The organism is Solimonas flava DSM 18980 (genome assembly GCF_000426685.1).
Classification (GTDB): Bacteria; Pseudomonadota; Gammaproteobacteria; order Nevskiales; family Nevskiaceae; genus Solimonas; species Solimonas flava.
In genome coordinates this window covers 55,254-169,587 of the sequence record NZ_AUFV01000002.1, presented here as the reverse complement: position 1 = coordinate 169,587, position 114,334 = coordinate 55,254, and the positions used below count along the sequence as shown (strand labels likewise).

At 66.2% G+C, this 114,334-nt stretch carries 102 protein-coding genes and 1 tRNA gene (2 of these 103 only partly in view); 31 read left to right on the top strand and 72 right to left on the bottom strand.

Annotation, left to right across the window (positions count from 1 at the left end; genetic code table 11):
• Together K343_RS20810 and K343_RS23825 are read left to right on the top strand one after the other, a co-directional pair.
• On the top strand, nt 1-1,876 hold the 3' portion of the coding sequence (locus K343_RS20810; protein WP_084615640.1) for a heavy metal translocating P-type ATPase. 317 nt of this gene lie to the left of the window's left edge; 1,876 of the gene's 2,193 nt are visible here — the last part of the coding sequence; its start codon lies beyond the left edge, outside the window; its stop codon occupies nt 1,874-1,876.
• A gap of 31 nt (nt 1,877-1,907) precedes the next feature.
• Nucleotides 1,908-2,441 carry a DUF411 domain-containing protein gene (locus tag K343_RS23825; protein WP_161628851.1) on the top strand — a complete coding sequence of 178 codons (534 nt, stop codon included), beginning with the start codon at nt 1,908-1,910 and terminating at the stop codon, nt 2,439-2,441.
• An 86-nt stretch (nt 2,442-2,527) separates the two neighbouring features.
• On the opposite strand, the gene K343_RS0103455 is transcribed toward K343_RS23825, so the two are convergent.
• The 15 genes from K343_RS0103455 to K343_RS20785 all read right to left on the bottom strand — a co-directional run bounded on the left by K343_RS0103455 (nt 2,528) and on the right by K343_RS20785 (nt 20,799).
• Complete coding sequence (locus K343_RS0103455; protein WP_051277964.1) at nt 2,528-4,423, bottom strand: FTR1 family protein; 1,896 nt, start codon at nt 4,421-4,423, stop codon at nt 2,528-2,530.
• Nucleotides 4,424-4,679: 256 nt separating this feature from the next.
• On the bottom strand, nt 4,680-7,817 hold the full coding sequence (locus K343_RS0103450) for an efflux RND transporter permease subunit (RefSeq protein WP_028006867.1): 3,138 nt from the start codon (nt 7,815-7,817) through the stop codon (nt 4,680-4,682).
• The gene (locus K343_RS20805) at nt 7,814-9,208 is read right to left on the bottom strand and encodes an efflux RND transporter periplasmic adaptor subunit (RefSeq protein WP_051277907.1); all 1,395 of its coding nucleotides are present in this window, start codon (nt 9,206-9,208) and stop codon (nt 7,814-7,816) included. Before K343_RS20805 ends, K343_RS0103450 begins: the two co-directional genes overlap by 4 nt.
• Entirely contained in the window at nt 9,205-10,464 is a 1,260-nt protein-coding gene (locus K343_RS0103440) for a TolC family protein (RefSeq protein WP_028006866.1), read from the bottom strand. Before K343_RS0103440 ends, K343_RS20805 begins: the two co-directional genes overlap by 4 nt.
• A 55-nt stretch (nt 10,465-10,519) precedes the next feature.
• Nucleotides 10,520-10,801, bottom strand: coding sequence for a hypothetical protein (locus tag K343_RS24735; protein WP_161628850.1), 282 nt, complete (start codon nt 10,799-10,801; stop codon nt 10,520-10,522).
• Between the two features lie 92 nt (nt 10,802-10,893).
• Nucleotides 10,894-11,286 (bottom strand): hypothetical protein, encoded by a 393-nt coding sequence (locus K343_RS24320; protein ID WP_143068869.1) that lies wholly within the window; start codon nt 11,284-11,286, stop codon nt 10,894-10,896.
• 175 nt (nt 11,287-11,461) lie between these two features.
• Nucleotides 11,462-12,730 carry a type II restriction enzyme NmeDI-related protein gene (locus K343_RS0103435; protein WP_043112089.1) on the bottom strand — a complete coding sequence of 423 codons (1,269 nt, stop codon included), beginning with the start codon at nt 12,728-12,730 and terminating at the stop codon, nt 11,462-11,464.
• 23 nt (nt 12,731-12,753) lie between these two features.
• Complete coding sequence (locus tag K343_RS0103430; protein WP_084615635.1) at nt 12,754-13,239, bottom strand: DUF411 domain-containing protein; 486 nt, start codon at nt 13,237-13,239, stop codon at nt 12,754-12,756.
• Nucleotides 13,229-13,840, bottom strand: a complete 612-nt coding sequence (locus tag K343_RS20800; RefSeq protein WP_051277906.1) for a c-type cytochrome — start codon at nt 13,838-13,840, stop codon at nt 13,229-13,231. Before K343_RS20800 ends, K343_RS0103430 begins: the two co-directional genes overlap by 11 nt.
• Nucleotides 13,841-13,852: 12 nt before the next feature.
• Complete coding sequence (locus tag K343_RS0103420; RefSeq protein WP_028006863.1) at nt 13,853-15,295, bottom strand: multicopper oxidase family protein; 1,443 nt, start codon at nt 15,293-15,295, stop codon at nt 13,853-13,855.
• Nucleotides 15,295-15,651 carry a hypothetical protein gene (locus K343_RS20795; RefSeq protein ID WP_211226155.1) on the bottom strand — a complete coding sequence of 119 codons (357 nt, stop codon included), beginning with the start codon at nt 15,649-15,651 and terminating at the stop codon, nt 15,295-15,297. The genes K343_RS0103420 and K343_RS20795 overlap by 1 nt, the downstream gene beginning before the upstream one ends.
• Nucleotides 15,641-17,350 (bottom strand): TolC family protein, encoded by a 1,710-nt coding sequence (locus K343_RS23190; RefSeq protein WP_245585110.1) that lies wholly within the window; start codon nt 17,348-17,350, stop codon nt 15,641-15,643. Before K343_RS23190 ends, K343_RS20795 begins: the two co-directional genes overlap by 11 nt.
• A gap of 305 nt (nt 17,351-17,655) precedes the next feature.
• Nucleotides 17,656-18,084 carry a hypothetical protein gene (locus K343_RS0103405; RefSeq protein ID WP_028006861.1) on the bottom strand — a complete coding sequence of 143 codons (429 nt, stop codon included), beginning with the start codon at nt 18,082-18,084 and terminating at the stop codon, nt 17,656-17,658.
• A 23-nt stretch (nt 18,085-18,107) separates the two neighbouring features.
• Entirely contained in the window at nt 18,108-18,593 is a 486-nt protein-coding gene (cueR, locus tag K343_RS0103400) for a Cu(I)-responsive transcriptional regulator (RefSeq protein ID WP_051277904.1), read from the bottom strand.
• A 16-nt stretch (nt 18,594-18,609) separates the two neighbouring features.
• Complete coding sequence (locus K343_RS20785) at nt 18,610-20,799, bottom strand: heavy metal translocating P-type ATPase (protein WP_051277903.1); 2,190 nt, start codon at nt 20,797-20,799, stop codon at nt 18,610-18,612.
• A gap of 150 nt (nt 20,800-20,949) precedes the next feature.
• On the opposite strand from K343_RS20785, the gene K343_RS0103390 reads away from it, so the two are divergent.
• Nucleotides 20,950-21,141 (top strand): heavy-metal-associated domain-containing protein, encoded by a 192-nt coding sequence (locus tag K343_RS0103390; RefSeq protein WP_028006859.1) that lies wholly within the window; start codon nt 20,950-20,952, stop codon nt 21,139-21,141.
• A 365-nt stretch (nt 21,142-21,506) separates the two neighbouring features.
• Here the strand turns inward: K343_RS0103390 and K343_RS0103380 are convergent, their stop codons facing one another.
• Both K343_RS0103380 and K343_RS23820 read right to left on the bottom strand, forming a co-directional pair.
• Nucleotides 21,507-21,776, bottom strand: a complete 270-nt coding sequence (locus tag K343_RS0103380; protein ID WP_143068870.1) for a hypothetical protein — start codon at nt 21,774-21,776, stop codon at nt 21,507-21,509.
• Between the two features lie 60 nt (nt 21,777-21,836).
• Nucleotides 21,837-22,142 carry a helix-turn-helix domain-containing protein gene (locus K343_RS23820; protein WP_211226154.1) on the bottom strand — a complete coding sequence of 102 codons (306 nt, stop codon included), beginning with the start codon at nt 22,140-22,142 and terminating at the stop codon, nt 21,837-21,839.
• 136 nt (nt 22,143-22,278) lie between these two features.
• Here K343_RS23820 and K343_RS0103375 point away from each other — a divergent pair, with 136 nt between their 5' ends.
• Entirely contained in the window at nt 22,279-23,244 is a 966-nt protein-coding gene (locus K343_RS0103375; protein WP_028006857.1) for a hypothetical protein, read from the top strand.
• Nucleotides 23,245-23,252: 8 nt separating this feature from the next.
• Here the strand turns inward: K343_RS0103375 and K343_RS24315 are convergent, their stop codons facing one another.
• The 6 genes from K343_RS24315 to K343_RS0103345 form a co-directional block, all read right to left on the bottom strand.
• Nucleotides 23,253-23,804, bottom strand: a complete 552-nt coding sequence (locus K343_RS24315; RefSeq protein ID WP_093283660.1) for a hypothetical protein — start codon at nt 23,802-23,804, stop codon at nt 23,253-23,255.
• A 14-nt stretch (nt 23,805-23,818) separates the two neighbouring features.
• A complete protein-coding gene (locus K343_RS0103365) occupies nt 23,819-24,391 on the bottom strand; it encodes a TM2 domain-containing protein (RefSeq protein WP_028006855.1) in 573 nt (190 codons plus the stop codon).
• Between the two features lie 481 nt (nt 24,392-24,872).
• Nucleotides 24,873-25,175, bottom strand: coding sequence for a hypothetical protein (locus K343_RS0103360; protein WP_028006854.1), 303 nt, complete (start codon nt 25,173-25,175; stop codon nt 24,873-24,875).
• Nucleotides 25,176-25,304: 129 nt separating this feature from the next.
• Nucleotides 25,305-25,622 carry a hypothetical protein gene (locus tag K343_RS0103355; RefSeq protein ID WP_028006853.1) on the bottom strand — a complete coding sequence of 106 codons (318 nt, stop codon included), beginning with the start codon at nt 25,620-25,622 and terminating at the stop codon, nt 25,305-25,307.
• A gap of 41 nt (nt 25,623-25,663) precedes the next feature.
• Nucleotides 25,664-25,795, bottom strand: coding sequence for a hypothetical protein (locus K343_RS25140; protein ID WP_281169370.1), 132 nt, complete (start codon nt 25,793-25,795; stop codon nt 25,664-25,666).
• Between the two features lie 4 nt (nt 25,796-25,799).
• Nucleotides 25,800-26,753 (bottom strand): hypothetical protein, encoded by a 954-nt coding sequence (locus K343_RS0103345; protein ID WP_028006852.1) that lies wholly within the window; start codon nt 26,751-26,753, stop codon nt 25,800-25,802.
• Nucleotides 26,754-28,597: 1,844 nt separating this feature from the next.
• On the opposite strand from K343_RS0103345, the gene K343_RS0103340 reads away from it, so the two are divergent.
• Nucleotides 28,598-29,266, top strand: a complete 669-nt coding sequence (locus K343_RS0103340; protein ID WP_143068872.1) for a hypothetical protein — start codon at nt 28,598-28,600, stop codon at nt 29,264-29,266.
• Between the two features lie 166 nt (nt 29,267-29,432).
• Here the strand turns inward: K343_RS0103340 and K343_RS0103335 are convergent, their stop codons facing one another.
• From K343_RS0103335 to K343_RS0103325, 3 genes are all read right to left on the bottom strand, one after another.
• On the bottom strand, nt 29,433-30,827 hold the full coding sequence (locus K343_RS0103335; RefSeq protein WP_093283667.1) for a tyrosine-type recombinase/integrase: 1,395 nt from the start codon (nt 30,825-30,827) through the stop codon (nt 29,433-29,435).
• Nucleotides 30,828-30,961: 134 nt separating this feature from the next.
• Nucleotides 30,962-31,037: transfer RNA gene (locus tag K343_RS0103330), tRNA-Ala, on the bottom strand.
• Between the two features lie 248 nt (nt 31,038-31,285).
• Nucleotides 31,286-31,699 (bottom strand): secondary thiamine-phosphate synthase enzyme YjbQ, encoded by a 414-nt coding sequence (locus K343_RS0103325; RefSeq protein ID WP_043112087.1) that lies wholly within the window; start codon nt 31,697-31,699, stop codon nt 31,286-31,288.
• Nucleotides 31,700-31,876: 177 nt separating this feature from the next.
• On the opposite strand from K343_RS0103325, the gene K343_RS0103320 reads away from it, so the two are divergent.
• Entirely contained in the window at nt 31,877-32,119 is a 243-nt protein-coding gene (locus tag K343_RS0103320) for a PA3496 family putative envelope integrity protein (RefSeq protein ID WP_028006848.1), read from the top strand.
• 13 nt (nt 32,120-32,132) lie between these two features.
• Here K343_RS0103320 and K343_RS0103315 read toward each other — a convergent pair whose 3' ends face one another.
• From K343_RS0103315 to K343_RS0103305, 3 genes are all read right to left on the bottom strand, one after another.
• The gene (locus tag K343_RS0103315) at nt 32,133-32,852 is read right to left on the bottom strand and encodes an LOG family protein (RefSeq protein WP_028006847.1); all 720 of its coding nucleotides are present in this window, start codon (nt 32,850-32,852) and stop codon (nt 32,133-32,135) included.
• Between the two features lie 43 nt (nt 32,853-32,895).
• Nucleotides 32,896-35,127, bottom strand: a complete 2,232-nt coding sequence (locus K343_RS0103310) for a DUF1631 family protein (protein WP_028006846.1) — start codon at nt 35,125-35,127, stop codon at nt 32,896-32,898.
• A gap of 147 nt (nt 35,128-35,274) precedes the next feature.
• On the bottom strand, nt 35,275-35,838 hold the full coding sequence (locus K343_RS0103305) for an HNH endonuclease (RefSeq protein ID WP_028006845.1): 564 nt from the start codon (nt 35,836-35,838) through the stop codon (nt 35,275-35,277).
• A gap of 252 nt (nt 35,839-36,090) precedes the next feature.
• Here K343_RS0103305 and clpB point away from each other — a divergent pair, with 252 nt between their 5' ends.
• The 6 genes from clpB (at nt 36,091) to K343_RS0103280 (ending at nt 43,881) form a co-directional block, all read left to right on the top strand.
• Nucleotides 36,091-38,688, top strand: coding sequence for an ATP-dependent chaperone ClpB (gene clpB / locus K343_RS0103300; protein ID WP_028006844.1), 2,598 nt, complete (start codon nt 36,091-36,093; stop codon nt 38,686-38,688).
• 112 nt (nt 38,689-38,800) lie between these two features.
• Nucleotides 38,801-41,206, top strand: coding sequence for a TonB-dependent receptor (locus K343_RS0103295; protein ID WP_028006843.1), 2,406 nt, complete (start codon nt 38,801-38,803; stop codon nt 41,204-41,206).
• 87 nt (nt 41,207-41,293) lie between these two features.
• The gene (locus tag K343_RS0103290) at nt 41,294-41,536 is read left to right on the top strand and encodes a FeoA family protein (RefSeq protein ID WP_028006842.1); all 243 of its coding nucleotides are present in this window, start codon (nt 41,294-41,296) and stop codon (nt 41,534-41,536) included.
• A gap of 142 nt (nt 41,537-41,678) precedes the next feature.
• Complete coding sequence (locus tag K343_RS24310; protein WP_154662429.1) at nt 41,679-41,846, top strand: hypothetical protein; 168 nt, start codon at nt 41,679-41,681, stop codon at nt 41,844-41,846.
• Nucleotides 41,843-43,684, top strand: a complete 1,842-nt coding sequence (feoB, locus tag K343_RS0103285) for a ferrous iron transport protein B (protein ID WP_028006841.1) — start codon at nt 41,843-41,845, stop codon at nt 43,682-43,684. Before K343_RS24310 ends, feoB begins: the two co-directional genes overlap by 4 nt.
• Nucleotides 43,681-43,881 (top strand): hypothetical protein, encoded by a 201-nt coding sequence (locus K343_RS0103280; RefSeq protein ID WP_028006840.1) that lies wholly within the window; start codon nt 43,681-43,683, stop codon nt 43,879-43,881. The genes feoB and K343_RS0103280 overlap by 4 nt, the downstream gene beginning before the upstream one ends.
• A gap of 180 nt (nt 43,882-44,061) precedes the next feature.
• Here the strand turns inward: K343_RS0103280 and K343_RS20780 are convergent, their stop codons facing one another.
• On the bottom strand, nt 44,062-45,444 hold the full coding sequence (locus K343_RS20780; RefSeq protein WP_043112086.1) for a M20/M25/M40 family metallo-hydrolase: 1,383 nt from the start codon (nt 45,442-45,444) through the stop codon (nt 44,062-44,064).
• Nucleotides 45,445-45,581: 137 nt separating this feature from the next.
• Here K343_RS20780 and mfd point away from each other — a divergent pair, with 137 nt between their 5' ends.
• The 3 genes from mfd to K343_RS0103260 all read left to right on the top strand — a co-directional run bounded on the left by mfd (nt 45,582) and on the right by K343_RS0103260 (nt 50,281).
• Entirely contained in the window at nt 45,582-49,028 is a 3,447-nt protein-coding gene (mfd, locus tag K343_RS0103270; protein WP_245585109.1) for a transcription-repair coupling factor, read from the top strand.
• 105 nt (nt 49,029-49,133) lie between these two features.
• Nucleotides 49,134-49,709, top strand: a complete 576-nt coding sequence (locus K343_RS0103265; protein WP_028006838.1) for a CsiV family protein — start codon at nt 49,134-49,136, stop codon at nt 49,707-49,709.
• A gap of 2 nt (nt 49,710-49,711) precedes the next feature.
• Nucleotides 49,712-50,281 carry a hypothetical protein gene (locus K343_RS0103260; RefSeq protein WP_028006837.1) on the top strand — a complete coding sequence of 190 codons (570 nt, stop codon included), beginning with the start codon at nt 49,712-49,714 and terminating at the stop codon, nt 50,279-50,281.
• Here the strand turns inward: K343_RS0103260 and K343_RS0103255 are convergent.
• A complete protein-coding gene (locus K343_RS0103255; protein ID WP_028006836.1) occupies nt 50,278-51,183 on the bottom strand; it encodes a VOC family protein in 906 nt (301 codons plus the stop codon). The genes K343_RS0103260 and K343_RS0103255 overlap by 4 nt on opposite strands.
• Before the next feature lie 12 nt (nt 51,184-51,195).
• Nucleotides 51,196-52,401, bottom strand: coding sequence for a flavin-dependent monooxygenase (locus K343_RS0103250; RefSeq protein WP_051277902.1), 1,206 nt, complete (start codon nt 52,399-52,401; stop codon nt 51,196-51,198).
• Nucleotides 52,402-52,717: 316 nt separating this feature from the next.
• Here K343_RS0103250 and K343_RS0103245 point away from each other — a divergent pair, with 316 nt between their 5' ends.
• Genes K343_RS0103245 through K343_RS0103235 form a run of 3 tightly spaced genes read left to right on the top strand, consistent with a single transcriptional unit; the run spans nt 52,718 to nt 56,295 of the window.
• Nucleotides 52,718-53,827 carry a 3-ketosteroid-9-alpha-monooxygenase, oxygenase component gene (locus tag K343_RS0103245; protein ID WP_043112085.1) on the top strand — a complete coding sequence of 370 codons (1,110 nt, stop codon included), beginning with the start codon at nt 52,718-52,720 and terminating at the stop codon, nt 53,825-53,827.
• Between the two features lie 53 nt (nt 53,828-53,880).
• Nucleotides 53,881-54,987: an amidohydrolase family protein gene (locus K343_RS0103240; protein ID WP_028006833.1), complete on the top strand. Its 1,107-nt coding sequence runs from the start codon at nt 53,881-53,883 to the stop codon at nt 54,985-54,987.
• Between the two features lie 27 nt (nt 54,988-55,014).
• Nucleotides 55,015-56,295 (top strand): cytochrome P450, encoded by a 1,281-nt coding sequence (locus tag K343_RS0103235; protein WP_028006832.1) that lies wholly within the window; start codon nt 55,015-55,017, stop codon nt 56,293-56,295.
• A gap of 99 nt (nt 56,296-56,394) precedes the next feature.
• Here K343_RS0103235 and K343_RS0103230 read toward each other — a convergent pair whose 3' ends face one another.
• The 8 genes from K343_RS0103230 to cysM form a co-directional block, all read right to left on the bottom strand.
• A complete protein-coding gene (locus tag K343_RS0103230) occupies nt 56,395-57,144 on the bottom strand; it encodes an S-methyl-5'-thioinosine phosphorylase (protein WP_028006831.1) in 750 nt (249 codons plus the stop codon).
• Nucleotides 57,145-57,185: 41 nt separating this feature from the next.
• The gene (locus K343_RS0103225; RefSeq protein ID WP_028006830.1) at nt 57,186-57,743 is read right to left on the bottom strand and encodes a hypoxanthine-guanine phosphoribosyltransferase; all 558 of its coding nucleotides are present in this window, start codon (nt 57,741-57,743) and stop codon (nt 57,186-57,188) included.
• Complete coding sequence (nagZ, locus tag K343_RS20775; protein WP_245585108.1) at nt 57,740-58,759, bottom strand: beta-N-acetylhexosaminidase; 1,020 nt, start codon at nt 58,757-58,759, stop codon at nt 57,740-57,742. The genes K343_RS0103225 and nagZ overlap by 4 nt, the downstream gene beginning before the upstream one ends.
• The gene (locus K343_RS0103215) at nt 58,743-59,219 is read right to left on the bottom strand and encodes a L,D-transpeptidase (protein WP_028006829.1); all 477 of its coding nucleotides are present in this window, start codon (nt 59,217-59,219) and stop codon (nt 58,743-58,745) included. The genes nagZ and K343_RS0103215 overlap by 17 nt, the downstream gene beginning before the upstream one ends.
• Nucleotides 59,216-59,710 carry a CYTH domain-containing protein gene (locus tag K343_RS0103210; protein WP_028006828.1) on the bottom strand — a complete coding sequence of 165 codons (495 nt, stop codon included), beginning with the start codon at nt 59,708-59,710 and terminating at the stop codon, nt 59,216-59,218. The genes K343_RS0103215 and K343_RS0103210 overlap by 4 nt, the downstream gene beginning before the upstream one ends.
• Nucleotides 59,711-60,431: 721 nt before the next feature.
• The gene (gene rlmD / locus K343_RS0103200; RefSeq protein ID WP_028006827.1) at nt 60,432-61,766 is read right to left on the bottom strand and encodes a 23S rRNA (uracil(1939)-C(5))-methyltransferase RlmD; all 1,335 of its coding nucleotides are present in this window, start codon (nt 61,764-61,766) and stop codon (nt 60,432-60,434) included.
• 11 nt (nt 61,767-61,777) lie between these two features.
• Entirely contained in the window at nt 61,778-62,575 is a 798-nt protein-coding gene (locus K343_RS0103195; protein WP_028006826.1) for a 3'-5' exonuclease, read from the bottom strand.
• Entirely contained in the window at nt 62,572-63,462 is an 891-nt protein-coding gene (cysM, locus tag K343_RS0103190; protein WP_028006825.1) for a cysteine synthase CysM, read from the bottom strand. The genes K343_RS0103195 and cysM overlap by 4 nt, the downstream gene beginning before the upstream one ends.
• A gap of 40 nt (nt 63,463-63,502) precedes the next feature.
• On the opposite strand from cysM, the gene K343_RS0103185 reads away from it, so the two are divergent.
• Entirely contained in the window at nt 63,503-65,776 is a 2,274-nt protein-coding gene (locus tag K343_RS0103185) for a hybrid sensor histidine kinase/response regulator (RefSeq protein ID WP_028006824.1), read from the top strand.
• A gap of 24 nt (nt 65,777-65,800) precedes the next feature.
• On the opposite strand, the gene acpS is transcribed toward K343_RS0103185, so the two are convergent.
• The 13 genes from acpS to rpoE form a co-directional block, all read right to left on the bottom strand.
• A complete protein-coding gene (acpS, locus tag K343_RS0103180; protein ID WP_028006823.1) occupies nt 65,801-66,205 on the bottom strand; it encodes a holo-ACP synthase in 405 nt (134 codons plus the stop codon).
• Nucleotides 66,202-66,951: a pyridoxine 5'-phosphate synthase gene (gene pdxJ / locus K343_RS0103175; RefSeq protein WP_028006822.1), complete on the bottom strand. Its 750-nt coding sequence runs from the start codon at nt 66,949-66,951 to the stop codon at nt 66,202-66,204. Before pdxJ ends, acpS begins: the two co-directional genes overlap by 4 nt.
• Before the next feature lie 57 nt (nt 66,952-67,008).
• Nucleotides 67,009-67,725 carry a DNA repair protein RecO gene (gene recO, locus K343_RS0103170; RefSeq protein ID WP_043112084.1) on the bottom strand — a complete coding sequence of 239 codons (717 nt, stop codon included), beginning with the start codon at nt 67,723-67,725 and terminating at the stop codon, nt 67,009-67,011.
• Between the two features lie 87 nt (nt 67,726-67,812).
• On the bottom strand, nt 67,813-68,751 hold the full coding sequence (gene era / locus K343_RS0103165; RefSeq protein WP_051277901.1) for a GTPase Era: 939 nt from the start codon (nt 68,749-68,751) through the stop codon (nt 67,813-67,815).
• 20 nt (nt 68,752-68,771) lie between these two features.
• Complete coding sequence (rnc, locus tag K343_RS0103160; protein WP_028006819.1) at nt 68,772-69,455, bottom strand: ribonuclease III; 684 nt, start codon at nt 69,453-69,455, stop codon at nt 68,772-68,774.
• On the bottom strand, nt 69,452-69,832 hold the full coding sequence (locus K343_RS0103155; protein ID WP_028006818.1) for a DUF4845 domain-containing protein: 381 nt from the start codon (nt 69,830-69,832) through the stop codon (nt 69,452-69,454). The genes rnc and K343_RS0103155 overlap by 4 nt, the downstream gene beginning before the upstream one ends.
• Before the next feature lie 32 nt (nt 69,833-69,864).
• Nucleotides 69,865-70,659, bottom strand: a complete 795-nt coding sequence (lepB, locus tag K343_RS0103150) for a signal peptidase I (protein ID WP_084615633.1) — start codon at nt 70,657-70,659, stop codon at nt 69,865-69,867.
• A 34-nt stretch (nt 70,660-70,693) separates the two neighbouring features.
• Nucleotides 70,694-72,496: a translation elongation factor 4 gene (gene lepA, locus K343_RS0103145; RefSeq protein WP_028006816.1), complete on the bottom strand. Its 1,803-nt coding sequence runs from the start codon at nt 72,494-72,496 to the stop codon at nt 70,694-70,696.
• A gap of 103 nt (nt 72,497-72,599) precedes the next feature.
• Nucleotides 72,600-72,866 carry a glutaredoxin family protein gene (locus K343_RS0103140; RefSeq protein WP_051277900.1) on the bottom strand — a complete coding sequence of 89 codons (267 nt, stop codon included), beginning with the start codon at nt 72,864-72,866 and terminating at the stop codon, nt 72,600-72,602.
• Entirely contained in the window at nt 72,863-74,341 is a 1,479-nt protein-coding gene (locus K343_RS0103135; RefSeq protein ID WP_028006814.1) for a Do family serine endopeptidase, read from the bottom strand. The genes K343_RS0103140 and K343_RS0103135 overlap by 4 nt, the downstream gene beginning before the upstream one ends.
• A gap of 97 nt (nt 74,342-74,438) precedes the next feature.
• Complete coding sequence (locus K343_RS0103130; RefSeq protein WP_028006813.1) at nt 74,439-75,464, bottom strand: MucB/RseB C-terminal domain-containing protein; 1,026 nt, start codon at nt 75,462-75,464, stop codon at nt 74,439-74,441.
• The gene (locus K343_RS23185) at nt 75,464-76,057 is read right to left on the bottom strand and encodes a sigma-E factor negative regulatory protein (protein ID WP_084615632.1); all 594 of its coding nucleotides are present in this window, start codon (nt 76,055-76,057) and stop codon (nt 75,464-75,466) included. The genes K343_RS0103130 and K343_RS23185 overlap by 1 nt, the downstream gene beginning before the upstream one ends.
• A gap of 108 nt (nt 76,058-76,165) precedes the next feature.
• A complete protein-coding gene (rpoE, locus tag K343_RS0103120; protein WP_028006812.1) occupies nt 76,166-76,738 on the bottom strand; it encodes an RNA polymerase sigma factor RpoE in 573 nt (190 codons plus the stop codon).
• A gap of 168 nt (nt 76,739-76,906) precedes the next feature.
• Between rpoE and nadB the strand changes: the two genes are divergently transcribed.
• On the top strand, nt 76,907-78,511 hold the full coding sequence (gene nadB, locus K343_RS0103115; RefSeq protein ID WP_028006811.1) for an L-aspartate oxidase: 1,605 nt from the start codon (nt 76,907-76,909) through the stop codon (nt 78,509-78,511).
• 4 nt (nt 78,512-78,515) lie between these two features.
• Here nadB and K343_RS20765 read toward each other — a convergent pair whose 3' ends face one another.
• From K343_RS20765 to K343_RS20760, 7 genes are all read right to left on the bottom strand, one after another.
• The gene (locus tag K343_RS20765; protein WP_154662427.1) at nt 78,516-78,956 is read right to left on the bottom strand and encodes a protein YgfX; all 441 of its coding nucleotides are present in this window, start codon (nt 78,954-78,956) and stop codon (nt 78,516-78,518) included.
• Entirely contained in the window at nt 78,919-79,158 is a 240-nt protein-coding gene (locus K343_RS0103105) for an FAD assembly factor SdhE (protein ID WP_028006810.1), read from the bottom strand. Before K343_RS0103105 ends, K343_RS20765 begins: the two co-directional genes overlap by 38 nt.
• A 61-nt stretch (nt 79,159-79,219) precedes the next feature.
• Nucleotides 79,220-80,005 (bottom strand): succinate dehydrogenase iron-sulfur subunit, encoded by a 786-nt coding sequence (locus tag K343_RS0103100; RefSeq protein ID WP_028006809.1) that lies wholly within the window; start codon nt 80,003-80,005, stop codon nt 79,220-79,222.
• Nucleotides 80,006-80,029: 24 nt separating this feature from the next.
• A complete protein-coding gene (gene sdhA / locus K343_RS0103095) occupies nt 80,030-81,823 on the bottom strand; it encodes a succinate dehydrogenase flavoprotein subunit (RefSeq protein WP_028006808.1) in 1,794 nt (597 codons plus the stop codon).
• 17 nt (nt 81,824-81,840) lie between these two features.
• Nucleotides 81,841-82,236, bottom strand: a complete 396-nt coding sequence (sdhD, locus tag K343_RS0103090) for a succinate dehydrogenase, hydrophobic membrane anchor protein (RefSeq protein WP_028006807.1) — start codon at nt 82,234-82,236, stop codon at nt 81,841-81,843.
• 8 nt (nt 82,237-82,244) lie between these two features.
• Nucleotides 82,245-82,646, bottom strand: a complete 402-nt coding sequence (gene sdhC / locus K343_RS0103085; protein WP_028006806.1) for a succinate dehydrogenase, cytochrome b556 subunit — start codon at nt 82,644-82,646, stop codon at nt 82,245-82,247.
• Nucleotides 82,647-82,703: 57 nt separating this feature from the next.
• Nucleotides 82,704-82,922: a DUF1674 domain-containing protein gene (locus K343_RS20760; protein WP_211226153.1), complete on the bottom strand. Its 219-nt coding sequence runs from the start codon at nt 82,920-82,922 to the stop codon at nt 82,704-82,706.
• 146 nt (nt 82,923-83,068) lie between these two features.
• On the opposite strand from K343_RS20760, the gene ygfZ reads away from it, so the two are divergent.
• Together ygfZ and K343_RS0103070 are read left to right on the top strand one after the other, a co-directional pair.
• Nucleotides 83,069-83,986, top strand: a complete 918-nt coding sequence (ygfZ, locus tag K343_RS20755) for a CAF17-like 4Fe-4S cluster assembly/insertion protein YgfZ (protein WP_051277898.1) — start codon at nt 83,069-83,071, stop codon at nt 83,984-83,986.
• Nucleotides 83,987-84,122: 136 nt separating this feature from the next.
• Nucleotides 84,123-85,610: a trypsin-like serine peptidase gene (locus K343_RS0103070; RefSeq protein WP_028006805.1), complete on the top strand. Its 1,488-nt coding sequence runs from the start codon at nt 84,123-84,125 to the stop codon at nt 85,608-85,610.
• 27 nt (nt 85,611-85,637) lie between these two features.
• Here the strand turns inward: K343_RS0103070 and K343_RS0103065 are convergent, their stop codons facing one another.
• The gene (locus K343_RS0103065; protein WP_028006804.1) at nt 85,638-87,230 is read right to left on the bottom strand and encodes a peptide MFS transporter; all 1,593 of its coding nucleotides are present in this window, start codon (nt 87,228-87,230) and stop codon (nt 85,638-85,640) included.
• Nucleotides 87,231-87,417: 187 nt separating this feature from the next.
• Here K343_RS0103065 and K343_RS0103060 point away from each other — a divergent pair, with 187 nt between their 5' ends.
• The 5 genes from K343_RS0103060 to K343_RS0103035 all read left to right on the top strand — a co-directional run bounded on the left by K343_RS0103060 (nt 87,418) and on the right by K343_RS0103035 (nt 97,515).
• Nucleotides 87,418-89,499: an alpha/beta hydrolase family protein gene (locus K343_RS0103060; protein ID WP_043112080.1), complete on the top strand. Its 2,082-nt coding sequence runs from the start codon at nt 87,418-87,420 to the stop codon at nt 89,497-89,499.
• 56 nt (nt 89,500-89,555) lie between these two features.
• The gene (locus K343_RS0103055; protein ID WP_028006802.1) at nt 89,556-91,274 is read left to right on the top strand and encodes a M28 family metallopeptidase; all 1,719 of its coding nucleotides are present in this window, start codon (nt 89,556-89,558) and stop codon (nt 91,272-91,274) included.
• Between the two features lie 171 nt (nt 91,275-91,445).
• Nucleotides 91,446-96,260, top strand: a complete 4,815-nt coding sequence (locus K343_RS0103050; RefSeq protein ID WP_084615630.1) for an RHS repeat domain-containing protein — start codon at nt 91,446-91,448, stop codon at nt 96,258-96,260.
• 10 nt (nt 96,261-96,270) lie between these two features.
• On the top strand, nt 96,271-96,495 hold the full coding sequence (locus K343_RS24305) for a hypothetical protein (RefSeq protein WP_154662426.1): 225 nt from the start codon (nt 96,271-96,273) through the stop codon (nt 96,493-96,495).
• A 630-nt stretch (nt 96,496-97,125) separates the two neighbouring features.
• On the top strand, nt 97,126-97,515 hold the full coding sequence (locus tag K343_RS0103035) for a hypothetical protein (RefSeq protein ID WP_028006800.1): 390 nt from the start codon (nt 97,126-97,128) through the stop codon (nt 97,513-97,515).
• 51 nt (nt 97,516-97,566) lie between these two features.
• On the opposite strand, the gene K343_RS20745 is transcribed toward K343_RS0103035, so the two are convergent.
• From K343_RS20745 to K343_RS0102980, 11 genes are all read right to left on the bottom strand, one after another.
• Entirely contained in the window at nt 97,567-98,403 is an 837-nt protein-coding gene (locus K343_RS20745; RefSeq protein ID WP_051277897.1) for an HDOD domain-containing protein, read from the bottom strand.
• A gap of 350 nt (nt 98,404-98,753) precedes the next feature.
• On the bottom strand, nt 98,754-101,003 hold the full coding sequence (locus tag K343_RS0103025; protein WP_051277896.1) for a C1 family peptidase: 2,250 nt from the start codon (nt 101,001-101,003) through the stop codon (nt 98,754-98,756).
• A gap of 89 nt (nt 101,004-101,092) precedes the next feature.
• Complete coding sequence (locus K343_RS23180) at nt 101,093-102,325, bottom strand: multiheme c-type cytochrome (RefSeq protein ID WP_028006798.1); 1,233 nt, start codon at nt 102,323-102,325, stop codon at nt 101,093-101,095.
• A 14-nt stretch (nt 102,326-102,339) separates the two neighbouring features.
• On the bottom strand, nt 102,340-102,591 hold the full coding sequence (locus K343_RS0103015) for a sulfurtransferase TusA family protein (protein ID WP_028006797.1): 252 nt from the start codon (nt 102,589-102,591) through the stop codon (nt 102,340-102,342).
• Nucleotides 102,592-102,608: 17 nt separating this feature from the next.
• The gene (locus K343_RS0103010; RefSeq protein WP_028006796.1) at nt 102,609-104,045 is read right to left on the bottom strand and encodes a YeeE/YedE thiosulfate transporter family protein; all 1,437 of its coding nucleotides are present in this window, start codon (nt 104,043-104,045) and stop codon (nt 102,609-102,611) included.
• A 14-nt stretch (nt 104,046-104,059) separates the two neighbouring features.
• On the bottom strand, nt 104,060-105,253 hold the full coding sequence (gene extI, locus K343_RS0103005; protein ID WP_028006795.1) for a selenite/tellurite reduction operon porin ExtI: 1,194 nt from the start codon (nt 105,251-105,253) through the stop codon (nt 104,060-104,062).
• A complete protein-coding gene (locus K343_RS0103000; RefSeq protein ID WP_028006794.1) occupies nt 105,250-105,768 on the bottom strand; it encodes a cytochrome c3 family protein in 519 nt (172 codons plus the stop codon). Before K343_RS0103000 ends, extI begins: the two co-directional genes overlap by 4 nt.
• Nucleotides 105,765-106,088 carry a hypothetical protein gene (locus K343_RS0102995; protein ID WP_028006793.1) on the bottom strand — a complete coding sequence of 108 codons (324 nt, stop codon included), beginning with the start codon at nt 106,086-106,088 and terminating at the stop codon, nt 105,765-105,767. The genes K343_RS0103000 and K343_RS0102995 overlap by 4 nt, the downstream gene beginning before the upstream one ends.
• Nucleotides 106,089-106,141: 53 nt before the next feature.
• Nucleotides 106,142-107,647 carry a sulfurtransferase gene (locus tag K343_RS0102990; protein WP_245585106.1) on the bottom strand — a complete coding sequence of 502 codons (1,506 nt, stop codon included), beginning with the start codon at nt 107,645-107,647 and terminating at the stop codon, nt 106,142-106,144.
• 200 nt (nt 107,648-107,847) lie between these two features.
• The gene (gene hldE / locus K343_RS0102985; RefSeq protein ID WP_028006791.1) at nt 107,848-109,278 is read right to left on the bottom strand and encodes a bifunctional D-glycero-beta-D-manno-heptose-7-phosphate kinase/D-glycero-beta-D-manno-heptose 1-phosphate adenylyltransferase HldE; all 1,431 of its coding nucleotides are present in this window, start codon (nt 109,276-109,278) and stop codon (nt 107,848-107,850) included.
• Between the two features lie 78 nt (nt 109,279-109,356).
• Entirely contained in the window at nt 109,357-110,280 is a 924-nt protein-coding gene (locus K343_RS0102980) for a branched-chain amino acid transaminase (RefSeq protein ID WP_028006790.1), read from the bottom strand.
• A 135-nt stretch (nt 110,281-110,415) separates the two neighbouring features.
• On the opposite strand from K343_RS0102980, the gene K343_RS0102975 reads away from it, so the two are divergent.
• From K343_RS0102975 to K343_RS25135, 4 genes are all read left to right on the top strand, one after another.
• A complete protein-coding gene (locus tag K343_RS0102975) occupies nt 110,416-111,495 on the top strand; it encodes a glycosyltransferase family 9 protein (protein ID WP_028006789.1) in 1,080 nt (359 codons plus the stop codon).
• Entirely contained in the window at nt 111,492-111,842 is a 351-nt protein-coding gene (locus tag K343_RS0102970) for a YciI family protein (protein WP_028006788.1), read from the top strand. The genes K343_RS0102975 and K343_RS0102970 overlap by 4 nt, the downstream gene beginning before the upstream one ends.
• A gap of 96 nt (nt 111,843-111,938) precedes the next feature.
• Nucleotides 111,939-113,435: an alanine/glycine:cation symporter family protein gene (locus K343_RS0102965; protein WP_028006787.1), complete on the top strand. Its 1,497-nt coding sequence runs from the start codon at nt 111,939-111,941 to the stop codon at nt 113,433-113,435.
• 28 nt (nt 113,436-113,463) lie between these two features.
• A protein-coding gene (locus K343_RS25135; RefSeq protein WP_154662425.1) for a Fic family protein crosses the window boundary here: on the top strand, nt 113,464-114,334 show its 5' portion. It continues 509 nt past the right edge of the window; the window shows 871 of its 1,380 coding nt (coding positions 1-871); the start codon lies at nt 113,464-113,466; the stop codon falls past the right edge of the window.

The window sequence follows — 114,334 nt, the reverse complement described above, 5'->3', positions numbered from 1 at the left end:
AGCGGCGCCTGGCGGGCTCCCACGCCTCGTCGTCGCCTTGCTGCTCGCCACCGTGGCAGAGGGCCTTGCCTTCTTCCTGGGTGGCGACAGCGTGGTGGGAAAAGGGGTCGAGATGGCATTGGCTGCCGCAGCGATCTGGCTCGCCGGTCTGGACACCTACAAGAAAGGATTCAGCTCGCTGCTTCGAGGGCGCCTGAACATCAACGCATTGATGAGCGTCGCCGTGACCGGCGCCTTCGCGATTGGTCAGTGGCCGGAGGCGGCAATGGTGATGGCGCTCTACGCCATCGCTGAGTTAATCGAGGCTCGCTCGCTCGATCGCGCTCGCAACGCTATCCAAAGCCTGATGGCGCTGGCGCCCGAGCAGGCCGAGATACGCCAGCCGGACGGTAGCTGGAAAGCCGTACCGGCGGCCGAAGTCCCTCTTGATGCCATCGTCCGCATCCGACCCGGTGAGCGCGTTGCGCTTGATGGCGTGGTCACCGCCGGCATGAGCGCGATCGATCAGGCACCAGTGACCGGCGAAAGCATTCCCGTCGACAAGACCATCGGTGATGCCGTCTTCGCTGGCACGATTAACCAGACCGCCGAACTCGAATTCCGCGTGACGGCCGCAGCCAGCAACACGACGCTGGCACGCATCATCCACGCTGTCGAGCAGGCGCAAGGCTCACGTGCGCCAACGCAACGCTTCGTCGATCGCTTCGCCGCGATCTACACCCCAGCCGTATTCGTCTTGGCGCTCGCCGTTGCACTGGCCATGCCCTTCCTGATGGGCTGGAGCTGGATGCAGGCGCTCTACAAGGCGCTGGTGCTGCTGGTCATTGCGTGTCCCTGCGCGTTAGTGATTTCCACGCCGGTCACGGTCGTCAGCGCACTGGCGCGCGCGGCACGCAGCGGCATTCTGATCAAGGGCGGCACCTATCTGGAGGAAGCACGCAAGCTCAAGGCGATTGCACTCGATAAAACCGGCACCATTACCGAGGGCAAGCCGAAGCTGGTGGAGTTTGCAGGCTTCAGCAAGGCGGATGAGGCATCACGCCTGATGCTGGCGGCGAGCTTGGCCGCACGTTCCGATCATCCGGTATCGAAGGCAATCGCCGAAGGGCTCCAGATGAAGCCGGGTTCCGTACGTGATTTCACCGCGCTTGCCGGACGTGGCGTACAGGGCAACATAGACGGGGCAAGCTACGTTCTCGGCAATCATCGCTTGATCGAAGAACGCGGACTCTGCAGTCCGGAACTCGAAGCGCAGCTTGAAGCACACGAGAACCAAGGACGCACGGTTACGTTGCTGGCATCGGAGTCTCAAGTGCTCGCGCTTTTCGCCGTTGCCGATACGATCAAGGAAAGTTCACGCGCGGCCATCTCTGAGCTAAAAGAGCTGGGCATCACGCCGGTGATGCTGACCGGTGACAATCCGGCAACGGCGCGCACGATTGCAGAAGCCGCCGGCATCGCCGATGCGCGTGGGAATCTGCTCCCCGAAGATAAGCTCAGCGCTATCGAAGCGCTCCAACAACGCTACGGCGCAACGGCCATGACCGGCGACGGGATCAACGACGCTCCAGCCTTGGCCAAGGCCGATATCGGCATCGCGATGGGCGCCGCCGGCACCGATACGGCGATGGAAGCTGCCGACGTCGTCATCATGAACGACGATCTGCGGCGCATCCCGGAGGCGGTTCGTCTTTCGCGCAAAACCCATTCCGTGCTCTGGCAGAACATCAGCCTCGCACTGGGCATCAAGACGGTATTTCTGCTGATGGCGATTTTCGGCAGCGCGACGATGTGGATGGCGGTGTTTGCCGACATGGGTGCGAGCCTGCTGGTAGTCGCCAATGGGCTGCGCCTGCTTCGCCAAGAGCGTTCCTGATGGGCAACATTGCGTTCAAGCCGAAGCAATCGTGAGCCGACGTTCCGATCGACGTGCGTCAAAGCCTCGCCGGGATCAGCAGGCCGAGCACAATCGTACTCAACGGCAATTGGTCCTCCGGCTGAAGCTGATCTGTGCATTCGCATTGATGACCGCCATGATCGCCGGTGTTGCATTGCAATGGGATCGAATTTTCCCAGTGCCGGCAGAACGCCAGATCGCCGTCTACCGGACCCACGACTGTGCCTGCGTTGGCCGGTGGATTCGGCAATTAGAGGAAGCCGGCTTTGTCGTCGAGCAATTCGAACCGGAGACGCTGCATCCGATACGCCGGTCCCTGCATACCCCGGAGCAGTTCACTGGATGCCATGTCGGAAAGTATTTGGCCTATTTCATAGAGGGCCATGTTTCCGCAAGCATGTTGCAGCGTCTAGCCTCTCAAAGGCCGGCAGCGGTAGGTGTCGCCCTCGAAGCCGACGTCACCCGCCATGCCTCCGGTTCTCAGGACGAGGAAAACTCCGCAGTGCTGCTGCTCCGGGACAGCGGAGATTCAAGACGTTGGTGAGCGCTGAAGATGCGCGGTCTTTTGTCCACTCAAAGACTGCACACACGCTCACCGATGTGTCCGCGCTGACATTGCTCGATCGGCCGTCATGCGAGTTTTTTGCGGCCTGCGTTACGGTTGTATAGAAAGCCAGCGCCAAGGATGGCAAGGCAGGCAGCCTGCGCCAATACGCCTTGCAGCGTCGGATACACGCCCAGAAGCTCCAGCCGCGGCAGGTTCAGTAACCGCGATGACAATATATTGGCTTCCTGCAGCGCCGCGATGCCCTTACCGGTCAACACGACGGCCAGGACTGCCATCAGAACAGCGCTGATGGAGAAGAACAGACCGATCGGCAAGCGCTTGGAGGCGCGCAGTAGCAACCAAGTAAACGCGGCAAGCGCCAGAACTGCGGCACCGGCGCCAGACAGCACCGCTTGATGATTGCCCTGCGTCCAAAGTGCGACATAGAACAGAATGGTCTCGAAGACCTCCCGGTAAACCACCACGAAAGCCAGTGTGAACAAAACCCAGCCGGAGCGACGAGATAGCGCCGCACTGACCTTTTCCTTGATGTACTGCTGCCAAGCGCCGGCTTGGCTCTTGCCATGCATCCAGATACCGACAAACAGCAGCACCGTAGCGGCGAATAATGCGGCCGTGCCCTCGGTCAGTTCTCGACTGGCACCACTGATGGCAACAAGATAAGTCGCAACTGCCCAAGTGGCCACGCCGCCAGCCAGTGCGACCAGCGTGCCGGCGTGGACATACGGCAGCGCTTCCGTGCGCTGGGCTTTGCGCAGGAACGCGATCATAGCTACAACGATCAGCAGGGCCTCCAGCCCCTCACGCAGGAGGATGGTGAACGCACCGGCGAACGACGAGGCAGCACCCGATTGCGTCCCCAAGGCAGTTTCAGCTGCGTCCAGAGACCGCTGCAGCGTCTCGATCTGGATCGCCATGTCATCGGCGCTGACACCCGCGCCAATTTTTGATCGCAAGGCTGTCATTTCACCTTCGATCTTCCGTAGCAAGCCAGCGTCACGCGCGGAGAGCTGCGGCTCGACCGGCTCGAAACCATCGAGATAGGCCGACACGGCCAAGCGCGAGGCCTCCGCAGTGTCACCCTCGCGGTAGGCAAGCAAAGATGCAGCCAAGCGCTCGTGTGCCAGCCGCAGCACCCCACTATCGGAGAGCACGACTGCTTCCGGATGCCGACGCAGATAGGCTGTCAACGCACCAGCGCGCTCGGCCCCAATCGTGCTGGCCAGCGCAGCTGGCGTCAGCGTCGTCAGGGCGTCCATGTCAGGGAGCAGTCTCCGTAGTGCGGCATCGCCGTTCCAGAGCGCCTTGCCTGCGTCTGTCGCCGGATAGGCGAACTGACCAGCGGTGAACACCAGCGCCCAGCGATCGGCATCTGTGAGCTGCGCGAAGCTGGGCATGGCCGTTCCGTCCAGCCCCTGCGTGACGACCTGATAGAGGGCAAAAAGGCTGCGCTCGCGAGCGCGGGTGGCGTCGCTGAAAGCCACCGGTCTGGGTTCGAGCTGCGTGGCCAGAGGACCATCGCCGTGGCCGCTGGCACCATGGCAGCCGGCGCAGTGCTCGGCATACAGCTGCCGCCCGAGAGCCAGATCTGGCGGCTGTTTCGGTGACAACGAGATCGGATATGCCGCCAACAGCTGCCCGGCCAGATCGCGTGCCAGCGTGGCAACCCGGTCGGCATCGTCACGCTTAGCGATAGCGTTCCGGAGCTGCGTGGCGCCTGACAGCAGCGCATTGCGACCAGCGCCGGCCGGCAGGGCTTCAATGTTGCGTTGAATCGTCGCCGCGAAGTCCGTCATCTCGGCGTACTCCTCGGCACGCGTCACAACACCAGCAGCGACAGCGCCGCGGTAGTCCACGGACACGTAATCAAGCAAGCGCCAGGTCGTCTTCACATCGACATCATCAGCCGCTGCTGCGGCCAGTGGCCACAGCAGCGCGAGCACTACATAGCGAAGCATCAAGGTCACGGAGAGTCCTTACGGGGAACGGCTGACGTCGTTGGCTGCACGCGCTTCTTCAAGTAATTCATTGCCGTCACGCGGTAATGCGATCCGTGAGGCTCCAGACTGCATCGGAGCAACAAGTAAACGCGGTGACATGCCGGGCTTGATCTGATTGAACACCCTATAGCGACTTCAAGGTCAAGTGCTTCCGGTCGACGGCTATGCTCCCGCTGCGCGATGACCGGCATGTTCGAAGCACGCGGTAGGGCGGTCATGGTGCAGCTCGAAACATGCGGCGGTGAATCAATAGGTAAGCCGCCGGAATCACGAACATCGACAGTAGCGGCGCCGTAATCATGCCGCCAACCATGGGCGCAGCGATCCGCTGCATGACCTCGCTGCCAGTGCCGGCGCCGATGAACAAGGGCACGAGGCCAGCGATGATGACGGCAACCGTCATCGCCTTCGGACGTACGCGCAACACGGCACCTTCGACCAGCGCTTCGCGAAGATCGGCCTCTGACTGCATATGCCCTTTTTCACGACGCTCGCGGATGGCGTTATCGAGATAGATCAGCATCACCACGCCGAACTCCGCCGCCACGCCAGACAAGGCAATGAAGCCGACGCCAGAGGCCACCGACAAGTGATGGCCCAGCACATAGATCAGCCAAAATCCGCCGATCAGTGCGAACGGCAGGGTCGTCATAATCAGCGCTGCGGAACGGATGCTGCGGAACGTGAGATACAGCAGCAGGAAAATGATGGCGAGCGTGAACGGCACGACGATCTTCAATCGCTGGGTCGCACGCTCCAGATATTCGAACTGTCCCGACCACGAGACCGAATAGCCCGGCGGCAGCTTCACTTGCGCAGCGACCGCCTGCTTGGCATCAGCCACGTAGCCACCCAGGTCGCGACCGCGGATATCGACGTAAATCCAGCCGTTGGGGCGCGCGTTCTCCGATTTGATCATTGGCGGCCCGTCGGTGATCGCAATGCTGGCAATGCTGCCGAGCGTCAGGGTTTCGCCACGTGCCGTCACGATCGGTAGATCACGCAGCTTCTGCAGCGAATCACGCAGTTCGCGGGGATAGCGCAGATTGATCGGAAAACGCTGCAGGCCCTCGACAGTCTCACCGATGTTCTCACCGCCGATCGCAAGACTGACGACGCGCTGGACCTCGGCAATGCTCAGGCCGTGACGTGCGGCAGCGATGCGATCGGGTACGACTTCAATGTAGCGCCCGCCCGAAACGCGCTCTGAGAAGGCCGACACTGTGCCTGGAACCCGTTTGACGACCGCTTCGATCTCGTTGCCGATGCGCTGGATCACATTCAGGTCCGGCCCCGCGATCTTGATGCCGACCGGAGACTTGATGCCGGTTGCGAGCATGTCGATGCGATTGCGGATTGGCTGTACCCAAACGTTGCCCATGCCCGGAATCTTCAGTGCGGCATCCATGTCGGCGATCAGCCGCTCGGTGGTCATGCCATCGCGCCACTGCGACTTCGGCTTCAGGCGCACGGTGGTTTCGACCATCTCCAGCGGAGCCGGATCGGTCGCAGACTCGGCGCGACCGATCTTGCCGAACACACGCTCGACTTCAGGAAATGTCTTGAGGATACGATCGGTCTGCTGCAGCACTTCCGCCGCTTTTCCGACCGCGAGGCCCGGCAGGGCGGTCGGCATGTACAGCAGATCGCCCTCGTCGAGCGGCGGCATGAATTCGCTGCCGAGGCGCATCGCCGGCCACGCGGTCGCCAGTGCCATAGCAACGGCCAGCGCCAAGGTCGCCTTAGGAAAGGTCAGAACCTTGTCGATCAGCGGACGATAGAGCGCGATCAGCATGCGGTTCAGCGGATTTACCGTCTCATCGACGATCCGCCCGCGAATGAACGCCACCATCAGCACCGGAATCAGAGTCACAGACAGACCCGCCGCCGCGGCCATGGCGTAGGTCTTGGTATAGGCCAGCGGCGCGAACAATCGCCCTTCCTGTGCCTCCAGCGTGAACACCGGCACGAAGCTCAGCGTGATGATCAGTAACGAGAAGAAAAGCGCCGGCCCGACCTCCGCTGCAGCCTCGGCCATCAGCCGTAGTCGCGTAGTGCCTTTCGGATCAGAACCAGCATTCGTATGTCGGTACGCTTCGAGCTTCTTGTGCGCATTCTCGATCATCACGACAGCGGCATCGACCATCGCGCCGATCGCGATCGCGATGCCGCCGAGCGACATGATGTTGGCGTTGATGCCCTGCGTGTGCATGACGATGAAGGCTGACAGGATGCCGATCGGCAGCGTGATGATCGCCACCAGCGCCGAACGCAGATGCCAGAGGAACAGTGCGCAGACGACTGCGACGACCAAAAACTCTTCGAGCAACTTATGCGAGAGGTTGTCGACGGCTCGATCGATCAGCGCCGAACGGTCATAGGTCTCGACGATCTCGACACCTTCCGGCAGGCTGGCCTTGAGAATGGCGAGCTTCGTTTTCACCGCATCGATGGTCGAACGCGCGTTGGCGCCCGAGCGCAGCACGATGACCCCGCCGACCACTTCGCCTTCACCATCCAGTTCGGCAATCCCTCGTCGGGTCTCCGGACCGATCTGCACCGTGGCGACATCGCGCAGCAGGATCGGTGTGCCGTTGTCGCCGAGACCAACCGGAATCACGCGAAAATCGTCGAGCGATTTCAGGTAGCCGCGGGCGCGCACCATGTACTCCGCTTCTGCGAGTTCCAGCACGGAGCCGCCCGCTTCACCATTCGCTGCCTGTACGGCAGCCATGACTGTATCGAGACTCAGGCGATAGGCGCGCAGCCGATCTGGGTCGAGCACGATCTGGTACTGTCGATTGAAGCCGCCGACCGTCGCCACCTCGGCGACGTTCTCGACGGTCTTCAACTCGTACTTGAGAAACCAGTCTTGTAGCGCACGCAGCTGCGCGATATCCGTCTTCCCTGTTCGATCGACAAGCGCGTATTCATAAATCCAGCCGACCCCGGTCGCGTCTGGTCCCAGCGCCGATCGCGCCGGCGCCGGCAGTCGGCCCTGCACCTGAGACAGGTATTCCAGAACGCGCGAGCGAGCCCAGTACAGATCGACGTTGTCGTCGAAGAGCACATAGACGAACGATTCACCGAACAGCGAGTAGCCGCGCACCGTCTTCGCGTGGGGCACGGACAGCAGCGTCGTGGTGAGCGGATACGTCACTTGATCCTCGACGACTTGCGGCGCCTGCCCCGGATAGACAGTGCGCACGATGACCTGCGTATCCGAAAGGTCCGGCAATGCATCGAGCGGCGTGCGACTGAGTGAATACAGACCAGCCGCCGTCAGCAGGACAGCACCGAGCAGCACGAGAAAGCGGTTATGGACGGACCAGTGAATGAGTCGTGCGATCACGGTGCAGGCTCCACATTCGCTGTCGAACTGGCACCCATGCGGTTGTAGGCACCGAGCAAGCTGGCTTCCGAGTCAATCAGGAACTGGCCGGAAACCACGACATGATCACCATCAGCGAGTCCCGCGAGCACTTCGATCTGGTTGCCGCGCTCGGCGCCCAACTGCACTGCGACGGGCCGATAACGCCCAGCATCCTCGGCAAGGAGGACTACATTGCGAGTGCCGGTGCGAATGACTGCTTCGCTGGGGACAAGCAACACATCGCTCCGACCTGAACCCGCGACACTCACATCGGCATACATGCCGGGTTTGAGCGCACCATCAGCGTTGTCGAAGCCCAGTCGCGCACGCAGCGTGCGTGTCGAGACATCGAGTGTTGGATAGATGTAGTCGACCGTTCCCGAGAAGTGGCGATCCGGAAGGCCGCGCAGACGGGCTTCGACACGGCTGCCAAGCTTGATCGCTGCAGCTTGCGTCTCGGGAATCTGTACAACGATCCAGACGCGCGACAGATCAGCGAGTTTCATCAGCGGTGTACCGGGCGCGAGTTGCGCGCCTTCACGCACCATCAGTTCAGTGACGACGCCGGCGCTCGGGGCGATGATGGCAACGCGCTGCGACGTGTTGCCGCTTCCCGAGCCCGGAACGCCTAGTAGCTTAAGACGGGTCATCGCACCATCAATTAGCGCGGTGTCTCCGCTTTGACGCGCCAGCTGCAGCTCCTTCTGCGCAGTCAGAATCTCCGGCGCATAGAGTGCTGCAAGTCGCTGACCGCGATGCACCGTTTCCCCGACAGCACGCACATCGAGCGCCTCGACCCAGCCGGCCGCGCGTGCTTCGACGGCAACGATCCGCGTCTCGTCGATCTCGACACTGCCTACTGCGCTAAAGCCTTGTCCGGTTGCGTTGCGCGTCACGGTGGCGGTGCGCATGCCGAGGTTCTGCGCCATGCGCGGGTCGATCGAAACCACGACGCCGGTACTGCGCTCTGGTGAAGCGTCTGCGTACTTCGGGATCAAGTCCATGTTCATCGGTGATTTGCCCGGACCCTTGAAGTGCTGATCCGGCATCATCGGGTCGTACCAGTACAGGATGCGACGCTCCTGTGAAGCGGGCGCTGCCGGCGCATCCACGCGCTCGACCAGCTTCATGCCGCAGATAGGACAATTGCCGGGCTTGTCCTGACGGACCTGCGGATGCATCGGGCAGGTGTAATATGGCTTGCCCTGCGCATCGGTCATCCGGACAAGCGCATGCGGCTGGGCATGACCATCGCTCGACGGCTTCATCGAGGTATCCGGTGCAGAGCCGGTCATGCGATGCTGGGTCATCCAGGCGCCGGCTCCGGCGCTGAACAGCGCGACGGCTGTGATCACGAGAATGTTCTTCACGGTGAGTCTCCGGCGAAATACTGCAAGGCCACCCGATAGCGAGCGGCCGCGGTCATGAGTTCGAGGCGTTTCATCCCGTTGTCCAAGGCCATGCGTCGCGCATCGATGACCGCAGCGAGCGTGCCTTGACCAACCTGCCAGGAGGCCAAAGCCGCATTGATGCGCTGCTGGCTCTGCGGCAGAATTTCACGATCGAACTGCTCGATACGTGTCTGCAGGCGCTGCCAGCCAAGCCAGTTGAGCCGCAAGTCAGCCTCCTCCTGTCGGAACATGTCCTCACGCGACTGCTCGGCTTGGGTTTGTTCCGCAAGCTTGGCTCCGAGATTTCGGTCCTGCCGATTGCTCGTGAACACCGGCAGATCGATCGCAACATTGACGCTGACGTAATCGGAGAAGTCCGGCCGGTAGCCGTAGGCAAGGCCCGCACGCCAGTCCGGCTTATAAGCCTGCCGGGCCAGTGCCACCTCATCCTCGGCGATCGCCAGACGCTTCGCTTCTGTGTTGAGGTGCGGATGCGTGCGCAGCCGCGCCACGGCATCCGGCAATGCCGGTGGCGGCGCCCATGCCGGAAGATCATCAGATAATGGCCGCTGCGCAGCGGCGGCACCGATCCACCGCGACAGTTTGCTGCGCGCAAGCTGACTCTCGTCTTCCAGCGCGGCAAGCTCGTCGTGCAACAGACCGGCTGTTATCCGAGCCGACAACACGTCGGTTTGTGTAGCGCGCGACGTGGTGTAGGCGATCTCGGTGGCTTTGGCCTGCAACTCGGCTTCACGCAACGAAGCGCGGGTCAGTTCCAGTGCGCGTTCCTGCCGCCACACGTCAATCCACGCCAGCGCCGCATCGCGTTCGACAGCAAGGCGGCTTCCATACAGCATTTGCTCAGCCAGCTCGGCTTCATGCTCGCCGCGCTCACCCTGCAAGCGCCGCTTGCTGGCCAGCGGAAACTCTTGTTCGATGCCGACGTTGATCATTGTGAAGTCGTCGCGCCGCAGCGAGTAGCGATCAGGTCCGTCGATCGGCCAGGACGACACTCCGCCGGTTAGCTTCGGATCGGGAAGCTGTGCAGCGGCGACGGCTGCGTCGCGCGCGGCTTTTATCGCTGCAACCTGCGCTTCGAGCATCGGTTGTTGAGTGATGGCCAGCATCTGCGCCGCAGGCAAATCCAGCACGAGGGCGGAATCGTCTGCATACGCGGTGCTCACGATGGTCAGTAGGGAAGCGAACCAGAATCGCCTCGGATGTGAGTCCAACATGTGTCTCTCCCTGCGGTGCGCGGCGCGGCAAATGCCGCGCCGCGCAAGCCTTGCGTTAGCGGTAGACCGGTACGTTGCCACGCGGTCCGACCCAATGGTCGATGACATGGCTCGGCTTCGGGCAAGCCCCCTCATTGCCGACGACGACACCGCCACCACGTGGACCGAACCAAGCCGGTTTCACGATGGGCCCACAGGTTTTTTCAGAACTCGCCGGAACGCTGGCGAGCGGATGCCACAGTGGATCGCTGGGGCGTGCCTGGGCTTGAAAGGACAGTGCACTGGAGACAAGCAAGAGCGTGCCGGCAAAGGCACGCGACAGACGGAAGCTGGACATGGGACACCTCGTATTTCGACGGGAGTAGATGCGCTGGCGAAGTGCCAGACGAACCACAGGCGGGGCATGGCGCCCCGATCGAAACGCGGGTTTTAAAGTCTCAGTCTCTGCGTACGCAGATAGAGATCGGTTCCATAGCGCGCAGAGCCTCGCTGCGCCTCCCGGAATTCAGCGGGAATAGCCGGTTCGAGTACCAGCGACAGCAACGCCGGCAGTAACGCTGGTGACAGAAGTTGTGGCGTCAGGTCCGGCAGCTTGGACTCGGCCTGCACATGCCCGACCTGATTGCCGGGACCCGGCGAGACATCAATGACGGTCTGGCAACAACCTTTGCCCATTGCGCCCTTATCACAGTCCGCCCGAACTTCGGGTTTCTTGCAGCAGCAATGTCGCATCACTTTCGGTGCGCCGCCCCCCATCGCGCAGGCATACGCCACGCTGACCTGACCGCTCAGGTTCGCGACGATGAACAGCAGCACGAGCAAGTGACGAAGCATTGAGAGGACAGGTAGGGATAAGCGCGACGATCGGTTTAGAAGGCCATCGTTAATGTCAGAACGTTCGATGAATTCCGTACCAAGTAGGCTGCGCCTTCCCATGGGGGGAAAGTCAAGCCATCCCCGATATGCGGCACGCTCGGCCGTTGTCGATACGGGGCATTCACGACAATCCCCGGAGCGGTTTGGCGATCGCCTGAACCGCCTTCAAGCCGCTGCCGAAGCGCGCCATCGCAAGGCGATTCTCGCGCAAAGCGTCGTATGGCAAGAAACGCAGGTCGAGTTCGGAGACTCGGCTGAACGCCGGCCGCGCAAACTGCATGCGCACGGCGTCCTCACGGTTGTCCGGCGCCACGAGGAAGTACGCACCGGCGAGGTGATCGGGCAAGCCCAGCGCAAGATCGAGCATGCGCACGATGCCCGAGTAAATGCTGGTGCTATGCTCGACTTCAAAGGCAGCCGCGACGACATCCTGATCTGGCACCAGCCACAGCACATCGATCAGTCGGATGGTGTCCTCGGCGCCGCAATTGACGATCGGCATCGGCAGGCTGTCGAGACAACCATCACCAAGCCGGCCGCCTTCGTAGCCGCGACCGCGATCATTGCTGGCGATCCAGACGCGAAAACCGAGCGCACGTCCAAGGTCGCGCAGCCAGCCCTGAATCTGCGTATGCGTCAAATCGGCTTCGCGTGCCTGATTCAGCGCCTTCAGTTCGCGCGCCCCTTCTTCGCGAACGCGTGCGAGATCGGCCTGCCAATGCAGCAGCGCATCATCATCCGCTGAGTCCACCGGCAGCGGATAGCGATCGGAGCCAACGTCGAACAGGAAGCCTGCGATCGCTCCGAGATCGTTCGACAGCTGCGTTCGATAGGCGGCGTTGAGTTCGAGCATGCCCTGCCTCATCGCAAGGTATTCGTCCCAACGACCCAGCTTCACTTTCGCGCCGGTAACACGGTTGTAGCCGCGCACGATCGCCGTATTGAATGGCGGCACCAGCGTCGGATGCAGGAAATAGAGCAGGTTTGCCGCTGCCGGCCCAAGCCCTTTGATCTTGGCCTCATCGAGCTGGCGAATCGCGCTGAGCACCGCGGCTTCGTGATGGCAACACGCACAGGCGTCGAGAAAGCGACCGAATATCTGCTGGTTGGCGCGATCCTCATAGATGTCGGGGATGCGCAGTTTCGGCTTCCACAGAAATGCATGGTCCGCGCCTTTGAAAATCTGCCGCTGCTCCGCAATCGATCCGACGACTGTTTCGAGCGTTGAGCCCTTGTAGACATTGCCGAAGCGATCGGCTTCGATCTCTTCGACGACGGTTTCGACGCCACGACGGATCGAGCGAAAATTCTTGAGCCGTTCTTCCCACAGGAACCAGCCCAAGTAGGTGCCACCAGGATCGCGGCGCCACTGTTCAAGGAGCGGCTGCATCCAGGATGCGTGACGAAGTGCGTTCACGGCTTCGTTGGTACCGCCGGTCGACCGCCATGCTCGGCAAACGTCTTGGTCGTTCCATCGGCATTGAAGAGAACGGTTTCGTACGGCTCTTGCTGGCCATCGACCTCCATGCCCGGCGAACCGATCGGCATGCCCGGCGCCGAGAGCCCTTGCGTTTTGGGTTTCTCGACGAGCAGCTTGCGGATGTCTTCTGCCGGCACATGACCTTCGATGACATAGCCGTTGACCAAACCGGTGTGGCAGGAGGCGACGGCCTCGGGCACTCCGAGCTTGGCCTTGAGCGGATTCATCGCCGGCTCTTCGTGAACCGTCACCTTGAAGCCTTCGCGCTGCAGATACTCAACCCACTTCTTGCAGCAGCTGCAGGTCGGGCTTTTCCAGACTTCGATGCTGTATTGAGGCCCTGCCGGCGTCTGTCGCCCGCAGGCGGCAAGCAGCACCGCGAGTGCGAGAACCAGATTGAATCGCCATTCAGTGCGCATGGGTGTTCTCCGCTTGCGGGGTCGTTTCGGCCGCTTCGTGATCGTCATGTCCGGGATCGGACGGTGAGCGCGCCGTCAGAATCTGGTACTGCACCTCGTTGAGCGTCGGCAGCTTTTGGAGGAACGCAACCATCGCCCAGATGCGGGCGTCGTCATGAGTCTTGCCGAACGCTGCCATGCCGCTAGCTTTGATGCCGTGCTTGATGATCCAGAACTGGCGTGCCGCACCGGCCGCCGTATCGTCGGCGTCGCCGTGCGCATGGCCGTGACCTTCAGCGTTGAGTGCCAGATTCGGCGGCTGCGGGTACAGGCCGAGCGTGAACTCTGACTCGGTCTGGCCCGGCCTCAGGTGACAACCCGTGCACATGTCGTTGTAGTCAGCACCGCCCGCGAGCAGCATCTGCGGCTCATCAAGTGGCGGCACCTTGATGTCGCGTATCGCGCGCGCGATTGAGCGCTCCCGTAAGGTCTCCAATGCCCAGTACGTCAAACGGTTGTGCGGTACGTCGGCGCCCATCGGATACCAGCCCGAGTAGAGAACGCCGAGCGCACTCAGGCCTCCGAGCACCCCAAGGACGACGATCGCTTTCAGTGTCTTCATGAAACGGCTCCCTTATCCACCGTGCTTGGAATGATCCATCGCCGGCATCTCCGGCTGCATCACCGGTGCCGGCGAAGTGCTCCCATAGGGATGACGGCGTGGCGGACTGCCGAAGTCCGGATCGGCACTGACGCGACGTGCCACGGTTCCCTTCGGAAACTGATACCAGCCCGGGTCGCGGTAATCCCCGGCGGCGAGATCGTTGCGAACCTTCACGACGGTGAACATGCCGCCCATCTCGATCGGTCCGAACTGTCCATCACCGGCCATCATCGGCAGCGTATTGACCGGACCCGGCACGCCCATCTTCAGATGCTCACCGTGTTCGGACATGCCGTAGCGCCCCATCGCCATGTAACCGGGCAGATGCTTGCGGATATCGTCCTGAACGCCGCTCTGATCGACGCCGGCCGGATTGGGGATGCCGTGACCCATCGCGTTCATCGTGTGATGGGCCATGTGACAGTGCAGAGCCCAGTCGCCGGGTTCGGTGGCCTCGAACTCGAAGTCACGCATCTGGCCGACGCCGACGATTTCGGTGACCTCGCGTCGCCACTGCGCGCGTGGCCAGCGGCCGCCATCCGATCCGGTCACCCAGAATGGATTGCTGTGCAGGTGGATCGGGTGATTCCACATCGACAGATTACCGATGCGGATGCGGATGCGTTCACCGGTGCGCGCGACGAGGTGATCGATCGCCGGAAACACCTTGCTGTTGAACGTCCACAGATCGAAGTCCTGCATAACACTGGGGTCCGGCCGATACGTGCCCGGATGCAACGCCCAGTTATGCAGCAGGAAGGCATAGTCGCGATCGATCGGCACATCCTCGACTTCACGCGGATGGATGATGAACAAGCCCATCATCCCAAACGCCATCTGCGTCATCTCGTCGGCATGCGGGTGATACATGTGCGTGCCGTGCTGCTTGAGCGTGAACTCGTAGACGTAGGTTTCGCCGGGTTTGATGTGCGGCTGGTTGAGTCCGCCGACGCCGTCATAGCCGTTGGGCAGATCGATGCCGTGCCAATGGACTGTCGTGTATTCGCCGAGGCGATTGGTGACGAAGATGCGGACGCGATCGCCGTCGACAGCCTCGATCGTCGGTCCCGGCGTCGTGCCGTTGTAACCCCAGCACTTCGCGCGACAGCCCGGCGCGAACTCGTGCTCGATCTCCTCGGCAACCAGATGAAATTCCTTGACGCCGCCGTTGAGCTTGTACGGCAGCGTCCATCCGTTGAGCGTACGCACTGGCAGATAGCCCTGCGGGTGTCGCTGCAACGCCTTGGGGGGCACCAATCCCGCTGCGGGCGGCATCGGTTTTTTCATGTCGCCCATGTCCATGCCAGACATGTCGTGGCCTTCATGCTGGGCACGCGCGCCGGAGGAGACGCCGGCCAGAAGGCCGGCGCCGCCCATCGCGAGCGCTTGCAGCAGATCGCGTCTTGAGGTCATCAGTGGTCCCCGTGTGCATCCGGCTTGGCCGGCATCTTCATGGACTTCATGTCCATCTTCGAATGGTCCATGCCCTGCATGTCGTCATGGTTCATACCGCCGCACTTCGCCATCATCGCCTTCATGACCGGATCGTTCATGTCCATCTTCGAGCTATCCATATTGTTCATAGCGGCGCAGTCCGGCGCAGCGTTCTTGGCGGCAGCTTCCTTGGCGTGTTCGGCCGGATCGTGTGCGCTGGCGAGTTGCGCAAACGCGCCGAGGGCAACGATCGAAACGAGGCGAAGGGTCTTGTTCATCGGGGTACTCCGGTTGATGCGGCAACGGTCGCCGCGGTTGTGAAATTCAGTGCTCATGGGAGGGCTCCTTTGCAGGGGGCGATGTGTCAGGGGCCAGGGGCATCGCTGCGTGACCCGCATGCGGATCGGCAGAGGGCGTTTCACCACACTTCTGCGTCAAGGCCCGATTAACAGTGTCGTCCGGGTGTACGGTGGCTTGCTTGCAAGCTTCGGGTGGCTCACCGCCCGGGGCGACATCGGGCATCGCGTGGTGCATGCCGGGCATCGAATGCCCTGCGTGTGGATCGGCCGCGGGCGCTGATGAAGGCATCTTGTGCTGCGAGTGATCCATGCCCTCCATCGGCATCGCACCGTGATCCATGCCTTCCATGCCTTCCATGCCTTCCATGCCTTCCATGCCTTCCATGCCTTCCATGCCTTCCATGCCGGACGAGGGTGGCGTCATGTTTGGCATCGCATGTCCTGCATGCGGATCGCTGGATGGCTTCGGACTGCCTCCGTGTTGCGCGTGATCCATGCCGCTCATTGAGTGCATGCTGTGATCCATGCCACTGCGCTTCGGCGCCACAATCTGGCTCGCATCGATCGTCGCTTCCGCCGCCTGCTCGCTGCTCGGCAGGCGTCGACCGACCGCGCGCGCCAGTGCGCTGCGGCTGGCCCAGTAGCTGCGGACCGCATCGATGTAGCCGGCGTAAGCCTCATACTCCTGCTGCTTGGCCGCGAGCACTTCGAAGACGCCGATCAGCATGTAGTTCTGCTCTTCCTGCATGCGGGCGGCGACAGCTTCACGCTGCGGAACCAGCACATCGCGATACTCCTGCGCGAGCTGCCGCAGCGCCTGCACCTTGGCTGCCTCGCGTGCCACGTCGTTCGACACGTCGAGCACGCGACCGTCAAGTTCCGCCTCGGCTTGGTCGAGTGCGGCCTGCGCAGCGGCCACGCGGCCGCCGCCCCAGTTGAACAGCGGCAGTTCCAGCGAGAGGGTCGGACCGACATCGAGGGCGCCGTCGAAGTCACGCTCGCGTTCGACACCGATTTCGACGCTGTTGATGAAGCGCGTGTGGCGCGTCAGTCCGAAGCGCGACGCAATCGCCTGCGACCGACGCCGTAGCGCCGCGACATCGAGGCGGCTGTCGAGCGCCAGACGCTGCAGGGCTTGCACGTCGTCCTCTTGGGGCAATGGCTCGGCGAGACGGGCATCGAGCGTCCAGCTCGATTGCGCTGCCGGCAGACCCATCAGGCGATTCAGCGTGCTGTGCGCCTCGACAGCGGCGGCCCGCGCAGATAGTGAAGCCAATACCGCTTGGCTGGCCGATGCGCGCTCCATCGCCAGTTCGCGCGCGTTGATGTTGCCGGCGTCGAAGTAACGTTTTGCGAGATCGGCCGAGGCCCGCTGGGCTTTGGCCGCGGCCTCGCGCATTTGCGCGAGCTGTTCGGCGCCCACTGCTTCGTACCACGCCGTCTCGACCTCGGCCGCGAGATCGAGCGTAGCGGCGCTAACATCGAGCTTCGTCGCCTCGAACTGGTCGCGGGCGAAGCGGCTGTTCGCAGGAAGGAACAGCAGATTGACGAAGTTGAAGGCGATACCGAGCGTCAGCTGCGGCACGTTCGCGCCCGCGCTCGAATCGCCGGCCAGTCGCGTCAGCGAGAACGTCGGATTGGCCAACCGCCCGGCGTCATACAGATCAGCGGCTGCGAATCCGAGAGCCGCGGTCTGTTTGCGCAGGTTAGGGTTGTTGATCAGTGCCAATTGCACTGCTGTGTCCGCCGTCAGCGGAGCGCTCAGTGCCTGTGAAGTGAAGCTGTTGGCGTCGGCGATGTGAGGGGGGGCACGGCCGTGCTCCGCGGTGAGGCGAAGAACATCGCCACGTCCACCATCAGCAGGTACGCTCGCACAGCCTGCTATCCCCAGAAAAATCAGGGATACAGGAAACAGAAAATGTCGGGGAACCACGAGGAATCTCCCAGAAAGCCCTGAAAAATGCCGCGCAACGCAGATCGCGCCGGCGACAGCGGACAGTCGCGCGCAGGCAGAACCTGCGCCGCGACCGCGGCTTTATTTCAGGACTTACTGGGGGGACGAATCAGATCGAGGCCATGCGCCGCGAGCGGGCGCACTGGAACCTCGGCAACAGCATAAGAATCGGTGAAGCGATCGAAGGCACGGGTGAACGTCATCGGTGCGATAGCGGCAACCGTACCCACACAGCCCGGCATCACGCAGTGGCCGCCGCACTGACAGCTCGACGCGGTTGGCGCCTGAGCCTTCGTGGCGGCCGACTTCTCCATATGGCATTTCTGCCCGTGCATGCCGTGCATCGCGTGCATCTCATGCGGGCCTACGTCACTGAGTGCCATCACCTGCGCTGCCGTCTTCGCCTTGCCAGAGAGCACACCGTGCATGCCCATAGCCTGCGCAACGGGCTGGAACCCGATGCACCAGATCAGCAGCAACGCGATATGGGCGGAAAAACGACGCATGACGAGCATTAGACTCTGGAGATGGCGGAAGTTCAATGACCTTTCGCGCAGCAGCTACCGCCAGCGCCTGAAAGGTCTTCGAGAATCGGGCAGTCCGGTCGATCATCGCCGTGGCAACGTGTCGCCAGTCCCTGCAATGTGTCGCGCATGGCCTGCATTTCGGCAATCCGCTGTTCCAGTTCGGCGACATGCTGCAGTGCAAGCTTCTTGACCTGTGCGCTGCTGCGACGACGCTCCTGCCATAGCCCAAGCAGGGCCTCGATCTGCTTCATCGAGAACCCGAGCGTCCGTGCCCGCTTGATGAAGCGCAGCGTGTGGATGTCGTTGTCGCTATAGATGCGATAGTTCGAGAACGTGCGGTCTGCCACCGGCATCAGTCCGATCGACTCATAGTGTCGGATCATCTTTGCGGATACACCGGTCGCTTCGGCGGCCTGCCCGATGTTGAAGTAACCCGCATGGCGCGCATCAGCCAGTTCCAGCGTCGGGCGCGAGCGTCGCTTCGTTGTCGATGCCATTGTGAACTCCGTTTGATCAAGAATTGCTGACGCGGCGCGGCGTCCAGCGCATCAGCAACAAGGCATTGGCAAGCACGCTGACGCTACTCAGTGCCATAGCCGCGCCGGCAACAACCGGCGACAGCAGCCCGAAGGCGGCGAGCGGAATGCCTGCCGCGTTGTATACGAAAGCCCAGAACAGATTCTGGCGAATTTTGTGATACGTCCTCCGAGAGATGTCGAGGGCGTCGGCAACCAGTGCCGGATCACCCCGCATCAGGGTGATGCCAGCAGCCTGCATCGCAACATCGGTGCCGGTCGACATCGCAATGCCCACGTCGGCCGCGGCCAGTGCCGGTGCATCGTTGATGCCATCGCCAACCATTGCCACGACTCTGCCTTCGCTGCGCAGAGTCGATACGACGTCCACCTTGTCGGCAGGCAACACTTCGGCGCGAACCTGCTCGATGCCGAGTTCCTGCGCCACGGTACGGGCCGCGGCTTCGAGGTCGCCGGTGATCATCACCGTCGTGATGTGCTGATCACGAAGTCGCGCGATTGCGGTACTTGCACTGGGTTTCGGTGCATCACTGAACGCGAGCAGGCCGATCAGGTGAGGCGATGATCCTGCTTCCGCCAACCACGATAGCGTGCGTCCTTCTCTCTCAAGCTCAGCGCGTGGACCGTCGAGCCTCTGCATATCCACACCATGCTCCTGCATGAGGCGCGTGCTGCCGAGTTCGTACAACCGACCATCGACGGCTGCCGCAATACCGCGTCCCGGCAGTACCCGAACATCAGTCGCCACCACGGAGGTGATCGAGGCTTGCTGCGCGGAAGACAGCGCCGCACGCGCAAGTGGATGCTCGCTGTTCGACTGAATCGCTGCGACCAGTTTCAGGACATCCGACTCCGCACCCGCCAGCGGGTGGATCGACACCAGTTGCGGATGTCCCGCAGTCAGCGTGCCCGTCTTGTCGAACGCAACCGTATCGACGCGGTGTGCGATTTCCAGCGCTTCGGCATCTTTGATCAGGATGCCGTGCTTGGCGGCGATACCGGTACCCGCCATGATCGCTGCTGGTGTGGCCAAGCCCAAGGCACATGGGCAAGCAATCACGAGTACGGCGACGGCATTGAGCACCGCGGTGCTCCAGTCACCAGTGAAGAATCCCCAGCCGAGCAGCGTCAGCACTGCAATGCCCAAGACGACCGGAATGAACACCGCAGTGACGCGGTCGACAAGGCGCTGGATCGGCGCCTTCTTTCCCTGCGCGGTTTCGACCAGGCGGATGATCCGGGCCAGCGTGCTTTCGGCGCCAACGGCAAGCGTACGCAGTAGCAGCACCCCTTCGCCGTTGACCGCGCCGCCGGTGACCTGTGCGCCGACTTCCTTGGTGACGGGAAGGCTCTCGCCAGTAATCAGCGATTCGTCGACATGGCTGACTCCTTCGACGACCTCACCATCGACCGCAATCCGCTCGCCGGGGCGTACGACCACAAAGTCACCAACCCGGACCATTGCTGCCGGCACATCGCATTCGATGCCATCACGACGGACACGCGCGACTTCGGGGCGTAAGGACTGAAGCGCGCGAATCGCAGCCGTGGTTTGGCGTTTGGCGCGGTTCTCTAGCCATTTACCGAGGAGCACCAGCGTGATGACGACGGCCGAGGCCTCAAAGTACAGATGCGGCATGCCACTGCTATCGCGCAGAAGCGTGACGACAGACAAGCCGTATGCGGCCGAAGTACCGATGGCCACTAGCAGATCCATGCTGCCCGTCTTGGCGAGCAGGGACTTCCAGCCGGCGCGATAGAATCGCGCGCCGAGCCAGAACTGAACCGGCGTGGCCAGAACCCATTGCGGCCATCCGGGCAGCATGAGGTGTTCGTTGATCAGACTGCCGAGCATCGGCAGCGCCAGCGGTGCCGACAGCAGCGCAGCCAGCGCGACCGGCCACCACTCGGGCAGGCTTCTTGATGCCGTTGTTGCAGGCATCGGGGCACCACGCTTGTAGCCGGCCTTTTCGATGGCGGCGGCCAGCGGTGCGTCGCTGACGCCCTCTTGGTGCAGGATCGTGGCACGCTCGGTCGCCAAATTGACCTGCGCTTCGATGACGCCGGGCACGGCATTCAACGCCTTTTCGACCCGACGGACGCAGGATGCGCAGGTCATGCCTTCGATCAGAAGATCAGTGGTCGTTAGCGGCGAAGGGCTGTCCATGACGGCTCTCGGTGTTGCAGAGGTTGCAGCCTGATGGTTCCCCCCATGGGAAGGTCAAGAATCGACGCTCATTGCCTTGGCAGCTTGACCTTTCCACGATGGTAGGGCCCAAGCTTATTTCACGATCCAGCTGACCACAGGAGCATCACGATGTATGAGTTCGAAGTGAAGGACATGAACTGCAATCATTGCGTGCAGTCCGTCACGCGCGCCATCCAAAGTCAGGACCCGGGCGCAAAGGTGTCGATCGATTTGGCGACCAAGCGGGTCAAAGTTGAATCGCAGGCTGACGAAACTGCGATCAGACGGGCGCTGGCGGACGCTGACTATCCCGCAACGTGAACTGGGCCACGAAAAAGGTTCAGTGAACTTCCCCATAGGGAATCGCGATTTGCGCCGGCAGCGCTTCATCCAAGCGCTGCAGAGGGTCCTTCGCGAACGTCGCGCTCATGACGGCAAAGCGCCATTGGAGCGAGCGTATGCGGGCAATTCTTTGCGCGGGTAATCCTCAACGGGATCAAACTTTGTTGCCCCGGCGCATCCGCAGACTTTTCCAAAGCCTTTAAGAAGACCGTCTTTCCTGCCTCGTTCATTCCGACAAGCACGGTCTGCTGCTCGTCGAGCGTAATAGACTGTTCCGCATTAATTGAGCGGAACGGATAGCAACAGGCTTATCAGGCAGGACCAAACTTCGTTTTCTTGAACAACTACCGCTGCACAAGCCATGGCTTGACATAGAGCCAGTAAATTACAACGCATGATAAGAGCAGCACGATCAACGCTATGAACGGCTTGACCGTCTGTAAGGGTTCGGTCCAGAAGCTCGGCCACAGCGAGAGCAACAGCGTGACGAACAGAAGACCGAAAAAGGCGAGCTGCACGCCGCCCACAATGCGACCCAACGGTTTGCGGTCAGCAGTACCCCGAAAATTGTTTTGCGCAATTGCCGGTGTAATGGAAGAGCCAAATCTCTGCATCGGTCAGGTCGTACTTCGTCAAATATTTGTCGAGGCGCCGCTTACCGCCGACAGCCGCACCTAACGCGACCGCTTCGGCCCACTTTCCAGTGTCTGCAGGATGAGAGGCTGAGCGTCGCGCAGCGGCATCAGCAATACGTGGGCGGGTACCCCTATGGCTTTTGCGAGCGCTGCCACCGAATCGACAGTCGCGGCGGCCTCCGCTCGTTCGAGTGCGCCAATCCCGGTCCGATGCAGCCCAGCCAGCTCCGCCAACTGTTCTTGGCTCCAGCGGCGCATAGCCCGGGCATAGCGGACGTTCTCAGCCACAACCTCACGAATTTTGGAGTCGCTGCTCTTTTTTGGCATGCGGGAAGCGTCCCGCATGCAAAACCATCCTATCCACATATATAACAGTTCATTTAGAATAGTTTACTATTCATTATGCGGATTGGCGTCATTTCCGACCCCTCTTTCGCACTCGTGTGAACCGGCTTTGTCTCGTCTCGATTGGGGGTGCCCATTGCGTCTGTACTGCGCCGCTTCTCTTCTTCTCTCGATCTTGCTTGCTGCATGCGGTGCAGGTGCCCCGGTCAAAGCGCCGGTCCCGGTTCAGGCTGCGCTGCCGACGCCACCAGACGAGAACTATCACCATCTGAACTTTGACCAGAAACTCGACTACCTCGCGGCGCTGCTGCAGTTTCGCGCGGGCGCGAGCTTGCGCGCGGATCAGGCATCGGCGGATCAGGAGATGAGACGCGTATTGAGCGCGATGTCCCTCGATGAGCGGGGGTACACGGCCGCGGGCGTCTACTTGCTGTTGCTACGCGGTCCGGGACGGCCGCCGTCGAACGTCGAGCGCACGCCGTGGGAAAAGGACCTGCTGGCAGTGGCACAGAATGACCCGGTGCTGACAGGTGCCATCGCGCGGCGGAACTTCGTGCCGTTCCCCTTGTTCCAGTGGAACACCGACAGCATCAATTCATTCCAGGACAGCCTGAAGCAATCTCTGATCTTCGATGCCACGCATGGCAATGCCCAAGCCTGCTCGGCTTTGGCCAATCTCGATTACAAAACACTTTCAGACCAAGCGTTCAAGCGTGAGACATGCGCTGGTGTGCCCGGCGCTCCGCCGATATATCGCGTCGAAGCCCAAGCATGGGCTCAAGCGCGGCAAAGGACGGCCCAGATCGATCAGGCGGAACGGGCCGATGCACTCAAGCTGGCGCAGTACTGCGCGTCTGTCGGCGTTCCCGTCACTTCATTCAACAATATCGATCGCGGGCGCTCTCAGGAGCGCGCACTCACGGCCGATCAGTTGCCGGATCGTAATCTGCTCAGAACGAATCCAATCCAATTTTCAGAAGATGTGGCAGATAACCTATCCAGAAGCGCAGAGCTTCAGAAGCTCTGGACCGGCAGCATGATCACGCCCATCCTGACGCCAAGAACGTTCAAATCGATGGCCCGTCCGATGTGCGGCGGCTGAGCGTTAAATCAACCGGTCACACGAAGATCGAGGAAGCTCGCGAACTCCATCATTGGGCGATCCAGCCAGAAAACCTGCTTGCGGATGATGTCGGCGCGGACCAGAACAATGAGCTGAACGCGGCGTTCGAATTCGACAACGGCGGCGCGCAGCGCGCCGTAGATGTTGTCGGCCTTGTCGGGCACCGCTTCGAGGTGGTCGATCGGGCCGACGATCAGGACGAAGTCGTCGTCCGAGTACCCGACGACGGCATTGAATAGGCGCTTGAAGGCAAGTGCCGGATGATCGGTCGTTGGCCGGACAGGTGGCTCACCATCGACCACCGCGAACAATGCAGTTCCGATTTTCCACAGTACATCTTCAGCATCCACGCCACTGAGATCGGCGGCTACCACTGTCATGCCCGCGGGCTCGGCTGTGGTCCGGATGCGATCAATGATCGGCGCTACAGGATGTAGTCCAATCTGCAGCGCGACATGAGGGCGCGGCAGCTCGCGGAAGTCCAGAATCTGATCGCCCAGGCCGTCTAGCGTGGTAAGGCGCGTACTCAGCAGGGTCATACCATGCCTCCTGATCAGGGTTCCCAGGGCTTGAACGGACTGTCGTCTATGCCGCGATGCGTATCGTCCGCGTTCCGGCCGAATGCGTCATCGTCACGATGCCAGTGACTCAGATCGTCCTGCTCGAATCCGGTTCCGTAGAAGTGTCCGCCGGCATCGATGCCCCCGATACCGCCGAGCATCAGCAGGCCGGTGGCAGGATTGATCACCGGTGCTTCGTCTGACCACCGTTCGGACTCGGCGCGGGGTGTTCCGTATGCGGGGTCGTATACGTCAACCTTCCACTCCCTGCGCAGTCGATCGACATCGCGATAGTCCAGTCTGAGGAAATGATCCTTCTGTACAGTGTAGAGACGTTGATGTCGCCGGCGCTCGGTGTACCGACCGCGGCCATATCGGCGCTCGAATTCGATGTCGGACAGCCGAATCCATCGGATCGCATCGATCACGCCGACATAGAGCGAGATGCCGAAGAGCCCGAGGCCGACATAAAGAAATCCGCGGCGGAATCGTCCCAGGTAAAACCACTGAAGGCCAAGCACGCCAAAGAACAGAGCCAAGCCCATCGCGATCCAGCGCCGGCTCACTGCAATGTCTCCGGCGACGTGACCGATGTGGCGAGAACGCGGCATCGGCACAAACTAAAGAAGAGAGAGTTGGCCATAGCGAGCCGCCTCCGCCGCCGTCAGCCGGACAGGTGAAAAGCTCCGAAACCGCTGTACGATGGCTGGGCGGTAAACGACGATCACGATCGGGCGCCGAAACAGGCGAACAGCCAATCGCAGTGCGGATACAAGAATCTGAAATAGCTTCATGAGGCCTCCGGATGGCTCTCGCGCGGAAGGTGGCGCGAGATGTCAACGGCGGCCGGGAGGCCCGTGGGAGGCTGGGGTCAAGTATCGACGCGGAGCGCGCCGCTATTGGCGGCGCCGTCGGCTCGTGGCGTAGCCGCGAGGCGTCGGACGGCACTTGATGCCAGCCAGCGTTCGTGTGGAACGCGCGAATGAGCGTGCCCGCGCTCCCTACACTTTGCCGTATGACACGAGAGCTGTGCCAGCGGCAGCGCGACTATAGAAGCGGGTTTGATGTGGCTTGCGCCTTTGACAGTAAGCGGCGTGCGTGCAGCGCATGATGGCGAGCGATCAGGATCGTGTATCCGTTGAGCCAGGCCACCAGCATCACGATGTACAGAACCGGAACTAGATCTGGAAACGCAGCCAGAAACTCGGAGCCTGACAGCAGCACCGGCCCTGCAAGACAGGTCACGATGCTCGCCAGTGCCAGCGGGTTCGCGGCCTTCTCGTATTTCTCAAGACACTTGATGGCACGCTCGACCTCCTGTGCCGATGGCGTGTGCTGACTGTCGTTCATGGCATCCCCCTTTGCTCCGAAGACCAAGCGTGATTGCGTCATGCTCAGATTCGCAGCCGTGGGAATAGTTGCCATTGAAGCGAGCGCAAGCCCCTGCCCGGAAGCCCAGGCAGGGGCTGCTCGTCGCCATCAAGCAGGCTGTGTACCGAAATACCAGCCTTCAAGATCGGGGCAACCCGACTCGTCGCGAAAGTCATCCACCCACTGCTTCAGGCGCTTCTTGTACGGGACCTCCCAGTGGGTGAAATGCGCGGCCCACTCCAGAAAATTCTTGGCTTCGCGGTCCGTGCGGAAGGTCACTGAATAGCGCGTCTTCTTGTACGTGAAGTGCGCGCGATATGACACGGCGCCGTTGCGGCGCTTCACTTCGCGGAAGCCGCCGACAGGCTTCTCTTCGCCCGGATCGAAGGCATACGGATTGGGGAAATCGGCGTTGAACTGGTTCATTGGGTGTCTCCAGATTTCGCGTGAATAGGATGGAGCGTCGGCTAAGCCGACGCTCCGTTGTCGCGCAACAGGTTCTCGGCACGGGCCACCTGCATAACCAACGAATCGACGAGTCCAGCGCTCACATCAAATTCGTAACCGTACTGGGCCGCGAGCTTTTCGAGCTTGAGCATGCGGTCATGCAGAGCCTGATCGACCTGCAGCGTGACCTTGTACGGCACCAGAACCACCTTCTTCTTCAGAAGAGCCATTGGATATCTCCATAAACATCGATTGAGTGAATTGCATTCGGGGTTCAGCTCCGGCCAGAAGTGCCCTCGACGCTGCCATCGCTCGGGCCTTGTCGTCGGCGTCTTGCTGCCGGAGTTGTTCCACCAGCGAGAACAGTGTTCCGTCGCGGTACACGGTGACCCGGGGCATGTACGGCAGCATGGCTGGCAGCGGCGAGACATACGCCGCGGACTTGTGCTGCTTGCGGAATGCGGCCTCGGCCAGCGCGGCGAGTTGGGCGATGTCGTCGCGGACGCCGGAGAACATCGGGCTGCGCAACAGCGGCTCGATCTCCTTGCGTAGCGCGGTGTTGCCGATTCTCGCGGCCTGCTCCAGTCGAAGCTGCCATTGGCGATAGGTTTCGACGGTCAGGCGCCAAGTCCAGACACGCTTCTGGCTCTTCTTCTTGCGCGGATCGCGGACCGGCTGGTGTTGCACGAGGCGGTAATGGCCCAGCCAGGTCAGCGGGATGCGATGGCCATCCTTCATCTTCTCTCGCTGGTGGATCAGGTCAGCGAACGGCTGATCGGTGAGCAGTTCGCCGGTCAGTGGATCGACGGCATGCCGCCCGCGCGTGGCCACGAGAAACCACTGGATGTAGCCGGTTTTTGATCCATCCGGAAACATCACGAGATAGGCATTGGCGCGACCCTTGGCCTGAGCGACGGCCCGCTGGCCGGGGCTCAGGTCGATCGGATACAACGCCCTCATCTTGGCCAGAAACCCGGCGGCCTTCTCATAGTGAACGGAGCCGGTATTCCAATAGTGATAGCCGGTGGCAGCCAGGGTCTGCAGATACGACATGGCGGCAGCGCGGTGCTGCGGGATCAGAAAATCGGCATCGGTGGCGATCGCTTTCATCGCGGTCTAACTCCTTGATTGCGTGAATTCGCTTCTCTGTTCCAGCGACGAACTAATAGAAGCTCCTATTCACCACAGTGTTCGGAGGCGGTACGCCGACCCAGCCGATGCTGGGTCGGCGTACCGCCTTGCGACTGCGGATGGCATCCAAGGAGGGCGAGAAATAGCGGCCCGTACAGTGTGTGGTTCGCGATTGCCGATTCGGCAGGCCTCGCCGGAGAGGCGATGTACCGGCGCCGAACACTGTCTGGTTAGCGCCGAGGTGTTGGCGCACCCCGATGCTTCCGGAATCCGGAGGTATCACAGGGTGACAACGCCGACGCAGCCCGAACTTCAAGGGAAATCGACGTCCACACACTGTACAGACGCTGATTTCCAGCCCATCCGGCATGGAGGCATCGGGGTGCGCCAACACCACGTCGTCGAGCAGGACCCCACGCCAATGGGGAAGTCGTTAGCGCGCAGTGCCGGGAAACTCGCTTGCTGCGTGCATTGAGGGGGTGTGGCGGAGTAATCCCGACGGTTCGTCGGAGTAGTCCCGCTCATCTATCTCAACGTTCTGAGAAGAACGAAGTTGTGCGGGTAGGACACTGCCCCTCGTAGGAAATGGCGAGTGTGGCGGGCGTAGGCAAAGCGGGTGTAACTCCCGCCCCGGTTGCGCTACCCCGAAAGGGATGCGCGGTCGGTGCCCGGTTCCAGAAGCCTTTGCATCGGAAACGATGCAGCGTGGCCATGCCGTAAGGCAGAGACGACGCGGACTCGGACGTGGACCTCGATGTTGAGGTCTGCGAGCCGTAACGGGTGGAGCGGATGGTGATAGGGCGAAGAGGTATTGATCCTCAACGTCTTCCGGGTAGATCAAGTGCTGCTAGTCCCCGCAGGGGGATGCGAATCTGCAGTGAAGGAATTGTGGTGATGGAAGTAGTCGAGTCAGCTTCGGAGCTTCGTACCGACGAAAGGCCCGCAAGGGCTGAGCGCGATGGCGCAAACCACGACCGAGCAGACAGCGTACTGATCAGAGAGAACAGAGCCCACGTCTAACTACCGAAACCCCGACCCCGATGCGCTGGAAGGCACCAGCGCGTTGTACCGGGTGGGGAGATGGGTGCCGAAGCGCGGCCGAATGGCCGAGCTGTTGTCCCGAAAGGACGACAGCCCCCGAAAGGGCAACGCAGGTGGCACAGGCGACGAAACGCTCGGGGAAGTGACCCCACTGCGCGCAAGCGCAGGGAGGCTGACGCCTCCGACGACGTGTACCCCGTGTAAACGGGTCAGCGGTACAGGCGACGGCCTTGGCGGGCTGTCGCTAGCTCCATGCCTTGACGGGCGGACGAGCGACATTGGAAAGGTGCTGCAACGATTGTTCGGCTTGACGGCCGAATGATCGAAGGTCAGTGAATGCAATTATCAGGACAGTGAAGGAGCTGTTGTTGTTCTCGAAAACCCCTCCCGCTCGTGCTTCGGCATGGGCGGGAGGGGGTTTTCTGCATCCATCGCTTCGGACACGCCGAAGGATTTTGGACTGCTCGCGGGCACGAACTTGATCAAGGCTCGCGATCCACAAAGTACGACGGCACAGTCACGCACAGAGCACGGTTCATCGAAATTCGACATTTAGGAACCAGACCATTGTCTGCCTAGCGCGTTTCTTAGAAAAACCAGCGCGCACGCCTGTCAACGAGTCGCTACAGACTCACCCCTCGTTTGACGCGCCCCGAATTAGAAAAGTCCGAGGATTTTGTCGGAATTTACGGGGTTTTTAATCAACTTCCTGACCCCCTCCCTTTCGACTCTTTTAACCAAAAACAAGCTTGACCGCGATGGTTAGATGGATATTGATACCCATGGACCTCGACTTTTCATCGCCACTCTTGAGTGAAAAATCGAATCCCTTACCGATCTATTTCTCAAGGATGATGTCCATGGAAATCGCAACACTCGCATCAAGTATTCGCTCCACTCTGGCTTTGCGCATGGCGCAAGACAGCTTTCCTTACGCTCCACCACTAATGGCGCCGATGATGATGCGTGACGGAGCACTCGCACTGATTCCTGTGAAGAGCTTTTCTTGCTACGACGATGCGATGCCTATTGGGCTGGCGCACGAAATTCCGCGAATCGTGGTGCAATTGCTTGGCTCGCGATCGCAGCGCTGCTCACTCGCACTCAGTTTTCCACTCGACTACCCGGTGGGTGCGTTCTTTGATGCTGAAGATGGCTGGCTCAACCTCAGTGAAGAACAGGTCGATGTCGCAACGTCGATGCTTCAAGATCGTGTCTATGATCAGGTCAAGCAGTTTTTTGTGGATGCCGACTGGTCTGCTCGAAAAATGGAGGCCACTCGTGAGGAACTCGCCGATATCGGTGGCATCCTCTTTGAGGCGCTCATTGATCAGGAGCCAGCTGCCGAGCGCGAGTTGTACTCACTTCTTCGCGAGCAGATCGTCTGGGCCAGGGACAATGCAGCCGAGACTGCTGAAAACGAAACGGCTATTGGGATCGACGAGAACTGATTGATCGCCGCCGGCGCCCCTTAGCGGCGCCTCCTTGATGGCAAAGAAAAACTGAAAGCGATACAGCCCACCTCAAGATCGGCTGTATCGCTTTTCAACGTTAGTGCAATCAATCGTGATCAATGCAATCGCTGGCAGCGTCATACACCGCCAGCCAGATAGCTCATTAGCTGACGACCGTCTGCATTTCTTTGCCCAGCAGCGCGTCCAGACCTTTCTTCGCCATTGCGCCAAACATCTTTGCCGCTTTGGGAGAGGTGACCCGGGTATATCTCTGAATCGACCGAGCGTCGCGGTGGCCGGTGAACTTCCCCACCACCGCCTGCGGCACACCGCCTTCAAGTAGTGCTGTCGTGAAGGCAGCACGGAGGATATGAGGTGAGAAGGTGCCGATTGAGCGGGCATGCCATTGGCATTTCTCCATCGCGGCCTTCAGTTCATCAGCAGTGAAGTCGAAAAGGGATTTCTGATCAGGCCGCGTCAGTATCCGCACCAGTTCAAGTGCCTCGTACGAAACTCGCCTTCTACGAAGCGTGGTGCCCCTCGGATTGTCGAACTTGATGACGCAGGCACCCCAATCCGTCGCGTCGGCACGCAGCGTCAGGAGTTCCTCGATGTTCTTCAGCCGGGGCAGAAGCAGGAACAGCTGGATCGCCCCAGCGAATCGCCCGCCGTCGAGCCTGCGCGCCGCGATCATGATGGAAGTGCGTCGCGACAAAATGGCGTTGACCTTGGTCACCCGATCGGGAAGAAACTTGAAGTACCTCCCGTCTTCGCCCACTTTCAGTCGGCGAAGCAACGCCATCGCCGGAGGTGCGAGGGCTCGCGTCTCAGCCCCGGTCTTGGTGATAGGAAAAGCGATCGTGCAGTCTTCCCAATTGACCCATGACTCTTGAAGTAAGAAGGCTTCGGTACGGCGCATCCCAGAGAACAGTAGAAAGCGATAGGTGTCCGCGAAGCATCCGCCCTGAAAGAGCGCCAGCTGTCGCTCGAACTCCTCGAACTCGCCCTCACGTAGGTTGCGCTCGCGTGGGTCCGCGCCCTTGGGACGCTTAGAGGGGGAGATGAACCGGCACGGATTCTGGAACCTGTGAAGGCCCAAGTCAGTGGCGGCGAAGTTCAGGACGGCGGCGAACGTATCCAGACTCCGCCTGATCGAGGATTCCTTGTAGCGCCCACCGCCCGGCTTCTCCATCTTTCGGAATTGGTCCAGCCAGGTTTCGACATGGCTGGCATCAATCGCCACGACACGCATTTCGCCCAGGAATGATTCAGAAAGGCGTCCGAGCGCTGCCAATTCGGAAACACCGCAGGCAACCGTCTTGCCGCGATGCGCGGCAACCTGCTCCGCATATCGCGGCAGGATGTCGTTCAACGTCGCAGTGCGGGCACGGCTTTCCAGCACCTTGCTGCCGTTCGCGATCTGCTCCAGGCGCGAGTTATGCCATCGCTCAGCCTGCTTGAGGCTGTCGAAGGTTTGGGACTCGGTGGGCTGGCCTACAACTCGGATAACGGCGGTGTAACGCGCGCCGCTTTTGCGCTTTCGCTTGTGAATCGCCACATGGCCTCCAACGTCCGGCCATGCCGGACAGTGTCCTTGCAACCAAAATTGCAACCACTGTCCTAAATCGTTGTTTTTTCCTTTGTGGGAACCCCTTCAAGCCGCCCCTCTGCTGAGGTTATATGAGCTTGAAGTGGTGGAGACGAAGGGGTTCGAACCCTCGACCTCCGCATTGCGAACGCGGCGCTCTCCCAGCTGAGCTACGTCCCCACAAACAACAACTTACATCACTTCTGATGGTGTACTGCTGCCGTCAGAAGGTGCCACTACATCTTACGTCTATCTTGCTGGACTCGCGAGACCGAACAATCAGTCTGATTCGGGGGGTGAAAAGTTCGCACTTTTCGTTGCGAACGCGACGCTCTCCCAGCTGAGCTACCGCCCCACACGAGGACGCGTATTCTACTGATCGCGGCCCAAAACACCAGTGTCCGGATGAAATTTCCGCCGCCGCGCCTTCAGGCGCCGTGGATCGTCACCACGATCCGCCGGCGCAGCGGATACCGGCGGTGCTCCCAGAGGTAGAGACCCTGCCAGGTCCCGAGCAGCAGGCGGCCGGCGCCGATCGGCACGGTCAGCTCGACGCCGGCGATCAGGCTGCGGATATGCGCCGGCATGTCGTCGGGCCCCTCGTCGTCGTGGCGGTAGCGGCGCTCGCCGTCCGGCGCCAGCATCTGCGCCCAGGACTCAAGATCGGCACGGACGTCCGGCGCGGCGTTCTCGGTCAGGCACAGCGAGGCCGAGGTGTGCTGCAGGAACAGATGGCACAGACCGGTGCGCACGCCGCTGGCGGCGACCACGCGCTGCACCGCATCGCTCACGTCGGTAAAACCGCGCCCGCGCCCTTCGATTTCGAGTACTTGCTGGTGCATGATCCGTTCGCCGCTCCTCGCATCGGTTTGCGCAGCGTCCGCCGCCGGGGCCGCGCCGATCGGCTCAAGGCTTTGATTTTCAAAGGCGCCCTGCTACCCCTTTTCGGCGCAAAAAAAGCCTGATAAAAACGCGCGCCAAGTGATTCATTATTCCTCAGGCTCAGTGCCGAGACAGGTATGCCGCGCAAGCCGAAGAAGCAAGCTGCACAGAGCGACGCCAGCAAGAGCTATGACGAGTTCGTCGACGAAAGCGAGACGCTTGAGGACGAGGCGCTCCCTGCCGATGCGCCGACGGCCGCTTCGCCGCTCAAGTCGCGCGACTGGCGCGACGTCGAGAAACTGCAGGAAGAGCGCCGCCTGCGCCGCCTGATCGCCGACGAAATCGACTTCGACATCGACGACAGGCCACGGCGGCGCTGAAGCGCCGGCCGCCTCAGTCCGCCGGATGCGGCCGCAGCTCGTCGCGCAGGATCGCGAACGCGCTGTCGACGTCGTCGCAATAGCGGAACAGATCGAGATCGTCCGGGGAGATCAGGCCGCGCTCGGCGAGACTGCCGAAGTCGATCAAGCCCTCCCAGAACGCCCGCCCGTAGAGAATGATCGGCAGCCGCGAGACCTTGCCGGTCTGCGTCAGCGTCAGCAGTTCGAAGAGTTCGTCGAGCGTGCCGAAGCCGCCCGGGAAGAACACCGCCCCGCGCGCCAGCTTCACCAGCCAGAACTTGCGCATGAAGAAGTAGTGGAACTGGAACGCGCGCTCCACGTCCACGTACGGATTCAGATGCTGCTCGAACGGCAGCGAGATGTTGAGGCCGACGTTGAGGTGCGCGTCGACACGGGCGCCGCCGGTATGCGCGGCCTCCATGACGCCGGGGCCGCCGCCGGTGCAGATGTAGAAGCGCTCCTGCAGCGTGTGCTGGGCCATCGTCCAGGCGGCGAGGCGCTCGGCCAGGCGGGCCACTTCCATGTACCAGTCGCGACCGTCGGGGCCGACGCCGGGCTTCAGGCGCGCCGAGCCGAAGAAGGCGACGGTGTTGTGCACGCCGGTCTTGCGAAAGCGCAGGTCCGGCTCGAGGTACTCGCAGAGGATGCGCACGCCGCGCGCTTCCTCGCTCATCAGGAATTCGTTGTTCTTGTAGGCTTTCAGCGGGCGCACGGGCTCTCCTCGGCGCAGGACGGCGGGGACGCGGGAGATTCGCTCAGACGACGGAGGTCGTCGACTGGACCCAGCTCAGCGCCAGCAGCGGCTCGCGCTCGAACGGCAGCACCGCAATGCGGGCGATCGCGGCCTGCAGCTCCGGCGCCGGATCGATGGCGGCGATGCGCCCTGCCGCCAGCTCCGAGGCGAACACGCTGCTGCGCAGGTTCAGGAAGCGCTCTTCCATGTAGTGCCCGAGCAGCACGCTCTGCTGCGTCGGGTAATAGGCGCGCACGCGCACCCAGTGCTTGGTCTGCGCGGCCGCGTCCAGCAGCGTGAACCAGCCGCCCGGCACCAGCACGATCGACAGCAGGCCCTGCAGCTCCTGCTCCGGCGTCAGACCCGCGCCCGCCTCCTCGACCGCGAACTCGGCGCTGCCGGCTTCGAGCTCGGCCAGGGCGCCTTCCACATTGCGATCGAGGTAGGCCTGCATCAGGCCGGCGATCAGTTCTTCGAGCTTTTCCTTGGCGAAGCCGACATCGGCGAGGCGATGGGTCACGGCCGCGACCAGCTCGGCTTCTTCCTCGACGCGCGCTTCCGGCGGCCGGGCGTCCGGCCGCAGGCTGTGGAGGACGCGATCGACGAGATCCATCGTCGTCACCCAGGCGGCGCCTTCGACGCCGTCGCGGATGTAGTCGACGCACAGACGCGGCGCGAAGCCGGACAGCATCAGACGCATCGCGCCGGTCGGCAGCACGCGCTCGCCGACGCGCATCTTCAGCTCGTGCGCGACGATGCGGCGCACGCGCTCGATCTGCTGGCGGTTGCGGCTCTGCTGGGTTTCGTCCTGCTGGCGCAGGAAGCGGTCGGCGGTCGGCTCGTCGACGGCGCGCGACGGCTGGCTGCGTAGCCGCGCCGGATCGAGCTGGAAGCTGCGCGCGATCTCGTCGACCAGCCCCTGCAGTTCGCCGACGATCTGCTCGGGCACCGCGGCACCGCCGGCGCCGACCTGCAGCGCCAGCTCGTAGAGATCGTTGGTGGCACGCCGCGCCGGGTGCGTCGGACTGGAAAAGAACTGCGGATCGGCGAGCGCCGCCTTCATCACCGGCAGCTGCAGTCGCGCGAGCAGCGGCTTCATCGCCTCCGGCAGGCGCGGATCGTTGTAGTAGCCGTCGAACATGCGCGCCACCAGACCGATGTTCTGCGGCGGCAGCCAGGCCGGCGTCTGCGGCTGCTGGCCGCTCGCGTAGCTTTGCAGGATATGGCTGATGTCATGCGCCAGCCAGGCGTCGCTGTAGCTTTGCGCGGCGCCGCCGGCGCCGGCGTAGGCGGCCGGACCATAGGCCGGCCAGCTCGCCGGATAGCCGGCTGCCATCGCGCCCGGCAGGGCCGGCGGCACGGCGCCGGGGGACGGCGCCCCGAAAGCACCGCCGCCATAGGCGGGCATGCCCGGCGTGGACACGCCCATGAACTGCGAGAAGCGCTGGGCGTCGACGCCCGAAGCCCAGCCCGGCGGCGCGGCGCCGGCCTCGGCCATGCTCCCGCCAAACGCCGGGGCGGCGCCCGGGCCGAGCGGCGGCGGCCCCGGACGCACGCGGCGCAGATCGGGCGTCGCGCCTTCCTTGGGCTCGACCCCGTGCCCCGCCAGCAACTGATTGGCGTGCATGAACACTTCGGACAGGCGGCCGACGACGACGCGGTCGAACAGCTTGTAGATGACCAGCTTGATCGGAAAATCGACCTGCAGGTTCTGCACCGAGCTCTGGAAGGCGCGGATGATCCGGGCCGGCGACATCGCATCGGAGGCGAGCGCGCCGCCGGTCATGTCGGCAAGCCGCGCCATGCGCCGCTGCAGTTCGACCAGCTCGTGCGCATGCAGCGAGGTGGCTTTGCTCTCCATGTTGGAGACGGCGATGCGCTCTTCGAGCTGATCGCCGTCCTGCAGCGACCACTGCGACATGTCGTCGAGATCGGCGCCCGCCTTCAGATCTTCGGCTTCGACGCCGATGCGCGACAGCGCATCCTGCAACGACTGCCGGAAAGCCTTGATGATCTGCGCGCGCTGCACGCGCACGATGCGCATGGTGTCCAGGTACAGGCGCTGCTCGTCGCTGGAACGCGCCTTCTCGGCCGAGTCGAAGAGGATGTCGTCGGCCTTCTCGAACATCGCCTGCAGCTGCTCGCCGAGCACCGAGACGGCCATGTCGTGCAGGGCCGAAACGATCGGGTTGCCGGGTGTGGCGGCAGCGGCCGCGTCCGGCGAACGCGCATTGGCGAAACTCGTGGCGCTCATCAGGCTGGATCGGATACGAGGGTCGGCTCGGGCAGCGCCGGCAAAATTGCCGCGCTGCGAACTGCGTCACAGTGTAGCGTGGGGCATCCCGGCGCGCAGGGTTCCAGCGCCTGTTTTTTGACGCCAGGCCCGCCGCGCATCGGCCGGCTAATGCCGTTCACGCCGTCTGCCGGCATGGGCCAGCAGGAACTCCATCTGGTCGGCCAGGATCCGCCGGTTCGACAGGATCAGATACTCGGCGAGGTTCGGGGTGTACGGCACCGCGAGCAGGCGCATGCTGGCCTCCTCGGGCGTGCGGTCGTCCTTGCGCTGGTTGCATTGCCGGCAGGCCGTCACGCAGTTCTCCCAGGCCGAAGCGCCACCGCGCGAGGCCGGCACCACGTGGTCGCGCGTCAGCAGGTGCGCCGGAAACTGCCGGCCGCAATACAGACAGAGATTGTGGTCGCGCTGGAACAGCGTGCGGTTGGTCAGCAGCGGCACACCACGCGCATGGCACTTGGAACGGTCGGCGACGGCAATGATCGAGCCGATCTCGACCTGCGAGCGCAGGCCCGTCAGCGCGCTGACCCCGCCCCGGATCAGGAAGCGCTCGGCCCCCGCCTCCCAGCGCACGCGGTCGCGGGCATAGAGGGTGACGGCCGTATGCCAATGTATCCAGGAAACCGGTTGGCCACCGGAATCCACCTTGAGGATGGCCGGAATGTTTTCCATCGGGTCCGTATGCGAGTCTTGGCGCATCGACGCCATTGAACCGCGGGAAGATGACAACATCGGGACCATATATCGCCGAAGCGGCTTCGCGCAAGCCTTTTTGGTCAGGGACTTAGCCTGGATTCCTGAGCTAGCCTTGCAGACGGCGGCACCTCGGCCGCGGCCGTTGCCGGCGCGCTTGAAACGGGGGACGCCGACCGCACTTGGAAAGCAACGCAACTCACGTACCACATTGGCCAAGGACACCCACCGATGCGCATGGAAAAACTGACGAGCCGCTTCCAGCAGGCGCTGGCTGACGCCCAGTCGCTCGCCGTCGGCCGCGACAACCCGGCGATCGAGCCGCCGCACCTGATGAGCGCGCTGCTCGATCAGGACGGCGGCTCGACGCTGCCGCTGCTGCAGAACGCCGGCGTCAACGTCGACCTGCTGCGCAGCAAGCTGGCGCAGGCGATCGACCGCGTGCCGCGCCTCGGCGAAGCCACCGGCGAGGTCAACGTCTCGCCCGATCTCGCCAAGCTGCTGAACCTCACCGACAAGCTCGCGCAGCAACGCAAGGACCAGTTCATCTCGACCGAGCTGTTCGTGCTTGCCGCGAGCGAGGACAAGGGCGCGGTCGGCGAAGCGCTGCGCGCCGCCGGCGCACGCAAGGAGCTGCTCGACAAGGCGATCGAAGCCGTACGCGGCGGCGCCAAGGTCGATTCAGCAAACGCTGAGGACAACCGCCAGTCACTCGAGAAGTACACGATCGACCTCACCGCCCGCGCGCAGAGCGGCAAGCTCGACCCGGTGATCGGCCGCGACGAGGAAATCCGCCGCGTGATCCAGGTGCTGAGCCGCCGCACCAAGAACAACCCGGCGCTGATCGGCGAGCCGGGCGTCGGCAAGACCGCGATCGTCGAGGGCCTCGCGCAGCGCATCGTCGACGGCGAAGTGCCCGAGTCGCTGAAGGGCAAGCGCGTGCTGTCGCTCGATCTCGGCTCGCTGATCGCCGGCGCCAAGTTCCGCGGCGAATTCGAGGAGCGCCTGAAAGCGGTGCTGACCGATCTCGCCAAGCAGGAAGGCAAGGTGATCCTGTTCATCGACGAGATCCACACGCTGGTCGGCGCCGGCAAGGCCGAAGGCGCGATGGACGCCGGCAACATGCTCAAGCCGGCGCTGGCGCGCGGCGAGCTGCACTGCGTCGGCGCGACCACGCTCGACGAATACCGCAAGTACATCGAGAAGGACGCGGCGCTGGAGCGCCGCTTCCAGAAGGTGCTGGTCGGCGAACCGAGCGTCGAGGACACGATCGCCATCCTGCGCGGCCTGAAGGAGCGCTACGAAGTCCACCACGGCGTCGACATCACCGACGGCGCGCTGATCGCGGCGGCCAAGCTGAGCCACCGCTACATCACCGACCGCAACCTGCCCGACAAGGCGATCGACCTCGTCGACGAGGCGGCGTCGCGCATCTCGATCGAGATCGACTCCAAGCCCGAGGCGCTCGACCGCCTGCACCGGCGCCTGATCCAGCTCAAGATCGAGCGCGAAGCGCTGAAGAAGGAAGAGGACGAAGGCGCCAGAAAGTCGCTCGCCGCGCTGGAAGACGAAATCGCCAAGCTCGAGAAGGAATATGCCGATCTCGAGGAAAAGTGGAAGGCCGAGAAGGCGTCGGTGACCGGCAGCGCCGGCCTCAAGGAAGAACTCGACCGCGTGCGCGTCGAGCTCGACGCGGCGCGCCGCGCCGGCGACCTCGCGCGCATGGCCGAGCTGCAGTACGGCAAGATCCCCGAACTGGAGAAGAAGCTCGCGCAGAATCCGACCAGCAGCGCCACGCCGCAGAAGTTCGAACTGCTGCGCACCAGCGTCGGCGAGGACGAGATCGCCGAAGTCGTCGCGCGCTGGACCGGCATCCCGGTTTCCAAGCTGCTCGAAGGCGAGCGCGAGAAGCTGCTGCGCATGGAAGAGGCGCTGCACCAGCGCGTGATTTCGCAGGACGAGGCGATCTCCGCCGTGTCCAACGCGATCCGCCGTTCGCGCGCCGGCCTGTCGGACCCGAACCGGCCGATCGGCTCGTTCTTGTTCCTCGGCCCGACCGGCGTCGGCAAGACCGAGCTGTGCAAGGCACTGGCCTCGTTCCTGTTCGATACCGAGGAAGCGATGGTGCGCATCGACATGAGCGAGTTCATGGAGCGCCACTCCGTGAGCCGCCTGATCGGCGCGCCGCCGGGCTATGTCGGCTATGACGAAGGCGGCTACCTGACCGAAGCCGTGCGCCGCCGGCCGTACTCGGTCGTGCTGATGGACGAGGTCGAGAAAGCGCATCCGGAGGTGTTCAACATCCTGCTGCAGGTGCTCGACGACGGCCGCCTGACCGACGGCCAGGGCCGCACGGTCGACTTCCGCAACACCGTCATCGTCATGACCTCCAACCTCGGCAGCTCGCTGATCCAGGAGATGATGAGCAAGGACGCGGGAACGCCGTCGGACTACGCCGCGATCAAGGAAGCGGTGATGGGTGTGGTCGGCCAGCACTTCCGGCCCGAGTTCATCAACCGCATCGACGAGGCCGTGGTGTTCCACCCGCTCGGCTCGACGCAGATCCGTTCGATCGCGCGCATCCAGACGCAGAGCGTGATGCGGCGCCTGACCGAACGCGGCATCGCGCTGGACTTCAGCGATGCAGCGCTCGACAAGCTGGCCGAAGCCGGCTTCGATCCGATCTACGGCGCGCGTCCGCTGAAGCGCGCGATCCAGAGCCTGGTCGAAAACCCGCTCGCGCGCCTGATCCTCGACGGCCATTTCGCCAGCGGCGACACCGTGCGCGTCGACGTGCGTGACGGCCAGCTGCAGTTCGACAAGCGCTGAACGCAGCAGCGGGCTGGCCCTCGCGCCAGCCCGCTGCGGCATCGCCGCCCAGGAGCGGCGCGCAGCCGAGCGGTAAAATCGGCCGACAAGAACAACGAAGAAGGGGAAATCCATGGCCGGTTTGCATCGCCGGACCCGGGGCGTCGTCGGTCTGGGGCTGCTGCTCGCCGGCGGTGCGGCCGCGCTGGGCGCCACCACCGCGCATGCCGATGACGGCGCACTGCCGGAAACGCTGCCGGAAATCATCGTCACCGCGCAGAAGTTCGCGCAGTCGGTCGAACAGGTGCCGGCCTCGGTCGGCACGATCGACGGCGAGCTGATCCAGCAAAGCGGCGCGACCAGCTTCCAGGACCTGCAGAGCTACGTCGGCAACGTCACCCTGTCGATCTCGCCGACCGGCGGCGACTTCTTCATCCGCGGTTTCGGCACGCTGTCGACCAACGCCGGCTTCGAGCCTTCGGTCGGCACCGTGGTCGACGGCGTGTTCTACGGCCGCTCGAACTTCCTGTCGGTGTTCTTCAGCGACGTGCAGCGCATGGAAGTGCTGCGCGGCCCGCAGGGCACGCTGTTCGGCAAGAACAGCACCGCCGGCGTCTTCAATCTCGTCACGCGCGCGCCGGCCGACCGCTTCGGCATCGGCGGCGAGCTGTTCGCCGACGACGGCGGCAGCCACGCCGTGCGGCCGATGCTCAACGTCGCGCTCGGCGACGGCTGGTCGGCGCGTCTGGTCGGCAACTTCCAGCGCGACGACGGTGCGCTGACGAACACCGATCTCGACCGCCCCGAGGTCAACGTCGACCAGGACACCCTGCGCCTGCGCCTGCGTTACGACGGCGGTCCGCTGCGCATCGACGCCGGCGGCTTCTATTCCGAGCAGAGCCTCAACGCCAACAATTTCCAGCTGACGCACGTGTCTGCGCCGATGCGCGTGCTGATGCAGCACTACGACCCCGACTTCGAGGACCGGCTCGACTTCCACAATTCGGCGAACGTACCCTCGCGCGGCGACACCGAGTTCGCCGGCGCCAACCTGAGCGTCGACTACCGGCTCGACGGCCTCTGGGACATCAGCAGCCTGACGCTGAGTTCGGTCAGCGCCTGGGGTCGCGAGGTCCTGAAAGCGCGCGACATCGACGGCGATTTCTCGCCGGTGCCGGTGATCCGCGACACGCTCAGCGCGCCGGCGCCGTTCAACCAGTACAGCCAGGAGATCCGCCTCGCCGGTCACGACGACAGCATCGCCGGCTTCGGCAACGGCATCGACTTCGTGCTCGGCGCCTACTACTACGACGCCACCTTCGACGCCAACGACCTGTTCCAGCTCGAAGACCTCGGCGCCGCCCTCGCCTACCTGACGGCGGCGCAGGCCGGCAATCCGAACGGCAACGCGCTGCTGCGACTCGGCGGCGTGCCGCTGACGCGGCTGGCGATTCCGGTCGGCCGCCTCGCCGATCTGCTCGAACCGGCGCTGCGTCCGCTGATCGGCGCGCGCCAGGCGGCGACCGTGACGCTGGACCAGCGCACCAGCACGGCGGCACTGTTCGGGCAGATGGAGTATTTCGTCATCGACCACTGGGCGGTGATCCTCGGCGGCCGCATCGGCCGCGAGCACAAGGACGGCCACTTCACGAGCACCGCCGAAGGCGCGCTGATTCCGCTGGTCGCGGACCAGCAGGACCACGACAGCCGACGCAACCGCAGCGAGAACGAGTTCTCGCCCAAGGCCGGCCTCAAGTGGCAACCGCAGCCCGACACCAACGTCTACCTGAGCTGGACGCGCGGCTACAAGAGCGGCGGCTTCAACGCCCTGCCGCTCAACGACAGGAATCTCGAATTCGAACCGGAACGCGCGACCAGCGTCGAACTCGGCACCAAGGCGCGGCTGCTGCAGGGTTCGATGCGCATCAGCGCCGCCCTGTTCAACACCGACTTCGACAACCTGCAGGTCTCGACCTTCAGCAGCGGCAGCGGCGCCGCCGCGCCGGTGTTCCTCAATGCCGCCAGCGCCCGCTCGCGCGGCGGCGAGGTCGAGCTGCACTGGCTGACGCCGCTGCCCGGCGTCGCCTTCTACGGCTCGGCCGGCTACGCCGATGCCATCTATACGCACTACCCGGACGCGCCGGCGCCGGCAACGTCGAGCCAGACCACCCAGGATCTGAGCGGCAGGACGCTGTCGAACGCGCCGAAGTGGACGGCGGCGGCGATCCCCTCGTTCACCACGCTGGGCCCCGGCGGCACGCTGATGACGGTCGCGCTCGACGTGCTCTACCGCGGCCAGCGCTACGTCGATGTCGACCTTGCCCCGGTCAAGCTGCAAGCCGCCACGACCGAGATCAATGCGCGCGTCGTGCTCGGCGCGCAGGATGGCGCCTGGACGCTGAGTCTCGCGGCCCGCAATCTCACGCAGGAGAAGTGGGTCGATCAGGTTCTGGACGAGCCCTTGGCCCCCGGCAACTACGCGGCGGCGCGCGCCGACCGCGGTCGCGTGCTGTCGGCCAATCTGATCGTCGACTTGTGAGCGGGCCGCCAGACCCATCGCGCCGGACCGATGCCGGCGTGATATGATAACGATTCTTATCTACGCCTGATTCCGGGTTTCGTCGCGATGCGCCTTTCCGAGCTTCCGCAGAACGTTGCCGCCACGGTCGCCGCGGTCGAAGACGCCGGCCCCGCCGATCCGATCGCGCGCCGCCTGCGCGACCTCGGTTTCGTCGACGGCGAGCCGGTGCGCATCGTCGCGCACGGCCCGGTGCAGCACGATCCGCTGCTCGTGCAGATTGGCTATACGCGCTTCGCGCTGCGCCGCGCCGAAGCGGCGCGCATCCGCGTCGTGCGGGAGGCAGCATGAACCAGCCAGGCTTTCCGCACGCGCTGCGCACCTGGGGCAAAGCCTGCAGCCCGGACCGGGGCCCACGTCCTTCGGACCCCCCGATCGGCGGCCATACATACCGGGCGCTTCGCGCCGCGCCGCGCGTCGTGCGGGAGGCAGCATGAACCAGCCAGGCTTTCCGCACGCGCTGCGCATCTGGGGCAAAGCCTGCAGCCTGGACCGGGGCCCGTGCCTTCGGAACCCCCGATCGGCGGCCATACATACCGGGCGCTTCGCGCTGCGCCGCGCCGAAGCGGCGCGCAGCAGCGCCGTGCAGGAGGCGGCATGAGCGCCACCGCGATGCTGCGCGTCGCCCTGGTCGGCAATCCGAACTGCGGCAAGACGGCGCTGTTCAATCAGCTGACCGGCAGCCGCCAGAAGGTCGCCAACTACGCCGGCGCCACCGTCGAGCGCAAGGAAGGCCGCGTGCTGGCGCCGTCCGGCCGCGTGCTGCAACTGCTCGATCTGCCGGGCGCCTACAGCTTCGACGCGACCAGCCCCGACGAGGCGATCACGCGCGACGTCTGCTACGGCCGCTATCCGGGCGAAGCGGCGCCGGACCTGATCGTCTGCGTCGCCGACGCCACCAATCTGCGCCTGCATCTGCGCTTCGTACTCGAAGTGCAGCGCCTCGGCCGGCCGATGGTGCTGGCGCTGAACATGATGGACGCCGCGGCCCGACGCGGCATCCGCATCGACATCGGTGAACTCGAACGACGCCTCGGCGTTCCGGTCATCGAGACCGTCGCCGTGCACCGCGGCGGCACTGCTCGGCTGGTCGAGGCGCTCGACCGTCAGGCCCTGCCGGCGCCGCCGGCGGCGCTGCCGCAAGGCGCCGATCTGCACGCCGCGGTGCGCACGCTGCTCGCCGCGACGGTGACGATGCCGACCCGCACCGGCCGCATCGACGATGCGCTCGACCGCGTCGCGCTGCACCCGGTCTGGGGTCTGACGATCCTGGCGGTGATGATGTTCATGATCTTCCAGGCGGTGTTCTCGTGGGCCGCGCCGCTGCAGGACGGCATCGAGCTCGGCGTCGCCACGCTCGGCGAGTGGAGCACCACGCAGCTGCCCGACGGCGTGCTCAAGAGCCTGCTGGTCGACGGCGTGTTCGCCGGCGTCGGCAGCGTGCTGGTGTTCCTGCCGCAGATCCTGTTCCTGTTTCTGTTCATCCTCATCCTCGAGGAGTCCGGCTATCTGCCGCGCGCCGCGTTCCTGCTCGACCGCATGATGTTCAAGGCCGGTCTCACCGGCCGCGCGTTCATTCCGCTGCTGTCGAGCTTCGCCTGCGCGATTCCCGGCATCATGGCGACGCGCAGCATCCAGGATCCGCGCGACCGCCTGACGACCATCCTCGTCGCGCCGCTGATGACCTGCTCGGCGCGCCTGCCGGTCTACACGCTGCTGATCGCCGCGTTCATTCCCGAACGCAGCGTCGCCGGCGTGTTCAACCTGCAGGGCATCGTGCTGTTCACGCTGTACTTCGCCGGCGTCGCCTCGGCGCTGATCGTGGCGACGGTCATCAAGCGCTTCCGCGGCGACAAGAGCGAGCACGCGCTGCTGATGGAGCTGCCCTCGTACCGCCTGCCGCACGTGCGCGACATCGCGATCGGCCTCAAGGAACGCGCGGTGATCTTCCTGAAGCGCGTCGGCGGCATCATCCTGACGCTGGTCGTGCTGCTGTGGGTGCTGGCCAGCTTCCCGGCGCCGCCGCCGGACGCGACGCTGCCGGCGATCGACTACAGCCTGGCCGGCAAGATCGGCCATTTCATGCAGCCGCTGTTCGCGCCGATCGGCTTCAACTGGCAGATCTGCATCGCGCTGATCCCCGGTCTGGCGGCGCGCGAAGTCGCCGTCTCCGCGCTCGGCACCGTCTACGCGATGTCCGGCTCGGACGACACCGTCGCCACCCAGCTCGGCCCGCTGATCGCCCAGCAGTGGCCGCTGGCGACGGCGCTGTCGCTGCTCGCCTGGTACGTGTTCGCGCCGCAGTGCCTGTCGACGCTGGCGGTCATCCGCCGCGAGACCAACTCGTGGAAGATGGTCGCGATCGCCACCGGCTACCTGTTCGCGCTCGCGTACGCCGCCTCGTTCGTCACGTTCCAGATCGCGAGCGCCCTGTCATGAACGCCTACCACGTCTTCGAGATCCTGGTCGTCGGCAGCGTCGTCGGCTACGCCGCCTGGAACCTAGCGTCGCGCTTCGTGCCGAAGCTGCGCCGCGGCGGCGCCAAGGGGCCGGGCTGCGACGGCTGCAGCGGCGGCAGCTGCTGCGACGCGTCGACGCCGAAGAAGGCCGAGCAGCCGATCCGCTTCCACCGCTGAGGCGGCCACCGGCAGCGCAGCGCCGCGCGAAACGGTTCGCGGCGAACTGGGGAACCTCTGAAAAGCGCATGCCTCGTCATGGCCAGGCGCCGTAGGCGACGAAGCCATCCCGCGGCGCACGACGCAACTGGCGTCTCTGGATCGCCGCCGCCGCAGCGCGGCCTCGCGGTGACGGGTTTTTCAGTGCCCCTCGCCCGCCGGCAGACGACCGAGCGGCCCCGGCCAGTTCGCCGCCATCCACGCCGCCGTCGCATAAACGGCGACGTTCTGGCGCAGGCCGGCGCGATCGAGATGATCGAGCGTGTCGGTCGCCGCGTGATGGACGTCGAAGTAGCGCGAGGTGTCCTGCAGCGGCGCCAGCGCCGGCACGCCGGCGCGCACCAGCGGCCCGATGTCGGTGCCGCCGCCGTCGTCGCGCGGACCGTCCGCCACGCCGAGCGGCGCGAGCGCGGCGAGCAGCGCGCTGCGGAACGGCTCGGCCTGCTCCGGCAGCTTGCTGCCGACGCGCCAGACCGGCGCCGAACCGACGTCCGATTCCATCGCCAGCACATGCCGATCCAGCTCGGCAGCGTGCGCCTCGGCATAGGCGCGACCGCCGGAAACGCCGAACTCCTCGTTGGCGTACAGCACGATGCGGATCGTGCGCAGCGGCTTCTTGCCGTACTTCATGATCGCCCGCGCCGCACCGGTGACGATCGCCACGCCGGCCGCGTCGTCGTCGGCACCCGGCGTGATGTCCCAGGAATCGAGATGCGCGCCGAGCAGCACGACCTCGTCGGTCTTGCCCGGGACCTCGGCGACGACCTGCGAGCTGTAGACGGCGCCGAGTTCGCGCGTGAACAGCTTGATACGCACGGTCGCGCCACCGGCGCGCACCACTGCCGACAGGCGGTCGGCCGCCTGCGGCGACAGCGCCAGCGCCGGAATCTTCGGCGCGTCGCCGTACTGCGTCGCACCGGTATGCGGCGCATCGTCGCCGGCGGTGCTGAGCGAGCGGATCAGGATCGCCGCGGCGCCGCGGCGCCCGGCCTCGGCCGGCCCGAAGGCGCGCACCGGATAGCCCTGCCCGTAACCGGAGCCGTCGCGCGTGCGCGGCATGCGGTAGTCGATGAAGACGACGCGCCCGCGCACCTGCGCGACCGTCAGCTGCTGGAGCTGTTCGAGCGACTCGACACGCACGACGTCGGCCTCGATGCCGTAGTTGTCGGTGCCGACGCTGCCGCCGAGCGCGACCGCGTTCAGCGGCAGGCTGTCGACGCCGGAGGTCACCAGCTCGACGCTGGTGGCGCCGCGCACCCAGCGCGGCAGGATCACCGGCTCGGCGTGCACGTTCTTGAGGCCGGCGGCGTCGAGCTTCTGCAGCGCCCAGACCACGGCGTGTTCATAGCCGTCCGAGCCGGCAAAGCGCGGACCGACCTCGTTGACGAGCGTGCTCGCCAGGTATTCCGGATAAGGGTCCTGCGCGATCTTGTCTTGCAGCCGCGTCACGACCGCATCGGCGGCGAACGACGGCAGCGACAAGACCCACAGCGCCGGCAGCGCCAGCGCGCGTAGCAGCTTCATGCTCGAAAACTCCTGCGCCGCGCCGTGGACGAAGTCCCGGCGCCGGCGGATGCACGTGAGATAATGGATATGCCGCGCGCTGCGCGGCGCCCGTCACTATATCCCCGCGCCGCCGAAGCGTCGTGGGTGGTTTTTCCATGGATCCGATGAATTCCGGCACCTCTCCCGCGCCCGCTCTTTCGGCCCTCCGGCCGCCCCCGCCCGAGGCCGGCGCCGTTTCGTGGACCGGCCTGCGCGGCCCGGTCGGCGCGCTCGCCGTGGCCCAGCTGGCGCGCCTGCAGCCGCGTCTCGTCGTCGCCCTCGCCGCCAGCGAGCAGCAGGCCTATCGCCTCGAGGACGAACTGCGCTTCTTCCTCGGCGACCTGCCGCTGGTGCATCTGCCGGACAGCGAGGTGCTGCCGTACGAACAGTTCTCGCCGCATCAGGAAATCCTCTCGCAACGTCTCGCCGCCCTGCACCGCCTGCCGCAGATGCGCCGCGGCGTGCTGCTGACGACGGCCGACGAGCTGATGCGCCGGCTGCCGCCGCGCGGCTGGCTGGCCGGACGCGCGTTCGACATCAAGGTCGGCGACCGTCTCGATCCGCAGGCCTTCCGCGCCCAGCTCGTCGCCGCCGGCTACCAGTCGGTGTCGGAGGTGCAGGCGCAGGGCGAGTTCGCCGTGCGCGGCGCGCTGCTCGACCTGTTCCCGATGGGCGCCGCCGAGGCCTATCGCATCGATCTGTTCGACGACGAGATTGAAACGATCCGCACCTTCGATCCGGAAACGCAGCGCAGCGAGGACAAGGTCGACGCGATCCGCCTGCTGCCGGCGCGCGAATTCCCGACCGACAAGGAAGGCATCGAGACCTTCCGCCGCCGCTACCGCGAATATTTCCCGGGTGATCCCTCGCGCTCGCGCATCTACGCCGAGGTCAGCAAGGGCCTGCTGCCGGGCGGCATCGAATCGTGGCAGCCGCTGTTCTTCGCCGACGGCACCGCGCTGCTGAGCGATTACCTGCCGGACGACGCCATCGTCGTCGCGCTCGACGCGATCGAGCCGGCGCTCGACGAGGACTGGAAGCAGATCCGCGAGCGTTTCGAGCGCTACAGCGGCGATCTCGAACGGCCGCTGATGCAGCCCGACGATCTGTTCGCGGCGCCCGCCACGGTGATGAAGGCGCTCGGCCGCCACCCGCGCGCGACCGTCGGCGGCACGCTGGAGCCGCGCCTGGGCTTTTCGGTCGGCGAGCCGCGCAGCGGCGCCGAGGCGGTGCGCGCCCAGCTCGCGGGACTCGACGCCGACGAGAAGGTGCTGTTCGTCGCCGAATCGCCGGGGCGCCGCGAGGCGGTGCTCGGCTTTCTCAAGCCGCTCGGCATCCAGCCACGCGAACATCGCGGCTGGCAGGATTTCCTCGCCGACGGCAAGCGCTACGGCATCACGCTCGGGCCGCTGCAGGAGGGCTTCCGCCTCGACGCCGACCGCCTGACGGTGATCTCCGAGGCGCAGATCTTCGGCCTGCACGCGCCGGCCGGCGAGACGCGGCGCCGCACCCGGCACCGCGTGCGCGATCCGGAAACCGTGCTGCGCGATCTCTCCGAGCTGTCGCTGGGCTCGCCGGTCGTGCACGTGCAGCACGGCGTCGGCCGCTACGTCGGCCTGCAGAAGCTCGACGCCGGCGGCATCGAGACCGAGTACCTGGTGCTCGAATACGCCGGCGGCGACAAGCTCTACGTGCCGGTCACCTCGCTGAACCTGATCCACCGCTACAGCGGCACCGAGCCGGAGCATGCGCCCTTGCACGGCCTCGGCTCCGACCGCTGGGCCAAGGCGCAGGCGCGGGCCCGCGAGAAGGCGCACGACGTCGCCGCCGAACTGCTGCAGATCCAGGCCCGGCGCGCCGCCAAGCCCGGCCTTGAACTCGAATTCGACGAGGCCGACTACGCACGTTTCTGCGAGGGCTTTCCGTTCGCGCCGACGCCGGACCAGCAGAAGGCGATCGACGCCGTGCTCGCCGACATGCGCTCGGCCAAGACCATGGACCGCGTGGTCTGCGGCGATGTCGGCTTCGGCAAGACCGAAGTCGCGCTGCGCGCCGCCTTCGTCGCCGCGCGCGGCGGCCGCCAGGTCTGCATGCTGGCGCCGACCACGCTGCTGGTCGAGCAGCACGCCAAGAACTTCGCCGACCGCTTCGCCGGCTTCCCGATCCGCGTCGCCAGCCTCTCGCGCCTGCGCTCGACCAAGGAGCAGAACCAGACGCTGAAGGAACTCGCCGACGGCAAGCTCGACGTCGTCATCGGCACGCATCGCCTGCTGCAGGACGACATCACGTTCAAGGACCTGGGCCTGGTGATCGTCGACGAGGAACACCGCTTCGGCGTCCGCCACAAGGAAAAGCTCAAGAACCTGCGCGCCGAAGTGGACCTGCTGACGCTCACCGCGACACCGATCCCGCGCACGCTGAACATGAGCCTCGCCGGCCTGCGCGATCTGTCGATCATCGCCACGCCGCCGCCGTCGCGCGTCGCGATCAAGACCTTCGTTTCGGAGTGGAGCAACCCGCTGGTCTACGAGGCCTGCCTGCGCGAGCTCAAGCGCGGCGGCCAGATCTACTTCCTGCACAACGAAGTCAAGGACATCGAGAACTTCGCGCGCAAGATCCAGGAGCTGGTGCCCGAAGGCCGCGTGCGCTACGCGCACGGCCAGATGCGCGAGCGCGAACTCGAACAGGTGATGCTCGATTTCTACCACCAGCGCTTCAACATCCTGGTCTGCACGACGATCATCGAATCCGGCATTGACGTGCCGAGCGCCAACACCATCCTCATCGACCGCGCCGACGCGCTCGGCCTCGCGCAGCTGCACCAGCTGCGCGGCCGCGTCGGCCGCTCGCATCACCGCGGCTACGCCTACTTCCTCGTGCCCTCGCGGCGCGCGCTCCATCCGGACGCCGAGAAGCGCCTGGAGGCGATCGAGACGCTCGGCGACCTCGGCTCCGGCTTCGCGCTGGCCACGCACGATCTCGAGATCCGCGGCGCCGGCGAACTGCTCGGCGAAGACCAGTCCGGGCAGATCGAGGAAGTCGGCTTCACGATGTACGCCGAGCTGCTCGAACGCGCGGTCCGCGCGATCAAGGCCGGCAAGCTCGACGACGCGCCGTTCGGCAGCGCCGTCTGCGAGATCGACCTCGGCGTCGCCAGCCTGATTCCGGACGACTACATCCCCGACGTGCACGCGCGTCTGACGCTGTACAAGCGCATCGCCGAAGCCGCCGACGACACGGCGCTGCGCGAGCTGAAAGTCGAGATGATCGACCGCTTCGGCCTGCTGCCGACGCCGGCCGAGCGCCTGTTCGACGCGGCCGACCTGCGCATCACCGCGCAGGCGCTGGGGATCGCCCGCGTCCGCGCCGGCGCGCGCTCGATCACGCTGGACTTCGGCGAGCAGCCGCAGCTGGAACCGATCCGCCTGATCAAGCTGATCCAGACCCAGCCCAAGGTCTACAAGCTCGAAGGCCAGAAGCGCCTGCACGGCTACGGCAATTTCGAGGCCGCCGAAACCCGCATCCCGGCCGCGCGCCAGCTGCTGGCGACGCTGCGCGGCTGAAGCGTCGGCTCCCGTCCGCAGCGCCGCCGGCATGGCTTACACTGCACCGATCCGCGCGCGGCCCGGCCGCACGCAGATCGCTATTCCAACCTGAACCAAGACCCGATGGCTGCCACGTTCCGCCGCCGACATTCCTTCACGGCCCTGCTGTTCGGACTGCTGGTCGCACTGCCGGTCCATGCCGAGACCTATCGCATGGACCTCATCGTCTTTCTCGACCGCTACGCGCCGACCGAGGCCGGGCGGCCGCCGCAGTTGCCGAACCTCGCCGGCGCGACGCTGCCGGACAATCCGGCGGCGCTGCAGGCGTCCGGCATCACGCTGCTGCCGGACAGCGCCTTCGCACTGCAGGACGAATGGCAGCGGCTGCGCAATTCGAAGCGCTTCCAGCCGCTGGTGCGGCTGGCCTGGACGCAGAAGGACCCGCCGGAAGCCAACGGCCCGGCGATCCGCGTGCGCTGGGGCGAGCCCGGCACCGGCGATCTCGCCCCGCTCGACGGCCGCGTGATGCTGCTGATCGTCAACCGCTACCTGACGCTCGACGCCGATCTGCAGTACACGAGCGGCAGCAGCAGCTGGACACTCGACACGCGCCGCCGCATGCGGCGCGACGAGCTGCACCATCTCGACAGCGCGCGGCTCGGCGTCCTCGCGCGCGTGACCAAGGCCGAGGGCAACTGACGATGACGCGCGTGCGCACCCTGCCGACGCTGGCGGCACTGCTGCCGGCCCTGCTGCTCGCCGGCTGCCAGTCCTGGCAGGGCAGCGAAACCGCCGAAGCCGAGGCGCCGCCGCCGCCCGCACCGGCGCCGGCCTGCGACGCTTCGCTGAAACTGCAGCCGCCGGTGCTGCGCCTGCCGCGCACCGACGCGCCCAAGCGCGTGCCGGCCGACAAGAACGCGCCCTCGGTCGACATCTCGCAGATCCATACCGTCAATCGCCCGCTGCAGGACATCGGCGTCTGGAGCGAAGCCGCCGGCGGCTGGTCGGTGCTGACGCTGCAGCTTGGCTCGGAACGGGCGCGCTCGCTCGCCGTGCGCCTGCACGACGTGCATCTGCCGAAGGGCAGCGCGCTGTGGCTGTGCTCGGTCGACGGCAAGCTGCGCCAGGGTCCGTATACGGACGCGCCGGACGGCGAACTGTGGACCACGGCACTGAGCGGCGCACAGGCCCGCATCGAGGTCTGGGCGCCAACCGCGAGCCACGGCGCGTTCAGCGCGCTGCTCACCGACGTCTACGGCAGCTACCGCTAGGCCGACGCTCCGAAGCCGACCGAGAAGTCGTGCCCCCACTGGCTGACGGCCTCGGCCTCGAACACGCTGTGCCGCTCCCAGTCGATCAGCGCGCCGCCGTAGCCGATCTCCAGCGCGAAGTCCGACGGCGTCGCGACATAAAACGAAATCACCTGATCGTTGACGTGGCGACCGAGCGTCGCCATCAGCCTGGCGCCGTGCCTGAGCATGCGGTCGTAGGCGCGCCCCACTTCATCCATGCTCGTCAGTTCGAGCATCAGATGCACGCAGCCGCTCGGCACCTCGCCCTCGTATAGCGCCAGGCTGTGATGGCGCGCGTTGGCGCAGTGCGTGAAGTAGATGCGCTTGAGCGGTTCCTGCGGGTCCTGCGTGTAGCGATGGCGATAGAAGTCGGCCAGACCGAAGCCGAGCACGTCGCGGTAGAAGGTCCAGCAGGCATCGAAGTTCGGCGCCGGCAGCACCGTGTGGCCGACGCCGAGGCTGCCGGTCACGAACGCCGGAACGCCGGCCGGCGAGACGAAGCGCCCGAAATCCGCGGCATGCCCCCAGAACAGTTCGTGGCAATTGCCCGCCGGATCCTGCAGCAGCAGCAGCGCCTGCACGCCGCGCTGCGCGCACAGCTGCGCAGCGCCGTACGCGAACGGCACGCCCTTTTCCTCCAGGACGCGCGCGGCGGCGGTGAAGGCGGCCTCGTCGGCGAGCTGCCAGCCACTCGCGACGTAGTGGTTCCGCTCGCCACGGACGATCAGCAGGCGATAGCGTCGCTCGTCGAGCTTCAGATACAGGCCGCCGTCGGGCGCGTCGCGCGCACACAGGCCGACCACATCCTCGGCGAAGCGCCGCCAGCTTTCGATGTCGGTGCTCGCGGCCACCACGTAGGCCAGTTGTTCGATCCTGATCATGGGCTTCGGCTTTCAGATGAAGAAGTCGGTGTTCTCGCGCCCCAGCAGCACGCCGCCGTAGTTGCGTTCGAAGGTGTCGGGGTTGTTGGCGTAATGCGAGCGCCCGGCATGAATGTCGAGGAAGTGCCGCACCAGCGGGCTGTCGTTGAACAGGCCGCGGGCGCCGGACGCCATGAACAAGCGATAGACCAGCTGCGCGCAGCGCTCGGACACCATCGCCGCCTGGCAGCGGTAGTGCAGCCGCGTCTCGATGTCGAGCGCTTGCTGACGGCGGATGCGTGCCTGCATCTCGGCGAAGTTGCGGCGCAGGACCAGTTTCATTTCGTCGATCGCGACCGCCGTCTCGGCGACGGCGGTCTGCACCACGGCCTGCTCCGCGGTGCGCGTGCCCATGTCGCCGACGCGCGTCCGGGCGAATTCGCGAAAGCTCTGCAGCGCGCCTTCGAGCGCGCCGATCGACGAGCTCGACACGGCGCGCACGAAGATCTGCCCGAACGGCAGCCGGAACAGCGGCGCGTCATTGACGGCCAGGCCCGGGCTGGTGCCGGCGAAGCCGTCCGCGGACTTGTGCGTGCGGTACTCCGGCACGAAGGCATCGTGCACCACCACGTCGTGGCTGCCGGTGCCGCGCAGGCCCATGGTGTCCCAGGTGTCGAGCACCTCGAAATCGCCGCGCGGCACGAGGAAGGCGCGGTACTCCGGCGCCCCGCCCGTGGCCGACGGCACCAGCCCGCCGAGCAGCGCCCACTGGCAGTGATCGACACCGCTGGAATAGCCCCAGCGGCCGCTGAAGCGAAAGCCGCCGGGCACGCGCTGCACCTCGCCCTTGGGCATGTAGCTCGACGAGATCAGCACCGAGCGGTCGTCACGCCACACGTCCTGGCTGGCGCGATCGTCGAACAGCGCCATCTGCCAGTTGTGCACAGCGATCACACCGTAGATCCAGGCCGTCGACATGCACGCCTGCGCCAGCGTCATCTGCACGTCGTAGAACACTTCGGGATCCATCTCGTAGCCGCCGTAGCGGCGCGCCTGCAGCACGCGGAACAGGCCGGCCGCCTGCATCTTGCGCACGATCTCTTCGGGAACGCGACGCTGCTGCGCGGTCTGGCGCGCGCAGGCGTCGAGCTCGGGCAAGAGATCGCGGGCGCGCTGCACGAGTTCGGCGGCGCTGATGTGTTCGATGGGTTCCTCGAAACGGCTTGCGGCTTGGTTCATCACGGTGAGTCTCCGGTCGGCGGGCGGCCTACTTATCGCCGCAGGGCGAAGACGCCAATTCACCCGAACTGACTAGCCGTCATTCGCACCGCCATGCACGTGATCGCGCCGCATCGCAGCTAAGCGCGCTTGGCGTCGAGGTTTTTTGCGTGTGCGTCGACATCTCGCGCGCGCTATCACGAGCCTGCCGTGCGTTTCATTGATCCAGGTCAGGCTCAAACAGGCCCCAAAACGCCGCTTCTCCTGCGAACAGATGAAGCTCGACCTCAAGCCGTGACACGACATTGCGCTGCACGCATCACCCGGAGTCGAACACATGGCCACTGCAATCCACACGGCGAGTTCAGCGCCGCTCCACACCATCGAAACCAAGCCCATGCCGGAGCGCTACGCGCGCGGCTGGCACTGCCTCGGACGCGCCAGCGAATTCCGCGACGGCAAGCCGCACGGCGTCAGCGCCTTCGGCACGCGTCTGGTCGTGTTCGCCGGCGACGACGGCGAACTGCGCGCGCTCAACGCCTGGTGCCCGCACATGGGCGCCGATCTGTCGATCGGTCGCATCGAAGGCGATACCGTGGTCTGCCGCTTCCACGGCTGGGGCTACGCCGGCGACGGCGCCTGCACGCACATTCCGTACAGCAAGACCATTCCGCCGAAAGCGCGCGTGCGCAGCTGGCCGACCCGGGAAGTCAACCGACTGCTGTTCGTCTGGAACGACCCGGAGCAAGAACCGCCGCCGCCGGAAGCCGACATTCCGCAGCTGCCGCAGGTCGGCGCCGCCGACTGGTCGGACTGGGCGATGTCGCGCTGGGTGATCGACAACAACTGCCGCGAGCTGGTCGACAACCTCGCCGACCTCGGCCATTTCGGTCCCGTGCACGGCTCGTCGGACGTCAAGTACTTCGCCAACATCTTCGAAGGCGGCAAGGCCACGCAGGTGATGGTCGGCATCAACGAGCGCCTCGGCGGCACGCGCAATCACCTGACCACCGTCGCCACTTACTTCGGGCCGGCCGTGCTGATCTGCGGCATGCGCGGCGAAGCCGAGGGCCTGCCGGTCGAATCGATCCTGCTGGTCACGCATGTGCCGATCGACCAGCAGCATTTCGAACTCGATTTCGGCGTCATGGTGCGCAGGCAACCGGCGCTCAGCGAAGAGCAGAACCGCGCGCTCGCCGAGCGGTACGTCGAGCTGACCATCCAGGCCTTCACCGAGGATGTCGCGGTCTGGCACAACAAGATCCGCGTCGACAATCCGCTGCTGTGCGCCGGCGATGGTCCGCTGCTGCAGCTGCGCGAATGGTACGAGCAGTTCTACACCGACCGGCGCCAGGTGCCGGCCAGGCTCGCACAGCGCCGCACGGTCGAGATCGACCTCGGTCTCGCAGACCCGCCGCCCGCCCTGCAGCACGTCTTCGGCCTGTAACCCGGCTCTCTTTCCCGTCTCAGCGTCGCCCCCGCTTCACCGGAGAAACACAGATGAACAGCACCACCGAATCCCAGGACCGTCTCGTTTCGGTCGACTCGCACGTCCACTTCACCGACGCGTGGGTGAAAGCCCGCCTGCGCAAGGACCTGCAGTTGTTATGGGACGAAGCCAACCGCAAGGCCGAGGAATACGCCGCCAAGGTGTTGCGCGGCGGTCAGAAGAATCTCGAACTGGAAGACTTCGTCGATCCGGATGCGGCCAAGGATCCCGGCCATTTCGAACCGGCGGCCAAGCTGGCGGCGATGGATCGCGACGGCGTCTACGCCGAAGTGATCTTCCCCGAACTGGCCGGCGCCAAGATCGTCAACCCGAGCCTGATGGGCCAAGACTGGAAGGAAGTTTTCCAGGGCTACAACAACGCCATGGCGGACTTCTCGTCGTATGACCCGGTGCGTCTGCTCACGGCCTATCAGCTGCCCCTGTACGACATCGACTTCGCGGTCCGGGAGGTCGAGCGTCTGGCGCGCGACAAGAAGGCGCGCTGTGTGCAGATCACGCCATTCCCCGCCGACTACGGCCTGCCGGACGTCTACGACGCCCGCTACATCCCGCTATGGAAGACCATCGAGGAAGCCGGGCTCACGGTGCTGAATCACCTCGATCTCAAGGCCGATCTGTGGAACGTGTTCCGCCGCGACCCGACGCCGCAGAAAGGCATCTTCACCGGTCTGGCCTGGACGCCGATGGCGGAAAGCATCTGCATGTGGATCCTCACCGGCACGCTGGAGAAGTATCCGAAGATGAAGGTGCTGTTCGTCGAGCCGGGCCTGGGCTGGCTGCCCTGGTTCTTCGAAACCCTGCTCGACGGGCGCATGAACCTGCACTACGAATTCCCGGGCGTGAAGCGCATGCCCAGCGACACCTTCCGCGCGCAATGCGGCGCCACCTTCATGTACGAGCCGTCCGGCCTGAAGGCGGCGTACGAGTACTTCGGCGCCGACTGCCTGTACTGGTCGACGGACTTTCCGCATCCGGCCACCTGCTGGCCGAATTCGCGCGAACAGGTGGTCCGCCAGTTCAAGGAAGCCGGCATCCCCGACGCCGACCGCCGCAAGATCACCTCGGAAAACGGCCTGCGCGCCTTCAGCCTCCAGTAGCCGCGTCTGCGCAGCGGAGATCTGCCCATGAATACCTCGACCCAGAGCGGCCGCGCCGAAATCGACGGCCGCATCTTCAATCCCTTCTCGCGCGACTTCATTCGCAACCCGGACCCGGTCTGGCAGATGCTGCTGCGCGATCACCCGATCGCCTGGCACAAGGATCTGCAGATGTGGTTCGTCAACTCGCATGCGCTGTGCGAGCGGATGCTCAAGGACAATCGCTTCACGCCGAACTATCGCGTCTGGGAGCACGCGCCGGCGCCGAAGCCGGATACCGAGAAGAACGACTTCGACCTGATGACCGACCACTCGCTGTTCATGGTCACGCCCGCCGAACACCTGCGCCTGCGCAAGCTGACGCTACCCGCCTTCGGCCGGCCGGTCATGCACAAGATCGACGCCACGATCCGCAGCCTGATCGTCGAGGCCTTCGATGCGATCGGCAGCGCCGAGGCCTTCGACGTCTACACCTGCCTTTCGACGAAGCTGCCGACCCGCGCCGTCGCACGCATGGTCGGCGTGCCGGAAAAGGACGACGCGATCTTCCACAAATTCTCGAACAGCTGCGTCCTGGCCACCCGCATCAATCTGCCGCCCCGGCAGCGCGATCAGGCGATCCAGGACAGTCTCGAAGGCTTCGCCTACTTCAAGCAGGAGATCGCGCGGCGCCGCGCCCTGCCGCACCCGGGCGAGGACTTCCTGGGCAGCCTGATCAGCGCCAAGGACGGCGACGATTCGCTGTCGGACTGGGACATCATCGCCGTGATATCGGCCCTGATCACCGCCGGCTCCGACACCGCCACGGACCTCTATTCGTACCTGATCTATGCGCTGCTGCGGCATCCCGATCAGTACGAGCTGCTCAAGAAGAAGCCGGAGCTGATGGAGAACGCCATCCTCGAAATGCTGCGCTGGAGCGCGTTCGGCAAGCTGCCGTTCTTCCGCTTCGCCGCCGAGGACATCGAGTTCGACGGGCAGCCGATCCGCAAGGGACAGGCGATCTGCGTCAATCTGACCGCCGCCTGGCACGACCCTGCGAAGTGGGTGCAGCCGAACGAAGTGCAGATCACGCGCAATCTCGACGGGCATCTGATCTTCGGCGCCGGCGCGCACTTCTGCATCGGCACCTATCTGGCCCGCACGCAGGCCGCCATCACCCTGCAGGAATTCATGCGCCGCTTCCCGAACGCGACGCTGAGCAACGGCGATGGGGACGTCGAGTACGACTACCAGCACCACAACGCCCGCCGCATCGTCCGCCTGAACGTGCAGACCGGTCTGCAAGCCCTGCGCAAGGCTTCCTGACCGGCCGGACCCCGCGCCGCAACGCAAAAGGCGGGCGCCAGGGCCCGCCTTTCTTTGCGTCACCGCGCCATCCGGCCCGCAGCGCCGGTTTCGCGGCCCTCAGGCCAGCGCCGGCAAGAGCTGCCCGAGCACGGCGCGCACCCTGACCATGCCGGCTTCGATCGACTGCGCGATCTCGGCGTGGATGTCGCCGACGCCCTGCACGCCGGCACCCCAGTTCACCGACACCGCGAGGCAGGCGTAGTCGAGTCCCAGCTCGCGGGCCAGCGCGGCCTCCGGCATGCCGGTCATACCGACCATGTCGCAACCGTCGCGCGCGCAGCGGCGGATCTCGGCAACCGTTTCGAGCCGCGGCCCCTGCGTCACCGCCAGCACGCCTTCGCCGGCGAGCGGCGTCGCCGCGCGCGCGGCGGCCTCGATCAGCGCGCGGCGCAACGCCGGCGCGTAGGGCTCGGCGAACTCGGCATGCTGCAGCGTCGATCCCGGACGGCCGTCCGAATAGCTGTGCTCGCGGCCCCAGGTGTAGTCGACGAGATCCGCCGGCACCGCGATCTCGCCCGGCTTGAACCACGGCGCGATGCCGCCGACCGCGGCGATCGCGATCACCGACTTCACGCCGGCCTGATGCAGCGCCCACAGATTGGCGCGGTAGTTGATCGCGTGCGGCGGGATCTTGTGGCCCTCGCCGTGGCGCGCGAGGAAGATCGCGCGCGTGCCGTAGACGCGCCCTTCGAGCAGCGGCGCGCTGGCCGGCCCGTACGGCGTGTCGACCACGAGGCGGCGCTCGATGTCCAGGCCCGGCCACTGGTTCATGCCGGTGCCGCCGATCACTGCGATGTTCGTGCTCATCAATCCGATTCCTGCCGGCCGGGTCAAGGCCGGGCCGCGTCTCACATGCCCTTGACGGCGTAGATCGCCGGCAGCTGGCGCCAGTATTCCTTGTAGTCCATGCCGCAGCCGAACACGTAGCGGTCGCCGACTTCGAGGCCGATGTACTCGGCCTGCGCGCCCGGCGCGCAGCGGTCGTGACGCTTGCGCAGCAGCACGGCGATCGCCAGCGAAGCCGGCTCGAACTGCGTCAGCGCGGCGCGGATCGCCGCCAGCGTGTGGCCTTCGTCCAGAATGTCGTCGATCACCAGCACGTGACGGCCGCTCAGCTTCTCGGGCTTGGGCTGCACTTTCCAGACCAGGCCGCCGCCGGTCGTCGCGCCGCGGTAGCGGCTGGCGTGGAAGTAATCCATCTCGAACGGGAAGTTCAGGCGGCGCGTGATCTCCGCCATCGCGTACAGGCCGCCGTTCATCACGCAGTGGATGACCGGGTTGAGCTTTTCGTAGCGCGCCGTGATCTGCGCGGCGAGTTCGTCGTAGGCCTTGTCGACGGCGCCGGCGTCATGCAGCACGTCGGCCTCGTCGAGCACGGTCAGTGCTTCCTGATAGAGATCGGTCATGGGGTTCCCCGGCCGTGGCGGCCATAGAGCTTCTTGAGTCGCGCCGACGCGGCGCGGTCCGGTGACACATCCTGGGCCAGCGCGTCGATCAGCCGGATCGCCGCGGCGCGATCGTTGCAGACCGGCAGCATATCGTTGCCGACCTCGAGCGCCAGGCGCGCGCGCGCCTCCATGTCGCCGACGACGGCGGCGCCGCCCATCGACAGGTCGTCGCAGAAGATCGCGCCGCGAAAGCCGAGTTCCTGGCGCAGGATGTCGTGCACCCAGCGCTTCGACAGCGAGGCCGGCTGCGTATCGACGCTGGTGTAGCGCACGTGCGCCATCATCAGCGATTCGATGCCGTCGCCGATCAGGGCTTTGAACGGCATCAGCTCGGTCGCGCGGATCTCCTCCTCGCGGCGGCGGTCGACCGGCAGTTCGTGATGCGAGTCGGCGGTGACGGCGCCGTGCCCCGGAAAATGCTTGCCGGTGGCGGCGAGCCCCTCGGCGTTGAGGCCGGCGCGGAACGCGCGCGCCAGCTCGACGATCACCTCGCTGCGATCGCCGAACGCGCGGTCGCCGATGATCTGGCTGAGGCCGTGGTCGATATCGAGCACCGGCGCGAAGCACAGGTCGATGCCATAGGCGGACAGCTCGCGGCCGATCGTCTCGCCCTGCAGGCGCGCCTCGGCCAGCGCCCGCACCGGCTTCTCGGCGTAGAGCTGGCCGAGCGTGCGCATCGCCGGGATGCGCGTGAAGCCGACGCGGAAGCGCTGCACGCGGCCGCCCTCGTGGTCGACGGCCAGCAGCAGGCGCTGGCGCGGCAGCGCGAGCAGATCGTCGCACAGTTTCTTCAGCTGCTCCGGATCGCGGTAGTTGCGGGTGAACAGGATCACGCCGCCGACCAGCGGGTGGCAGAGCAGTTCGCGATCCTCGGCCGTCAGCTCGAGGCCGCCGACGTCGATCATCAGCGGGCCGAGCAGCCGGCTGCGCGTCCGCGACACCGCGCGGCTGGGAGTGTTATTCGTGGAGCTCAACTTCGGTACCTGCAGGAACAAGATCGAACAATTCGATGACGTCTTCGTTGCGCATGCGCACGCAGCCGTGCGAGGCCGGCTGGCCGAGGCGCTCGACGTCCGGTGTGCCGTGCACATAGATGTAGCGGCGGAAGGTGTCGACGCAGCCGAGGCGGTTGCGGCCGCGCTCGCAGCCGGACAGCCAGAGGATGCGCGACAGGATCCAGTCGCGGCCGGGATGGTGCGCATGCAGCGCCGGCGACCAGACTTCCCGCGTCCAGCGCCGCGCGCGCAATACCGCGCCGCTCGGCAGGCCGGCGCCGATCCGGGCGCGCACGATATGGCGGCCGCGCGGCGTGCAGCCGGAGCCCTGGATCTCGCCGGCGCCGTTGGCGCCGGTCGAGACCGGATACTCGCGCAGCAGCACGGCGCCGTCGTAGAGACGCAGACGCTGCGCGCCGATGTCGACGTCGATCCTCACGCGCGCTCGGCCGCCGGCCAGCTGGCGTACGGATGCAGCGCCAGGTAGTGGTTGTAGTAGCGGCGATCGTCGGTCAGCTCCCGGCCGAGCCAGGCGGGACGCGCGAACGGCGCGTCCACCGCCGGCAGCTCGATCTCGGCGACGACCAGACCGGCGTTGTCGCCGACGAACTCGTCGATCTCCCACACCGTGCCCGCCGGCGCGCCCGATGCCGGCACGTAATGGCGGGTCTTCTCGACGCGGCCGACGCACAGCGTGGCGAGGATCTCGCGGCACTCGTCGGGCGGAATGTCGTATTCGTACTCGGCGCGCGCACTGCCGACGACCGCCGCCTTGATGTTGAGCTTGGCGTCGTCGCCTTCAAGGCGCACGCGCACCGAAGCCTGGCCTTCGCGCGTCAGATAGCCCTGGCGCATGTCCAGCGAGCGCGTCACCGCGGCCCGCCAGGCATCGCCGACGACGAGGAATTTACGTTCGATTTCGAGCGGCATCAGTTCAGTACTCCGACCATGATGGCTTGGGTAAAACTTTCGTTTCGCGCTATCGCGCGCCTCACTTTTCTTTGCTTGTGCAAAGAAAAGTAAGCAAAAGAAAGCACACCCCTGGGGCCGCACTTCGCTGCGCGAAGTGCCCTGTGCTGCTCACGTGCTCGGGACCGTCGCCGACGCGGCATCCCTGCCGCGGCGGCGACTTGGCCGGCCGTCCTGGCCGGCCATTCCCTGCGCGCGCTGCGCTGCTCGGTGCGGCCCAAGGGGACCCGAACGTCAACGGCAACGGCAGAGTGTGGCGGCGAGGAGGCTTTGCTGTTTTCTTTTGGGTCCCCTTTGCGCAGCGCCGAGAAGCGCAGACGGTCCGGGGTTGTCCGGCGCTGACTGTTTGAGCGGTGCGCAGCACCGCGAGTTTCAGCGCCGGCCGGACCGGCGAGCATCGCAGGGTGAGCCGGGGGTTTGCGGATGTCCGGTGGACATCCGCCCCGGCGAACGCCCGAGCTACTGCGAGGGCCGGCGCGTAAGCCAGGGGTGTGTTTCTCTTGCCTACTTCTCTTTGCACAAGCAAAGAGAAGTAGGGCGCGCGTCAGCGCGAAACCAAAAGCCCGATCAAGCAACGCGTCAGAAGAACGAGCATCTGCGGCGCCAGACGCGAGCCGCGACCACGCCCCGCGCCGCCGCAGCTGGCGGGTCGGGAAACCGGCACGGCCGTTCATCCGAGCCATCAAGCGCCTTTGCGTGCCGGCGCCAGCTCGAACACCGCCATGCTCTCCACATGGCTCGTGTGCGGAAACATGTCCATCACCCCGGCGCGCAGCAGCCGGTAGCCGAACTCGTGCACCAGCGTGCCGGCATCGCGCGCCAGCGTGCCCGGATGGCAGGACACGTAGACGATGCGCTGCGGCTTGCGCCTGGCGACGATCGGCAGGATCTCCTTGGCGCCGGCGCGCGGCGGATCGAGCAGCACCTTGTCGAACGCCGGCTGCAGCCAGGATTCGTCGCCGCTCGCGGTGAACAGATCGGCCTTCTCGAAGCGGATGTCGAGGCCGTTGCGCTGCGCGTTGTCGCGGGCGCGCTGCACCAGTCCCGCCTCGCCCTCGACGGCCAGCACCTGCGCGCCGCGCCGCGCCAGCGGCAGCGAGAAATTGCCGAGGCCGCAGAACAGTTCGAGCACGCGCTCGCCCGGCGCCAGCTCCAGCCAGTCCAGCGCCTGATTGACGGTCTGCTGGCTGATGTGGCCGTTGACCTGAATGAAATCGGTCGGCTCGAAGCGCAGCGACAGCGCCGAGCCGTCCGGCGAATACTGCAGCGTCCGCGCCGCGTCGAGCGGCCGGATGCTGTCCGGACCGCCGGTCTGCAGGTAGAGGTCGAAGCCTTCGCGCGCGGCAAACGCGCGCAGCTGCTCGCGATCGGCCTCGCTCGGCGGCTGCAGCACGCGCAGCACCAGCGCCACGACGTCGGCGGCGCAGGCAACCTCGATCTGCGGCAGCCGCTGGCGGATCGACAGCGTGCCGATCAGCGCGCCCAGCTCGCGCAGCTTCAAGCCGACGCGCGGGTCGATCACCTGGCAGGCGTCGAGCGCGGCGAGAAAGCTCGACTCGCGCTCGCGGAAGCCGACCAGCACGCCGCCCTTCTTCGGCACGTCCTTGACGCCGAGCCGCGCGCGGCGGCGGTAACCCCAGACCGGCCCGACGATCGGCGCCGCGACTTCGCCCGGAACGACCTTGCCGCTGCGCTCCAGCTGGTCGAGCAGCTGTTTCTGCTTGAAGGCGATCTGCTGCGCGGGCGCGAGGTGCTGCATCGAGCAGCCGCCGCAGACGCCGAAGTGCGCGCAGCCGGGCGTCACGCGGTGCGGCGACGGCGTCTCGACGGCGACGCACTGGCCCTCGGCGATGTCCTTGGCGACGCGCAGGTAGCGGAAGCGCACGCGCTCGCCGGGCAGCGCGTCGGCGATGAAGGTGGCCTTGCCGTCGACGCGCGCGAAGCCACGGCCTTCGTGGTCGAGATCGATGATGTCGGCGGTGAACTCGCCCGCCGGCGGTAGTTTCTTCTTGCGCACGGGATTGATGATCAGGCGCTGAGCCAGCCGTCGGAGAATTCGGACCAGTGCGCGGCGTCGCTGGCCTCCAGGAACTCGCGCACGCGCGCTTCCTCGCGCTCGTGCTGCTCGTGCGTCAGGCGCCCGCGCATCAGCTCGAAGCGCAGGTAGACGAGCCAGGTATTGAGCACGTCGGTCTCGCAATAGGCGCGGATGCCGGCCAGATCGCCGGCGCGGTAGGCGTCGAAGACCTTGGAGCCGTCCATGCCGAGCTTGCCCGGGAAGCCGAGCAGCAGCGCGATCTCGTTGAGCGGTGCGTTCTGGCGGCCGGTGTAGAGCGCCAGCACGTCCATCAGATCGGTGTGGCGGAACTGGTAGCGGCCGAGGTAGTTGTCCCACTTCGCCTCGCGGTCGAAGTGCCCGGTGTCCCAGTAGCGCGGCGCCGTGCAGCCATGCACCAGCGCGCGGTAGTGCAGCACCGGCAGGTCGAAGCCGCCGCCGTTCCACGAAACGAGGATCGGCCGGTACTTTTCGATGCCATCGAAGAAGCGCTGGATCAGCTCACCCTCTTCGGCGGTCTCGTCGCCGATCGACCAGCACTTGAAGCCGTCCTGATGGCGCAGCGCGACCGAGATCGCGACCACGCGCTGCAGGTGCCCGGGCATGAAGTCGCTGCCCTTCTCGGCGCGACGCAGGCTCTGCATCGCCGCCCAGACCTCGGCGTCGCCCATGCTGTCGAGGCCGAGGATGCGGCGACCGCCGTCGAGGTCCGGGATGGTCTCGATATCGAAGACCAGTACCGGCTCGGCGAATGGCGCACGCCCGCTCACGACGGAAACACGCCGGTCGAGATGTAGCGGTCGCCGCGATCGCAGACGATGCTGATGATCGTCGCGTTCTCGACTTCGCGGCACAGCTGCAGCGCCGCCCACAGCGCGCCGCCGGACGACGGCCCGCAGAACAGACCCTCGCGGGTGCCGGCCAGACGCATGGTGTCCTCGGCATCCTGCGCCGAGACCTCGATGACGCGATCGACCCGCGAACGGTCGAAGATCGCCGGCAGATAGGCTTCCGGCCACTTGCGGATGCCGGGAATCGACGATTCGCCGTCCGGCTGCACGCCGATCACCTGCACGCCGGGGTTCTGCTCCTTGAGGTAGCGCGAGCAGCCCATGATCGTGCCGGTCGTGCCCATGCTCGACACGAAGTGGGTAATGCGGCCCTGCGTCGCCTTCCAGATCTCCGGCGCGGTGCCCTCGTAGTGGGCGCGCGGGTTGTCCGGATTGGCGAACTGGTCGAGGACCTTGCCGCGCCCTTCGGCCTGCATCTTCAGCGCGAGGTCGCGCGCGCCTTCCATGCCTTCGGCCTTGCTGACCAGGATCAGCTCGGCGCCGAAGGCCTTCATCACCGCGCGGCGCTCGACCGACAGGTGCTCGGGCATGATCAGCACCATCTTGTAGCCCTTGACGGTCGCCGCCATCGCCAGGGCGATGCCGGTATTGCCGCTGGTCGCCTCGATCAGCACGTCGCCCGGACGGATCTCGCCGCGCTCCTCGGCGCGCCGGATCATCGAATAGGCGGGCCGGTCCTTGACCGAACCGGCCGGATTATTGCCCTCCAGCTTGACGAGCAGGGTGTTGTTGCCGACGCCGGGCAGGCGCTTGAGCTGGGCAAGCGGCGTATTGCCGATAAAATCGGCCAGGGTTGCATAGGTCATGCGACGAATTTTACGCGAGTTGCACGAGGGGACCTAAAGCTTGCGCGAAGCCGAGCGTGGTTACAGCCGTCGTCTGCTGCCGGGCGCCTGGGCGTTCCTGGCCCTGGTCGGCATCGCCTTCACCGTGGCGCTGACGACCTGGAGCGGCCCGATGCAGATCCCGCCGCTGCTGCGCACGATGCTGGCGCTCAGCGTCGCCGTCGCCGGCCTGGCGCTGGCGCTGGCCTTCGCGCGCACCGCGCGGCGCGCGTTCGGCGCGATCGGCCTGACGCTGCGCGCCCTGGCCAGCGGCCGCCTCGAAGTGCGCGCGCCGGACGACCTGCCCGGCCTCGCCCAGGATCTGGCCCGCGACCTCAACCGCGTCGCCCAGCAGTACGCCGAGCTGCGCGCCGGCTTCGACGCGCGCGTCGCCGAACAGACGCTGCGCTTCAAGCGCGAGCGCGACGAATACGCCGAGCAGAACCAGAAACTGCGCAGCGCCGCGGCGCGCGAACAGGACGAGGCGCGCGCCCAGAGCGAGCGTCTGTCCAGCATGTCGCACGAGCTGCGCACGCCGCTGACCGGCATCCTCGGCTACGCCGATCTGCTGCGCCGCACGCCGCTCGACCACGAGCAGCGCGAGCACCTCGACACGCTCGACAAGTCGGCACGCGCGCTGCTGTCGATGATCAACGACCTGCTCGACTGGAGCCGCATCGAGGCCGGCCGCCTCAAGCTCGACGAACTGCGCTTCGACCTCTACGACGTGGTCGAGAGCACCATCGCCCTGCTCGCGCCGCTGGCCTACGAGAAGGAGCTGGAGCTGGTCCGCATCATCTACCACGACGTGCCGCGCGAGCTGCGCGGCGACAGCCAGCGCCTTCGCCAGATCCTCACCAACCTGCTGTCGAACGCCATCAAGTTCACGCCGCGCGGCGCCGTGGTGCTACGCGTGATGGGCGAACGCGAGGAAACCGGCCGCACCTGGCTGCGCTTCGCGGTCTCCGACACCGGCATCGGCATCGCGCCGGACGCGCGCGCGCGCCTGTTCCAGCCGTTCCGCCAGATCGGCGGTACGCAGGTCGGCAGCAGCGGCCTCGGCCTGTCGATCTCGCGCAAGCTCGCCGAGCTGATGGGCGGCGAGATCAGCCTCGACAGCGAGGTCGGCAAAGGCTCGACCTTCAGCGTGCTGCTGCCGTTCAAGCTGATCGCCGCCGCCGAGTCGGCGCCGCATGACGACGAGCCGCTCGGCGAACAGCGCGTCTGGCTCTACGAGCCGCACGCCGCGGCGCGCCTGGCCTGGCTGCACTGGTTCGAGTTCTGGGGCCTGTCGGTCGACAGCTTCGAATCGGCCGACGCGCTGTCCGAGGCCCTGTTCAACACCGCGGTCGAGCGCCGCCCGGCGCTGGTCGTGCTCGGCCTGATGCCGCGCGACATCGAGCAGCCGGCGATCGCCGAGTTGCTGCAGCGCAGCCGCGGCACGACCTCGACCGTCGTGCTCGTCAATTCGGTGTCGCCGCCGGTGCTCGAGCAGATCCGTCAGGCCGGCGCGACGCTGTGTCATCCCAAGTCGGTGACGCGCAAGCGGCTCTACGAAGACATCGCCCGCCTGCTCAGCGACCACGACGGCACCGCCCTGCCGCTGGCCGGCCGCCACGCGCTGATCGCCGACAACAACGCCGCCAACCGCCGCTACCTCGCCGCGCTATGCGCGCATCTGGGCCTGAAGACCTCCGAGGCCGTCGACGGGCGCGACGCCTTCGAACGCTGGCAGGACGAACGCCCGGATATCGCGCTGATCGACGCGCACATGCCCAAGCTCGACGGTCCCGGCTGCGCGCGCGCGATTCGCGATGCCGAGAGCGGATCGGCGGCGCGCTGCCGCATCCTCGCGGTCAGCGCCCATCTCGATCCCGACGAGCGCCAGGCTTTTCTCGATGCCGGCGCCGACGCGGTGCTGATCAAGCCGTTCGACGATTCGCAGCTGCTCGCGGCCCTCGCCCCGAGCTCGCAGCGGCCCAGTCACGCCGCCGCCAAGCTGACCGAGGACCCGGAACTGCTGGCCCTGCTCAAGGAGGAGCTGCCGCTGCAGTTTGCCGAACTCGAGAAGGCTTTCTCGGCCGGCGAACTCGAACGGGCGCGCGAGGCCGCGCACACGCTGCGCGGCACTGCGGCCTTCTACCACCTCGCCCAGCTGCGGCAGACGGCGGCCGCGGTCGAGGAATGGCTGCGCCACGCCGATTCGCTGAAAAAGGGCCCCGCCGCGCGCCGCGAGCTCGACAGCGTGCGCACCGCCGTCGACGACACGCTCGCGGCGATGCGCCGCTCGGCCTGAACGCCGCGGCGCGCGGCAAGCGCGTCAGGCGCGTTCGAGAACCACGTAGGCGCAGACCAGGCCGCCGTCGTCGCTGAGCGAGACATGCGCGGCGCCGACGCCGAGCGCCTTGAGCCGCGCGCGCATCTTGCGGTCGTAGATCAGCGCCGGCCGGCCGTTCGCCTCGCGAATCACGCCGACCTCGCGCCAGCCGATGCCATCGAAGCCGGTGCCGAGCGCCTTGACGAAGGCCTCCTTGGCCGCCCAGCACATCGCCAGCGCGCGCGCGCGGTTGCTGCGCGCGCGCACCTCGCGCAGCTCGCGCGGTGCCAGCAGGCGCAGCAGCAGCTTGCTGCCGTGCTTGTCGAGCAGCTTCTGCATGCGCTCGACGCGCAGCACGTCGACGCCGATGCCGTACACGCCCGGCGCGGACGGCGGCGCCGCTGTCATGCCGTGCGCGCCTCGTGCATCGCGCGGCGCATCTCGGCGACAGCCGCCGGCAGCCCGAGCGTCAGCGCGCGCGCGACGATCGCGTGGCCGATGTTGAGCTCGACGATGTCGGGGATGCGCGCGATCGCGCCGACGTTGTCGACCGTCAGGCCGTGGCCGGCATGCACCTCGAAACCCGCGCGGCGCGCGGCGCGCGCGAACGTGGCGATGCGCTGCAGCTCGGCCGCCTGCGTGCGGCCGCGCGTGTCGGCGTAACGCCCGGTATGGATTTCCAGATGCGGTGCGCCGCTGCGCCGCGCGGCCTTGAGCTGCAGCGGATCGGCGTCGATGAACAGCGCGACCTGGATGCCGGCGCGCGCCAGCCGCGCGCAGGCCTCGCGCACGGCATCGAGCTGGCCGGCGACATCGAGGCCGCCTTCGGTCGTCAGCTCGGCGCGCTTTTCCGGCACCAGACAGACGCAGGCCGGCTTCCAGCGGCAGGCCAGGCGCAGCATGTCCTCGGTCACCGCCATTTCCAGATTGACGACGCGCGCGTCGTGCGCGACCAGCGCGGCGACGTCGCGGTCCTGGATGTGGCGACGATCCTCGCGCAGGTGCAGGGTGATGCTGGCCGCTCCGGCGGCAAGCGCGATCTTCGCCGCCTCGACCGGATCGGGATAGTCGGTGCCGCGTGCCTGGCGGATCGTGGCGACGTGGTCGACGTTGACGCCGAGGCGGATGGCGGGAGGCACGCGGCGCGAGGACATGGCGGATCGGATCTGAAGGCGTGAGGCGGAAATCGGGTTGGCCATTCTAGGGCCAGTTCACGCCGGCGGGGATCGCGGCGGCGCGCCGCGCATCTCGCGCAGCAGCTGTGCCGTCTGCAAGGGTCGCGCTCCGAGATGTACGGCCAGCGCCGCGCGCAGCAGCCGCCGCGCATCGCCGCGCGCCTCGGACGTATCGAGCCGCTCGTCGCGCAGCGCGATCAGACTGGCGCCCGCATAGGCGCTGGCGTCGGTATCGGCCGCCGGCCGCGGCCCCATGTCCGGGTCGTAGTGATAGCGGCGCACAGCGTCCAGATCGTCGGGCAGCAGCAGGCCGTAGCCGATCTCGGCGAGCAGGGTCTTCTCGAAGATCCGCAGCGCGTCCTGGGCATGGCCGGCCTCGCCGGGCAGTTGCTGCAGCGCCAGCACGTAGGCATCGAACAGCGCCGGGTGCGCGTCCTGACGCTGCAGGAGCCGCAGCAGCAGCTCATTGAGATACCAGCCGTAGAACACGCGCTCGCCCTCGACGGCGAGCGGCGGCCCGGCGCTCTCGGCACCGCTCAGCGTCGCCAGCTCGCCGCCGGCGTGCCAGCTCAGCAGCAGCGGCACGAACGGCTGCAGCAGACCGCGCAGCTTGGACCTGGGCCCGCGCGCGCCGCGCGCGACCAGACCGATGCGGCCGTGCTCGCGCGTGAAGGCTTCGAGCAGCAGGCTGCTGTCGCTGTACGGCCGGCGGTTGAGCAAATAGGCCGGCTCCAGCGAGGCGCGCGCGCGCATCAGCCCCTCATCGCCACGCGGCACGCGCCCGTTCGGCGCGGCGGCAGGCCGTCCGGTGGCGCGGCGCGGTGCATCGCCGGATCGCCCTTATTCGCCGGTCAGGCCGAACTGCTTGAGCGCCTTCAGATCGTCGCTCCAGTTCTCGCGCACGCGGCACCACAGCTTGAGAAAGACCTTGCGTCCGAGCAGGCGCTCCAGCTCGCGGCGGGCGCTGGTGCCGACCTGCTTGAGCGTCTCGCCGTCCTCGCCGATGACGATCTTCTTCTGGCCTTCGCGCTCGACCCAGATCACCGCCTCGACGCGGTCGAGACGGCCTTCGCGCTCGTATTGCTCGACGCCGACGGTCAGCGAATACGGCAACTCCTGATGCAGATTGCGCGTCAGCTTCTCACGCACGATCTCGGACACCAGGAAGGCGTCGTCGTAGCCGACGATCTGGTCTTCGGGATACAGCGGCGGGCCATCCGGCAGGCGCTGGAACAGCTCGCCGAGCAGCGCGTCGACGTTGTTGCGCTTGAGCGCCGACAGCGGCACGACGAACGCGAAATCGCGCAAGGCCGAGAGCTTCTGCAGCTCCGGCAGCAGCGCCGCCTTGTCCTCGATCCGGTCGACCTTGTTCACGACCAGCCCGACCGGCGCCTCGACGCCGTCGAGCCGCTTGAGCACCGCCGCGTCCTCGTCGGTCCAGTGCCCGGCCTCGACGACCAGCACGATCAGGTCGACGTCGTGCAGGCTCGCCGCCGCCTGCTCGTTCATCACGCGATTGAGCTTGCGCGTCTCGCGGCGATGCAGGCCCGGCGTGTCGACGAACACGATCTGCCCGGCATCGCGGTTGACGACGCCCTGGATGCGATGCCGCGTCGTCTGCGGCTTGTGCGAAACGATGCTGACCTTGCGGCCGACGAGCGCATTGAGCAGGGAGGACTTCCCCACGTTGGGCCGCCCGACGATGGACACGATGCCGCTATGCAAGACCTGCTCCGTTGAATTCGGGGCGCCGGCGGGCAACGCCGGCGCGATGGGCATGCTCCATGCCCGCGATGCCGCTACTCATGCGCCGATTGTAAGGCCTGCAGCAGCGCGCGCGCGGCGTCCTGCTCGGCAGAGCGGCGGCTGGAACCGTGCGCGGCGGCAACCGTCTCGGCGTCCGACAGGCTCGCGCGCACGTGAAAACGGCGACGGTGCGGGGGGCCGCTTTCCTCGATCACCTCGTAGCGCGGCAGGGGCCGGCCGCGTGCCTGCAGCCACTCCTGCAGCCGCGTCTTGGCGTCCTTGAGGGCATCGGCGTCGGGCAGATCCGCGAGCAGCGCCGCGAACAGACGCTCGCAAACGTCCCTGGCAGCCGCGAAACCGCCGTCGAGATAGACCGCCCCGAGCATGGCCTCGAAGGCGTCGGCGAGGATCGAGTCGCGGCGGAAACCGCCGGACTTCAACTCGCTTTCGCCGAGCGTCAGGGCATCGCTCAGGTCCAGCTCGCGTGCCAGCCGGGCCAGCGTTTCCTCGCGCACGAGGCTGGCGCGCAGGCGCGACAGCGCGCCCTCCTCGGCTTTGGCCTTGGCGCGGAACAGCGCGTCGGCGACGACGAAGTTGACCAGCGCGTCGCCGAGGAATTCGAGGCGCTCGTTGTTGAGATGCCCGACGCTGCGATGCGTCAGCGCCTGCGACAGCAACGCCGCATCGTTGAAGTGGTAGCCGAGCCGGCGCTCGAGCTTCTGAACCGCTGTCGTCAAGACTGTACGTTCGCCAGCGGCACGTCGGCCGCGAAATGGATGACGATGTAGATGTTGTAGAACAGCCGCTCGCGCGCTTCGTAGTCGTAGCTGAGGAAGCGGCCGCGCTCGGAGCGCTTGACCTTGACGTCGGACACCGCCAGATACTGCACGTCGTCAATGTCCCAGTATTTCTGCAAGTCGCTGCGGATCGAAGCCGGATCGGCGTTGGCGTTGTCCGGATCGGCGGCGATCTTGTTGACGGCCGAGGCCACCTTCATCTGGTTCAGGTACATCGGCATGGTCTTGACGGCGACGATCGCCACGAAAGCGATGATGCCCAGCACGAACAGCAGCCCGAACCAGCCCAGACCGCGTTGACGGCGTAGCGAACGCATAGAAAATCCCCTCCCGTTTGCGCGACGCAAGCTTACCGGACGCTGCGGCCGATACGCGAGAAATCGACGCGGGTGTTGTCGCTGTCCCAGGACATCCAGATGAAGAAGGCCTTGCCGACCAGATTGCGCTCCGGCACCGTGCCCCAGCGGCGGCTGTCGTCGGAACCGTCGCGGTTGTCGCCCATCGCGAAATACTCGCCCGGCGGCACGATGAACTCGAAATCGTCGGCCGGGCGCTCCGGGTTGACGAGAATGTCGTGCTCGACCGGGCCCAAGTGTTCCTTCATGCGGTAGACGACGCCCGGCGGCGGCAGGCCCGGCGCGGTGTAGGCGCCGTCCGGATCCAGCGTCGCCGGCTCGCCGTTCACGAACAGCTGCTTGTTGCGGTAGACGATATGGTCGCCCGGCAGGCCGATGATGCGCTTGATGAAGTCCTTGGTCGGATCGACCGGCCAGCGGAACACGACGACGTCGCCGCGCTGCGGTTCGCCGAGTTCGACGAACTTGTGATGGAACACCGGATCGCGCAGTCCGTACGTGAACTTGTTGACGAGGATGAAATCGCCGACCAGCAGCGTCGGGATCATCGAGCCGGACGGAATGCGGAACGGCTCGGCGATGAACGAGCGCAGCATCAGCACGGCGAAGATCACCGGGAAGAACGAGCGGCAGAAGTCGACGAAACTGCTCGGCTGGTCGGCCGCATCGAGTGCCAGCTTGGCACGGCGCCGCGGCCCGAGCCACAGCTTGTCGAGCAGCCAGACGACGCCGGTCACCAGCGTCAGCACCGTCAGGATGACGGCGAAATCCCAATGTATCCCCTGCATGGCCTGTCTTTGAGTCCGTGTCTGTCGTGAATGACTACTTTTTCTTTTCGACGCCCAGCACCGCAAGGAAGGCTTCCTGCGGAATTTCCACCGAGCCGACCTGCTTCATCCGCTTCTTGCCTTCCTTCTGCTTCTCGAGAAGCTTCTTCTTGCGCGAGGTGTCGCCGCCGTAGCACTTGGCGGTGACGTCCTTGCGCAGCGCCTTGACCGTCGAGCGGGCGATGATCTTGGCGCCGATCGCCGCCTGGATGGCGATGTCGAACATCTGGCGGTGGATGACTTCCTGCATGCGCTCGCACAGGTCCCGGCCGCGCGGGTAGGCGCTGTCGCGATGCACGATCGAAGCCAGGGCATCGACCTTGTCGCCGTTGACCAGCACGTCGAGCTTGACCAGATCGGCCGCCTGGAAGCGCACGAACTCGTACTCGAACGAGGCATAGCCGCGCGACACGCTCTTGAGGCGATCGAAGAAGTCGAGCACGACCTCGGCCATCGGCATCTCGACTTCCATCTGCACCTGGCTGCCGAGATAGCGCAGGTTCTTCTGCACGCCGCGCTTTTCCATGCACAGCTGCATGACCGAGCCGACGTAATCCGGCGGCATCAGGATGCGGGCATTGATGATCGGCTCACGCAGCTCCTTGATGAAGCCGGGCTCCGGCAGCTCGGCCGGATTGTCGACCTTGATGACCTCGCCGTCGTTCTTCTCGACCTCGTAGACCACCGACGGCGCGGTCGTGATCAGATTGAGGTCGTACTCGCGCTCCAGACGCTCCTGCACGATTTCCATGTGCAGCATGCCGAGGAAGCCGATGCGAAAGCCAAAGCCCAGCGCCGTCGAGTTCTCAGGCTCGAACTGCAGCGCCGAGTCATTGAGACGCAGTTTCTGCAGCGACTCGCGGAAATCCTCGAAATCGTCGGCATCGACCGGGAACATGCCGGCGAACACGCGCGGCTGCACCTGCCGGTAGCCGGGCAGCGCCTCGGCACAGGGGTTGCTGGCCAGCGTCAGCGTGTCACCGACCGGCGCCCCGAAGATGTCCTTGATGCCGGCGACGATGAAGCCGACCTCGCCACATTCGAGCTGGTCCTTGAACACGCGCTTGGGCGCGTGCACGCCCATCATCGTGATTTCGTAGTCCTTGCCGGTCGACATCACGCGGATCTTCTGGCCCTTCTTGACCGAGCCGTTGAAGATGCGCACCAGCGATACCACGCCCAGATAGTTGTCGAACCAGGAATCGACGATCGAGGCCTGCAGCTTGCCTTCGGGATTACCCTTCGGCGGCGGCAGCTTCTCGACCACGGCCTCGAGCACGTCCGGCACGCCGAGACCGGTCTTGGCCGAGATGCGCAGCGCGTCCGTCGCCGGAATGCCGATGACCTGCTCGATCTCGTCGCAGACGCGCTCGGGCTCGGCGTTCTGCAGGTCGATCTTGTTCAGCACCGGCAGCACCTCGAGATTCTGCTCGAGCGCGGTGTAGCAGTTGGCGACCGACTGCGCCTCGACGCCCTGCGAGGCGTCGACGACCAGCAGCGCGCCCTCGCAGGCGGCCAGCGAGCGGCTGACTTCATAGCTGAAGTCGACGTGTCCCGGCGTGTCGATCAGGTTGAACTGGTAGAGCTCGCCGTCCTTCGCGCGATAGTGCAGCTGCACCGCCTGCGCCTTGATCGTGATGCCGCGCTCGCGCTCGATCGGGTTGTTGTCGAGCACCTGGGCCTGCATCTCGCGCTGCTCCAGGCCGCCGGTGAGCTGGATGAAGCGGTCGGCGAGCGTCGACTTACCGTGGTCGATGTGCGCGATGATGCAGAAATTGCGAATGTGATCCTGACGCACGGAAGGTCGGAAGTTTAGTTTTTCTGGAAGTCGCGCCGGACAGGCAGCGGCTATTTGCAGGGAAAGTCAGCGAAGATCGCGCAGTATAGCGGTTTGCCGGCCGCTAGCTGCGCAGCGCCCGCTCGAAGGCGGCCGCCTCGAACACGCCCTCGGCGAGCACCCGGCCGTCGGCATCGAGCAGCACCGGAATGCGGTGGCCGTAGCGCATCCGCCACTCGCCGCGCTCGTCGACGCAGGCGTAGTCCAGCGCCGGCAGCGCCGGCCCCAGATGCACGCGCAGCGCGGCCTCGAAGGCCTCGCAAAGATGGCAGTCGGGGCGCGACAGCAGCAGCCACGGCGCCGGCGCGGTGCCCCCCGGCTCCGGGGTCATGAAGCCGGCGCCGCGTCCGGCACGTCGATCATCAGGAACAGCGGCGCGCCGCGGCGCTGCACGAGCGCCTGGACGCTCGATCCCGGCGTCAGGCGGCCGGCGACCACGCGCAGCCGGTCCGGCGTATCGATCTCCTGCCCCGAGATCTGCAGCAGCACGTCGCCGGCGCGAATGCCGGCGCGCGCCGCCGGGCCGTCGCCGACGCTGACGATCAGCACGCCACCGTTGACGACTTGCGCCTTGCTGCGCTCATCGGCGCTCATCGGACGCACGACCAGCCCGAGCGGACCGACCGGCGCCGGCGGCGGCGGCGTGTCGGGCAGGTCCAGCTGATCGCCGTCCGGCCCCAGCGTGCCGACGTCGACCTTCACGGTCAGCGTCTTGCCGTCGCGGCGCAGCTTCAGCGTCGCCACCGTACCCGGATCGGTGATGCCGACCATCGGCGGCAGTGCCGACGAGCTCGGCAGCTCCTGGCCGTTGTAGCTGAGAATGATGTCGCCCTCGCGAATGCCCGAGCGCGCCGCCGGACTTTCGGCGATGACGCGGGCGACCAGCGCCCCTTCGGGCTTGTCCATGCGCGCCTGCTGGGCGAGATCGCGATCGACCTCCTGCACCACGACGCCGAGCCAGCCGCGCGTCACCTTGCCGCTGTCCTTGAGCTGGCGCGCGACCTTGGCGGCGACGTCGATCGGAATCGAGAACGACAGGCCCTGATAGCCGCCGGACTGCGAGTAGATCTGCGAGTTCATGCCGATCACCTCGCCCGCCATGTTGAACAGCGGGCCGCCGGAGTTGCCCGGGTTGATCGCGACGTCGGTCTGGATGAAGGGCACGTACTGCTCGGTGATCAGCGCCCGGCCCTTCGCCGAAACGATGCCGGCGGTCACCGAGTAGTCGAAGCCGAACGGCGAGCCGATCGCCAGTGCCCACTGCCCGGGCCGCAGCCGGGAGGCATCGCCGATCTTCACCGCCGGCAGATCTTCAGCGGCGATCTTCAGCAGCGCGACGTCGGTAGCCTCGTCGCTGCCGACCACCTGCGCGGTGAACTGCCGGCGGTCGAGCAGGCGCACGATCACTTCCTTGGCATCGCGCACGACATGGAAATTGGTCAGCACGTAGCCGTCGCTCCACAGCACGAACCCGGAGCCCAGCGACTGCGGTCCCGGCGGCAGGTCGGCATTGTCATCCGGCGCCGGCGCTTCCTCCGGGTGTTCCTCGATAAAGCGCTTGAACCACTCCGGCGCGTTCTTCAGCGCGTCGGCGTCGCTGTCGGCGCGGGCATCGGCGCGCGCCTGCTCCTGCGGCACGTCGGCCGGCACCGTGCTGATGTTGACGACCGACGGCGAGACGCGCTCGACGAGGTCGGCGAAATCGGGATAGCCACCGGCGGGCGGCTGCCCGGCGTCGCGCTGACAAGCAGCGACGGCCATGACAGCCAGAGCGAGGGACAGCCGCAGGACGGCGGCGAGCTTCATGCATGGACTCCGGCGCACGGCGGGAGCCCGCACGCAATAAGCTCGAATTTCAAAGGATTCGGCGCGGAATTTCAAACCGCGCCGGGACGCGGGCGGCTCAGCGCGGCGCCGGCGTCGCGGCCGGCGGCACGGCACCGTCCAGCGCCGGCACGGGTGCCGACGGCGCCGGCTGCACGCTTTCGCCGATCAGGCGCACGGCTTCCGACGGGGCTTCGCCGACCACGGTGATGTGCACCTGGCCGACGACCCGGCCGTAGGCGTGCATGGCGCCGATCTGCGAGGCGCCCTGGAAGGCCTGCGCCGGCACCTTGCGGCGCGCGCTGAAGACCGAGATCGCCGACAGCCCGTCGGACAGCAGCAGATGCTCGACGATGCCCTGTCCGTCGGCGGTCGGCCGCACGTCGCGCATCGTCACGTGATAGCCCGGCGGCAGGTTCGCGAACTGCATGTCCGCGGTACTGTCGGCGGCGTCGAACGGCCTGGGATCCTCGACGACGCGCGTGATCTTCTGGAACTGCTGCGGATCGAGCTCGGTCTGCAGCGCGCTGTCCGGGATCGACTTCGGGAACTCGATCTCGGTGAACATCAGCTGTTCCATCACGCGGTTGTCGCGGCCGATCAGGTTGACCTTGACCGGCACCGCGGTGCTGGCGTCGGCCCAGATCTCGTAGCCGTAGCGGAACTGGTCGCGCGGCGCGATGGTGATGCCGCGGCAGCTGCGGCCGGCGATGCGCGCCGTACCGACGTCCTGGAACTCATAGTAGCGGGCGATCTGCGCCACGCGCTCCGGCGTCAGGCCCGGGAACAGGCCCTTGGGCGTCGGCAGTTCGAGCGTGACCTTGCGGTCCTTCGGCAGCAGGCAGATCACCTGATTGCCCTGCTTGAGGATCTCGCGCGGCGCGCCGGTCAGCGTCTGCACGCGCTCGACTTCGTCGCCGTTCTTGTAGCGGTGCACGACGCGCATCGTCTCGAGACGGTTCTGCGTCTGATAGACGATCACGCCCTGGTAGTTGGCCGTGCGCGCCGCCTCGCTCATCTTGGCAAGCCAGTCCGACGGATCGGCCGCGGCAGCGGCGAGGCTCCAGCCGGCGGCGGCGAGCCCCAGTACAGCGAGTGACCGCATCAGGGCGTCCCGCCGGCCGTCAGCGCCACCGGCTGCACGAAGGAGTCGTCCGCGGCGCGGGCCGCGAAGCGGGCATACGAAAGGGCGCCGCCCACGCCGCGATCGGCCAGCGTGTTGCTGTGCTCGATCATGTAGTTGCGCAGGTCCTCGTCGACCACTGCGTTGTCGGTCGGAGCGCCGTAGGCGACCGGCTGCAATCCGGAAGCCGGCGCCGCCGCGACGACATCATTGGCGGCCGGCGCGCCGGCCGTCTGCACGGCGCCGAAGTTGAGCCCCAGCGTGACGGCGACGGCGGCGACCGAAGCCGCGGCGGCGAGTCCGGCGACCGGACGCCAGGCCAGACGCGGGCGGCGCCGCGCCAGCTCGACGACCTTGGCGTGCCCGGCGTCGGGCGCCTCGTCGAGGCGCGCCATCACGGCGGCACAGATATCGACCCGGCGGATCGGCACGCCGGCGCGCGCGTGCCGCGCGACCTGCTGCCGGCTCCACAGCGCCTTCAGCTCGGGCGAGCGGTCGAGCGCGTCGAGCAGCGCATCCAATTCCTGGTCGGAACACTCACCATCGAGCAATGCGGACAGCGATTCTTGCGACATTCCGATGCACCTGGCCCTGAAGACCTGGAGGGGCTGAATATACCCTTAACCTCAAATTCCCGGGAAAGTTCCCCGGCGGAAGACAGACGGTATGTCCGGCTCCCGAAATCAGTCGAGCAAAGGCTTTAACACCGCGTCGATCGCCTCGCGGGCGCGGAAGATCCGCGAACGCACGGTACCGATCGGGCAGTCCATGATCTCGGCGATCTCCTCGTACGACAGGCCTTCGAGTTCGCGCAGCGTGATCGCCTTGCGCAAATCCGGCGGCAGCTTGGCGATCGTCGCCGCCACCGCGTTGCGGATCTCATCGGTCAGCAGCGCGGCTTCCGGCGTCTCGACATCGCTTAGATGCTCGGTATGGCCATACAGTTCCGCGTCGGCGATGTCGATGTCCTGATCGGCCGGCCGACGGCCACGCGAGACGATGTAGTTTTTCGCCGTGTTGATGCCAATGCGGTACAGCCAGGTGTAGAACGCCGACTGGCCGCGGAAGCCGTTGAGGGCCCGGTAGGCGCGAATGAAGGTTTCCTGGGCGACGTCCGGCGCGTCCGCCTCGCCGACCAGGCGGCTGACCAGCTGCACGATCTTGTGCTGGTACTTGCGCACGAGCAGCTCGAACGCCCGCGCGTCGCCCGCCTGGGCGCGTACCACCAGCTGTTCGTCCGTACTGGTCTCGCTCATGCTCTCCGCGGTCTCGCACCCAGCGAAACCGGCTACACTCCCGCGTCACGTCAGAATAACGATTCGAGCCATGTCACCGCACGGCCTTTGCGGCCGCAGCGCCCGGCTTTCGGACCGGATGGCGCAAAAAAGTCCGTCATTGTACCCCTCTCTTCCCCCGAACGGTCCATGAACAAAGCAGAAGTCCTGGTGATCGGCAGCGGCGCGGCCGGGCTGAGCTGTGCCCTGCGCCTCGCCAAGGCCGGCCACCGCGTGGTCGTCGTCTCCAAGACCAGCCTGCAGTCCGGCAGCACGCTATGGGCGCAGGGCGGCATCTCGGCGGTGCTCGACGCCGAGGATTCGACCGAGAACCATGTCCGCGACACGCTGGTCGCCGGCGCCGGACTCTGCAAGGAAGACGCGGTGCGCTTCACCGTCGAAGGCGGCCCCGGCGGCATCGCCTGGCTGTTGGAGCAGGGCGTCGCCTTCACCGAGGAAGACGGCGAGGAGCGCGGCAAGCGCCTGCACCTGACACGCGAGGGCGGCCACAGCCATCGCCGCGTCGTGCACGCCGCCGATGCCACCGGACGCGCCGTCGAGACCACGCTGGCCACCGTCGCCGCTGCCCATCCCAATATCCGCATCCGCGAGTTCTGCAGCGCGGTCGACCTGATCGTCGACCGCAGCGCGCGACGCGTGCTCGGCGCCTATCTCTATGACGTCCCCAATGGCCGCGTGATCGCCGTCGGCGCCAAGGCCGTGGTGCTGGCGACCGGTGGCGCCAATCAGGTCTACCTCTATTCGAGCAACCCGCACGGCGCGTCGGGCGACGGCATCGCCATGGCCTGGCGCGCCGGCTGCCGCATCGCGAACATGGAATTCATGCAATTCCACCCGACCACGCTGTTCCATCGCGACGCGCGCAATTTCCTGATCTCCGAGGCGTTGCGCGGCGAAGGCGCGTTGCTGCGCCTGGTCAACCCGGACGGCTCGGCCGGCGAACGCTTCATGCCGCGCTTCGATCCGCGCGCCGAACTGGCGCCGCGCGACATCGTCGCGCGCGCGATCGACCACGAGATGAAGCGGCTCGGCCTGCGCCACGTCTACCTCGACATCACGCACAAGCCGGCGAGCTTCATCCTGCACCACTTCCCGAGCATCCACGCGCATTGCCTGTCGCTCGGCATCGACATCTGCAAGCAGCCGATCCCGGTCGTGCCTTCGGCGCACTTCACCTGTGGCGGCGTGCTGACCGATCTATCGGCCCGCACCGACATCGACGGCCTCTATGCGGTCGGCGAAGTCGCCTGCACCGGCCTGCACGGCGCCAACCGTCTGGCCTCGAACTCGCTGCTCGAATGCCTGGTGTTCGGCAAGGCCGCCGCCGACGACCTGATCGCCACACTGCCGCAGCGCGAGATGCCGCAGAACCTGCGGCCCTGGGACGAAAGCCGCGTCACCGACTCCGACGAGGACGTCGTCGTCAGCCACAACTGGCTGGAACTGCGCACCTTCATGTGGGACTACGTCGGCATCGTGCGCACGACCAAGCGCCTGCAGCGCGCGCAGCACCGCGTCGAGATGCTGACGCGTGAAATCCAGGAGTACTACGGCAACTACCGCGTCAGCGCCGATCTGATCGAGCTGCGCAACCTGGTCACCTGCGCCGACCTGATCGTGCGCTCGGCGCTCGCGCGCAAGGAATCGCGCGGTCTGCACTACACGCTGGACTACCCGCAGACGCTCACCGAGGCCAAACCGACGATCCTGCCGGGCCGCGGCACCGGCGCCTGAGACCTCAGGCGCCGACCTTCAGCCGCGCGCGCAGCCGCCGCAGCGGCTCGGCGTCGGCTTCGCCGCCGGCGATGACGCGAACGCTGCGCCGCCCCTGCGGATCGCGGAAGTTCAGCACCAGCAACCAGGGATGCACGAGGCTGTCGGGCTGCAACTCGGCGCGCAGCTCGCGCTCGCCGCGGAACAGGCTCCAGGCGCCGTCGGCGTGCCAGACCAGGCGTGTGATCGCACGCGGCCCGAAGCCGAGCGCCGGGTGGTGGCGCAGCCAGAACCACGAGACGCCGAACGCGGCGACCAGCACCACCAGCGGCCAGCCCGGACGCATCGCCAGCGGCAGCAGGGCCAGCGCGGCGACGTGCACGGCGAAGATCGCGCGCAGCGCCCCGAGCGAGGGGCGCAGGCGCAGGTCAACGGTAGACGCGAAGCTGTTCGATGATGCCGACATATTCGGGCGGCGGATCCTCGTAGCCCATCGCCCAGGCCCAGATGTCCGGATCCTCGACGAGCGTGATCAGACGCAGGAAAGCGGCCTTCTCGTCGGCCGGCGCCTCGGGCCAGCGGTGCGCGTAGTAGCGCTCCATCAGCACGTCGAGTTCCTTCATGCCACGGCGCAGCAGCCAGCGCAGGCGGCCTTCGTTCGCGCTCATGCCGAACCCCCGCAAACGACAAGGGCGGCAAAGCCGCCCCTGTGCGTGACGACGACTGCGATCAAACCTTGCGCTCCACGAGCATCTTCTTGGTCTCGGCGATCGCCTTGGCGGGATTGAGTCCCTTCGGGCAGGTGCGCGAGCAGTTCATGATCGTGTGGCAGCGGTACAGCTTGAACGGATCCTCGAGCGCATCGAGGCGCTCGCCGGTGGCCTCGTCGCGCGAGTCGACGAGCCAGCGGTAGGCCTGCAGCAGGATCGCCGGACCGAGGTAGCGGTCGCCGTTCCACCAGTAGCTCGGGCACGAGGTCGAGCAGCAGGCGCAGAGGATGCACTCGTAGAGGCCGTCGAGCTTGGCACGGTCCTCTTCCGACTGCAGACGCTCGCGCGTCGGCGCCGGCGTGTCGGTCTTCAGCCACGGCTCGATCGAGGCGAGCTGGGCGTAGAAGTGCGTGAGATCCGGCACCAGATCCTTGACCACCGGCATGTGCGGCAGCGGGTAGATCTTGGCGTCGCCCTTGATCTCGTCGCAAGGCTTGATGCAGGCGAGCGTGTTGGTGCCGTCGATGTTCATCGCGCACGAGCCGCAGATGCCTTCGCGGCACGAACGGCGGAACGTGAGCGTGGCGTCGACCTCGTTCTTGATCTTGATCAGCGCGTCGAGAACCATCGGACCGCAGCTACCCATGTCGACTTCATAGGTGTCGACGCGCGGGTTCGCGTTGGTTTCCGGATCGTAACGGTAGATCTTGAAGGTCTTGACCTTCTTGGCGCCGGCCGGCGCCTTGAAGGTCTTGCCGGCGGACTTGTCGATCTTCGAGTTCTGCGGGAGCGAAAACTGAGCCATGGCTGGTTCTTCCTGGCTAAAGGATCAGTACTTGCGGGCAACGGGCGGAATGTGTTCCACCTCGCTGTCCAGCGGTTGCAGGTGAACCGGACGGAAGTCGATGTTCACCTCGGTGTCGCCGGTGCGCCAGGCGAGCGTGTGCTTCATCCACTCCTGGTCGTTGCGATCCTTGATGTCGTCGCGGGCGTGGGCGCCGCGCGATTCCTTGCGGTTCTCGGCGCCGACGATCGTCAGCAGCGCCTGGCCGAGCAGATTGTCGAGCTCCAGCGTTTCGACCAGATCCGAGTTCCAGACCATGCCGCGGTCGGAAACCCTGACGTCCTCGCGGTAATTGTTGATGACTTCCTTGAGCTTGACGACGCCTTCCTGCATCGTCGGGCCGTCGCGGAACACCGCGCAGTGCTTCTGCATGGTCTTCTGCATGTCGAGGCGGATCTTCGCCGTCGGCGTGCCGCCCTTGGCGTTGCGGAAGCCGTCGAGACGCGCGAGCGCGCGCTCTTCCGAGGCGCCCGAGATCTTCTTGTGCGGAGTGTCCGGCTTGACCAGCTCGGCGGCGCGGATCGCCGCGGCGCGGCCGAACACGACGAGGTCGAGCAGAGAGTTCGAGCCGAGACGGTTGGCGCCGTGCACCGACACGCAGGCCGCTTCGCCGACCGCCATCAGGCCCGGCACGACGCTGTCCGGATTGCCGTCGCGCTTGGTGACGACTTCGCCGGTCCACAGCGTCGGGATGCCGCCCATGTTGTAGTGCACGGTCGGCACCACCGGGATCGGCTCCTTGGTGACGTCGACGCCGGCGAAGATCTTCGCCGACTCCGAGATGCCCGGCAGACGCTGATGCAGCACTTCCGGACCCAGGTGCTCAAGGTGCAGATGGATGTGGTCGGCTTCCTCGCCGACGCCGCGGCCTTCGCGGATTTCGGTCGCCATCGCGCGCGACACCATGTCGCGCGGCGCCAGATCCTTGACGCTCGGCGCGTAGCGCTCCATGAAGCGCTCGCCCGACTTGTTGGTGAGGTAACCGCCCTCGCCGCGCGCGCCTTCGGTGATCAGGCAGCCCGAGCCGTAGATGCCGGTCGGGTGGAACTGCACGAATTCGAGATCCTGCAGCGGCAGGCCGGCGCGCAGCACCATGCCGCCGCCGTCGCCCGTGCAGGTGTGCGCCGAGGTCGCCGAGAAGTAGGCGCGGCCGTAGCCGCCGGTGGCGAGGATGACGAGGTGCGCGCGGAAGCGGTGCAGCTGGCCGGTGGCCATGTCCCAGGCGAGCACGCCCTTGATCGAGCCGTCGTCGTCGGTCAGCAGGTCGAGCGCGAAGTACTCGATGTAGAACTGCGCCTTGCACTTCAGCGACTGCTGGTAAAGCGTGTGTAGCATGGCGTGGCCGGTGCGGTCGGCGGCGGCGCAGGTGCGCTGCGCCGGCGGGCCCTTGCCGAACTCGGTGGTCATGCCGCCGAACGGACGCTGGTAGATCTTGCCTTCCGGCGTACGCGAGAACGGCACGCCGTAGTGTTCGAGCTCGATGATCGCGGGGATCGCCTCGCGCGTCATGTACTGGATGGCGTCCTGGTCGCCGAGCCAGTCGGAGCCCTTCACCGTGTCGTAGAAGTGCCAGCGCCAGTCGTCGCGGCCCATGTTGCCGAGCGCGGCGGAAATGCCGCCCTGCGCGGCGACGGTGTGCGAGCGCGTCGGAAACAGCTTGGTGATGTTGGCCGTCTTCAGGCCGGCCTCGGCGAGGCCCAGCGTCGCGCGCAGGCCGGCGCCGCCGGCACCGACGACGATCGCGTCGTATTCGTGATGGACGATTTCGTAAGCAGACATTGCGTGATCCCGATGCGTTAACCGAGCGCGACCTTGAGCACGGCAAAGATGCCGGCGGCCGCGACGATCGCGTGGAGGAATTTGGAGGCGAGCAGCAGCGTCAGACGCGCCGGGCCGGTGGAGTAATCGAGGATCACTTCCTCGACGCCGAGCACCGAGTGATACAGCGCGGTGGCGAGGAACAGCACCAGCGCCACGGCGACCGACGGCGCCGACACCCAGTGCTGCACGGCATAGAAATCGGCCGGGCCGCTGGCGAGGCAGGCGACCGAGAACACGAACCACAGCGACAGCGGGATCAGGGCCAGCGCGGAAACGCGCAGGACCCAGAAGTGATGGACGCCGTCCTTCGCCGCGCCGAGGCCGCGGGCGCGCGAAAGCGGAGAGCGCAGATCCTTGGAAGTCTTGGCCATGACAGTCCTCAGCCGAGATATGCAACCGCCCAGGCGGCCGCGGTCAGAACGATGGAAACGACGACGACCGCATAGCCGGAGCGTTCGGCGGTCTTCAGATCGAAGCCCATGCCGACGTCCCAGAACAGATGGCGGATGCCGTTGCACAGGTGGTACATCAGCGCCCAGGTCCAGGCGAACAGCAGGACCTGGCCGTACCAGGCCTTGATGTGCGGGGCGACGGCCTCGTAGGTGGCCGGGCCGGCAGCCAGCGCGATCAGCCACAGCGCGACAAGCGCCGTGCCCAGCGCCAGGCCGACACCGGTGATGCGGTGGCCGAAGCTCAGCAGCGAGGTCCACTGGAAGCGGTAGTACTGCCCCAGCATGAACGGCGACAAGGGGCGACTTTGCGCGGGTGTTTTCGTAGTCATTCCGGCTCCCATGGGGACGTGATTAGCGACGGATTCAACAGCGGTGTGCGACGAGGCTCAGAAGTCGATGCAGCGCCCGTTTTTTTCCCAGTCGCCGTATCGGGTCGGCTCGGGCCCGTCGCGGCGTCCGCCGATCTCGCGGACCTGGCCCGGAGCCGGCGGCGCTGCCGGACTCCTGTCCGGCGCTGCCTCGGCCGGCGTTTGCTGCCGCAACAGATCCGCCAGCGCGATCGGTTCCGCGCTGGCGGCGGAAGCGGGCTGGGAATCGTCGGGCATGGAGGACATCAGGCGGTCAAATGCGTTATGTGCATCCGAAGATGCGAGCGATGCATCCATAATAGTGTGACAAATTTCCGCCCGATCCCGCAACGAAGCGCCCGCCCCGCCCCGGCCGGCCGAGCGCCCGGACCCGCCGCAGACTCATGAACCTGCTGATCACCGACACCCGCGAACTCGCCTGGCTGCGCGTCTCCGGCGCCGACGCCGAGACCTTCCTGCAGGGCCAGCTCAGCAACGACGTGCGCCGGCTGAGCGCCGAACACGCCCAGCTGTCGAGCTACAACAGCGCCAAGGGCCGCATGCTGGCGGTGCTGCATCTCGTGCGCGACGGCGACGACATCCTCATCGAACTGCCGCGCGCGATCGCCGACGCGACGCTGGCGCGCCTGAAGATGTTCGTGCTGCGCGCCAAGGTCACGATCGCGCCGGCCGACGATCTCGACGCGCTGGCGCTGATCGGCGACGACGCGCCGGCGATGATGCCGTTCTTCAAGCTGCCAGTGCCCGCGGCGCCGCTGCAGTGCCTGCGCGACGAGGCGCGCGGCCTGACCGTCGTGCGCCGCCTCGGCCGGCTGACGCGCTTTACGGTGCTCGGCCCGCGCGCGGCGATCGCCGCGCTGCGCGCACAGATCCCGGAGGCGATGCACGAACCGGAAGGCCTGCTCTGGCGGCGCGCCGACATCGAGTGCGGCATCCCCGTCGTGCTGCCGGAGACGCGCGATCATTTCGTCGCGCAAATGGCCAACCTCGACCTGCTCGGCGGCATCAGCTTCGACAAGGGCTGCTACACCGGCCAGGAAATCGTCGCCCGCCTGCACTACCTCGGCCAGCTCAAACGGCGCCTGTTCACGGCGCGGATCGACGGCCCGGCGCCGGCGCCGGGCACGGCCGTGCACGCCGAAGGCGAGACGCAAGCGGTCGGCGAGATCGTCGACGCGGTGCCGGCCGGCGACGGCGCCGTCGCCAGCCTCGTGCTGCAGCTCGGCGCGCTCGATGCAGCGCTGCGCGTCGGCGAGCCCGGCACTTCGTTGACGCTCACCAGCGCAGCGCCGCCCGCGTAAGCCGGCCGCCGCCGCCCGCCGCAAGCGCCGATCGGCCGGTCGCAGCCGCGCATGGCGCACATCACAAATCGAAACATCCCGGCCACGGCGGCGCGCTACAGTAGCGCCCATTCCAAGATCGCGGAGGAGACACGCGATGCGCCTGATGATCCTTGCCCTGCTGTCACTGCTCCTGCCGGCTGCCGCGTGGGCCTATACGCCGGACGTCAGCGACCTGTCGGCCGTGCCGCGCGTGCAGCTCGACGCCAGCACCCTGAAGGCGGCGGTCGCGCAGGCCAAGGGCCAGCCGCTGAAGTTCGCGGTCGGCAGCGCCCTGTCGGCGACGACCGCGACCGGCGCCTGGGACGAGCCGGAAAGCGGCATCGCGCGCTGGCGCCTGCGCATCGCTTCCAGCGGAGCCAAATCGCTGAGCCTGCAGCTCGAAGACCTCAGGCTGCCGGCCGACGCCGCGCTGTACTTCTACACCGCCGGCGGCGACGACGTGCAGGGCCCGTATCGCGCCACCGACGGTAGCCGTCTCGTCACGCCGATCGCCCGCAGCGACGAGGCCGTGCTTGAAGTGCGCATGCCGAGCGGCGAGAAATCGGCATTCGGCCTGCGCGTCGCGCGCGCCTTCCACGCCTATCGCGAACTCAGCGCCAAGAGCTTTGCGAGCACCAATGGCACGTCCGGCGCCTGCGAGAAGGACGTCGCCTGCTCCACCGGCGACAATTACCGCGATCAGATCCGCTCGACCGTGCTGCTGACCATCGTCAGCGGCGGCGACACCTACCTGTGCTCCGGCTCGCTCATCAACAACGCCGCGCGCGACGACCGCGCGCTGGTGCTGACGGCGCATCACTGCGAGATCACCGCCGCCAACGTCACGCAGTCGATCGCCTACTTCAACGTCGAGCGCGCAAACTGCAACGGCCTGCTCTACGGCTCGGTCACCCAGAACATCCACGGCAAGACGCTGCTCGCCGACGCTGGCGGCTCGACCGTCACCGATTACAGCCTGTTCGAGCTGAACAGCGTGCCGCCGACCAGCTACGACGTGTACTACGCCGGCTGGGAAGTCAGCGGCACGGCCCCGACTTCCGGTGCGGTGATCCACCACCCGTCCGGCGACGACAAGAAGATCAGCCTCTACACGCAGGCCGCGACCGCGCAGAGCAATATCTGCATCGGCACCGCCAGCAACTGCAGCGACGGCTTTCGCGTCGACAGCTGGGAGGTCTACTGGGCGACCGGCACGACCGAGGGCGGTTCGTCCGGCTCCGGTCTGCTGAACCAGAACAAGCGCATCGTCGGCACCTTGTCCGGCGGCGCCGGCGCCTGCTCGGGCACCGCGAACAACGGCGATCCGGATTACTTCGCGCGTCTCGACAGAGCCTGGACCGCGACCAGCACCACCGGCACCACGCTCAAGACCGTGCTCGCCGCCAGCAGCGGCTGTACAAGCCTCGACGGCAAGAATCCGGGCACGGCGAGCGCCATCGACTGCAACGGCACGACGACCGGCGGCTCGACGACGGGCGGCACCACCGGCTCGGACAGCGGTGGTGGCGGTGGCGGCGGTGCGCTCGGCCTGCTGCTCACGCCGCTGGCATTCGCCGCGTTGTGGCGTCGGCGCCCACGCTGATGCCGGCACGCGCCGCGATCGAACGCCCTACTTCACGCCGTGCATGCCGCGCCTGAGCAGCGGCACGAGCGCGAGCACGACGAAGCCGGCGCCGATACCGATCTGCGCCGACCACACGAATAGCGCGTCGTATTTGGCGAGCGCGGCGGCGACGACGAGCGTGCCGTCTTCCGGCAATTCGATCGCCGACAGCTTGCCGAGCGCGGCGGCCAGCACTTCCGAATAGGCGGTGCCGAGCCACCACGCGCCCATCATCACGCCGACCACGCTGGCGACCGACAGCTCCGTCACCGCGGCGAGCCCGATCGGCGACAGCAGCATCTCGCCGAGCTCCAGCACGAAGTACGCGAACACGAAGCACCACAGCGCCGTCAGGCCGTTGGCCTGCGGATGCCGCGCGCTCCAGACCAGCACGACGAACGACAGTCCGGCCAGCATCAGGCCCAGCGCCGATTTCGCCGGCTTGCCCGGATTGAGGCCGCGCCGGTCGAGCCAGGGCCATAGCCACGCGAGCAGCGGCGCCAACGCGAGGATGAACAGCGAGCCGAGCGAGGTCAGCTGCTCGGCGCTCCACTCGTAACGCCAGCCGAGCAGCACGGTCTCGCGATTCATCACGCGGTCCGAGAACAGCACCCAGGATCCGTAGGTCTGCTCGTACAGCGTGAAGAACACCAGGCAGCAGCCGATCAGCAGCAGCAGCACGAGCATCTGCTGGCGCTGCACGCGGTTGCAGCGCACGACGAGAAACCAGGCGATCCAGGCCAGCAGCGTGAGTGCGATCGCGTGCATGCCCCACAGCACCGCGCTCATCGCCGGCAGGCCCGGCACGGCAAGCATCAGTGAATGGCGCTGGATCAGCTGCCAGCCGGCGACGACGCCGGCGAGCGTCGCCAGATAGATCCACCCTTCGCGCGACACGCCGGCCGCCAGGCGCTCGCGCAGCCGCGCCGGCTGCGGCGGTTCGGCACGGCCGAGCAGATAGCGCTGGCCGAGCGTGAAGCTGGCGAGACCGAACAGCATGCCGATGCCGGCGGCGCCGAAGCCGTAACCCCAGCCGTAGCGATCGGCGAGCCAGCCGCAGAGCAGGCCTGAGAACAGGCCGCCGACGTTGATGCCGGCGTAGTAGATCGAGAAGCCCGCTTCGCGACGCGGGTCCTGCTCGTCGTAGAGCCGGCCGACCAGCGTCGAGACGTTGGCCTTGAGAAAGCCGACGCCGACGATGATCAGCGCCAACGCGAAATAGAAAACCTGCAGCGCCGCCTCGTCGCGCACGATCGCGCCGTCGACGACGCGCGCCGGATGGCCTTCGACCGCCATCGCGAAATGGCCGAGGCACAGCAGCACACCGCCGAGCAGGATGCTCTTGCGCATGCCGAGCCAGCGGTCGGCGACCATGCCGCCGAAGACCGGCGCCGCATAGACGAGCCCGCCGTAGGCGCCGATCAGGTTGTAGCCGTGGTCGTCGCTGAAGCGGTGGTATTTGATGAAGTAGAGCAGCAGCAGCGCCTTCATGCCGTAGAACGAAAAGCGCTCCCACATCTCGGTGAGAAAGCAGACGTAGAGGCCTTTCGGATGGCCGAGGAAATCACCGTCGGCAACGGAGCGGGCGCTGCGGGTCATGTCGGCATCGTGCGGGTCGGCATCGCCGCAGTGTAGTCAGCGGCCCGACCGTCGCGCGAGCGCGAGGCGCGATCGCGGTCCCGCCGCTGGGGTGATTCCCTCAGTGCGACGGCAGCGCGAGCGTTTACCATCGCAGCTTGTTTCAGGCGGCGCCGGCTGCGCGGGCGCCGCCCTACCTGGAGATTTCATGACCCGATTGCTCGCCGGCGCGCTGCTCGCCACGATGTCGCTTTCCGCCCTCAGCGCCACCCCCATGTCCGACAAATCCAAAGGTCAGCCGATCACGGCGCGCGACCTCGTCATGCTCGACCGCGTCTCCGATCCGCGCCTGTCGCCGGACGGCAAGCAGCTGCTCTACGCACTGCGCACGACCGACTACGACGCCAACAAGGGCATCACGCAGATCTGGCTGCAGGATCTCGGCACGCGGCAGTCGCGGCCGCTGACGTCGGGCAAGGGCTCCAACGTCGGCGCACGCTGGTCGGCCGACGGACAGTCGGTGTACTTCCTGTCGGCGCGCGGCGGCAGCCAGCAGATCTGGCGCCTGCCGATGGCCGGCGGCGAAGCGCTGCCGGTCAGCGAGCTGCCGCTCGACGTCGGCAGCTTCGTGCTGTCGCCGGACGGCCGGCGCGTCGTGTTCTCGGTCGAGGTCTTCACCGACTGCAAGGGCGACCTCGCCTGCAGCAAGAAGAAGTTCGACGAACTCGCCGCGCGCAAGAGCACCGGCACCACCTACGACCGCCTGTTCATCCGGCACTGGGACACCTGGTCCAACGGCAGCCGCTCGCAGCTGTTCAGCGCCGCGCTCGGCGCCGACGGCAAGCTCGGCGCGCCGGTGCTGCTGAGCCAGGACATCGACGGCGACGTGCCGAGCAAGCCGTTCGGCGACGACACCGAATACACGATCTCGCCGGACGGCAAGACCGTGGTCTTCGCCGCGCGCATCGCAGGCAAGACCGAAGCCTGGAGCACCAATCTCGATCTGTGGCAGGTGCCGGCCGACGGTTCCGCCAAGCCGCGCAACCTGACCGCCGCCAACGAAGCGACCGACACCGTGCCGGTGTTCTCGCCGGACGGCCGCAGCCTCGCCTACCTGGCGATGAAGCGCCCAACCTTCGAGGCCGACCGCTACGGCATCATGCTGCGCGATCTGGCGACCGGTGCGGTGCGCGAAGTCGCGCCAGGCTGGGACCGCTCCGCCAGCGGCATTGTCTTCTCGGCCGACGGCAAGACGATCTACACGCACGCCGACGATCTCGGCCAGCACCGCATTTTCGCGATCGACGTCGCCAGCGGCGCGGCGCAGGCGCTGACCGGCGACGGCCACGTCGGCGGCTTCGACCTCGCCGGCCGCACGCTGGTCTACGCGCTCGACAACCTCAACGCGCCGGCCGACTTCTATCTCGCCGACCTCGCCGCGCCGGCCCAGGCGACGCGCCTCACGCAGGTCAACGCCGAGCGCCTGAAGAACGTCCGCTTCGGCGCCTTCGAGCAGTTCAAATTCGCCGGCTGGAACGACGAACCCGTCTACGGCTACGTGATGAAGCCGTGGAACTACGTCAAGGGCAGGAAGTATCCGGTCACCTTCATCGTCCACGGCGGCCCGCAGGGCAGCATGGGCAACGACTGGCACTACCGCTGGAACCCGGCCATCTACGCCGGCATGGGCTATGCGGTGGTGTTCATCGACTTCCACGGCTCGACCGGCTACGGCCAGGCCTTCACCGATTCGATCTCGAAGGACTGGGGCGGCAAGCCGCTCGAAGACCTCCAGAAGGGCTGGGCGCACGCGCTCAAGCACTACGACTTTCTCGACGGCGACAAGGCCGCGGCGCTCGGCGCCAGCTACGGCGGCTTCATGATGAACTGGATCGCCGGCAACTGGCCGGATGCGTTCAAGGCCATCGTCAACCACGACGGCGTGTTCGACGCGCGCATGATGTACTACGCCACCGAGGAACTGTGGTTCGACGAGTGGGAGCACGGCAAGCCGCAGTACGAAGATCCGCAGGCCTACGAGCGCTTCAATCCGGCGAACTACGTGAAGAACTGGAAGACGCCGATGCTCGTCATCCACAGCGAGAAGGACTTCCGCATCCCGGTCGAACAGGGCATCGCCGCGTTCACCGCGCTGCAGCGCCGCGGCGTGCCATCCGAGCTGCTGGTGTTCCCGGACGAGAACCACTGGGTGCTCAAGCCGCACAACAGCGTGCAGTGGCACGACACCGTGCAGGCCTGGCTGAAACGCTGGATCGGCGGCGGCGAATGAGCCGCCGCGCGCGATCCCGCTTCGACGTTCCCGGCTTGAATCCACGGAGCAAAACGATGATGAAACAACTGCTGATCGGCATCGCCGCCGCCGCGCTCGCGGCCTGCGCGACGCCGCCATCCGGGGTCGCGCCTGCGCCGGCAGCGGCACCGGCGCCCGCGCCGATCGACCCGGTCGCACAGGCCGGCCAGGCGATCACCGGCGATCTGATCCTCGACCACATCAAGGTGCTGGCCTCGGACGCGTTCGAGGGCCGCCTGCCGGGCACCGTCGGCGAGGACAAGACCGTCGCCTACCTCACGGCGCAGTTCAAGACGCTGGGCCTCGCGCCGGGCAATCCGGATGGCAGCTATGTGCAAAACGTGCCGATGGTCGGCATCAGCGGCACGCCGACGATGCAGCTGAAGGTCGGCGGCAAGTCGATCAAACTCGAACCCAAGCACGACTTCGTCGCCGCCACGCAGCGCTTCGTCCCAGAAGTGAAGGTGAAGGACTCCGATATCGTGTTCGTCGGCTACGGCGTGCAGGCGCCGGAGTACGGCTGGGACGACTACAAAGGCCTCGACGTGCATGGCAAGACCCTCGTCATGCTGATCAACGATCCGGCGGTGCCGGACCCGAACGATCCGTCCAAGCTCGATGCCCGCTACTTCAAGGGCCCGGCGATGACGTACTACGGGCGCTGGACCTACAAGTACGAGATCGCCTCCACGCTCGGCGCGGCGGCGGCGATCATCGTCCACGAGACGATTCCGGCCGCGTATCCGTGGGAAGTGGTCGAGCACAGCTGGGGCGGCGAGCAGTTCAGCCTCGCCGCCGCCGACAAGAACATGAGCCGCGTGCCGGTGCAGTCGTGGATCACGCTCGACAAGGCGCATGAGCTCTTCAGCGCCGCCGGCTACGATTTCGACACGCTGAAAAAGGCGGCACTGTCGCGCGACTTCAAGCCGGTCGCGCTGAAGGCCAAGGCCGGCTTCACGATCCGCAACAAGGTGCGTGAAGTGCAGTCGCACAATGTCGTCGCCGTGCTGCCCGGCAACGATCCGCAGCTGAAGAACGAATACATCGTCTACACCGCGCACTGGGATCACCTCGGCCGCGACGACTCGCTGCCCGATCCGATCTTCAACGGCGCCGCCGACAACGCCTCCGGCACCGCCGGCCTGCTGGCGATCGCCAAGGGCTACGCGGCGTTGCCGCAGGCGCCGAAGCGCTCCGTACTGTTCGCCGCCGTCACCGCCGAGGAACAGGGCCTGCTCGGCGCGCAGTACTACGCGGCGCACCCGCTCTATCCGCTGACGCGAACGCTGGCCGACTTCAACATGGACGTGCTCAACACGCTCGGCCCGACGAAGGACATCCAGATCATCGGCACCGGCCAGAACACGCTCGAGGACAGCTTCACGGCGATCGCGGCGAAGCACGGCCGCGTCGTGGTGCCGGACACCGACACGCCGAAGGGCTTCTATTACCGCTCCGACCAGTTCGAGTTCGCCAAGCGCGGCGTGCCAGCGCTGTATCCGAAGGCGGGCGAACAGGTGATCGGCAAGCCGGACGGCTACGGCGCCGCCAAACGCGCGGAGTACACGGCCAACGACTATCACAAGCCGTCCGACGAAGTGAAACCGGACTGGGACCTGTCCGGCGGCGCCGCCGACGCGCGTCTGCTGTTCGAAACCGGCTACGCCGTCGCCAACGGCACGATCTGGCCGACGTGGAAGGACGGCTCGGAGTTCAAGGCGATCCGCGAGGCGCAGCTGAAAGCCGCGCCGTAGATCGCCCTCGCCGCTCTACATGACGCCTCGCGCGAACCTGGTTCCGCGGGGCGTCTTTATTTTCGTGAACCGCGAAGCCAAGGAGCACTGCGTCACAAACTCACCGCCAGCTGTACAGTCAGTGCAAAGTTCCGTGGCGTAGATTCAACCCCGAGAACAGGGGGTTCAATCATGCTCAAGACACTCGCCGCCCGCACCATGGGCCGTCTCCTTACGTCCCTTTTGCTGTTCATGGCAGCTACCGCATGGGCTCCCTCCGTGTCGGCCCTCTGCCCCGGCTGCGACCCTGAGGACGGCGGCGGCGGAAGCAGTGGTGGAGGCTCCACAACATCCGATGACGGCGTTGGTCCGGAGTCGCTCTACGAGCAGAGAATGAAGGCCGGAGGAACGCTCCAGCCATTGAGCGACACTCCCTTCGGCGAGCAGATAGATCTCTACTCGGGGGGAATTACATTCGAGCAAACTGACGTTTCGTTACCCGGCGTCGGCCCGGCTGTCGCCGTTACGCGTTCGTTCTCGCCTGGGCGATGGTTGGATAGAAGCGTTACTATTTGGCGAAAACGCAATGGCGAATTCGGCGACTGGGTTCTGGAGCTTCCCCGCATCACGACCACGATGGGAAGCGCCGCGTGGAACCCTGGCGCTCGATGCTCACAAATGGCCATGCCGGACAGCTCGGCATACATACAGAATTGGTACGGTGGGGGGCCATTAGAGTTTTCCACCGAATGGTGGTGGAACGGCTATAACCTCATTGTTCCTGGGCAGGGCGCACAGCAGTTGCTGAAGCGCACCGCCTCGAACACGCTCGCTCCCACAGGCCTAGGTGCTGGTCTTCCGACCAGCTTTCCGCTCGTCACCAAACAGCACTGGATGATCGCTTGCCTGCCTTCCACTTCCAATGGGCAGCCGGGCGAGGGCTTCTTGGTCGTTGATCCCAGCGGAACGAAATACTGGATGGACCGGCTAGTGTTCAAGGGGAAGCCAAGCATCAGGTATGCGCGAATGACGGCTACCGCCTCCAGACCCGGCTATACCTGGAGCCTTCCGCAGTATGAAGCCTCGATGCTTCCGAGCCGCATCGAAGACCGCTTCGGAAACTATGTCACTTACTCCTATAACGGCGCCAAGCTGACCGCGATTAGCTCCAGCGACGGACGCGCACTCAGCATCGAGTGGCGCTCCGATGCTGACCTTATCGCCAAGATCACCGCCCAGCCTTCAAGCGGCGCCCCGCGGGCATGGACATACCAGTATCAGAATCCCACCCAGAGTGCCGCCCCGGTACGGCTAAGTTCCTTGACCCAGCCGGACTCGCGCCTGTGGATCTTCAATCTTGAAACGGTCGCTTCGTCTTCTCCCGGAGATCGCAACGACCTTCCTTTCCCGGCATGCAAAGACGCGGGAGACAGCTACTTTGGTAGCGGCACCGTCACTATCACGCATCCATCTGGGGTCGTCGGCACGTTCCAGATTTCATCCCAGACACACGGCAAATCGTACGTACCGTTGCGTTGCGTCAGCGTGATGCCGGCAGCAGGGGGGTCGTGGGCACTCTCTCCTGCCGCTTCCAGAACACCGACACTGCTTTCGCGTTCTCTGGCGGGTCCATCGCTACCCGCGCAAACCTGGACTTATCAGTACTCCGCGCCCAACGCGAGTTTTGCGGTGGATTGCTCGACAACAACGTGCCCGACGGAGATCTGGACGAAAGTCACCGAACCCGATTCCAGCTCGACCACCTACACCTTCAGCAACCGCTGGGGCATCACAGAGGGACAGCTTCTCAGCTCTGCCGTCTCGGCCGCTAACGCAACGACGGTGCGGAGCGCGAATCAGCTATACAACAGTCCGAGCGCGGGCCCCTACCCTGCGCAGATCGGCACGTTGTTCACGACAACCCTCAATACCGATCTGCTCACTAAGCTCGCGCCGCTGAATCAACGCGCCGTCCAACAAGACGGCGACACGTACACGTGGCAAGCACTGGCGTTCGACCGCTACGGCAACGCCGTGCAGACCAAGCGCTTCAACAGCATCCCCGGCCAGACGCCGATCCAGGAGCAGGTCACGCTCGCCAATGACGACGCCTACAACCAGGCGAAATGGGTACTGGGCCAAGTCAAACGGAAGGTCAATCAGACACTGGGACAGACGGTCTATTCGACGACCTACAACGCCAACGGCCTGCCTCAGGACCGCTATGCCTTCGGCCTGAAGGTCATGAGCTACACCTGGGATGCGCAGGGACGGCTTTCCACGTTCAAGGATGGGCTGAACCGCACGACGACACTCAGCAACTACCGGTTCGACATCCCGCGTCTCGTCACCTTTGCCGATAACAGTACGAGGATCGCTGTCGTTTCAGACTTCGGCGAAGTCACGAGCCTGACCAACGAGAACGGAGCGACGACGAGCTACCAATACGACAGCATGGGCTTGCTGCTGCGTACCGATTATCCGAGCAGCGATACCGTTGCCTGGGCGCCGACCATCACGACATATACCGTCCTTGCGGCATCCGAACTCGGCATGCCGGTCGGAACCTGGCGTGCGCGCACGACGACGGGCCGCTCGCAGGCCAGCACCTACTACGACGCTCGCTGGCGTCCCGTCCTCGTCGAAGAGAAGGACACGACGACGGGCAAGGTGGTCTACAAGAGAACGGCCTACGACCATGAAAGCCATCACCTATTCGATTCCTATCCGTCCGACACCTACACCGCAACGTCCGGCACCAACAGCATCTACGACGCACTCGGACGCCTGACCCTGCGACAGACGACGGACGGTGTCACCCTGAGCCAGACGGCGTATCTGACGGGGGCCAAGGTGCAGACGACCGATGCGGACGGCAAGATCACGACCGTAGGCCACCAGGTCTTCGACAGCCCCGCCTACGGCCGTCCGATTCGCATTGAAGCGCCGGAGAACCAGCTCACCGTCATTGAGCGCGATCTCTACGGCAAGATCATCGGCGTGACGCAATCCGGCATATGGAGCGGCGGCAACGTCAGTGCCACGCAAACGTGGACCTACGACGCCTATCAGCGCCTCTGCCGCAAGACCGAGCCGGAAACCGGCAGCGTGATCCTGGGGTACGACGCGGCGAGCCAGCTGAAATGGCAGCTCAAAGGGCAAAGCGGCACGGGTTGCGTGACGGCGCAGCCTGCGGGCGCCACGCTCTTCGGCTACGACACGCGCGGTCGCAAGACGCTGGACGACGAGCCAGGCACTGCGGACGACGTGAGCTTCGGCTACGACGCGGCCGGCAATCCCACCAGCGTCACGAACCCGACGGCGACGTGGACATATGGCTACAACAAGCGCGGCCTCATCGAGACCGAGCAGGCGGTCATCGATGGCAAGACCTTCGTCCTGAACCCGACGTACGACAGCCTCGCTCATGTCCAGAGCCTGACAACGCCGGCCCGGACCATCGCTTACGCTCCGGACGCGTGGGGGAGGCCAACACAGGTTGGCACCTGGGCGACCGGCGTTCAGTACTACGCCAACGGCCTGCCGAAGAACTACACCCTCGGCAACGGCCTGACTTACCTGCAAACGCTCAACAACCGCCAGTGGCCCCAGGTCCAGACCACGCTGGATGGCGGAACCGTCGTGCAGCGCTACCAGTACAGCTACAGCGACGGCGGCGATCTGCTGAGCATCGATGACGACGATGAAGCCGACAACACCACGCTGGCCTATGACAACCTGCACCGCCTAAAATCCGCGACAGGCCTGTGGGGCACGTATGGCTACGTCTACGATCCGCTGAACAACATTCAAGCGAGAACGGGCCCGAATGCGCTGACATACAGCTACAACGCCTCGAACAACCGCCTGAGCAGCGTCAGCGGATCGCAAAGCCGCAGCTACAGCTACAACGCCAAGGGCGAGGTCACAGGCGACGGCACCAAGAGCTTCACGCTCAACGCCGATGGCCAGATCACGAGCATCACCGGCATCGCCAGCTACGGCTACGACGGCAACGGCAAGCGGATCAAGACTTCCAAGAGCGGCGCAGTCGAATACGTCCTGTACGACCTCTCCGGAGGGTTGGTTTACAGCGAGCAAGGCACGACGAAGACCGACTATCTGCGCTTAGGCAATTCCGTCATCGCCGAACTGAAGCTCAACGGCAGCACGACGACAGCGACGTACCTGCATCCGGACTTGCTCGGCTCGCCCAGAAAGGCGACCAGCGCAAGCGGCGATATCGTGTGGGAGGAGCATTACGACCCGTACGGGCAGAAGCTCAACGGCGTCGGCGAAAAAATCGGCTACACCGGCCACGCTTTCGACGCCGAATCAGGCCTCACGTATATGCAGGCGCGGTTCTACGATCCGGCAGTGGGGCGGTTCCTGTCGGACGATCCGGTCGGATTCACCGAGGCCAGTGCGTTTTCATTCAGTCGATACTTATACGGAAATGCCAATCCGTATCGGTATGCTGATCCCAACGGAAAGTTCGTGGTTGCGATTGTCCCATTTTTGCCGAGTATCGTAGAGGGTGCATTAATAATCGGAACCGGAATTACTGCCTGGGTTATGAACGAGGGCACTAAGGAAAATTCGCCAAGTATCCCTACAGCGCCGAATAATAATAAACCTGATTATCCTGGCAATCCCGACGATTGGACTCCACCAGACGGATGGACAGAGACCGACGCAGGCCAAAAGACTGGTGGTAAACATCGGCAATGGAAGGACGGGGATGGGAAAATCCGCAGGCGGTGGGACCGTGAAGGGCGGGAAGGTGGCAAGGAGCGAGGGCCGCACTGGCATGATACGGACGACGAAACCAGAGGAAAGAAACACATTGAGCCAGATGGAAGTGCGCCAGAGAGCGGCGGGAACGCTGGCGGCGGACCAAAAATGGAAGCCACCAGCAACAATGGATCCAAGGGCTTTGAAGGCTTCTTTGAAGTTGGCGGCCGCCTCGATTCAATGAAATTATCTAAAGAATTAGGGTCGCAATAAGGATTAATTAATGATTGTTAGACATGAAAAATTTAACAGCGGTTGGATTGGGCTGGCCGTTGAACTTACTGCCTCCGATATAGAGAGAATGATAAAAAAACTCTCCGATCTGAAAGATGGCCGTCTTCAACATTTTCATTGGAGAACGGACGATTTTTCTAAGAATGAAGGAGTAGCTGATGTCGAATTTTCACTGGGAACGCATGCAGGCCACGGTAATATGGAAATTGAATAGCCCAACAAGTAGAGCAGGTACAAATCCGCCTATACGCTAGCTATAGCTACCATGCCAAGGGCGAGATTACCGACGACGGGACGAAAAACTTCACGCTCAACGCCAAGGGCCAGATCAGCAGCATCACCGGCATTGCCAGCTACGGCTACGACGGCAACGGCGAGCGGATCAAGACCGTCAGGGGCAGTAACACCGAATACGCCCTCTACGACCAAGCCGGCGATCTGGTCTGCACGGAAGCGGGCGCGACGAAGACCGATTTCCGCTCTCTCAGCTCTCAGTTTGTCCAGATCAAGGCTCGCGCTTCCGACGTTCGTATCGGGGAGCGAGTGTGAAGTGCACGAACTTATCGCGACATAGCGGCGATATATCTATTCAGTAACTTCGTGCCGCTTTTCGCGGCCAATCGCTGGAGAACTTTATGCGTGCCATGAGCGGCCTCGCGTGCTTCATTGTCGCTTCTGTTGCGATACTGCCGCCGACGTCCCCCGTAGCTGAGTAGCGGATCGGTTTGGAATCCAATCCCTTTCATCAATGAGATTGGACGTGAAGAAGCGGTTCAGCGAAGAGCAGATCATCGGTTTTTTGAAGGAAGCGGACGCCGCCACTATTACCCTATAGAAAGGATATATGAGCCGCACGCTACTGTCTGTTTTTCTGCTCATAAACTCTTGCGCTTCCTTCGCGGAAGATGCGCGTTACTTCGACGGCGATTACAGGAAGCTGCTGATTCAGAAAACCGCCGTCGACCTGATGATGCTCAATCGAATTCGGAGCGGAATCGCGGAAGGAGGAGAAACGCTTGATCTTGTCGATGCGATGATGCAGACGCAGATCACCTATCTGATCATCGAGACCGATACCTGGCTCAATCACCCGGAACTGAACCGGGAGGTGACTGCTGCAGTGAAAGGCTCCGCGCGGGAATGGCAAAGAAGCGCTCCATCCAAGTATTTGGACAAGGGCTCCATGGACTTTACTGAATCCATATGTAAATGCTCTTTACCCAAGCGCGAGTAGCCACTGTCAGGCATCCCTGCGAACAGATAAAGCGCATAGACTTCCACAATCTCACGCCGCCGCCGACTGCCCGCCGTCGAACAGCGACACGTAGCCGTCCATCTTCATCACGTCGACGTCCGGACTGACGTCGAGCTTGCGGTAGGCCGGCACGCCGGCGCGGTCGATCAGCGCGTAGGGTTTCTCGCGGCCGGCGGCGCTCTGCAGCAGGGCGACGCGGACCACGTCGGCGAGCGTCGGCGCGCCATCGTGGTCGTCGCGGAAGTCGCGCCAGCGCTCGGGCACGTCGATCAGTTCGGGTGGAAAGTGCCAGGCTTGCAGCACCAGCCGGCCGATGCGCGGCGACAGCACATCGAGCACTTCGTCGAGCTCGCGCTCGTTGTCGATCGAAGCCTGGTTCATCTCGGCGAGACGCAGGATCGGCAGCGTGCCGATGTCGTGCACCAGGCCGGCGAGCATCGCCATTTCCGGATTCAGCAGCGTGCAGTGCGCGGCGAGCACCTGGGCGGCGGCGGCGACGTCGACGCTCTGCCGCCAGGTCCGGCGCAGACGCGCCTCCAGCCACGGCGCGCCGCGCGCGAACATCTGCTCGATCGCCAGACCGGACACCAGCAGGCGGGTGTAGTCGAAGCCGAGCCGCGTCACCGCCTGGCGGACGTTGTCGACGCGGTGGCCGCCGCGCTGTGCAGCGCTGTTGGCGACGCGGATCAGGCGCACCGCCAGGGCCGGGTCCTTCTGCAGCTCGGCGGCCAGCGTCGCCGCCGAGACGTCCTCGCGCTGCACCAGCTGGCGCACGTGCAGGACGATCTCCGGCAAGGTCGGCAGCACGAGCCGGTCGCGGGTCAGGGCGTCGACGACGATGCGGTGGAAGCGTTCTTGCAGGGCCATGCGTCAGTACCGGGATTGCCTCTCCGCTAGCGGCCGCGCGGCGCAGAACTTGAGCCCCCTCCTTCTCCTCTGCGCCCGGCACGGCCTGCATCACTCCGCCATCGCCAGGCCAAGCTGAACGCCGTGGCGCACCGACGCAACGAACGTCCACGGAAGGCTTTGAACTACGAAATGCCAACTGAGCGATATCGACAATCCGTTGCGTCGGTCGGTTGAATCCGCATCCCCATTCCGTCATGGCGAGGAGCCGCAGGCGACGAAGCCATCCAGCAGCGCCCTGAGCAAGCGGCGTCTCTGGGTCGCCGCGGCCGCTGCGCGGCCTCGCGATGACGGATTTACTCAGAAGTTCCCTAGTAGTCGAGCCACTCCAGCGGTGCCACCAGCGGCTCGCCGCGGATGCGCTGCAGCGTTTCGGTGATGACCTCGAGGTTGGCGTCGAAAGAGCCGTGCGTGGCCGGGATGCGGTCGCCGCGCCGCGTCGTCAGCACGGTCGGATCGCGCCAGGTCGCGCCCTGCCCGGCCGGCCAGCGCGCCTGCCAGGCCTGCATCGACGCCAGCTCGGTCTCGGCCCAGTGGTCGGTGCTGCGCGCGTAGCGCGAATCGAGCGCGCGCTCCATGCCGAGCAGCGGCATCTTGCGCTGGTCGTCGAGCGCCCGCGAGACGAGGTACAGCAACGACTTGCCGTAGGCCTGCAGTGTCGGCGACGGCAACGCGTCGGCCTTCTCGTTCGGGTCCGAAAGGTGATGCAGGAACAGGCGTTCGAGCGGCAGCAGGCCGCTGTCGGCGGCCGGCAGGTAATGATCGACGGCGAAGCGCACCGAGCAGGCCGCGGCGTAAAGGCTGCAGCTCTGCACCGTCAGGCCGGCACCGGCCGCGCCCAGCTCGTTGAGCCGTGACAGCAGGTGACCGAGCAGGATTGAGCCGGCCGAATGGCCGATCAGATGCAGGCGCAGCGGCCGGCCGGCCTTGGCAGCACGCTGCGACAGGCGCAGCAGGTTCTGCGCGAGCAGGTCGAGGCCGCGCCCCGGCTGCGCGCCGAGCGCGGCGTTCTCGCGCATCTCGCTCCAGACGCCGCGGCCGAACAGGCGCGCGAGCACTTCGACGGCGCGGTCGCGCACGTCGCCGAGCACTTCGAGCGCGCCGGCAGCGCGTTCCGGCGCTTCGCCGCCGAGCGCCTTGCGCGCCCAGTCCTGAACGATGTCGGCCAGCGTCTCGCCGGGGCCGGTGCGCCAGGTCAGGAACAGCGGATAGATGCCGTTGGCAGCGAACACCGGCGCCAGCATGCGGATGCGGCGGATCGAGTCGTCCTCGCTGTTGAGGCCGCCGTGCGCGTAGATCGCCAGCACCGGCGCCCGCGTGCGGTCGGCGCCGAACTGCCGCCACGGCGAGTCGTAGGCGATCTCGCGGACGTAGTCCTGGGCGCCGGCGTCGACGCCGTGCGTGAAGTCGCGGACCATGATCTGGCCGTTGTTGCCGCTGACCAGCGTGTGCGCGTAGGCGCGTGCCGTGCTCCACGGCTCGTACGGCGCGTAATCATAGGGATGGTCGACCGGCCACGGATCGTCCGGCGGATTGTTCGCGGCGCGCGTCGCCGGGTCGAGCGCGCCGAGCGCCTGGCCACCCGGCACCGGCCAGCGCGCGCCGGCCAGCCGCGCGTCCGACGGCAGCACCGGCACGCCGAGTGCGACCGCCCAGGCATCGGTCGCGTGCGCGATCCAGTCCTCATACGGCAGCAGGCCGAAGCCGCCGGCGCCCCAGATGCGGCCCCAGGAGTTCTGCACGACGAAGCCGCGCTCGTTGTAACCGACCAGCGCGAAGGCGTGGCCGCCGAGTTTGTTCGGCTGCTTCGGCGGCGCGATCACGGGCAGATCGCGATGCCGGCGCGGCGCCGCCCGCGGCCGCGCGCTGACCAGCGTCTCCCAGCCGTCATGCACCTGCGCCGAGACGTAGACGGCGCCGATCTCGGCGATCGCCGCCTGCAGATCGACGACCGAGGCGCGCTCGACTCGGTAATAGACGCCGAGCGTGCGCGAAGCGGCGTCGGTCTCCCAGCCGTCGAGCGGCGGCACGAACAACGGTTTGCCCTCGGCGTCGAAGCGGTACGGCCAGCGCGCCTCGCTGCAGATGCCGTGCTTGTGCCAGCCCTTCAGCGCGCCGCGGCAACTGGAGCCTTCGTAGCGCTCGCCAGGCCACTCGTCGTAGCGGCGCGCCAGCTCGTAGAACATGCGCGGACTGACCGGCGCAAAGCGCGCGCGCAGCCCGGCGCCGACGTGGCGGCGCCACAGCAGGTAATTGGCGACGCAGGCCAGGCCGAAGCCGGTGCAGGCGCCGTCGCGGCCTTGGTCGAGCACGAGGCCGGCGCGCACGTAGGCGGGCAACAGCCTGGCGACCATCGCATCGTCCGGAAAGCGCGGCGGCAGCGATTGCAGCGGCGGGCGGTACGGCAGGTCGCGGAAATCGAGTCGGTCCGGACGCGCATCGAACAGCCGCGTGTTCAACGCGGTCGGCGCGCGCTCCGCCTGCCGGGCCTGCACCGCGCGGGCGTGGCGCCCGTCGACCGGCTGGCGTGAACCCTTCTTCCCCGTCGCGGCTTTGGCCATCGTCGTTCTCCCGTTAGCGCGGCGAGCATGCTACGGCAGGCCGCGGCACGGTGTGACGGCGCGCTCAGGCGCACCATCGTGCCGCGCAGTCAGCGCTCGCGGCGCAGCGGCGCGCGCAGGCGCAGGGCTTCGTAGCGGGTCGCCGCCGCTTCGTCGCGCGCCCGGCGCAGCAGGTTCAGGGTCCCGGCGTCGAGCCGCGCGCCATCGCGGGCGAGCGAGCGTTCGAAGAGGCGCACATAGTGCTCGCGCGGCGCGACGTCGACGCGCAATTCGACGACGCTGCCGTCCGCGGCGACATCGAGCGGTGCGTCGAACTGCAGCGCCGCGCCGGGCGGCAGTCGCGTGTCGTAGATCTCGCGATCGAGATCGAGGCCGACGCGCCAGCCGATGACGCGCTGCGCCAGCGTGCGGATCTCCCGCCCGTCCGCATCGACCAGCATCAGCGTCGCAGTGACCTCCGGGACCATGTAGGTCGGAAAGAAGTGGCCGGCCCCGACATTGCGCAGGCTGGCCTGCGCGCGCCAGCGACCGTCCGCGCCCGGCTCCAGTTCGAGCCGCACGTCGAGCGCCTTGAGCACCATGTCCTTGCTGTGGATGCCCTGCCACTGGTGCCGGCGATCCGGCATGTGGCAGCTCTGGCAGGACTGCCCCTCGGCGGCGTAGCGGCTCGCCTGCCACTGCGCGTAGGTGTCCTCGTGCAGCTTGCCGGCGGTGGCCGGGCCGTCCGGCGGAAACTGATGGCAGGCCGCGCAGAAGCGGCTGTCCTCGAACGCGGCGGCGGCGACGAAGCCGCCGTGCGGCGCGCCTTGCGCGGCACCGCCCGACCGCGGCGGCGGCCCGTAGCGCTGGTGCGCGCGCACGTGGCAGGCCGCGCAGACCAGTCCGTCGTGCGCGAGCGTCTCGGGCACATGGTCCGGCGCTGACGACGACGGCCGCTGCGGCCAGGCGAAGGCCTGCGCGACGAGCGCCTTCTGCTCGGCGAGCGGCGCGTGGCAGTCCATGCAGCGGTTGGCCTGCGCCTGCGTCATCAGATGGAACTGCCACTCGATGCCCGGCCCCATCGCGCGGCTGTGCAGGCTGCGTCGCCAGTCCTCGTGCTGCTGCACATGGCAGCTGCCGCAGGCCGCGGGATCGAGCGAGCGCTCGAGCGCCGAGTACGCGGCCGGCGGATCGCCCTGCGCCGGCAGCGGGCGCTGCCAGTGCTGCGCGAGGAACGCCGACGTCGCGTCGGTGTCGCGTCCGAACCCGTACCACGCCGCCACGGCGACCGCCGCCGCGGCGAGCCCCGCGGCCGCGATCCGCAGCGGCAGTCGTTGACGCACGCGGCCGCGCGCGCTCAGGCCTTGGTGATCGTCCAGGTGAAGGTCCCGCCCTGCTTGTCGCGTCCGACCAGTTCGTGCCCTTCGGTTTCGCACATGAAGAGGATCGATTCGCCGGACGACGGATTGTCGAAACGCACCGTCAGCCGCTCGCCGCTGGCGAGGTCCTGCAGCGCCTTGTCGGTGTAGACCTGGACGTGCGGGCAACCGTATCCGGTGATGTCGAGCAGATAGGCGCCGTCGCCGACGCGTTCGAGTTTGTAGGCCATGCCGATGACTCCGATGTTCAGGCCGGACCGGCGGCGGCGAGCCGGCGGTCGATCCACCACTTGAATGCGCGCACGCCGCCGTAGCCGCCCGCCACCAGGCCGGCGAAGAAGATCCAGCCGCTCGGATCGCCGTTGGTGACGGTCGCGAAGAACGCGCCGATGTTGCAGCCCATGCCGATGCGCGAGCCGAGCCCCATCAGCGCGCCGCCAACGAGCGCGAACGCAGCGGTCTCGGCGCTCGGCAGCTTCCACTTGAACTCGCCGTTCAGATTGGCGATCACGGCGGCGCCGGCGATGATGCCGATCGACATCAGTCCCGGCGCGTTGAGCCAAGGCGCGGGCACGCCGTTGTCGAGGCCGAAGAACAGATTGTCGCGCATCGACAGGCCCAGCTTGTCGAGCGCCCAGCCGGCCCACTGCGCTTCCTGCGTGGTGATGTACCAGTAGCCCGGATCGAACACCGTGTCCTGCAGTGACAGGCCTTCGCTGTGGCCCATCTGCGCCAGCATCTCGCCGAAATTGAAGATGCCGTAGTGGTCGCGCAGCGCGCTGGTGATCCACATCTGCAGCCCCGCCAGCGCGCCCAGGCCGAGGCCGACCAGCGCCGTGCGCTTGGAGGCCGTCAGCATCGCCCAGATACCGCGCAGATGGTCGCCGATCCGCGCCTGCGCGAGCTTGGCGCGGCGCAGGTATCCCTTACGCCAGGCCGTCGCGTAGAGCAGCACCAGCAGCGCCGCCGCCGGCAGCAGCGCCGTCAGCAGCGCATTGGCGACGGCGCCGGCCACCGCGCCCTGCACGCCGAGCGCCTGCGCGACGGTTTCCGCCGGCAACGTCCAGAGATAGCCGGCGGTGAACTGGTCGAACCAGCCGTCGGTGATGCCGAGCGCGGCCGGCATGTCCTGCGCGGCGGCAGCTTCGGCCCAGGCCTTCGGCACCCCGCGGTTGCTCCAGCTGCCGGCACTGACGAACAGCGCCTGCGACACCGAGATCGCCAGCAGCACCAGCATCGACGCCACGTTGCCCTCGCCGCTCTTGTACAGCGAACTCGACGCGCAACCGCCGGTGAAGATCATGCCGAAGCCGAAGATCGCGCCGCCGATCAGCACGTGCCAGCCGAGCGGATGCGGCGCGAAGGTGTTGACGCCGACCACGTGCACGATCGCGGCGATCAATGCGTACAGCACGATCGCGACGATCACGCCGACCGCCATGCGCGGCACGCGCACCATGAAGAGGTCGCGCACCGCGGACGCCATGCAGAAGCGGCCGTACTGCAGCAGCAGTCCGTAGGCGACGCCGAACCAGGCGTAGACCAGCAGGTAGACGTAGCGCGTGTCCAGCGCCAGATAGACGCCGGAGACCAGCGCGACGGCGAGGACGATGCCCGCGGCGCTGAGCAGGCCCGCGCGCCCGCCGGCCGGCGACCACGCGCCGGATTCGCTGAAGACAGCCATATCGCGTCGGCTCCTCAGAGGATCAGCTGGAAGCCGAGCGTCAGCTGCCAGTTGTCCTGCGCGGCCTGGCTCGATGGATCGGCGCGGTGGTAATCGACGTCGTCGTACTCCAGCGTCAGCTTCAGCTGCTGGCCGTCGAGGTAGTAGTTGAGGCCGCCGCCGTTGAGCTGATTGTCGAGGTAGCCGCTGTTCAGGTTGTAGTCCGAGCGGTCGTGGCGGGCGAAGATCTGCAGGCGGCCGATGCCGATTTTCTGCGGGAACAGATAGCCGCCCTTCACGTAGGAAGCGTGCAGCTCGGTGTTGCTCGGCAGATTCGCGTCCGGCGCCTGGTTGATGGCATCGCCGACGCCGTAGTGCAGATAGGCGCTCGACAGCGTCACCGTGCCGAAGTCGAACGGATACTCGAAGAAGCCGTCGACGGTCCACGCCTTGTAGTCCTTGGCGTCGCTGCGCGCCGCGTAGTTCGCGTAGGCCACGTCCGGCTGGTAGTCGTAGGCGGCGCCGATCGTGAGAATCTTGCGCGTGCCCAGATACGTGCCGCGATAGCCGTAGTCGAACTCGGGGTCCAGGGCGCTCCAGTGAACGCGCGCCGTGACGCGCGGCGATTTCTTGGCAACCTCGTCGCCTTCGCGGCCGTCGGCCACCATCACGCGGTACTGCAGCACCGCGTCGGCCAGATTGCCCCAGATCGCGATGCCGTCGTCGCGCGTGCCGCCGAAGGGCGTGTACGACATCAGCGAGCGATCGAGCGTCAGCGGTTCCAGGCAGCCTTCCAGGTTCTCGCGCGAGAACGTGTTCTTGAAGCGCCCGAGGATAAAGCGCGCGCCGTCGGCGTAGTCGATCGTCACATAGGCGTCGCGGTAGTAGACCGACTTGTCATTGTCGCCGTCCTTGCCTTCGTTGCCGGCTTCGAGCTGCGCGTAGAAGCCGATGAGGTCGTTGTACTGGCCGCTGAACGTCAGGCGGTTGCGGCGCAGGAAGAAGTCGGTGCTGCTGCCGCCGTCGGTGGCCGACGTGTAGCTGCTCGCCTGCGCCCAGGCCTGCAGCGAATAGTCGATCGTCAGATAGCGCTGGTCGTCGACGTTGATCGTCACGCCGGCCTGCGCCGTGCCGGCCCAGGCCATGGCGCCCAGCACGCAAGCCTTGACCGCCCACTGCGGCAGCGGGACGGCCTTCGATGGCGGCTTCGGGGTACTCGGGATGTTCACGACTGCGGGCCTCCGTTCAGGACCTGCTGATAACGACGGGTAAAGGACTCGACCTGCGCCGGGTTGTGGCAGGTCGCGCAGGTTTTCTCGGGCGCGGCGAGCGGCCGGGCGACCAGCTTCTCGTGCGCGATTTCCTGCTTGAGGATGCGCGGATTGCCCTGATGGCAGCCGGCGCAGGAGTAGTTCACCGCCTGGTGGTCGACGTGCCAGGGATGCAGCTTGGCGTCGAGCGACGGCGACGGCGCGCGCTTGCCGTTGTGGCACTTGAAGCAGCTGGACGCGCCGAGTCCGCAGGCATTGGCGGGCGCGACCGGCGACAGCGCCGCGAGGTCTTCGCCCCAGGCCTGCAGCGCTTCGTCGCCCCAGGCGGCGGCCGGCGCTGCCGCGCGCGGCGGCTCGCCCGCGGTCGAGAAGATCCAGCCGCCGGCACCGACCAGCAGCAGCAGCAACCACAACAGCAGGCCGCGCCCGAGCCAGGCGCCGGCACGGCGGCCGAGACCACGAAGCTTGTTCATGGCGTCTCTCCGCGGGCCGCACCGTGCGTGGGTTCAGCGCTATCCGCCGCGGCTGCGGTGGACGCTTGAAGCGGCGATTGCGCGGCGCTGATGTCGGCCTCGCTCAGGCCGCCGCTGCACATGCAGACCGGGCCCTGGCGGTACTTGAGCCGCGACGAGGGCGGCGGCGGCTGCGAACCGAAGCTGACGGTGTACTGCTTGACGGCGGCCGGCGCACGGGCGGCCGCTCGCGGCTCGTCGGCATGCGCGGCGGACAGGCCGGCGAGGAACAGGCAGAGCGCTGCCGCGGCGCGACTGGCATGGCGCATCGGATTCTCCATGAGAGAGCGAAAGAAGGGGCGCGGCATACGCCGCGCCCATCGGCACGGAACGGCTAGCCGCCGCAGGGATTCGGCGGCGCCGTGGTGCCGCCGGTGGTGCTGCCGCCGGTGGTCGTCCCGCCGGTGGTGCCGCCGTCGTCGACCGGATCGTTGGCGCGTGCGTAGGCCTTGTCGGCGAGGATGGCCTCGTCCGCATGCTCGGCGCTGGCATCGACCACGTAAGGCGTCGCGCTGGCGTCGTTGCGCGGCGCGATCTGCGCCTGCACACCGGGCTTGAAGAACGACAGCACGTCGGTCCGCCACACCGACTTGGCCGGCAGGATGAAGTTGCCGTTCTTGTCGGCGATGTACGACAGCGAGTTCCACTCGATCATCGAGCCGTCGTAGAGGCGCGTCGGATGGCCGAGGATCACGGCGCTAGCGACGGTCGTGATCGCCGCGCGCACCGCCGTCTCGCAGTAGGTGTAGACCACGTCCCCCGGCTGGTAGGCGTTGCCGGAACCGACCGGCTGCAGCGTGCCGTCGCGGAAGCCTTTGCCCGCCGCGTCGACCTCGCCGTCGAGGTAGGCCTTGATCTCCGCCTTGGACTTGTAGCGTCCGTCCGCGCCGCCGTTCACCAGCACGTTGGTGTACTGCAGCTGCAGCGCGCCGCGCGGATGGCCCTGCCGCGAGCCGCCGTTCTGGAAGCTGCTGGTGTAGTTGTAGCCCTCGGGCGGCGCGCCGCTCTCCAGCAGCTCGCCGGCGCTGAACTGATCCAGGCTGCGCGCATCCCACAGGAAGATGCCGTCCGTGCTGCGGTTGCCATCCTCCAGCGGCAGGACGTTGATGACGTCCTCGAGCGTGGCCTGCAGCGCCGTGTTGTCTTCCTTGAGGTCGCGCACGCTGCCGGCGTACTTGTTCGTCACCGGGCTCGCATCCGTCGAGAAATCAGCGGCGCTCCAGCCGCCTTCACTCGAAGCCAGATACTGATTGCCGCCGTTGAGGACGGCGAGATGATCCGCGGCGACGCCCCAGTAGCGCAGCGTGTACCAGCAGCGACCCTGGATCATCGCGTTGGACGCGCTGCCCGTACCCGGCGCGCAGACGATGAGATCCTCGCTGGGATTGACGCCGTAGCGGCGCAGCAGCGCATCGATCTGCGCCCCGGAGAGCACCATGCCGGGCGTCTTGATCACGCCGTTCGAGCGTTCTTCCTGCCAGGCGTTCTCCTGGTAGGAGAAGACCGTTTCGTGGTCGGCCTTGATGAACTCGGCGCCGGCCGGGCCCTTGCCGATCTGGAAGATCACCAGATTGCCCTTGATGCCGGCCGGGCGCTCCTGCAGCCAGTTGTCCTTCCAGCGCTTCAGGGTCTTGCCAGTGATGAGACCGCTGCGGTTGTCGTCGTAGTCGTCCGCCGACTCCTGCGCGATCTGCGCCGGCGTGTTGACGATCCGGCTCGCCGCCGGCGTCGTCTCGGCGCCGGAGCGGTCCTCTCCGCCGCAGGCCGCGAGCATCGCGATCCCCATGCTGGCGGCAACAAGCCGCCCTGCCCCGCCGTCGCGGCGCCAGCTTCTCGACATCGTCTGTTCCTCGTGTTTTCCGGGAGCCGTCGCGCCTGCCGGATGACAGACGCCTCGGGACGGCTCGTAGCGGCCGCGAGATTAGGAGCTCGCCACCGCACGAGGAAGGAATTCGTGAAGCTATGGTTATGCCGCGAACGCGGCGCATCACCGCAACGCGCGATGCAGAGGCCGAGACGAACCGGCGCTTCAGGCTCGCGTCAGCGGCGCGCCTTGTCGATCAGGCTGGTTGTCGAATAGCCGTCGTGGAACGGCAGTACCAGCACGCGGCCGCCGTTGGCGGTGACGGCGTCATAGCCGGCGATCTGCTCGGGCCGGTAGTCGCCGCCTTTCACCAGCAGATCGGGCAGCACGCGGCCGATCAGGCGCGCCGGCGTGTCCTCGGCGAACGGCACGACCAGATCGACACAGCGCAGCGCCGCGAGCAGCGCCATGCGGTCGGCGGTCGCGTTCAGCGGCCGCGTCGGGCCTTTGAGACGGCGCACCGAGTCGTCGTCGTTGACGGCGACGATCAGCAGATCGCCGAGTCGGCGCGCGTCTTCCAGATAGCGCGCGTGGCCGACGTGCATGACATCGAACACACCGTTGGTCATGACGATGCGCTTGCCGGCGGCGCGCGCGCGCGCCACGGCCTGCAGCAGCGCGGCCTCGTCGACCACGCCGCCGTCGACGTCGCGGCGGCCGCTCAGCGCGGCGCGGAGTTCATCGCGCGACACCGTCGCCGTGCCGAGCTTGCCGACGACGATGCCGGCTGCGGTGTTGGCGAGCCGGCATGCGGTCGCCAGCGTGCTGCCGGCGGCGAGCGCGGCGGCGAGCGTGGCGATCACCGTATCGCCGGCGCCGGTGACGTCGAAGACTTCGCGCGCCTCGGTCGGGATGTGCAGCGCCGGCTGGCCCGGCTCGACCAGCGTCATGCCGTGCTCGCTGCGCGTGATCAGCAGCGCGTCGAGCCGCAGTTCCGCGCGCAGCTGCTCCGCTTTCGCCACCAGCTCGGCCTCGTCGCGGCAGCGACCGGCGACGGCCTCGAACTCGGCGAGGTTCGGCGTCAGCAGCGTGGCGCCGCGGTAACGCTGCCAGTCGCTGCCCTTCGGGTCGACGAGCACCGCCTTGCCCTGCGCGCGCGCCGCCTGCACCAGCGCCGCGACGTCGCGCAGCGTGCCCTTGCCGTAGTCGGACAGCACCACGACGCGGCACGCATCGAGCGCGTCGGCATAGCGCGCCGCCAGCTCGGCGTCGTCGAAGGCGCCGACCGCTTCGAGCGCTTCCTCGAAGTCGAGGCGGATCAGCTGCTGGTTGCGCGACAGCACACGCAGCTTGGTAATGGTCGGCGCCTGGCCGGTGCTCACGAACTGCGCACGCACGCCGCGCGCCGCCGTCTCGTCGGCGAGCAGGCGCGCGGCCTCGTCCTGGCCGACGACGCCGAGCAGGCTCGCCTGCGCGCCGAGGCTGGCGATGTTGAGCGCGACGTTGGCGGCGCCGCCCGGCCGCGTCTCGTCGCGGCGAATGCGCACGATCGGCACCGGCGCCTCCGGCGAGATGCGCGAGGTCGGCCCGATCCAGTAGCGGTCGAGCATCACGTCGCCGGCGACCAGCACGCGGGCTGCCGCGAAATCGGGCAGCAGCGCGCTCATCGCGCGACCCGGCCGGCGGCCATGGCGAACAGGAGAATCGGGGCCGCCGGCAGGTCGGACATGCGGTCTTTCAGGGGCTCAGAGGTGCGCCAGCCATTCCGGATAGTGGCGGCTCTGGCCGTTGACCAGCGCCAGGTACGCCGCCTGCAGCTTGGCGGTGATCGGGCCGCGGCGGCCCTCGCCGATCGGACGGTTGTCGACTTCGCGGATCGGCGTGACTTCGGCGGCGGTGCCGGTGAAGAAGGCTTCGTCGCTGATGTAGACCTCGTCGCGCGTGATGCGGCGCTCGACGACCTTGTAGTCGAGGTCGCGCGCGAGCTGGATCACCGTGCGGCGCGTGATGCCGTCGAGCGCGCTGGTGACGTCCGGCGTGCTGATGACGCCGTTGCCGACGACGAAGATGTTCTCGGCGCTGCCTTCGGCGACAAAGCCGTCGGTGTCGAGCATCAGCGCCTCGTCGTAGCCGTCGCGCAGCACTTCGTTGAGCGCCATCGACGAGGTCAGATAGTTGGCGCTGGCCTTGGCGCGGCACAGCGAGGCGTTGACGTGCTGGCGCTGGAACGAGCTGGTCTTGATGCGGATGCCGCGCTCCATGTTGTCGGCACCGAGATACGCGCCCCAGGTCCAGGCGGCGATGATCACGTGGGTGTTGAGGCCGGTGGCGCGCAGGCCCATGCCTTCCGAACCGTAGAACACCATCGGCCGGATGTAGGCGGATTCGAGCTTGTTGGCGCGCAGCACTTCCTTCTGCGCGGCGTTGAGCTGGTCCTGCGTCCACGGCATCTTCATGCCGAGGATCTTGGCGGAGTTGAACAGGCGCTTGGTGTGATCTTCGAGGCGGAAGATCGCCGTGCCCTTCGGCGTCTTGTACGCGCGCACACCCTCGAAGCAACCCACGCCGTAATGCAGCGAGTAGGTCAGCACGTGGGTCTGGCATTCGCGCCAGGGCTTGAGTTCGCCGTCGTACCAGATATAGCCGTCGCGGTCGGCAAAAGAAGTCATCGGTAATCCTGCCTTTGGGGGGCGCATGGGTGACGAAGGCGCGCATTATAGGCCCAGCGCCGGACGTGTCAGAGCCGCTTGCACACGTCGCCGTCACGCCGCAGCATGCGCGCTCGACTTCGTCCGCCAGCCGCTGTGTCCGACCCCCTCATCGCCCCGCCCGCGCCCGCCACGGCCGATGCGCCGCGCATCCTGATCGTGCGGCTGTCCGCGCTCGGCGACATCGTCTTCGCCAGCAGCATGCTCGACGCCCTGCGCCGCCGCTGGCCGCGCGCGCACATCGCCTGGCTGGCGCAGCCGGGCTTCGCCGCCATCCTCGGCGACGATCCGCGCATCGACGAGCTGATCCGCGTGCCGGCCGAGACGTTCAAGTCGCCGGCGGCGCTGTGGCGTCTGCGCCGCGAGCTGCGCGCGCGCCGCTACGACTGGGTGTTCGAGGTCCAGGGGCTCGCCAAATCGCGCCTGCTCGCCTGGCTCGCCGGCGGCTGGCGCGCCGGTTTCGCATCGAAGGAACCCGGCGCGTTCCTGATGCAGCGCCTGCTGCCGAAAGGCGGCGACATCGCCGACATCGCTTCGGAGTACCGCTACTTCGCCGCGGCGCTCAGCGGCGAACGCGCCGGCCCGCCGCGGCTGCCGGTGTCCGAGGCCGCCCGCGCCGCGATCGACGCGCAGCGCGCCGCGCTCGGCCTGCCGGCCGGCTTCGTCGCGCTGTGCCCGTTCACGACACGGCCGCAGAAGCACTGGATCGAATCGTACTGGCCGCAGCTCGCGCAGCGGCTGCACGAAGCCGGCCTCGGTCCCTGCGTGCTGTTCGGCGGGCCCGGCGACGTCGAGGCCGCCGCACGCATCGCGGCGGCGACGACGGCGCCGCTGGTGAACCTCGTCGGCAAGACCAAGCTCGGCGAGCTGCCGGCCTGGCTCGCGCAGGCGCGGCTGGTGGTCGGCGTCGACACCGGGCTCACGCATATCGGCATCGCCGTGCGCACGCCGACGATCGCACTGTTCGGCTCGACCTGCCCGTACCGGCAGGGCGCCGAATCGCCGCTGGCGGTCATGTATGACGCGCTGCCCTGCGCGCCCTGCCGCCGTCACCCGAGCTGCGACGGCCGCTACGATTGCATGCGCGGGCTGACGCCGGCGCGCGTGGCCGCCACCGCCCGCCAGCTGCTGAATCTGCCACCCTCAACCGAAGCCGCCACTCCGGAGCCCGCATGAGCTACCTGCTGCTGATCGTCGAACCGCTCGGCCAGCGCGCCGAGCGCACGCCTGCCGAAGGCGAGGCCGCCTACGCCAGCATGCTGCGCTACACCGAAGAGCTGCGCGAACGCGGCGTGCTGATCGCCAGCCAGTCGCTGCTCACCGCGCGCACGCGCCTGCAGGTCCGCGACGGCCGCACGACGGTGCTCGACGGCCCGTACACCGAGGCCAAGGAAATGATCGGCGGCTTCTTCTACCTGAGCTGCGACAGTCTCGACGACGCTTTGGCGCTTTCTGCCAAGTGCCCGGCCGCGCAATGGGCGACCATCGAAGTGCGCGAGGTCGGTCCCTGCTGCGCGGACTAGAAGGGCCGGCCCGCGCCGGTCCCGATTCTTGCTTGCGAATCGACACCGGACGTTCCGGCCGTCGCCTGGCGGCACCCTTTTGCATGGAGATTTGCTGTGGATGCCATCATCGGCGCAATCAATGACCTCGTCTGGAGCCGCGCGCTGATCGTGCTGTGCCTCGGCGCGGGCCTGTACTTCTCGATCCGCACCCGCTTCATGCAGGTGCGCGCGCTGCCCGAAATGCTGCGCCTGACGATCAGGGGCCAGAAGTCCGAGGCCGGCGTGTCGTCGTTCCAGGCACTGGCGATGTCGCTGTCGGGCCGCATCGGCATCGGCAACATCGCCGGTGTCGCCACCGCCATCGCCGTCGGCGGTCCCGGCTCGATCTTCTGGATGTGGGTGATGGGCTTCCTCGGCGCGTCGACCTCGTACATCGAATCGACGCTGGCGCAGATCTACAAGGTCAAGGACGCCGACGGCCGCTACCGCGGCGGCCCGGCCTACTACATCGAGAAGGCGATGGGGCTGAAGTGGTACGCGATGACCTTCGCGATCGCCACCATCATCGCCGCCGGCTTCCTGATGCCGGGCGTGCAGGCCAACGCCATCGCCGACAGCGCCGCCAACGTCTGCGCCGGCAGCTCGCTGTGCGGCGCGATGGACGGCCAGTGGTTCGGCCTGCCGGCGCGCGACGCGTTCAAGCTCGGCGTCGGCATCCTGGTCGCCATCATGCTCGCCGCCATCATCTTCGGCGGCGTCAAGCGCATCGCCAACTTCGCCGAAGTGGTCGTGCCGTTCATGGCCGGCGGCTTCATCCTGATGGCGCTGACGGTCATGGTGCTCAACGTCGAGCGCGTACCGGAGATGTTCTCGATCATCTTCCGGAGCGCGTTCGGCGCGCACGCCGCGTTCGGCGCGATGTTCGGCCTGGCGGTGGAATGGGGCGTCAAGCGCGGCATCTACGCCAACGAAGCCGGCCAGGGCACCGGTCCGCACGCGGCGGCGGCGGCGGAGGTTTCGCATCCGGCCAAGCAGGGCTACGTGCAGGCCTTCGCGATCTACTTCGACACCATGCTGGTCTGCACCTCGACCGCGTTCCTGATCCTGGCGACCGGCAAGTACAACGTCCACGCCCCGGGCGGCGGCGCGGCGCTGTACGAAGGCGTGCCGGGCGTCGAGGAAGGCCCGGGCTTCGCGCAGGCGGCGGTCGAATCGGTGCTGCCCGGCTGGGGCTCGGGCTTCGTCGCGATGGCGCTGTTCTTCTTCGCCTTCACGACCATCATGGCCTACTACTACATGGCCGAGACCAATCTCTCCTATCTCAACGGCGACCGCCACCGCCCGCTGCCGGTGCTGCTGCTGCGCCTGGGCATCGTCGCGATGGTGATCTTCGGCGCCTTCCGCAACGCGCAGCACGCCTGGGCGCTCGGCGACATCGGCGTCGGCCTGATGGCCTGGCTCAACATCATCGCCATCCTCATCCTGCAGAAGCCGGCGCTGATCGCGCTGAAGGATTACGAAGCGCAGAAGAAGGCCGGCAAAGACCCGGTGTTCGACGCCGAGGCCGCCGGCCTGCGCAACACCAGCCTGTGGAAGCGGGACAAGACGTAAAGCGGAGGACCCTCTCCGCTGGCATGGCGTGAGCGGCAGCATCGCGTTTTGCGACGACAACGGAACCGGCATTCCGAACCTGCTGCGACGGAATATACTTCAGGCCCGTCAAGCAGATAAACCGGAACAGGAACCGGCAATGCCGGCTGCGACGCGCCTGTCGTTCTACCTGCTGGAGAGCCCGGACATCCGGGAGCGGGAGACTGTGCTCGCCCGCCAGAGCGGCGAACTGGCCGGCCGCCTGCCGCCCGCCACGCGCGCCGCGCTCGCCCGGTGCCTCGAAGGCATCAACAGCTATTACTCCAACCTGATCGAAGGCCAGGGCACGCGGCCGATCGAAGCCGAGCGCGCGCTGCAGCGCAGCCTCGCCGAACGCAAGCCCGGCAAGGCGGACGATCTGGCCGCGCTCGCCGTCGCCCACATCCGGACCGAGCGCTGGATGCGCCAGCGCCTCAAGGACGAGCCGGCGCTGGACGTAGCCAGCCGGGACTTCATCTGCGCGCTGCACCGGCACTTCGTCGGACAGCTGCCCGACTCGCTGCGCGTCGTCACCGGACACGACGGCGAAACGGCCGTGAACGTGCCCGGCGCATTGCGCACGCGCCACGTGGACGTCGGCGCGCATCGGGCGCCGGCGCCCGAGGACGTACCGGACCTGCTCGCCGCCTTTGCGGAAGGCTGGAGGCACCTGCCGAAAACGCCCGCGCACCTGCTGCTGGCGCATCACCGCTTCGCCTGGATCCACCCGTTCCTGGACGGCAACGGCCGCGTCGCGCGCCTGCTGAGCACGGCCATGCTGGCGCGCTACGGCTTCGAGGCCGACGGCCTGTGGTCGCTGTCGCGCGGCCTCGCCAAACGTCGCGATCGCTACTACGAACACCTCGCCCTCGCCGACTCGG

Excerpts from the sequence above, each read along its gene's own strand:
- K343_RS0103455 (WP_051277964.1), bottom strand. The coding sequence starts at position 4,423 with ATGCTTCGCTATGTAGTGCTCGCGCTGCTGTGGCCACTGGCCGCAGCA.
- K343_RS0103440 (WP_028006866.1), bottom strand. The coding sequence starts at position 10,464 with ATGTTGGACTCACATCCGAGGCGATTCTGGTTCGCTTCCCTACTGACC.
- K343_RS24735 (WP_161628850.1), bottom strand. The coding sequence starts at position 10,801 with ATGTCCAGCTTCCGTCTGTCGCGTGCCTTTGCCGGCACGCTCTTGCTT.
- K343_RS0103435 (WP_043112089.1), bottom strand. The coding sequence starts at position 12,730 with ATGCAGCCGCTCCTTGAACAGTGGCGCCGCGATCCTGGTGGCACCTAC.
- K343_RS0103430 (WP_084615635.1), bottom strand. The coding sequence starts at position 13,239 with ATGCGCACTGAATGGCGATTCAATCTGGTTCTCGCACTCGCGGTGCTG.
- K343_RS20800 (WP_051277906.1), bottom strand. The coding sequence starts at position 13,840 with ATGAAGACACTGAAAGCGATCGTCGTCCTTGGGGTGCTCGGAGGCCTG.
- K343_RS0103420 (WP_028006863.1), bottom strand. The coding sequence starts at position 15,295 with ATGACCTCAAGACGCGATCTGCTGCAAGCGCTCGCGATGGGCGGCGCC.
- K343_RS20795 (WP_211226155.1), bottom strand. The coding sequence starts at position 15,651 with ATGAGCACTGAATTTCACAACCGCGGCGACCGTTGCCGCATCAACCGG.
- K343_RS0103405 (WP_028006861.1), bottom strand. The coding sequence starts at position 18,084 with ATGCTCGTCATGCGTCGTTTTTCCGCCCATATCGCGTTGCTGCTGATC.
- cueR (WP_051277904.1), bottom strand. The coding sequence starts at position 18,593 with ATGGCATCGACAACGAAGCGACGCTCGCGCCCGACGCTGGAACTGGCT.
- K343_RS20785 (WP_051277903.1), bottom strand. The coding sequence starts at position 20,799 with ATGGACAGCCCTTCGCCGCTAACGACCACTGATCTTCTGATCGAAGGC.
- K343_RS0103390 (WP_028006859.1), top strand. The coding sequence starts at position 20,950 with ATGTATGAGTTCGAAGTGAAGGACATGAACTGCAATCATTGCGTGCAG.
- K343_RS0103380 (WP_143068870.1), bottom strand. The coding sequence starts at position 21,776 with ATGCAGAGATTTGGCTCTTCCATTACACCGGCAATTGCGCAAAACAAT.
- K343_RS23820 (WP_211226154.1), bottom strand. The coding sequence starts at position 22,142 with ATGCGGGACGCTTCCCGCATGCCAAAAAAGAGCAGCGACTCCAAAATT.
- K343_RS24315 (WP_093283660.1), bottom strand. The coding sequence starts at position 23,804 with ATGACCCTGCTGAGTACGCGCCTTACCACGCTAGACGGCCTGGGCGAT.
- K343_RS0103360 (WP_028006854.1), bottom strand. The coding sequence starts at position 25,175 with ATGAACGACAGTCAGCACACGCCATCGGCACAGGAGGTCGAGCGTGCC.
- K343_RS0103355 (WP_028006853.1), bottom strand. The coding sequence starts at position 25,622 with ATGAACCAGTTCAACGCCGATTTCCCCAATCCGTATGCCTTCGATCCG.
- K343_RS25140 (WP_281169370.1), bottom strand. The coding sequence starts at position 25,795 with ATGCTCAAGCTCGAAAAGCTCGCGGCCCAGTACGGTTACGAATTTGAT.
- K343_RS0103345 (WP_028006852.1), bottom strand. The coding sequence starts at position 26,753 with ATGAAAGCGATCGCCACCGATGCCGATTTTCTGATCCCGCAGCACCGC.
- K343_RS0103340 (WP_143068872.1), top strand. The coding sequence starts at position 28,598 with ATGGACCTCGACTTTTCATCGCCACTCTTGAGTGAAAAATCGAATCCC.
- K343_RS0103325 (WP_043112087.1), bottom strand. The coding sequence starts at position 31,699 with ATGCACCAGCAAGTACTCGAAATCGAAGGGCGCGGGCGCGGTTTTACC.
- K343_RS0103320 (WP_028006848.1), top strand. The coding sequence starts at position 31,877 with ATGCCGCGCAAGCCGAAGAAGCAAGCTGCACAGAGCGACGCCAGCAAG.
- K343_RS0103310 (WP_028006846.1), bottom strand. The coding sequence starts at position 35,127 with ATGAGCGCCACGAGTTTCGCCAATGCGCGTTCGCCGGACGCGGCCGCT.
- K343_RS0103305 (WP_028006845.1), bottom strand. The coding sequence starts at position 35,838 with ATGGAAAACATTCCGGCCATCCTCAAGGTGGATTCCGGTGGCCAACCG.
- clpB (WP_028006844.1), top strand. The coding sequence starts at position 36,091 with ATGCGCATGGAAAAACTGACGAGCCGCTTCCAGCAGGCGCTGGCTGAC.
- K343_RS0103295 (WP_028006843.1), top strand. The coding sequence starts at position 38,801 with ATGGCCGGTTTGCATCGCCGGACCCGGGGCGTCGTCGGTCTGGGGCTG.
- K343_RS0103290 (WP_028006842.1), top strand. The coding sequence starts at position 41,294 with ATGCGCCTTTCCGAGCTTCCGCAGAACGTTGCCGCCACGGTCGCCGCG.
- K343_RS24310 (WP_154662429.1), top strand. The coding sequence starts at position 41,679 with ATGAACCAGCCAGGCTTTCCGCACGCGCTGCGCATCTGGGGCAAAGCC.
- feoB (WP_028006841.1), top strand. The coding sequence starts at position 41,843 with ATGAGCGCCACCGCGATGCTGCGCGTCGCCCTGGTCGGCAATCCGAAC.
- K343_RS0103280 (WP_028006840.1), top strand. The coding sequence starts at position 43,681 with ATGAACGCCTACCACGTCTTCGAGATCCTGGTCGTCGGCAGCGTCGTC.
- K343_RS20780 (WP_043112086.1), bottom strand. The coding sequence starts at position 45,444 with ATGAAGCTGCTACGCGCGCTGGCGCTGCCGGCGCTGTGGGTCTTGTCG.
- mfd (WP_245585109.1), top strand. The coding sequence starts at position 45,582 with ATGGATCCGATGAATTCCGGCACCTCTCCCGCGCCCGCTCTTTCGGCC.
- K343_RS0103265 (WP_028006838.1), top strand. The coding sequence starts at position 49,134 with ATGGCTGCCACGTTCCGCCGCCGACATTCCTTCACGGCCCTGCTGTTC.
- K343_RS0103260 (WP_028006837.1), top strand. The coding sequence starts at position 49,712 with ATGACGCGCGTGCGCACCCTGCCGACGCTGGCGGCACTGCTGCCGGCC.
- K343_RS0103255 (WP_028006836.1), bottom strand. The coding sequence starts at position 51,183 with ATGATCAGGATCGAACAACTGGCCTACGTGGTGGCCGCGAGCACCGAC.
- K343_RS0103250 (WP_051277902.1), bottom strand. The coding sequence starts at position 52,401 with ATGAACCAAGCCGCAAGCCGTTTCGAGGAACCCATCGAACACATCAGC.
- K343_RS0103245 (WP_043112085.1), top strand. The coding sequence starts at position 52,718 with ATGGCCACTGCAATCCACACGGCGAGTTCAGCGCCGCTCCACACCATC.
- K343_RS0103240 (WP_028006833.1), top strand. The coding sequence starts at position 53,881 with ATGAACAGCACCACCGAATCCCAGGACCGTCTCGTTTCGGTCGACTCG.
- K343_RS0103235 (WP_028006832.1), top strand. The coding sequence starts at position 55,015 with ATGAATACCTCGACCCAGAGCGGCCGCGCCGAAATCGACGGCCGCATC.
- K343_RS0103230 (WP_028006831.1), bottom strand. The coding sequence starts at position 57,144 with ATGAGCACGAACATCGCAGTGATCGGCGGCACCGGCATGAACCAGTGG.
- K343_RS0103225 (WP_028006830.1), bottom strand. The coding sequence starts at position 57,743 with ATGACCGATCTCTATCAGGAAGCACTGACCGTGCTCGACGAGGCCGAC.
- K343_RS0103210 (WP_028006828.1), bottom strand. The coding sequence starts at position 59,710 with ATGCCGCTCGAAATCGAACGTAAATTCCTCGTCGTCGGCGATGCCTGG.
- cysM (WP_028006825.1), bottom strand. The coding sequence starts at position 63,462 with ATGACCTATGCAACCCTGGCCGATTTTATCGGCAATACGCCGCTTGCC.
- acpS (WP_028006823.1), bottom strand. The coding sequence starts at position 66,205 with ATGACAGCGGCGCCGCCGTCCGCGCCGGGCGTGTACGGCATCGGCGTC.
- pdxJ (WP_028006822.1), bottom strand. The coding sequence starts at position 66,951 with ATGTCCTCGCGCCGCGTGCCTCCCGCCATCCGCCTCGGCGTCAACGTC.
- recO (WP_043112084.1), bottom strand. The coding sequence starts at position 67,725 with ATGCGCGCGCGCGCCTCGCTGGAGCCGGCCTATTTGCTCAACCGCCGG.
- era (WP_051277901.1), bottom strand. The coding sequence starts at position 68,751 with ATGCCCATCGCGCCGGCGTTGCCCGCCGGCGCCCCGAATTCAACGGAG.
- K343_RS0103155 (WP_028006818.1), bottom strand. The coding sequence starts at position 69,832 with ATGCGTTCGCTACGCCGTCAACGCGGTCTGGGCTGGTTCGGGCTGCTG.
- lepB (WP_084615633.1), bottom strand. The coding sequence starts at position 70,659 with ATGCAGGGGATACATTGGGATTTCGCCGTCATCCTGACGGTGCTGACG.
- K343_RS0103140 (WP_051277900.1), bottom strand. The coding sequence starts at position 72,866 with ATGACCCCGGAGCCGGGGGGCACCGCGCCGGCGCCGTGGCTGCTGCTG.
- K343_RS0103135 (WP_028006814.1), bottom strand. The coding sequence starts at position 74,341 with ATGAAGCTCGCCGCCGTCCTGCGGCTGTCCCTCGCTCTGGCTGTCATG.
- K343_RS0103130 (WP_028006813.1), bottom strand. The coding sequence starts at position 75,464 with ATGCGGTCACTCGCTGTACTGGGGCTCGCCGCCGCCGGCTGGAGCCTC.
- K343_RS23185 (WP_084615632.1), bottom strand. The coding sequence starts at position 76,057 with ATGTCGCAAGAATCGCTGTCCGCATTGCTCGATGGTGAGTGTTCCGAC.
- rpoE (WP_028006812.1), bottom strand. The coding sequence starts at position 76,738 with ATGAGCGAGACCAGTACGGACGAACAGCTGGTGGTACGCGCCCAGGCG.
- nadB (WP_028006811.1), top strand. The coding sequence starts at position 76,907 with ATGAACAAAGCAGAAGTCCTGGTGATCGGCAGCGGCGCGGCCGGGCTG.
- K343_RS20765 (WP_154662427.1), bottom strand. The coding sequence starts at position 78,956 with ATGTCGGCATCATCGAACAGCTTCGCGTCTACCGTTGACCTGCGCCTG.
- K343_RS0103105 (WP_028006810.1), bottom strand. The coding sequence starts at position 79,158 with ATGAGCGCGAACGAAGGCCGCCTGCGCTGGCTGCTGCGCCGTGGCATG.
- K343_RS0103100 (WP_028006809.1), bottom strand. The coding sequence starts at position 80,005 with ATGGCTCAGTTTTCGCTCCCGCAGAACTCGAAGATCGACAAGTCCGCC.
- sdhA (WP_028006808.1), bottom strand. The coding sequence starts at position 81,823 with ATGTCTGCTTACGAAATCGTCCATCACGAATACGACGCGATCGTCGTC.
- sdhD (WP_028006807.1), bottom strand. The coding sequence starts at position 82,236 with ATGGCCAAGACTTCCAAGGATCTGCGCTCTCCGCTTTCGCGCGCCCGC.
- sdhC (WP_028006806.1), bottom strand. The coding sequence starts at position 82,646 with ATGACTACGAAAACACCCGCGCAAAGTCGCCCCTTGTCGCCGTTCATG.
- K343_RS20760 (WP_211226153.1), bottom strand. The coding sequence starts at position 82,922 with ATGCCCGACGATTCCCAGCCCGCTTCCGCCGCCAGCGCGGAACCGATC.
- ygfZ (WP_051277898.1), top strand. The coding sequence starts at position 83,069 with ATGAACCTGCTGATCACCGACACCCGCGAACTCGCCTGGCTGCGCGTC.
- K343_RS0103070 (WP_028006805.1), top strand. The coding sequence starts at position 84,123 with ATGCGCCTGATGATCCTTGCCCTGCTGTCACTGCTCCTGCCGGCTGCC.
- K343_RS0103065 (WP_028006804.1), bottom strand. The coding sequence starts at position 87,230 with ATGACCCGCAGCGCCCGCTCCGTTGCCGACGGTGATTTCCTCGGCCAT.
- K343_RS0103060 (WP_043112080.1), top strand. The coding sequence starts at position 87,418 with ATGACCCGATTGCTCGCCGGCGCGCTGCTCGCCACGATGTCGCTTTCC.
- K343_RS0103055 (WP_028006802.1), top strand. The coding sequence starts at position 89,556 with ATGATGAAACAACTGCTGATCGGCATCGCCGCCGCCGCGCTCGCGGCC.
- K343_RS0103050 (WP_084615630.1), top strand. The coding sequence starts at position 91,446 with ATGCTCAAGACACTCGCCGCCCGCACCATGGGCCGTCTCCTTACGTCC.
- K343_RS24305 (WP_154662426.1), top strand. The coding sequence starts at position 96,271 with ATGATTGTTAGACATGAAAAATTTAACAGCGGTTGGATTGGGCTGGCC.
- K343_RS0103035 (WP_028006800.1), top strand. The coding sequence starts at position 97,126 with ATGAGCCGCACGCTACTGTCTGTTTTTCTGCTCATAAACTCTTGCGCT.
- K343_RS20745 (WP_051277897.1), bottom strand. The coding sequence starts at position 98,403 with ATGGCCCTGCAAGAACGCTTCCACCGCATCGTCGTCGACGCCCTGACC.
- K343_RS0103025 (WP_051277896.1), bottom strand. The coding sequence starts at position 101,003 with ATGGCCAAAGCCGCGACGGGGAAGAAGGGTTCACGCCAGCCGGTCGAC.
- K343_RS0103015 (WP_028006797.1), bottom strand. The coding sequence starts at position 102,591 with ATGGCCTACAAACTCGAACGCGTCGGCGACGGCGCCTATCTGCTCGAC.
- K343_RS0103010 (WP_028006796.1), bottom strand. The coding sequence starts at position 104,045 with ATGGCTGTCTTCAGCGAATCCGGCGCGTGGTCGCCGGCCGGCGGGCGC.
- K343_RS0103000 (WP_028006794.1), bottom strand. The coding sequence starts at position 105,768 with ATGAACAAGCTTCGTGGTCTCGGCCGCCGTGCCGGCGCCTGGCTCGGG.
- K343_RS0102995 (WP_028006793.1), bottom strand. The coding sequence starts at position 106,088 with ATGGAGAATCCGATGCGCCATGCCAGTCGCGCCGCGGCAGCGCTCTGC.
- K343_RS0102990 (WP_245585106.1), bottom strand. The coding sequence starts at position 107,647 with ATGTCGAGAAGCTGGCGCCGCGACGGCGGGGCAGGGCGGCTTGTTGCC.
- hldE (WP_028006791.1), bottom strand. The coding sequence starts at position 109,278 with ATGAGCGCGCTGCTGCCCGATTTCGCGGCAGCCCGCGTGCTGGTCGCC.
- K343_RS0102980 (WP_028006790.1), bottom strand. The coding sequence starts at position 110,280 with ATGACTTCTTTTGCCGACCGCGACGGCTATATCTGGTACGACGGCGAA.
- K343_RS0102970 (WP_028006788.1), top strand. The coding sequence starts at position 111,492 with ATGAGCTACCTGCTGCTGATCGTCGAACCGCTCGGCCAGCGCGCCGAG.